The sequence below is a fragment of the Pseudidiomarina atlantica genome (assembly GCF_000753735.1).
GTDB lineage: Bacteria > Pseudomonadota > Gammaproteobacteria > Enterobacterales > Alteromonadaceae > Pseudidiomarina > Pseudidiomarina atlantica.
In genome coordinates, this window is record NZ_JPIN01000001.1 from 1 (window position 1) to 113,159 (window position 113,159).

Annotated in this window: 116 protein-coding genes, 1 tRNA gene and 1 other annotated feature (1 of these 118 running past the window's edge); of the genes, 77 read left to right on the forward strand and 40 right to left on the reverse strand. The window is 50.5% G+C overall.

The genetic code is table 11. From position 1 onward, the window contains the following. Both IDAT_RS13430 and IDAT_RS00010 read left to right on the forward strand, forming a co-directional pair. Positions 1-768 (forward strand): RHS repeat-associated core domain-containing protein (locus IDAT_RS13430; RefSeq protein ID WP_051986467.1); only part of this gene is annotated, 768 nt, incomplete at its 5' end. Positions 769-790: 22 nt separating this feature from the next. After that, positions 791-1,180: a hypothetical protein gene (locus tag IDAT_RS00010; protein WP_034728904.1), complete on the forward strand. Its 390-nt coding sequence runs from the start codon at positions 791-793 to the stop codon at positions 1,178-1,180. A 65-nt stretch (positions 1,181-1,245) separates the two neighbouring features. Here IDAT_RS00010 and IDAT_RS00015 read toward each other — a convergent pair whose 3' ends face one another. Next, positions 1,246-1,479, reverse strand: a complete 234-nt coding sequence (locus tag IDAT_RS00015; RefSeq protein WP_034728907.1) for a hypothetical protein — start codon at positions 1,477-1,479, stop codon at positions 1,246-1,248. A 182-nt stretch (positions 1,480-1,661) separates the two neighbouring features. Further along, positions 1,662-2,282, reverse strand: coding sequence for an arylesterase (locus IDAT_RS00020; RefSeq protein WP_034728909.1), 621 nt, complete (start codon positions 2,280-2,282; stop codon positions 1,662-1,664). Positions 2,283-2,284: 2 nt separating this feature from the next. Here IDAT_RS00020 and IDAT_RS00025 point away from each other — a divergent pair, with 2 nt between their 5' ends. Both IDAT_RS00025 and IDAT_RS00030 read left to right on the forward strand, forming a co-directional pair. Beyond that, a complete protein-coding gene (locus IDAT_RS00025) occupies positions 2,285-2,965 on the forward strand; it encodes an ABC transporter ATP-binding protein (RefSeq protein WP_034728911.1) in 681 nt (226 codons plus the stop codon). Continuing rightward, complete coding sequence (locus IDAT_RS00030; protein WP_034728913.1) at positions 2,955-5,468, forward strand: ABC transporter permease; 2,514 nt, start codon at positions 2,955-2,957, stop codon at positions 5,466-5,468. The genes IDAT_RS00025 and IDAT_RS00030 overlap by 11 nt, the downstream gene beginning before the upstream one ends. On the opposite strand, the gene IDAT_RS00035 is transcribed toward IDAT_RS00030, so the two are convergent. Both IDAT_RS00035 and IDAT_RS00040 read right to left on the reverse strand, forming a co-directional pair. After that, complete coding sequence (locus tag IDAT_RS00035; RefSeq protein WP_051986468.1) at positions 5,449-6,348, reverse strand: alpha/beta hydrolase family protein; 900 nt, start codon at positions 6,346-6,348, stop codon at positions 5,449-5,451. The two genes, IDAT_RS00030 and IDAT_RS00035, sit on opposite strands and share 20 nt — an antisense overlap. Beyond that, positions 6,329-6,883 (reverse strand): inner membrane-spanning protein YciB, encoded by a 555-nt coding sequence (locus IDAT_RS00040; RefSeq protein ID WP_034728915.1) that lies wholly within the window; start codon positions 6,881-6,883, stop codon positions 6,329-6,331. Before IDAT_RS00040 ends, IDAT_RS00035 begins: the two co-directional genes overlap by 20 nt. Before the next feature lie 124 nt (positions 6,884-7,007). Between IDAT_RS00040 and IDAT_RS00045 the strand changes: the two genes are divergently transcribed. Continuing rightward, positions 7,008-7,922 carry a TIGR01777 family oxidoreductase gene (locus IDAT_RS00045; protein ID WP_034728926.1) on the forward strand — a complete coding sequence of 305 codons (915 nt, stop codon included), beginning with the start codon at positions 7,008-7,010 and terminating at the stop codon, positions 7,920-7,922. Here IDAT_RS00045 and trpA read toward each other — a convergent pair. The 7 genes from trpA to smpB all read right to left on the reverse strand — a co-directional run bounded on the left by trpA (position 7,855) and on the right by smpB (position 15,236). Continuing rightward, a complete protein-coding gene (gene trpA, locus IDAT_RS00050) occupies positions 7,855-8,700 on the reverse strand; it encodes a tryptophan synthase subunit alpha (protein ID WP_051986469.1) in 846 nt (281 codons plus the stop codon). The two genes, IDAT_RS00045 and trpA, sit on opposite strands and share 68 nt — an antisense overlap. Next, positions 8,697-9,893 carry a tryptophan synthase subunit beta gene (trpB, locus tag IDAT_RS00055; protein WP_034728928.1) on the reverse strand — a complete coding sequence of 399 codons (1,197 nt, stop codon included), beginning with the start codon at positions 9,891-9,893 and terminating at the stop codon, positions 8,697-8,699. Before trpB ends, trpA begins: the two co-directional genes overlap by 4 nt. Next, on the reverse strand, positions 9,886-11,295 hold the full coding sequence (gene trpCF, locus IDAT_RS00060; RefSeq protein ID WP_034728931.1) for a bifunctional indole-3-glycerol-phosphate synthase TrpC/phosphoribosylanthranilate isomerase TrpF: 1,410 nt from the start codon (positions 11,293-11,295) through the stop codon (positions 9,886-9,888). Before trpCF ends, trpB begins: the two co-directional genes overlap by 8 nt. Beyond that, positions 11,288-12,292 (reverse strand): anthranilate phosphoribosyltransferase, encoded by a 1,005-nt coding sequence (gene trpD, locus IDAT_RS00065; protein ID WP_034728934.1) that lies wholly within the window; start codon positions 12,290-12,292, stop codon positions 11,288-11,290. The genes trpCF and trpD overlap by 8 nt, the downstream gene beginning before the upstream one ends. Next, positions 12,292-12,900, reverse strand: coding sequence for an aminodeoxychorismate/anthranilate synthase component II (locus tag IDAT_RS00070; protein ID WP_034728936.1), 609 nt, complete (start codon positions 12,898-12,900; stop codon positions 12,292-12,294). Before IDAT_RS00070 ends, trpD begins: the two co-directional genes overlap by 1 nt. Further along, positions 12,897-14,492: an anthranilate synthase component 1 gene (locus IDAT_RS00075; RefSeq protein WP_034728939.1), complete on the reverse strand. Its 1,596-nt coding sequence runs from the start codon at positions 14,490-14,492 to the stop codon at positions 12,897-12,899. Before IDAT_RS00075 ends, IDAT_RS00070 begins: the two co-directional genes overlap by 4 nt. 35 nt (positions 14,493-14,527) lie before the next feature. Then, positions 14,528-14,625: a sequence feature (Trp leader region), on the reverse strand. A gap of 131 nt (positions 14,626-14,756) precedes the next feature. Further along, positions 14,757-15,236: an SsrA-binding protein SmpB gene (smpB, locus tag IDAT_RS00080; RefSeq protein WP_034728942.1), complete on the reverse strand. Its 480-nt coding sequence runs from the start codon at positions 15,234-15,236 to the stop codon at positions 14,757-14,759. Between the two features lie 122 nt (positions 15,237-15,358). On the opposite strand from smpB, the gene IDAT_RS00085 reads away from it, so the two are divergent. Genes IDAT_RS00085 through IDAT_RS00115 form a run of 7 tightly spaced genes read left to right on the forward strand, consistent with a single transcriptional unit; the run spans position 15,359 to position 20,344 of the window. After that, positions 15,359-15,796, forward strand: coding sequence for a type II toxin-antitoxin system RatA family toxin (locus IDAT_RS00085; RefSeq protein WP_034728945.1), 438 nt, complete (start codon positions 15,359-15,361; stop codon positions 15,794-15,796). A gap of 8 nt (positions 15,797-15,804) precedes the next feature. Further along, a complete protein-coding gene (locus IDAT_RS00090; RefSeq protein WP_034728947.1) occupies positions 15,805-16,152 on the forward strand; it encodes an RnfH family protein in 348 nt (115 codons plus the stop codon). 1 nt (position 16,153) lies between these two features. Continuing rightward, positions 16,154-16,666 carry a phosphohistidine phosphatase SixA gene (gene sixA / locus IDAT_RS00095; protein WP_051986470.1) on the forward strand — a complete coding sequence of 171 codons (513 nt, stop codon included), beginning with the start codon at positions 16,154-16,156 and terminating at the stop codon, positions 16,664-16,666. A 31-nt stretch (positions 16,667-16,697) separates the two neighbouring features. After that, positions 16,698-17,600, forward strand: a complete 903-nt coding sequence (gene prmB, locus IDAT_RS00100; protein WP_051986471.1) for a 50S ribosomal protein L3 N(5)-glutamine methyltransferase — start codon at positions 16,698-16,700, stop codon at positions 17,598-17,600. A gap of 8 nt (positions 17,601-17,608) precedes the next feature. Next, on the forward strand, positions 17,609-18,703 hold the full coding sequence (gene aroC / locus IDAT_RS00105; protein WP_034728954.1) for a chorismate synthase: 1,095 nt from the start codon (positions 17,609-17,611) through the stop codon (positions 18,701-18,703). Then, positions 18,690-19,226, forward strand: coding sequence for an elongation factor P hydroxylase (locus IDAT_RS00110; RefSeq protein ID WP_034728957.1), 537 nt, complete (start codon positions 18,690-18,692; stop codon positions 19,224-19,226). The genes aroC and IDAT_RS00110 overlap by 14 nt, the downstream gene beginning before the upstream one ends. Next, the gene (locus IDAT_RS00115; RefSeq protein ID WP_034728960.1) at positions 19,202-20,344 is read left to right on the forward strand and encodes an ATP-NAD kinase family protein; all 1,143 of its coding nucleotides are present in this window, start codon (positions 19,202-19,204) and stop codon (positions 20,342-20,344) included. The genes IDAT_RS00110 and IDAT_RS00115 overlap by 25 nt, the downstream gene beginning before the upstream one ends. 8 nt (positions 20,345-20,352) lie before the next feature. Here the strand turns inward: IDAT_RS00115 and IDAT_RS00120 are convergent, their stop codons facing one another. Beyond that, complete coding sequence (locus tag IDAT_RS00120; RefSeq protein ID WP_034728963.1) at positions 20,353-20,673, reverse strand: 2Fe-2S iron-sulfur cluster-binding protein; 321 nt, start codon at positions 20,671-20,673, stop codon at positions 20,353-20,355. A gap of 121 nt (positions 20,674-20,794) precedes the next feature. Between IDAT_RS00120 and IDAT_RS00125 the strand changes: the two genes are divergently transcribed. Together IDAT_RS00125 and gpt are read left to right on the forward strand one after the other, a co-directional pair. Next, positions 20,795-22,096 (forward strand): NCS2 family permease, encoded by a 1,302-nt coding sequence (locus IDAT_RS00125; RefSeq protein ID WP_034728966.1) that lies wholly within the window; start codon positions 20,795-20,797, stop codon positions 22,094-22,096. A gap of 6 nt (positions 22,097-22,102) precedes the next feature. Next, complete coding sequence (gene gpt, locus IDAT_RS00130; protein ID WP_034728969.1) at positions 22,103-22,588, forward strand: xanthine phosphoribosyltransferase; 486 nt, start codon at positions 22,103-22,105, stop codon at positions 22,586-22,588. Positions 22,589-22,691: 103 nt separating this feature from the next. On the opposite strand, the gene IDAT_RS00135 is transcribed toward gpt, so the two are convergent. Beyond that, on the reverse strand, positions 22,692-24,410 hold the full coding sequence (locus IDAT_RS00135) for a proline--tRNA ligase (RefSeq protein WP_034728972.1): 1,719 nt from the start codon (positions 24,408-24,410) through the stop codon (positions 22,692-22,694). 65 nt (positions 24,411-24,475) lie between these two features. After that, the gene (tsaA, locus tag IDAT_RS00140; protein ID WP_034728976.1) at positions 24,476-25,183 is read right to left on the reverse strand and encodes a tRNA (N6-threonylcarbamoyladenosine(37)-N6)-methyltransferase TrmO; all 708 of its coding nucleotides are present in this window, start codon (positions 25,181-25,183) and stop codon (positions 24,476-24,478) included. 226 nt (positions 25,184-25,409) lie between these two features. On the opposite strand from tsaA, the gene IDAT_RS00145 reads away from it, so the two are divergent. Continuing rightward, a complete protein-coding gene (locus IDAT_RS00145) occupies positions 25,410-26,054 on the forward strand; it encodes a hypothetical protein (protein WP_034728979.1) in 645 nt (214 codons plus the stop codon). 125 nt (positions 26,055-26,179) lie between these two features. Beyond that, complete coding sequence (locus tag IDAT_RS00150) at positions 26,180-26,947, forward strand: SDR family NAD(P)-dependent oxidoreductase (protein ID WP_034728981.1); 768 nt, start codon at positions 26,180-26,182, stop codon at positions 26,945-26,947. 48 nt (positions 26,948-26,995) lie between these two features. On the opposite strand, the gene IDAT_RS00155 is transcribed toward IDAT_RS00150, so the two are convergent. The 10 genes from IDAT_RS00155 to IDAT_RS00200 form a co-directional block, all read right to left on the reverse strand. Next, positions 26,996-27,400 (reverse strand): H-NS family histone-like protein, encoded by a 405-nt coding sequence (locus tag IDAT_RS00155; protein ID WP_034728985.1) that lies wholly within the window; start codon positions 27,398-27,400, stop codon positions 26,996-26,998. Between the two features lie 120 nt (positions 27,401-27,520). After that, positions 27,521-29,164, reverse strand: coding sequence for an electron transfer flavoprotein-ubiquinone oxidoreductase (locus IDAT_RS00160; protein ID WP_034728987.1), 1,644 nt, complete (start codon positions 29,162-29,164; stop codon positions 27,521-27,523). Positions 29,165-29,173: 9 nt separating this feature from the next. Beyond that, positions 29,174-31,411 carry a putative bifunctional diguanylate cyclase/phosphodiesterase gene (locus IDAT_RS00165; RefSeq protein WP_034728989.1) on the reverse strand — a complete coding sequence of 746 codons (2,238 nt, stop codon included), beginning with the start codon at positions 31,409-31,411 and terminating at the stop codon, positions 29,174-29,176. A gap of 7 nt (positions 31,412-31,418) precedes the next feature. Next, a complete protein-coding gene (locus IDAT_RS00170) occupies positions 31,419-33,368 on the reverse strand; it encodes an acetoacetate--CoA ligase (protein WP_034728991.1) in 1,950 nt (649 codons plus the stop codon). Positions 33,369-33,385: 17 nt separating this feature from the next. Then, a complete protein-coding gene (locus tag IDAT_RS00175) occupies positions 33,386-34,282 on the reverse strand; it encodes a hydroxymethylglutaryl-CoA lyase (protein ID WP_034728993.1) in 897 nt (298 codons plus the stop codon). After that, a complete protein-coding gene (locus IDAT_RS00180; protein WP_034728995.1) occupies positions 34,279-36,255 on the reverse strand; it encodes an acetyl/propionyl/methylcrotonyl-CoA carboxylase subunit alpha in 1,977 nt (658 codons plus the stop codon). The genes IDAT_RS00175 and IDAT_RS00180 overlap by 4 nt, the downstream gene beginning before the upstream one ends. Continuing rightward, on the reverse strand, positions 36,255-37,040 hold the full coding sequence (locus tag IDAT_RS00185; RefSeq protein WP_034728997.1) for an enoyl-CoA hydratase/isomerase family protein: 786 nt from the start codon (positions 37,038-37,040) through the stop codon (positions 36,255-36,257). The genes IDAT_RS00180 and IDAT_RS00185 overlap by 1 nt, the downstream gene beginning before the upstream one ends. A gap of 11 nt (positions 37,041-37,051) precedes the next feature. After that, the gene (locus tag IDAT_RS00190; protein ID WP_034728999.1) at positions 37,052-38,659 is read right to left on the reverse strand and encodes a carboxyl transferase domain-containing protein; all 1,608 of its coding nucleotides are present in this window, start codon (positions 38,657-38,659) and stop codon (positions 37,052-37,054) included. A 23-nt stretch (positions 38,660-38,682) separates the two neighbouring features. After that, complete coding sequence (locus tag IDAT_RS00195; RefSeq protein WP_034729002.1) at positions 38,683-39,852, reverse strand: isovaleryl-CoA dehydrogenase; 1,170 nt, start codon at positions 39,850-39,852, stop codon at positions 38,683-38,685. Further along, a complete protein-coding gene (locus IDAT_RS00200) occupies positions 39,849-40,268 on the reverse strand; it encodes a MerR family transcriptional regulator (RefSeq protein WP_034729004.1) in 420 nt (139 codons plus the stop codon). Before IDAT_RS00200 ends, IDAT_RS00195 begins: the two co-directional genes overlap by 4 nt. 238 nt (positions 40,269-40,506) lie before the next feature. On the opposite strand from IDAT_RS00200, the gene IDAT_RS00205 reads away from it, so the two are divergent. After that, complete coding sequence (locus IDAT_RS00205) at positions 40,507-41,685, forward strand: acetyl-CoA C-acyltransferase (RefSeq protein ID WP_034729006.1); 1,179 nt, start codon at positions 40,507-40,509, stop codon at positions 41,683-41,685. 3 nt (positions 41,686-41,688) lie between these two features. On the opposite strand, the gene IDAT_RS00210 is transcribed toward IDAT_RS00205, so the two are convergent. Next, positions 41,689-42,537: an EamA family transporter gene (locus IDAT_RS00210; RefSeq protein WP_034729008.1), complete on the reverse strand. Its 849-nt coding sequence runs from the start codon at positions 42,535-42,537 to the stop codon at positions 41,689-41,691. Between the two features lie 27 nt (positions 42,538-42,564). Continuing rightward, the gene (locus tag IDAT_RS00215) at positions 42,565-43,455 is read right to left on the reverse strand and encodes an AraC family transcriptional regulator (RefSeq protein WP_034729010.1); all 891 of its coding nucleotides are present in this window, start codon (positions 43,453-43,455) and stop codon (positions 42,565-42,567) included. 124 nt (positions 43,456-43,579) lie between these two features. On the opposite strand from IDAT_RS00215, the gene IDAT_RS00220 reads away from it, so the two are divergent. Genes IDAT_RS00220 through rlmM form a run of 8 tightly spaced genes read left to right on the forward strand, consistent with a single transcriptional unit; the run spans position 43,580 to position 51,764 of the window. After that, on the forward strand, positions 43,580-45,079 hold the full coding sequence (locus tag IDAT_RS00220) for a CoA-acylating methylmalonate-semialdehyde dehydrogenase (RefSeq protein ID WP_034729012.1): 1,500 nt from the start codon (positions 43,580-43,582) through the stop codon (positions 45,077-45,079). A 12-nt stretch (positions 45,080-45,091) separates the two neighbouring features. Then, positions 45,092-46,249 carry an acyl-CoA dehydrogenase family protein gene (locus IDAT_RS00225; protein WP_034729015.1) on the forward strand — a complete coding sequence of 386 codons (1,158 nt, stop codon included), beginning with the start codon at positions 45,092-45,094 and terminating at the stop codon, positions 46,247-46,249. A 27-nt stretch (positions 46,250-46,276) separates the two neighbouring features. Then, the gene (locus tag IDAT_RS00230) at positions 46,277-47,413 is read left to right on the forward strand and encodes an enoyl-CoA hydratase/isomerase family protein (protein ID WP_034729017.1); all 1,137 of its coding nucleotides are present in this window, start codon (positions 46,277-46,279) and stop codon (positions 47,411-47,413) included. A 24-nt stretch (positions 47,414-47,437) separates the two neighbouring features. Continuing rightward, positions 47,438-48,334, forward strand: a complete 897-nt coding sequence (gene mmsB / locus IDAT_RS00235) for a 3-hydroxyisobutyrate dehydrogenase (RefSeq protein WP_034729020.1) — start codon at positions 47,438-47,440, stop codon at positions 48,332-48,334. Positions 48,335-48,342: 8 nt separating this feature from the next. Continuing rightward, positions 48,343-49,107: an SDR family oxidoreductase gene (locus tag IDAT_RS00240; protein WP_034729022.1), complete on the forward strand. Its 765-nt coding sequence runs from the start codon at positions 48,343-48,345 to the stop codon at positions 49,105-49,107. Between the two features lie 10 nt (positions 49,108-49,117). Then, on the forward strand, positions 49,118-50,017 hold the full coding sequence (locus tag IDAT_RS00245) for a transcriptional regulator GcvA (RefSeq protein WP_034729025.1): 900 nt from the start codon (positions 49,118-49,120) through the stop codon (positions 50,015-50,017). Beyond that, positions 50,010-50,654 carry an alpha/beta family hydrolase gene (locus IDAT_RS00250; RefSeq protein WP_081909692.1) on the forward strand — a complete coding sequence of 215 codons (645 nt, stop codon included), beginning with the start codon at positions 50,010-50,012 and terminating at the stop codon, positions 50,652-50,654. The genes IDAT_RS00245 and IDAT_RS00250 overlap by 8 nt, the downstream gene beginning before the upstream one ends. Before the next feature lie 18 nt (positions 50,655-50,672). Then, the gene (gene rlmM, locus IDAT_RS00255; RefSeq protein WP_034729027.1) at positions 50,673-51,764 is read left to right on the forward strand and encodes a 23S rRNA (cytidine(2498)-2'-O)-methyltransferase RlmM; all 1,092 of its coding nucleotides are present in this window, start codon (positions 50,673-50,675) and stop codon (positions 51,762-51,764) included. 8 nt (positions 51,765-51,772) lie between these two features. Here rlmM and IDAT_RS00260 read toward each other — a convergent pair whose 3' ends face one another. The 3 genes from IDAT_RS00260 to queF are packed head-to-tail and all read right to left on the reverse strand — an operon-like array spanning position 51,773 to position 54,407. Continuing rightward, positions 51,773-52,147 carry a DUF3192 domain-containing protein gene (locus IDAT_RS00260; protein ID WP_034729030.1) on the reverse strand — a complete coding sequence of 125 codons (375 nt, stop codon included), beginning with the start codon at positions 52,145-52,147 and terminating at the stop codon, positions 51,773-51,775. A gap of 35 nt (positions 52,148-52,182) precedes the next feature. After that, positions 52,183-53,538 carry a nucleotide 5'-monophosphate nucleosidase PpnN gene (ppnN, locus tag IDAT_RS00265; RefSeq protein WP_034729033.1) on the reverse strand — a complete coding sequence of 452 codons (1,356 nt, stop codon included), beginning with the start codon at positions 53,536-53,538 and terminating at the stop codon, positions 52,183-52,185. A gap of 26 nt (positions 53,539-53,564) precedes the next feature. Then, a complete protein-coding gene (gene queF, locus IDAT_RS00270) occupies positions 53,565-54,407 on the reverse strand; it encodes an NADPH-dependent 7-cyano-7-deazaguanine reductase QueF (protein ID WP_034729036.1) in 843 nt (280 codons plus the stop codon). Between the two features lie 106 nt (positions 54,408-54,513). Between queF and IDAT_RS00275 the strand changes: the two genes are divergently transcribed. From IDAT_RS00275 to IDAT_RS00285, 3 genes are all read left to right on the forward strand, one after another. Further along, on the forward strand, positions 54,514-55,086 hold the full coding sequence (locus IDAT_RS00275) for a SecY-interacting protein Syd (RefSeq protein ID WP_034729037.1): 573 nt from the start codon (positions 54,514-54,516) through the stop codon (positions 55,084-55,086). A gap of 65 nt (positions 55,087-55,151) precedes the next feature. Further along, positions 55,152-55,844, forward strand: a complete 693-nt coding sequence (locus IDAT_RS00280; RefSeq protein WP_051986472.1) for a GNAT family N-acetyltransferase — start codon at positions 55,152-55,154, stop codon at positions 55,842-55,844. Beyond that, positions 55,828-56,154, forward strand: coding sequence for an Mpo1-like protein (locus IDAT_RS00285; protein WP_034729040.1), 327 nt, complete (start codon positions 55,828-55,830; stop codon positions 56,152-56,154). The genes IDAT_RS00280 and IDAT_RS00285 overlap by 17 nt, the downstream gene beginning before the upstream one ends. On the opposite strand, the gene IDAT_RS00290 is transcribed toward IDAT_RS00285, so the two are convergent. Both IDAT_RS00290 and IDAT_RS00295 read right to left on the reverse strand, forming a co-directional pair. Continuing rightward, the gene (locus IDAT_RS00290; protein WP_034729043.1) at positions 56,136-56,444 is read right to left on the reverse strand and encodes a DUF3301 domain-containing protein; all 309 of its coding nucleotides are present in this window, start codon (positions 56,442-56,444) and stop codon (positions 56,136-56,138) included. The genes IDAT_RS00285 and IDAT_RS00290 overlap by 19 nt on opposite strands. Before the next feature lies 1 nt (position 56,445). Further along, complete coding sequence (locus IDAT_RS00295) at positions 56,446-57,474, reverse strand: DUF3549 family protein (protein ID WP_034730156.1); 1,029 nt, start codon at positions 57,472-57,474, stop codon at positions 56,446-56,448. Between the two features lie 73 nt (positions 57,475-57,547). Here IDAT_RS00295 and IDAT_RS00300 point away from each other — a divergent pair, with 73 nt between their 5' ends. Together IDAT_RS00300 and truC are read left to right on the forward strand one after the other, a co-directional pair. Then, positions 57,548-57,892, forward strand: a complete 345-nt coding sequence (locus IDAT_RS00300; protein ID WP_034729046.1) for a YqcC family protein — start codon at positions 57,548-57,550, stop codon at positions 57,890-57,892. Then, positions 57,885-58,601, forward strand: a complete 717-nt coding sequence (truC, locus tag IDAT_RS00305; RefSeq protein ID WP_034729048.1) for a tRNA pseudouridine(65) synthase TruC — start codon at positions 57,885-57,887, stop codon at positions 58,599-58,601. The genes IDAT_RS00300 and truC overlap by 8 nt, the downstream gene beginning before the upstream one ends. Here truC and dapD read toward each other — a convergent pair. The 3 genes from dapD to map are packed head-to-tail and all read right to left on the reverse strand — an operon-like array spanning position 58,598 to position 62,841. Then, entirely contained in the window at positions 58,598-59,422 is an 825-nt protein-coding gene (gene dapD, locus IDAT_RS13260) for a 2,3,4,5-tetrahydropyridine-2,6-dicarboxylate N-succinyltransferase (protein ID WP_034729050.1), read from the reverse strand. The two genes, truC and dapD, sit on opposite strands and share 4 nt — an antisense overlap. A 9-nt stretch (positions 59,423-59,431) precedes the next feature. Then, positions 59,432-62,047 carry a [protein-PII] uridylyltransferase gene (glnD, locus tag IDAT_RS00315; protein ID WP_034729053.1) on the reverse strand — a complete coding sequence of 872 codons (2,616 nt, stop codon included), beginning with the start codon at positions 62,045-62,047 and terminating at the stop codon, positions 59,432-59,434. After that, positions 62,047-62,841: a type I methionyl aminopeptidase gene (map, locus tag IDAT_RS00320; RefSeq protein ID WP_034729056.1), complete on the reverse strand. Its 795-nt coding sequence runs from the start codon at positions 62,839-62,841 to the stop codon at positions 62,047-62,049. The genes glnD and map overlap by 1 nt, the downstream gene beginning before the upstream one ends. 266 nt (positions 62,842-63,107) lie before the next feature. Here map and rpsB point away from each other — a divergent pair, with 266 nt between their 5' ends. The 17 genes from rpsB to IDAT_RS00405 all read left to right on the forward strand — a co-directional run bounded on the left by rpsB (position 63,108) and on the right by IDAT_RS00405 (position 79,915). After that, positions 63,108-63,839 (forward strand): 30S ribosomal protein S2, encoded by a 732-nt coding sequence (gene rpsB / locus IDAT_RS00325; protein WP_034729060.1) that lies wholly within the window; start codon positions 63,108-63,110, stop codon positions 63,837-63,839. A gap of 24 nt (positions 63,840-63,863) precedes the next feature. Beyond that, positions 63,864-64,742 (forward strand): translation elongation factor Ts, encoded by an 879-nt coding sequence (gene tsf / locus IDAT_RS00330; RefSeq protein ID WP_034729063.1) that lies wholly within the window; start codon positions 63,864-63,866, stop codon positions 64,740-64,742. Positions 64,743-64,874: 132 nt separating this feature from the next. Further along, positions 64,875-65,621 (forward strand): UMP kinase, encoded by a 747-nt coding sequence (gene pyrH, locus IDAT_RS00335; RefSeq protein WP_034729065.1) that lies wholly within the window; start codon positions 64,875-64,877, stop codon positions 65,619-65,621. 21 nt (positions 65,622-65,642) lie between these two features. Then, the gene (gene frr, locus IDAT_RS00340) at positions 65,643-66,200 is read left to right on the forward strand and encodes a ribosome recycling factor (RefSeq protein ID WP_034729068.1); all 558 of its coding nucleotides are present in this window, start codon (positions 65,643-65,645) and stop codon (positions 66,198-66,200) included. Between the two features lie 81 nt (positions 66,201-66,281). Beyond that, entirely contained in the window at positions 66,282-67,055 is a 774-nt protein-coding gene (gene uppS / locus IDAT_RS00345; RefSeq protein ID WP_034729071.1) for a polyprenyl diphosphate synthase, read from the forward strand. A 2-nt stretch (positions 67,056-67,057) separates the two neighbouring features. After that, positions 67,058-67,921 carry a phosphatidate cytidylyltransferase gene (locus tag IDAT_RS00350; protein WP_034729074.1) on the forward strand — a complete coding sequence of 288 codons (864 nt, stop codon included), beginning with the start codon at positions 67,058-67,060 and terminating at the stop codon, positions 67,919-67,921. Beyond that, positions 67,918-69,132 (forward strand): 1-deoxy-D-xylulose-5-phosphate reductoisomerase, encoded by a 1,215-nt coding sequence (ispC, locus tag IDAT_RS00355; RefSeq protein WP_034729077.1) that lies wholly within the window; start codon positions 67,918-67,920, stop codon positions 69,130-69,132. Before IDAT_RS00350 ends, ispC begins: the two co-directional genes overlap by 4 nt. Before the next feature lie 13 nt (positions 69,133-69,145). Next, positions 69,146-70,501, forward strand: coding sequence for a sigma E protease regulator RseP (rseP, locus tag IDAT_RS00360; RefSeq protein WP_034729080.1), 1,356 nt, complete (start codon positions 69,146-69,148; stop codon positions 70,499-70,501). 35 nt (positions 70,502-70,536) lie between these two features. After that, entirely contained in the window at positions 70,537-73,023 is a 2,487-nt protein-coding gene (bamA, locus tag IDAT_RS00365) for an outer membrane protein assembly factor BamA (RefSeq protein WP_034729083.1), read from the forward strand. Positions 73,024-73,069: 46 nt separating this feature from the next. Further along, the gene (locus IDAT_RS00370) at positions 73,070-73,585 is read left to right on the forward strand and encodes an OmpH/Skp family outer membrane protein (RefSeq protein ID WP_051986474.1); all 516 of its coding nucleotides are present in this window, start codon (positions 73,070-73,072) and stop codon (positions 73,583-73,585) included. Positions 73,586-73,590: 5 nt separating this feature from the next. After that, complete coding sequence (lpxD, locus tag IDAT_RS00375) at positions 73,591-74,610, forward strand: UDP-3-O-(3-hydroxymyristoyl)glucosamine N-acyltransferase (protein ID WP_034729086.1); 1,020 nt, start codon at positions 73,591-73,593, stop codon at positions 74,608-74,610. A gap of 18 nt (positions 74,611-74,628) precedes the next feature. Continuing rightward, complete coding sequence (fabZ, locus tag IDAT_RS00380; RefSeq protein ID WP_034729088.1) at positions 74,629-75,087, forward strand: 3-hydroxyacyl-ACP dehydratase FabZ; 459 nt, start codon at positions 74,629-74,631, stop codon at positions 75,085-75,087. Further along, complete coding sequence (lpxA, locus tag IDAT_RS00385; RefSeq protein ID WP_034729091.1) at positions 75,084-75,848, forward strand: acyl-ACP--UDP-N-acetylglucosamine O-acyltransferase; 765 nt, start codon at positions 75,084-75,086, stop codon at positions 75,846-75,848. The genes fabZ and lpxA overlap by 4 nt, the downstream gene beginning before the upstream one ends. Before the next feature lie 14 nt (positions 75,849-75,862). After that, positions 75,863-77,026: a lipid-A-disaccharide synthase gene (lpxB, locus tag IDAT_RS00390; protein WP_034729094.1), complete on the forward strand. Its 1,164-nt coding sequence runs from the start codon at positions 75,863-75,865 to the stop codon at positions 77,024-77,026. Positions 77,027-77,117: 91 nt separating this feature from the next. Beyond that, positions 77,118-78,074, forward strand: a complete 957-nt coding sequence (locus IDAT_RS00395) for a glutathione S-transferase family protein (RefSeq protein WP_034729097.1) — start codon at positions 77,118-77,120, stop codon at positions 78,072-78,074. Continuing rightward, positions 78,071-78,907, forward strand: a complete 837-nt coding sequence (locus IDAT_RS00400; protein ID WP_034729100.1) for a pirin family protein — start codon at positions 78,071-78,073, stop codon at positions 78,905-78,907. The genes IDAT_RS00395 and IDAT_RS00400 overlap by 4 nt, the downstream gene beginning before the upstream one ends. Before the next feature lie 27 nt (positions 78,908-78,934). Beyond that, positions 78,935-79,915, forward strand: a complete 981-nt coding sequence (locus tag IDAT_RS00405; protein ID WP_051986475.1) for an NAD(P)H-quinone oxidoreductase — start codon at positions 78,935-78,937, stop codon at positions 79,913-79,915. Between the two features lie 7 nt (positions 79,916-79,922). Here IDAT_RS00405 and IDAT_RS00410 read toward each other — a convergent pair. After that, positions 79,923-80,007 (reverse strand) — tRNA-Tyr (locus IDAT_RS00410). A gap of 90 nt (positions 80,008-80,097) precedes the next feature. Here IDAT_RS00410 and xerD point away from each other — a divergent pair. The 5 genes from xerD to lysS all read left to right on the forward strand — a co-directional run bounded on the left by xerD (position 80,098) and on the right by lysS (position 86,231). Further along, positions 80,098-81,009, forward strand: coding sequence for a site-specific tyrosine recombinase XerD (gene xerD, locus IDAT_RS00415; RefSeq protein WP_034729103.1), 912 nt, complete (start codon positions 80,098-80,100; stop codon positions 81,007-81,009). A gap of 100 nt (positions 81,010-81,109) precedes the next feature. Further along, the gene (gene dsbC / locus IDAT_RS00420) at positions 81,110-81,829 is read left to right on the forward strand and encodes a bifunctional protein-disulfide isomerase/oxidoreductase DsbC (RefSeq protein ID WP_034729106.1); all 720 of its coding nucleotides are present in this window, start codon (positions 81,110-81,112) and stop codon (positions 81,827-81,829) included. Further along, positions 81,830-83,557, forward strand: coding sequence for a single-stranded-DNA-specific exonuclease RecJ (gene recJ, locus IDAT_RS00425; RefSeq protein ID WP_034729110.1), 1,728 nt, complete (start codon positions 81,830-81,832; stop codon positions 83,555-83,557). 46 nt (positions 83,558-83,603) lie between these two features. Continuing rightward, positions 83,604-84,702 (forward strand): peptide chain release factor 2 gene (gene prfB / locus IDAT_RS00430; RefSeq protein WP_156099457.1). Its coding sequence is split into 2 segments (ribosomal slippage): positions 83,604-83,678 and positions 83,680-84,702, totalling 1,098 coding nucleotides; the frame shifts between segments, so codons are not numbered across the junction. Between the two features lie 14 nt (positions 84,703-84,716). Next, positions 84,717-86,231, forward strand: coding sequence for a lysine--tRNA ligase (gene lysS / locus IDAT_RS00435; RefSeq protein WP_034729113.1), 1,515 nt, complete (start codon positions 84,717-84,719; stop codon positions 86,229-86,231). Positions 86,232-86,256: 25 nt separating this feature from the next. Here the strand turns inward: lysS and IDAT_RS00440 are convergent, their stop codons facing one another. The 3 genes from IDAT_RS00440 to ygfZ form a co-directional block, all read right to left on the reverse strand. Beyond that, positions 86,257-87,417 carry a trans-sulfuration enzyme family protein gene (locus tag IDAT_RS00440; RefSeq protein WP_034729116.1) on the reverse strand — a complete coding sequence of 387 codons (1,161 nt, stop codon included), beginning with the start codon at positions 87,415-87,417 and terminating at the stop codon, positions 86,257-86,259. 118 nt (positions 87,418-87,535) lie between these two features. Beyond that, positions 87,536-88,024 (reverse strand): FKBP-type peptidyl-prolyl cis-trans isomerase, encoded by a 489-nt coding sequence (locus tag IDAT_RS00445; protein ID WP_034729119.1) that lies wholly within the window; start codon positions 88,022-88,024, stop codon positions 87,536-87,538. After that, positions 88,021-88,965 carry a tRNA-modifying protein YgfZ gene (gene ygfZ / locus IDAT_RS00450; protein WP_244441575.1) on the reverse strand — a complete coding sequence of 315 codons (945 nt, stop codon included), beginning with the start codon at positions 88,963-88,965 and terminating at the stop codon, positions 88,021-88,023. Before ygfZ ends, IDAT_RS00445 begins: the two co-directional genes overlap by 4 nt. 78 nt (positions 88,966-89,043) lie before the next feature. Between ygfZ and IDAT_RS00455 the strand changes: the two genes are divergently transcribed. Both IDAT_RS00455 and IDAT_RS00460 read left to right on the forward strand, forming a co-directional pair. After that, the gene (locus IDAT_RS00455; protein WP_034729125.1) at positions 89,044-89,316 is read left to right on the forward strand and encodes an FAD assembly factor SdhE; all 273 of its coding nucleotides are present in this window, start codon (positions 89,044-89,046) and stop codon (positions 89,314-89,316) included. Between the two features lie 2 nt (positions 89,317-89,318). Continuing rightward, complete coding sequence (locus tag IDAT_RS00460) at positions 89,319-89,624, forward strand: hypothetical protein (RefSeq protein WP_034729128.1); 306 nt, start codon at positions 89,319-89,321, stop codon at positions 89,622-89,624. On the opposite strand, the gene nadB is transcribed toward IDAT_RS00460, so the two are convergent. Next, complete coding sequence (gene nadB, locus IDAT_RS00465; protein WP_034729130.1) at positions 89,580-91,184, reverse strand: L-aspartate oxidase; 1,605 nt, start codon at positions 91,182-91,184, stop codon at positions 89,580-89,582. The genes IDAT_RS00460 and nadB overlap by 45 nt on opposite strands. 179 nt (positions 91,185-91,363) lie before the next feature. Here nadB and rpoE point away from each other — a divergent pair, with 179 nt between their 5' ends. The 16 genes from rpoE to IDAT_RS00545 all read left to right on the forward strand — a co-directional run bounded on the left by rpoE (position 91,364) and on the right by IDAT_RS00545 (position 107,976). Beyond that, positions 91,364-91,942, forward strand: coding sequence for an RNA polymerase sigma factor RpoE (gene rpoE, locus IDAT_RS00470; RefSeq protein ID WP_034729132.1), 579 nt, complete (start codon positions 91,364-91,366; stop codon positions 91,940-91,942). Positions 91,943-91,961: 19 nt separating this feature from the next. Beyond that, entirely contained in the window at positions 91,962-92,555 is a 594-nt protein-coding gene (locus tag IDAT_RS00475) for a sigma-E factor negative regulatory protein (RefSeq protein ID WP_051986476.1), read from the forward strand. Continuing rightward, positions 92,512-93,552 (forward strand): MucB/RseB C-terminal domain-containing protein, encoded by a 1,041-nt coding sequence (locus tag IDAT_RS00480; protein ID WP_081909696.1) that lies wholly within the window; start codon positions 92,512-92,514, stop codon positions 93,550-93,552. The genes IDAT_RS00475 and IDAT_RS00480 overlap by 44 nt, the downstream gene beginning before the upstream one ends. Positions 93,553-93,574: 22 nt before the next feature. After that, positions 93,575-94,012: a SoxR reducing system RseC family protein gene (locus tag IDAT_RS00485; RefSeq protein WP_051986477.1), complete on the forward strand. Its 438-nt coding sequence runs from the start codon at positions 93,575-93,577 to the stop codon at positions 94,010-94,012. Between the two features lie 88 nt (positions 94,013-94,100). After that, entirely contained in the window at positions 94,101-95,912 is a 1,812-nt protein-coding gene (gene lepA / locus IDAT_RS00490) for a translation elongation factor 4 (protein WP_034729136.1), read from the forward strand. 14 nt (positions 95,913-95,926) lie between these two features. Continuing rightward, positions 95,927-96,853, forward strand: a complete 927-nt coding sequence (gene lepB, locus IDAT_RS00495) for a signal peptidase I (RefSeq protein WP_034729138.1) — start codon at positions 95,927-95,929, stop codon at positions 96,851-96,853. Positions 96,854-96,855: 2 nt separating this feature from the next. Continuing rightward, the gene (gene rnc / locus IDAT_RS00500; RefSeq protein ID WP_034729140.1) at positions 96,856-97,548 is read left to right on the forward strand and encodes a ribonuclease III; all 693 of its coding nucleotides are present in this window, start codon (positions 96,856-96,858) and stop codon (positions 97,546-97,548) included. Between the two features lies 1 nt (position 97,549). Then, positions 97,550-98,461, forward strand: a complete 912-nt coding sequence (era, locus tag IDAT_RS00505) for a GTPase Era (protein WP_034729142.1) — start codon at positions 97,550-97,552, stop codon at positions 98,459-98,461. Positions 98,462-98,466: 5 nt separating this feature from the next. Beyond that, positions 98,467-99,156 carry a DNA repair protein RecO gene (gene recO / locus IDAT_RS00510; RefSeq protein WP_051986478.1) on the forward strand — a complete coding sequence of 230 codons (690 nt, stop codon included), beginning with the start codon at positions 98,467-98,469 and terminating at the stop codon, positions 99,154-99,156. A gap of 1 nt (position 99,157) precedes the next feature. Beyond that, on the forward strand, positions 99,158-99,928 hold the full coding sequence (pdxJ, locus tag IDAT_RS00515; protein WP_034729146.1) for a pyridoxine 5'-phosphate synthase: 771 nt from the start codon (positions 99,158-99,160) through the stop codon (positions 99,926-99,928). 2 nt (positions 99,929-99,930) lie between these two features. Continuing rightward, entirely contained in the window at positions 99,931-101,244 is a 1,314-nt protein-coding gene (locus tag IDAT_RS00520) for a 23S rRNA (uracil(1939)-C(5))-methyltransferase (RefSeq protein WP_034729149.1), read from the forward strand. Between the two features lie 2 nt (positions 101,245-101,246). Then, complete coding sequence (gene relA, locus IDAT_RS00525) at positions 101,247-103,427, forward strand: GTP diphosphokinase (protein WP_034729153.1); 2,181 nt, start codon at positions 101,247-101,249, stop codon at positions 103,425-103,427. Next, positions 103,414-104,235, forward strand: coding sequence for a nucleoside triphosphate pyrophosphohydrolase (gene mazG, locus IDAT_RS00530; RefSeq protein ID WP_034729156.1), 822 nt, complete (start codon positions 103,414-103,416; stop codon positions 104,233-104,235). Before relA ends, mazG begins: the two co-directional genes overlap by 14 nt. Positions 104,236-104,324: 89 nt before the next feature. Further along, positions 104,325-105,962, forward strand: a complete 1,638-nt coding sequence (locus tag IDAT_RS00535; protein WP_034729159.1) for a CTP synthase — start codon at positions 104,325-104,327, stop codon at positions 105,960-105,962. Between the two features lie 31 nt (positions 105,963-105,993). Then, entirely contained in the window at positions 105,994-107,289 is a 1,296-nt protein-coding gene (eno, locus tag IDAT_RS00540; RefSeq protein ID WP_034729161.1) for a phosphopyruvate hydratase, read from the forward strand. Between the two features lie 24 nt (positions 107,290-107,313). After that, entirely contained in the window at positions 107,314-107,976 is a 663-nt protein-coding gene (locus tag IDAT_RS00545) for a hypothetical protein (RefSeq protein WP_034729162.1), read from the forward strand. Here the strand turns inward: IDAT_RS00545 and IDAT_RS00550 are convergent, their stop codons facing one another. Beyond that, positions 107,977-108,693, reverse strand: coding sequence for a sulfite exporter TauE/SafE family protein (locus IDAT_RS00550; RefSeq protein WP_034729163.1), 717 nt, complete (start codon positions 108,691-108,693; stop codon positions 107,977-107,979). Positions 108,694-108,765: 72 nt separating this feature from the next. Between IDAT_RS00550 and ftsB the strand changes: the two genes are divergently transcribed. The 7 genes in view from ftsB to IDAT_RS00585 are tightly spaced (at most 19 nt apart) and all read left to right on the forward strand, a layout consistent with a single transcriptional unit that may run on beyond the window. Continuing rightward, complete coding sequence (gene ftsB / locus IDAT_RS00555; RefSeq protein ID WP_034729164.1) at positions 108,766-109,062, forward strand: cell division protein FtsB; 297 nt, start codon at positions 108,766-108,768, stop codon at positions 109,060-109,062. Beyond that, a complete protein-coding gene (gene ispD / locus IDAT_RS00560; RefSeq protein WP_034729172.1) occupies positions 109,049-109,750 on the forward strand; it encodes a 2-C-methyl-D-erythritol 4-phosphate cytidylyltransferase in 702 nt (233 codons plus the stop codon). The genes ftsB and ispD overlap by 14 nt, the downstream gene beginning before the upstream one ends. 9 nt (positions 109,751-109,759) lie before the next feature. Continuing rightward, positions 109,760-110,242, forward strand: a complete 483-nt coding sequence (gene ispF, locus IDAT_RS00565) for a 2-C-methyl-D-erythritol 2,4-cyclodiphosphate synthase (protein WP_034729174.1) — start codon at positions 109,760-109,762, stop codon at positions 110,240-110,242. Further along, positions 110,235-111,314, forward strand: coding sequence for a tRNA pseudouridine(13) synthase TruD (gene truD, locus IDAT_RS00570; protein ID WP_034729175.1), 1,080 nt, complete (start codon positions 110,235-110,237; stop codon positions 111,312-111,314). Before ispF ends, truD begins: the two co-directional genes overlap by 8 nt. After that, a complete protein-coding gene (gene surE / locus IDAT_RS00575; RefSeq protein WP_081909698.1) occupies positions 111,292-112,035 on the forward strand; it encodes a 5'/3'-nucleotidase SurE in 744 nt (247 codons plus the stop codon). Before truD ends, surE begins: the two co-directional genes overlap by 23 nt. Before the next feature lie 19 nt (positions 112,036-112,054). Continuing rightward, positions 112,055-112,690 (forward strand): protein-L-isoaspartate(D-aspartate) O-methyltransferase, encoded by a 636-nt coding sequence (locus IDAT_RS00580; RefSeq protein ID WP_034729178.1) that lies wholly within the window; start codon positions 112,055-112,057, stop codon positions 112,688-112,690. After that, on the forward strand, positions 112,687-113,159 hold the 5' portion of the coding sequence (locus tag IDAT_RS00585) for a YqaA family protein (RefSeq protein ID WP_034729181.1). Its footprint extends 109 nt past the window's final position; the window shows 473 of its 582 coding nt (coding positions 1-473); the start codon lies at positions 112,687-112,689; its stop codon lies off the right edge, out of view. Before IDAT_RS00580 ends, IDAT_RS00585 begins: the two co-directional genes overlap by 4 nt.

Sequence of the window (113,159 nt, forward strand, 5' to 3'; positions counted from 1 at the left end):
CGTGAAATGGTGGCGCGCTACAGCGATAGTACGCAAAGCGATGCGCCCGGCTACACCGGGCACGTCGAAGACGACGACCTCGGCCTCGTGTATATGCAGGCACGATACTATGATCCAGTGATTGGGCGGTTTTACAGCAACGATCCCATTGGCTTCCGTGATGTGCATAGTTTTAATCGATATGCATATGCGAACAATAACCCTTATAAATATATTGATCCTGATGGTAGAGATTCAATTTTTATAGCAAGGCCTCTTAGTCGTACTAGCATGGCGCAGCACGTTTTTGCAATAACTACCAATGTGGGTAGTAATGGTCAACATTCACTGGCGTCTCGTTTTAGTTATGGCCCAGTGGATCAAGATGGTAATGATCCTCTGAGAAATGTTACAGGATCTGGTGATGCCACAGATATTGCAGATGCTGGATATGCCAATGATGTTATTAATTCTTTGAATAATGGTACGCCACTGCCAGACGGCGTGTTTACGTCAACAATAAACGCACCAGATGCTGTAACTGAAGCTGTAGGTAACGCCATAATAGGGAATGATGATTATGAAACCGTTCCTTCCCTTCAGCCGGGGCCGGGGGCTAATAGTAACTCGGCAGCTGCACTTCTTGGGCAAATGGCGTCAGGCATAGCAGGGAAAAACTTTGCTTTACCAGCAGGAGCTACCCTACCGGGGGCGGAAGCTTCAAATATTAATAATGTTCAAGTGAATCAGGAACAATTGCAGAGAGATTTATCTCAAATAAATAACTAACAGGTCTGGATTAGATTACTTTATGTCAAAGAGAATTTTAATAATATTTGCTGCACTAGTATTGCTGTTTAACTTATTTTTTTTGAGTTATAGATATATTTGGCCATTATTTGATAAGAGTGGCTTAGTTGAGACAGGTGAATACAGAGGATTAAATATTAGTGATACTAAAGAGGATGTAGTTCGACTAACAATTAACCCGGTTTATAATAGTAAACTTAAAATTGTCGGTTATTCTGATGTTGCAGGTAAAACCAAATTAGTTTTTCAAAGACAAAGTGAAGCAAGTTTGTTTGAATCGGATGTTTGGATTTTAATGTACCCTAGTGTCCACAAAGAAACTGTGAAGCTTACATTTAAAGAAAATCGTTTGATAAAAATTGAATATAGAAGGAATTTCTTTTCTCCCTAATTTTTGAATCCAAAGCCTCGCCCTCGCGGGGCTTTGTTTATTCTCATATCAAAGCAAGTAGCAGATCAATATTCAGATGAGACGGTGCAAGGTTTGGTATCAATGCCATGCTTGGTGGCAAAAGCCATCAGTTTCTTATCGTAAAAGTTCATATCCCGTTGGTAACGGCAGAAGAACTTTATTTCTGCATTTTCTTGGTCATAGATAGCCCGAATATCGTTTTCCCCGGCATCAATGGAGTAAGAGCCATCGTCTAGCTGATAAGCGGATTGTCCTCCAACAAAGCTCTCTTTGGTCAATAAAGACAGCACCTCTTCAACTCGCTCTGGTGGTACTGTAATCCCCCCATTTTAAGCAGCAGTTATTCGTAGAATTAATGAACCGCTTGCGTTAATTGTTTGGGCGGAATGCCTCCGATTGCCGTGTTAGGCTGTTCGTTGTTTTAAGCCAAAGCCACTGAGTGGCAAGAAACCCCCTGACACTAGCGCCCCAGCAAATCCAGCAGATGTGGTTCCATAATATCAGCGATGTCGTCTTGTGCTTCGCGATTGGGATGAATGCCATCGTTTTGCATTAATTCTGGTTTAATCGCTATTTGCTCCATAAAAAACGGGATCAACAGCGTGTCTGTGCTTTGCGTTACGGTAGGAAAAATGTCGGCAAACATCTTGCTGTAACGTGCGCCGTAGTTCGGCGGAATTCTGATCTGACTCACCGCAACTTTTATGTCATCTGCTTGCAATCGCTCAATGATCTGTCGCAAATTGGACTCGATTGTTTGTGGCGTGAAGCCACGAAGGCCATCGTTGCCTCCCAGTTCGACAAATACGGCATCGGGGGTATGGGTTTTGAGCACGCCGTTGAGACGATTCAGCGCACCTTGTGTGGTGTCACCGCTAATACTGGCGTTTACCAGCGTAATATCAGGGTGACTCGCTGACCAACGCTCCTGCAAAATGCCAACCCATGACTCCTTTTGCGACATGCCATAACCGGCACTTAGACTGTCGCCGAGCACGACGAGTGTTCCATTTGCGAAAACTGGACGTATAAGCACCAACAGTGCGACGATAACTGCAAATTTAACAAGGAAATTTTTCATAAATGTTGATTCAAACCACTCAGTTAACGAAAGATGTAGAAACCAGTGAGGGCATTCTACACATTTTACAAGCGACCGACCTACAAATTGCAGCTGGTGAGACCGTTGCGATTGTGGGCGCGTCCGGCTCAGGCAAGTCAACTTTATTAAGCTTACTTGCTGGGTTAGACCTCGCAAGTAACGGTGATGTTTCTATAGATAACGTAAAACTTAGCGATTTGGATGAAGAGCAACGGGCAAAAGTCCGTGCTGACAAGATTGGTTTTATTTTCCAGTCCTTTTTGCTGATCCCCAGTTTAACGGCGCTGGAAAACGTGATGTTGCCAGCTGAGTTGGCGGGTAACAAAGAAGCTGAAAAGCATGCCCGTGAGTTGCTCAGCAAAGTCGGCTTGCAAGATCGTTTGACCCATTATCCGAATCAATTGTCGGGCGGTGAGCAGCAACGTGTGGCCATCGCTCGTGCCTTTGTCGGCACCCCAAAAATCCTGTTTGCCGATGAGCCGACAGGGAATCTAGATGCAACGACCGGACAGAAAATCGAAGATTTGCTGTTTGACATGAACGAAGCTTCGGGCACAACTTTAGTGATGGTGACCCACGACAGTGAACTCGCGCAACGCTGCCAACGGGTGCTGCGCATGGATGCCGGTAAACTGACCGAGGTGGTGCGCGATGTGGCATAAATTATCGTGGCGCTTGCTGAAGCATGAGTTACGCCGCGGTGAGTTGACCATTATGGCGGCAGCAATTGTGCTGTCAGTCACCGCAGTTTTATCGTTAGCACTCTTCACGGATCGCTTGCAGGCAGGGCTCAGCGAACGCAGTGCCGAATTTCTTGCGGCTGATCGGGTGTTAAGCTCGCGCCGTGAAGTCAGTGAAGACTGGATTGCACGGGCTCAAGCTGAAGGCTTGCAAACCGCACAACGCGTGGTATTCAATTCCATGGCATTTGCCGGCGAGCAGCTAGCCTTGGTCGATGTTAAAGCGGTCAGCGATGGCTATCCGTTGCGTGGCGAGTTGCGGGTGGCGGAGCAACCCTACGCGCAAGACCAAGTAGCACAGGGGCTACCAGCGCCAGGCGAAGCTTGGGTCGCAGCAGCGCTGTTTCAGGAGTTACAACTCGAGATTGGTGACACTATTGAGATAGGTGATAGTGCGTTCAGTGTCGAAAAAGTGCTGACCTATGAACCCGACGTCGGCTTTTCGGTGTTTACCGATAGCCCCAACGTGCTGATCAATTATTCTGAATTGGCGGCAACGGGGCTGATCCAACCTGGCAGTCGCGTGCGCTTCAATATTCTCTATGCGGGGGAGCCAGCCGCACTGGCAACTTACGAGGAATGGCTTACGCCGCAATTAAATGATGATACGCATAATTGGCGCAGTATCGAAGACGGTGATTCACCGCTCGCGCGCAGTCTACAACGCGCCGAACGCTTTATGTTGTTGGCGAGTTTGCTTGGTGTAGTACTCGCCGCAACTGCGGTGGCCGTTGCTGCACAGCGCTATTGTCAGCGTAATTACGACGTCGTGGCCATTTTCAAGACGCTCGGTGCGCAACGGGCACAAATTCAGAAGATTTTTATTCTGCATTTGTTGCTGCTTACCAGCTTTAGTATTGCCGTGGGCGTCGCTTTGGGCTGGCTCATTCAAAGTCAGGTGGTGGACCTTGTGGCGCGCTACTTTGACGTGAATTTACCGGCCGCGAGTGGCCGTGGCTATTTGCTCGCTATTGGCACAGGCCTCGTCAGTGCCGTAATGTTTACCCTGTACCCGTTATTACGCTTAGTCGGCATTCCACCCTTACGGGTACTCAACCGACAGCTGACCGGAACCGATCGGCTGCGCTGGCTGCATTGGGTGGCATCGGGCGGCACTATCTATCTATTGCTGTGGTTGTATAGCCAACAGTGGTTATTGTCGACCGCATTATTTGCCGGCGGTGCTTTAGCGGCGGTGATTTTGTTATTGGTAGGCCGCTTGTTTATTCGTGCCAGTCGGCAAGCTGGGATGCAAGCAGGGAGTGCCTGGCGGCTGGCGATGGCCGGTTTGCAGCGAAGGGCACAAGCCAACAGCGTGCAAATGCTGAGTTTTTCAACGGCTATCATGTTACTGCTTTTAGTGTTGGCCTTACGGCATGAGTTGCTGGCTGATTGGCAACGGCAATTGCCCGACGATGCGCCGAATTATTTCTTGATTAACGTCGCTGAAGACGATGTTGACGCACTCAAACAGCGCTTTGCTGAGCGCAATGTCGCTGCTAATGACATGTATCCGATTGTGCCGGGGCGTATGACTGCGGTGAATGGCGTGCCAGTGGTCGACGAAGTTAGTAAAGAAGAGCGCGAAAGCGATGCTGAAGTGCAAAGTGAACAGCGTGAAGGCTTCGGTCGTGAACTATCGCTCACGTGGCGCGATACCCTGCCACCCAACAATGAAATCATCGCAGGTGAATGGTGGGGCGTGAATGCGGCGCCACAAGTCTCCATTGAAAGTGAGGTCGCTGAGCGCATGCGTGTCGGCCTTGGCGATGAACTCGAGTTTAATATTGGTGGTGAAGTGTTTAGCGTCCCGATCACCAGTATACGTGAAGTTAACTGGGGTTCGTTACAACCGAATTTCTTTATGATTTTCAACACCTCGACTTTGGAAGATTTTCCAGCGTCGTATATCTCCAGCTTTAATCTGCCAGAAGAACGTAAAAGCGAGCTTTATGAGCTGTTTAAGCCGTTTCCGCAGGTATCACTGATTGATCTTGATGCGATCATGGACCAGTTACGTGAGGTGATTGAACAGGTCAGCATTGCAATATTGTTTGTGCTGATTCTGGTCATTGTCGCAGGGATTTTGGTACTCCTCGCACAAGTTCAAGCATCGCTAGAGGAGCGCGAGAAAGAACTGGTGATCTTGCGCACTCTCGGTGCCCCGGCGAAACTGTTGAGTCGTGCGGTGACCTACGAGTTTGTCATTCTCGGTGCCATTAGTGGGTTGATTGCCACGCTGGCAATGGAAGTGTCGTTGTATATTCTGCAAACGCAAGTGTTTGAGCTCGGCGCAACTTTCCATTGGCGGTTCTGGCTGGTGGGGCCGATCGCGGGAGCTGTGATCGTGGGCATTATGGGGCGGCTTGCCTGCGGACGTCTGATCCGCCGCAATACCGCCCAGCTTATTCGACGCCTAGCGTGATTGGAGCGGTTGGCACCGCAACTTCAAGTTGTGGTGCCAACACTTTGCGCCACACCTGTTCAGCGCGCGGTCGAAATAAACCAAAGTGACCGATGCGTGGCACACCAACCTCGTCAGGTGTAAGATGTACGCGGCGTAATGGTGCTTGTTTAAAAAACTGATGAAGATGATCGATGTTACGTTTCGCCAATAACTCGTCGTCGCTAAACGATAGACTAATGATCGGTGTTTGCAGCTGCGCATACTCGTGGTACAGGTTTTCCGCGCCAATCAAATAATCCGGCTGTAAACACCAGCGCCGCGACTCCAGCATAGCCGTGCGAGGAACGTTGCCAACGATGCCCAAGCGTGCGCCAGGGAAGTAACCGAAGAGCGGCACCACCCAAGGCACAAGCAACCACCACAACACCAGTGATTTATATTTCATTGCCCGTGGCATACCGCGCCAATAGCCTACGCCTGAGGCGACAGTGATGATACGTTCAAGACGCTCGGTACCTTGCAATAGACCTGACAGTTGGCCACTGATGCTGTGCGCCAAATAGACCACAGGTGCGGCGGCAAAATCAGTGTTGGCGCGCCGACAGGCATATTCAATCACCGCTTGTGCATCGAGTCGCGCCCAGTCCAGAATCGATGAATCAAAGTGACGCAGTGATTCTTCTTGTGCTAAACCAATGCCATAATAATCAAAGCCAATGACGTGGTAGCCCTGTTGCGCTAACCATTGGCAAAAGCTGGCATAGTAGCTATGTGGAACCGCCATAGCCGGCGCCATAATGACGACTTTACGTGGTTGTTCGCAACTGTACTCGTGAATATAGATGGTGCGATTGGGCGCGCTGTCAAGCGCTTGACGCTTACTCGAGTTCTTCGGCATCTTTGTCACGATCCGTGTGGTGTTTGAACATATAGGCACCGGTAAAGATAGTGAAAATCAGCGTCGCTCCGAGTGTACCGAACACCTTAAAGTTGACCCAAGCGTCTAAGCTCCAGTACTCAGCGATATACAGATTTACCGCAGCTAAACTTAGGGTGAAGACGACCCAAGCGTAGGTAAGACGGACCCATGCAAAATGCGGCAGATTGATTTCATCGCCGAGGAACTGTTGTAGCGGCGAACGCTTTTTCCACCACAAGCCAATGAGCAAGAACAGCGCGATAGCGACATAAATAACGCTGACTTTCAGTTTGATAAACCATTCGTCGCGTAAAAACAGCGTGATTGCGCCGAATATCAGTACCACCCAGAGAATAATCCAATGCCGAGGCGTTATCACTTCGCGCATGAATTTCAAGGCGATGATCTGTAATACCGTTCCAAGCATAAGAACAGCAGTGGCTAGAAAAATATCGCCGAGTAAATAAAATACAAAAAACAGAGCGATAGGAAGATATTCGAGCACAAACAACATGATGACTATCCGCAAAAATTTGATGTACTGAGTTTGCCAGAAAAGTTTGTTGACGACTAGCGACAACGACTAAACTTAGCAGTTACGGCAATAAAGCTCCAACTGATGAGCAGAGGACGTAGTAATGAAACTATTGATAACCGGTGGCACCGGCGTGATTGGCAGTGCCTTGGTAGCGCGTTTGCAAGAACGTTACGAAATAACGGTCACCAGTCGCTCGCCTAGCAAAGCCCAACAACAACTTGGGGCCGGGGTGAAAGTGGTCAAGGGGCTAGCCGAGATCGCCGATATAGGCGCTTTTCACGGCGTAATTAATTTGCAAGGTGAGGGCATTGCCGACAAGCGCTGGAGCGCCGCGCAAAAGCAACGCTTGCAAGAGAGTCGCTGGCAGGTCACCGCCGAACTAGCGCAACGCATTGCCGCTGCCGAGCAGCCGCCCAAGGTGTTGATCAGTGGCTCAGCCATCGGCTATTACGGGGCGCAAGGTGATGAAGTGATGACTGAAGACAAGCAGGTCGACTTGCCAGACGATTTTGCCCATCAGTTGTGTGCCAAGTGGGAAGAGCTAGCGCTACAAGCGCAATCCGCCTCGACGCGTGTCTGCGTGTTACGCACCGGTGTAGTGCTGGCGAGTGACGCTAGCGCACTGCAAAAAATGCTACCGCCTTATCTATTAGGATTAGGTGGACCGCTGGGTCACGGGCGTCAGTACTTTTCGTGGATTCACTTGCAGGACATGGTAAGGCTGATTGAGTTTCTATTGGAGACGCCAGATGCACAGGGCATCTACAATGCCACGGCGCCAGAGCCGGTGCGACAGCAGGAATTTAGTGCTTGTTTGGCAAAAACTTTGCGCAAATCACATTTTATGCGCGTTCCAGCATGGGTAATGAAATTTGCCTTAGGGGAGATGTCGCAAATGTTGCTCACTGGCCAGCGTGTGGTGCCGGCCAGATTGCAACAGCAGGGCTTTAACTTTGAATTTCCGCAGCTTGCTGCAGCGCTGCGCGATTGTTTGTTGCCTGCTTCATCTGCGTAACGAACGCCGTCAGACGACTTTTCAGTTGCGCTGGATCTGTGTGGTGTTGTTCGATAATCGACACCACTGCTGAACCACTGATGGCACCTGCTGCACCTGCAGCTAAAGCGGCCTCGACGTGCTCAGGACGGGCGATACCAAAGCCGAGCAACGGGGGCGCACTGTTGGCCGCGGCTAACGCATCAATGACCGCTTTCGCCGGGCGTTGCATGGCTGTTTCCGCACCAGTGACACCGGCGCGACTGAGTAAATACACATAACCTTTGCTTAATTCGGCGACGCGTTGCAAGCGTTCGGCGCTGGCATCCGGCGGCGCAATAAAGATAGGTTCAATGCCATGGCGTTCGGCAGCACTGATAAAATGTCCACTTTCACGCGCCGGAACATCAGCGATGAGCACCGAATCGACGCCAACCTTGGCACACTTTTCATAAAAGCTTTCAATGCCGGTACTACTGGCCACCAAGTTCGCATATACCAACAGACCGATAGGAATATCAGGATGACGTTCCCGCACTTGCTGCAGCAGCGCAAAGCAATCGCTGATTTTGGTGCCAGCAGCGAGTGCGCGAATCGCAGCCTTTTGAATCGTAGGACCATCGGCAACAGGATCGGAAAAAGGTAAGCCGAGCTCAAGCGCATCGGCGCCGCCTTCGATGAGCGCCTCAATAATTTCCAAGCTGAGTGCTGGTGATGGGTCGCCGAGCGTCACAAAGGGTACGAAAGCACCTTGATCGGCGGTATTTAGACGCTCAAACATTGCAGCGTAACGACTCATGCTTGGTTCTCCTGTTCCTTGAAAATACGGCGGACGTGGTCGATATCTTTGTCACCGCGGCCTGACAGATTGAGTAATAAAATCTCTGGCGCATCGACTTCTTGTGCACGACGCACCGCATAAGCGAGCGCGTGTGCTGATTCCAGTGCTGGAATAATACCTTCTTTTTCCGCCAAAAGCTTAAAGGCTTCCAAAGCTTCTTCATCCGTGACGGATTCGTAGCGAGCCCGCCCAATCGCGAGTAAATGCGCATGCTGCGGTCCTACGCCTGGGTAATCCAGTCCGGCCGAAACGGAGTAGCTTTCTTCAATTTGGCCTTCGTCAGTTTGCATCAAGAATGATTTGCAGCCATGCAAAATACCCGGCTTGCCGGCGGTCAGCGTTGCGCCATGATGGGCGGTCTGCACACCTTTACCCGCCGGCTCGACACCGACTAAAGCAACGCTCGGCTCATCAATAAACTCAGCAAACATGCCGATGGCGTTGGAGCCGCCACCGACGCAGGCAATCACTTCATCAGGTAAGCGTCCAGCTTGCTCAATGATTTGTTGTTTGGCTTCAGCGCCAATCATGCGGTGAAATTCACGCACGATGGTGGGAAACGGATGCGGACCTGCGGCAGTGCCCAACAGATAGTGTGTGTCGTGGTAGCTTGCGGTCCAATCGCGCAGCGCCTCGTTGACTGCGTCTTTGAGCGTGCCGCTGCCGGTGTCGACAGGAACAACTTTGGCGCCCATAAGCTCCATCCGAAACACGTTCGGCTGTTGCCGTTCAACGTCTTTTTTGCCCATGTAAATGGTGCAATCAAGGCCGAGCAGGGCACAGGTTAGTGCGGTTGCGGTACCGTGCTGTCCGGCACCGGTTTCGGCGATAACACGGTGCTTACCCATACGTTTGGCGAGTAGCGCTTGGCCTAACACCTGATTGGTTTTGTGCGCACCACCGTGCAATAGGTCTTCGCGTTTTAGGTAGATCTTAGTGCCGTTTGGACTGTCGATAGGCAGGTTGCGACATAGGGAAACCGGGGTGGGGCGGCCCAAATAGTTTTTCAGTAAATCGGCAAACTCTTTTTGAAAGCTCGGATCTTGCTGCGCGTCGACAAATGCGGCTTCGAGTTGGTCGAGCGCAGGAAGAAGAATTTCCGGCACAAATTGACCGCCAAAGTCGCCGAAGTAGGCAGGTAATTTACTCATGATGTGCGTTCCCATACTGACGAATGCGTTGGAATAATTGTAAGATTTTACCCGGGTCTTTTTCACCTTTGCGGCGCTCAACCCCCGAGTTAAAATCAAAACGTTGAATTGCGGTGGCTTGTGCTTGCGCTAAATTGGCAAGGCTTAAACCGCCGGCTAAAGTGCAGCGCGTTAACGTTGCCGCGTCGAGCTGTTGCAATAAGCTCCAGTCAAATGTTTCACCACTACCGCCACTACGGTTGTCCAGCAGATAACGATCGCAATCGACCGGCGGTAAGTAGACCGGATTTTCCACACTGACCGCATACCAAACTTGACAGTTGCTTGGCAGCGCTTGGCGCAACTGATGCACATAGTCGGCATCTTCGTGACCATGTAGCTGTACCGCCGCCAATTGCAGCTGCTGCGCGTGGTCAATAACGTTTTGCAGTGGATGATTGGCAAATACGCCGACCCACGCCAATTGTGGTGCGGCGGCAATGATGTGTTGCGCTTGTGTAAGATCGACCGCGCGCGGCGATTGCGGTACAAAGATCAAACCGCCGTATGCGGCACCGGCCGCGTGCACCACTTGTGCATCGCTGGGGCGGTTCAGTCCACAGACTTTATGGGCACCGTAAATCAGTTCCCGACAGGCCTGGTCAATGTTGGGTTGGGCGGTGAGTGCGCTACCGACCAAAAAGCCGTCAACATAAGGTGCTGCATCGCGAATCGCGGCATGATCAGAGTAGCCGGATTCGGCCACCACAAGCACGTCGTTCGCGAGTTGCTGGCTCAGCACTTTGCTACGTTCAGGGTCAATGCTGAGATCGTGTAGATTGCGGTTGTTGATACCAACGATCTTGGCCCCAAGTTGCTGCGCCCGTTGCAGTTCTTGCTCGGTGCTCACCTCGGTTAATACGTCGAGCTCATAGCGGGCCGCAAGTTCAGCGAGTTCGCGATAGCTGGCGTCGTCGAGTACGGATAACATTAGCAGAATCGCGTCGGCGCCGTAATGCCGCGCGAGCAGCACTTGTATCGGTTCAACGATGAAGTCTTTGCAGAGCACCGGAATGTTGACGCTGGCACTGACCGCACTTAAATAGGCGAAATCGCCTTGAAAATAATCGGGCTCGGTTAACACCGAAATCGCCGCTGCGTAGCGTTGATAGACCTTGGCAATCTGCACCGGGTCGAAATCAGGTCGCAGTAAGCCTTTCGACGGCGAGGCCTTTTTACATTCGAGAATAAAGCCACTCTCCGGTTGCGCGAGTGCAGCCGCCAGACTGCGTGTGCTCGGCGTCAACTGCGCCGCAAGTTGGGCGACATCAAGGTCGGCAAATTCTTGCGCGATACGAGCGCGGCGATGCGCAACGATGGTATCGAGAATACTTGGCGTGGGTGTGGTTACTGCTTCAGCCACGGTTAAACTCCTGCAATTGTTGGAGATGCGTCAATGCTTGGCCGCTGCCGAGATGTTCCAGCACGGCGGCGGTTGCATCGCGTAAATTATCGGCTTGACCGGCTAAGTACAACAAACCCGCGGTACTTACTGCAATGGCGTCTAGATGTGCTTGCGGAGCGGTACCTGCCAAAGCCCGCTGTAGAGCCTGAGCGTTAAAGTCGGCATCGCCGCCCTTGAGCGCGCTCACTGGTGCTTGCTGCACACCGAAGTCGCTGGGGCTCAAAGTGTATTCCTGTAGTTCGTTATCGCGTAATTCTACCACTTGCGTACTGCCGTGCAGGGCGATTTCATCGAGTCCCGAGCCATGTACTACCATTGCACGTTGGCAGCCGAGTAACTGTAAGGTTTCAGCGAGGGGACGCAACCAGGCTGGATCATACACGCCTAATTGTTGTACGTCAGGTCGTGCTGGATTGACCAAAGGCCCGAGTAAGTTAAACAGGGTACGGGTTTTCAGGGTTTGTCGTACCGGCATGGCATAACGGATGCCCGGGTGATAATGCGGCGCAAACAAGAAGCAAAAGTTAAATTGGTCCAGCTGCTTGGCTGCTACTGCGGGGTCTTGGGTGACCGACAAACCCAAGCTCTCTAACACATCAGCAGAGCCTGACCGTGATGAGACACTGCGATTGCCATGCTTCGCTACGGTAAGGCCCATGCTCGCTGCGACCAAGGCCGCTGTGGTTGAGATATTGATGGTATGACTACCATCGCCACCGGTCCCACAGCTGTCAACCACAATGCGGTCAGGGCGCTGGAAGCCTTTGGCTGCCCGGCGTAATGCCAGTGCGGCACCGGCCATTTCCGGCGGCTGTTCGCCCCGCATTTTCATACTGGTTAACAAGGCGGTAATTTGAATTTCGTTCAATTCGCCTTTTACCAATCGATTGAACAATTGCTCGGTGGCCTGCATCGACAGGGCTTCGCCTGCCAAGAGTTGCTTAATAACTTCCATTACTTCTGCTCCGTAGCGACTAAATAAGAAACGGTTTGGGCCAGCAGCTGACTGCCGCGACCAGTCAAAATAGATTCTGGGTGAAATTGAAAACCAACGGCGTGATAAGGCGCGAAGTAGGCCGCCATAGGGATCACGTCCTGCGCGTTGGCATAGTCAGCCAATACCTCAATGCTTGCCGGTAATTCATAGCCGGCCAGGCTGTGGTAGCGCGCCACGGGAAGCGGCTGTGGCAAGTCAGCAAAAATTGGATGTGGTTCGCAACGCACGCTACTGGCTTTACCATGCAATGTTTCGCTACAACGGCGCACGTTGGCGCCACTGGCTTCGAGGAGTGCCTGAAAGCCAAGACAAATACCGAGCATCGGATAACGTCCTTTGGCGAACTCAATAATTGCCATCAGGTTGCCAGCAGCGCGTGGATGTCCCGGCCCCGGTGATAAACAAATGAGTTGTGGTCCGGCGTAGTCCTGCATGGTGCGCTCGAGGGTCTCGAGACTGACCTGATTGCGATAGATTTTCAGTGGGTAGCCCAATTGCCGCAATTCATCGACCAAGTTGTAGCTGAAAGAGTCGAAGTTATCGATCAATATGATGCGTGGTTTCATGCGCGAGCTCCTTGCTGAGTGGCTTGAATCGCCGCAATCACAGCGCGCGCTTTGTTTTCGGTTTCGGCAACTTCAGCTGCAGCTTGCGAATCGGCCACTATACCTGCGCCGGCCTGCACATAGGCTTGCTGGTCACGAACAAAGGCGGCGCGAATGACAATACAGGTATCCATGTCGCCTTTACCGTTTAAATAGCCGACGGCACCACCGTAACTACCGCGCCGTTGCTGTTCGAACTGACGAATCAAAGTGGCTGCGCTCACCTTAGGCGCACCGACCAGAGTTCCCATGTTCATACAGGCACGATAAGCATGTAGCGCATCAAGATCAGCAGCAAGTGTGGCGACCACGCGCGAGACGAGGTGCATCACGTGAGAATAGCGGTCGACTTGCAATAAATCGGCGACATAACGACTGCCTGGCTCAGCGATTCGAGCGAGGTCGTTACGGGCCAAATCAACCAACATGAGGTGTTCGGACAGTTCTTTCTGGTCGCACCGTAATTCCAGCTCTAAACGACTGTCGAGATCGGGATGCAAACTGCCATCGGCACGTTTGCCGCGTGGTCGAGTACCGGCAATTGGATACAGCTCAACCTGTCGGGTTGTGGCCGAGTATTTCAACGCGGATTCAGGCGAGGCGCCAAACAGCACGAAGTCTTCAGCTTGCAAATAGAACATGTACGGCGATGGATTACTGGCTTTCAGCTGCGCGTATGCGGCCAAACTGTCGGGGCAAGCGAGCGAAAAAGTGCGCGAGGGGACCACTTGAAAAATATCGCCATCGGCAATGTGTTCTTTTAATTGAGCAATCCACTCACTGTAGCGTTCTGCGCTCGGCGTTGCGCTCACGTCAGAGCTGACGTTTGCTGCAACCTTGTCTTGCTGCGGTAACGGCAACTGGCAGTGCGCCGCAATTTCGCCTAAATAACGTGCCAGTTGCGGGTAGTATTCTGTCGCCGCTGGACCGCTGAGTAGGGTACCGAGCAGTTCCGTGGTTTGTGCTTGATGATCAACAATGATGAGGGATTCAGCGAGATAGAATCGATAGTCGGGGCAGGTATTAGGGCCATCGGCAACCTCTGGCAGCTGCTCCATACTGGCAATGTAGTCATAGCCAAACACACCACCGACAAACAATGCAAACTCGTGAGCTGGGGCGTTGTCTGCTGCTTGTAGCTTTTGCAGGATCAGTCGCAGGGGCTGCTCATTACCGGCGCTGCGTAAGCGCTGCTCTTCGTCGAGTTCGGCGGTGCTGGCGTTGAAGTCGACAAAGTGACAACTGAGTTGGTCTTGGCTCGTGTCTATTTGTGCATAGGCGTCGAGTTGCTCGGCCAAAAAAGGCAGTACTTGTGCGCCGTTAGTGGTCAACGCCTTAATGGTCACGGTGTTGCCGTTACAGGTAAACTGCAACGACGCCTGTGCCATGATAATGCTTTTCAGGTGCTGCCGTGATTGGATTTCGGCAGAATCCAATAACAGCGTGTGTGCTTTGTTCGCACAAAGTTGTTCATACAAGCGTTGAGTGTCACCGCTGTATGGCAGCTGCAACTGCAGCGCGTGATAAAATCCAGGTTGTTGAGTAAATTCCACTGCTTAGCCCTCAAATTTGCTGACACGTTGCGGGCACAAAAAAACCCGCTGTGATAGCGGGTTTTTCATCAATTTACGTGTCAAATACGCACAGATGCATCGCCCGCTAGGTCGGGAAATGCCACCACCACTGTACTGCTTGCATTGTGCTTAATTCGACATTCAACATCTTCGTTATTCCAGTTTTTTAATCGTTTTTGGAGAGGTTGTATAAGTTAGCTTCGGCTACCTTACTGAAACTGCCGCGGCCTTGTCAACTAAAAATTAGCGTACGTTATGTTTCAGAATACGTTCTTTCTGTCGCTGCCAATCGCGCTCTTTAACGGTGTCGCGTTTATCGTGCGATTTCTTACCTTTGGCCAAGTATATTTCGAGCTTGACCAGATGGCGCTTCCAATACATTGCGGTCGCGACAATCGAGTAGCCCTCACGTTCACTGGCGCCAATGAGCTTATCGAGCTCGCGCTTTTTTAACAATAACTTGCGCGTACGCTCCGGATCGCAGACCACGTGACTGGAGGCCGACAGCAGCGGCTGGATTTGCGCGCCGAGCAAATAAGCTTCGCCGTCGCGTATGATCACGTAGGTATCGGCAATATTGACCTTGCCAGCACGAATACTTTTTACTTCCCAGCCTTGCAGTGCAACGCCAGCTTCAAATTTGTCTTCAAGAAAATACTCATGGCGCGCTTTTTTGTTGAGCGCGATGGTTCCTGAATTATTGGGGGATTTAGATTTACTCATGGCGGCTATTATACGCATCCGATTTAAAAAGAAAATTTGTTTCTGAAGCCATGGGGGAATGGATGATCCGCTGCGTAAATTACGGTATCATGCCGTCATTTTATACGCTGCAGGGAAACCGCATGCCAAGCATTGAAAAAAGCGCATTAGTGCCGTACAGCGATGCCGAGATGTATGCCTTGGTGAATGACATTGAAAGTTATCCAGCATTTGTGCCTGGATGTCGTTCTGCACAAGTGCTCGAAGCAACCGACGCTAGCAAAGTTGCACGGCTCGATATTAGTAAAGCTGGCGTAGGTAAGTCGTTTACCACGCGTAACACCCTTGAACCACCCGGTCGTATCGGCATGGAGCTGGTCGATGGCCCATTCAAGTACTTGCGCGGTGGCTGGTATTTTCAGCGTCTCGATGAAGAGGCTTGTAAGATTATTCTGCACTTAGAATTTGAATTCGCGAACCGATTGTTAGGAATGGCATTCGGTAGTATTTTCAATGAACTACAAAGCCGTATGGTGGATGCTTTTGTGCAGCGCGCAGAGCAGGTATACGGCAGTCGCTAGAGGGCGTCATGGGTCAAGACTACATGCAAATCGAGGTTGCTTACGCAACACCTGAACGGCAGCAGATTATTCCGCTGCGAGCGCGGGTTGGCGCGACCGTCGAAGAATGTATTGAGCAGTCGAAAATCAAGCGTTATTTTCCCGAAATCGACTTAGCCGAGCAAAAAGTCGGTATTTGGAGCAAAGCTGTGAAGCTTGATCATGCGCCGCGCGATGGCGACCGTATTGAAATTTATCGGCCGCTGATTGCTGACCCGAAAGCCGTGCGCCGTAAGCGCGCGGAACAAGCCAAAGATGACGGTCGCGCCGATCCGGTGACCGGTGGGCGTCGTCGCGCGCGCGCGGATGCCGAGTGACATGAGCCAAACGGTGAAGTTTTATTTGATGCGTCATGGCGACGCGCAACCTGCGCAAGCGCTGCAAGCCGATGCGATACGGCCACTGAGCTCTTATGGTGAGCAAGAGGTGGTGGTGAGCGGCCAGTGGCTTGCAGCGGATATGGCGCAGCAGCAGAAGCAAGTTGATTGGCTCATTAGCAGCCCGCTTGTGCGTGCTCGGCAAACGGCGCAGATCATGCAGCAACAATTAGGTTGTGAAGCGGCAGACATTAACGATGACATCACTCCAACGGGTAATGCTGAGTTATTTGCCGACTGGTTGTTCGCCGCAGTACAAAGCCGTGGTGCGCATTGCCGCACGGTATTGATGGTGTCGCATATGCCGTTTGTCAGCTATTTAGTGGCGGCACTCGACACTGCGGTGGAACCCATGTTGTTCCCGACGGCTGGCATAGCTGAAATTGAACTTGATATTGCGCAGTGGCGTGGACGCTTTGTGCGTATGATCGTTGCCGAACCAGCGCAAGACTAACCCCAATTAACTGACGATTACGGAGAACCTTGTGGCAGCACCCACTCATGAACTTACCAGCGTGTTGGATTATTGGCGCTGGGGCGTAAGCCAGTTGCAGCAGGCCGAGGTGTTTTTTGGACATGGCACAGATAACGCCGATACCGAAACGCAGGTGTTGCTGGCACACGTATTGCACCTGGAACTGCCGCAATTAGAAGTATTTAGCGATGCTACGTTGACGTTAGCCGAGCGCGAAGCCTTTCTCGCTTTGCTCAAACAACGCATCGAGGCGCGTACACCAGCGGCTTATTTGACCGGCGAAGCATGGTTTGCGGGACTGCCATTTAAAGTTGATGAGCGGGTTTTGGTACCGCGTTCACCTATTGCTGAACTTATTGAGCAGCAGTTTGCGCCGTGGCTAAACCACGAACCGCAGCACATTCTCGATTTGTGTACCGGTAGCGGCTGTATTGCTATCGCTTGTGCTTATGCATTCCCAGAGGCTGAAGTCGATGCGCTCGATTTATCGACCGATGCACTGGCCGTGGCCGAACAAAATATTGCGATGCATCACCTCGAGCATCGCGTGTTCCCGATGGAATCCGATCTGTTTAATGCAGTGTCGGGACAACGCTATGATTTGATTGTGACCAACCCACCGTACGTCGATGCCGAAGACATGGCTGATTTACCAGCCGAATTTCATCATGAACCGGAGCTGGGTCTCGCGGCGGGCGATGATGGTTTGGATTTAGTGCGGACTATTTTACGCGAAGCTGCCGACCATTTAACCGAGCAGGGGATTCTGATTTGCGAAGTTGGCAACTCCATGGTGCATTTGGCCGAAGCTTATCCTGAGGTGCCATTTACGTGGTTGTCTTTCGCTCGTGGCGGTGATGGCGTATTCTTACTGACACGACAAGAACTGATTGAACATCAAGATAAATTCTAGGAAAGCAGATGGCAGGTAACAGTTTCGGCGAGGTTTTTCGTGTCACCACCTTTGGTGAGAGTCATGGCCCTGCGTTAGGGGCGATTATTGATGGCTGTCCACCGGGCCTCGAATTGTCTGAGGCCGACCTGCAACGTGACCTCGATCGGCGTAAACCTGGACAAAGTCGCTATACCACCGCGCGGCGTGAGCCTGATCAGGTCAAGATCCTCTCTGGCGTGTTCGAAGGGGTGACTACGGGAACATCGATTGGCTTGCTGATCGAAAATACCGATCAACGTAGTAAAGACTACTCAACTATTAAAGACCTGTTTCGCCCCGGACATGCTGATTATACCTACCATCACAAATATGGCGTGCGCGATTATCGTGGCGGTGGTCGCTCTTCAGCTCGTGAAACGGCGTTGCGGGTGGCGGCGGGTGCCATTGCGAAAAAGCTTCTGCAACAACAATTTGGTTGTGAATTTTACGCTGGAGTTATGCAAATCGGTCCGCATTGCATTGACCGTGATGACGCCGCCTTCGATTGGGCGCAGACCCATGAAAATCCGCTATTTATGCCACATGCAGACATCGCTGAAGCCACCGGCGAGTATTTACGTGATCTATTGAAGCAGGGCGATTCCATTGGTGCGCGGGTGCGGCTTGAGGTCACCGGTGTGCCGGTTGGACTTGGTGAACCGGTGTTTGATCGCTTCGATGCCGACTTAGCTAAAGCGCTAATGAGCATCAATGCCGTGAAAGCTGTTAGCGTGGGTGATGGTTTTGCCGTCGCGGCGCAGCGCGGCAGCGAACATCGTGACGAGATCACCCCAGACGGTTTTGTCTCAAATCACGCCGGTGGTGTTTTAGGTGGTATCACCAGCGGCCAAACAGTCATTGCCGAAGTCGCTTTCAAGCCAACTTCGAGTATCACCCGTGAAGGTCGCACCATTGATGTGCATGGCCAACCGCAGACCGTGGTCACTCGTGGTCGCCATGACCCTTGTGTCGGGATTCGCGGCGTGCCGATTGTCGAAGCTATGGCTGCTTTGACGATTGTTGACCATTGGTTGCGCCAACGCGCGCAAAACGCAGACGTATGGAAGTATGGAAAAAGCTGATTACCGTTGCTTGATTGAGCTGTTCGAGAACTGTTTTTACGCTGATTATCAGACCCGGCTCGTAGCTGGCGATGATGAACCTCTCTATCAGCCGGGCACCGCTGGCGCTGACCATCAAGTGATTTTCGCACACGGATTTTTTGCCTCTGCCTTGCATGAAATTGCCCACTGGTGCATTGCCGGCGCTGCACGGCGGCAACAAGTCGATTATGGCTATTGGTATGAGCCTGATGGTCGTGATGCCGAACAACAAGCGCAATTTGAACAATTGGAACGGAAGCCACAAGCCATTGAATGGTTGTTCTCAGCCTGTGCCGATGTGCCGTTTCAAGTCAGTGTCGATAATTTAGGCGGAATTGAGGTCGATCGCGCCGCTTTTACTGCCGCGGTGCGCGCGCAATTAGTGGCGTATTTGCGCGATGAGACTTTGCCGCCACGGGCTGAGCGTTTTGCCCGAGCGCTAGCAGCGCACTATCAGCAATCCTACAGGAGTGTAGTATGTCAGTTTTTAGCATCGGCCTAGTCGTAAACCCGTTAGCTGGTTTGGGTGGCAGCGTTGCGCTCAAAGGCAGTGATGGTGCGGATACGGCGGCTTTAGCCCAGCAGTTGGGGGCTGAGGCGAAAGCACCGCAGCGCGCCGCGACGGCGTTGTTGCAACTGGCTGACTACGCTGACCGTATCAAAATTTACACCGGAGCTGCTGGGCTTGGTGAGTTCAGCTGCGAACAAGCTGGTTTGCCGTATGAAGTGGTTTATCAGGGCGCTGCACCGACCACTGCTGCTGACACACAACAATTGGCGCGCAAGCTGGTCGATGAGCAACACGTCGATTTACTACTCTTCGCCGGTGGCGACGGCACTGCGCGCGATGTTTACGCCGTTTGTTCTGCCGAGCAACCAGTGCTTGGGATTCCCGCAGGCGTTAAAATTCACTCAGGGGTCTATGCGGTGAGTCCGCGGGCCGCCGGCAAGGTGGTCGCACAAATGGTGCGCGGTGAATTGACCTCAGTGACCCATGCTGATGTTATGGACATTGATGAAGTTGCTTTTCGCCAAGGACAAGTGCGTGCCAAACGTTACGGCGAACTGTTAGTGCCGGCGGAATTACAATACGTGCAAGCCGTTAAAATGGGCGGTCGTGAGAGTGATGAGCTGGTGTTGCATGACATCGCTGCCGAAGTGATTGAGCGCATGGAAGATGATGTGTATTACATCATGGGCTCAGGCTCGACGGTGGCTGCGGTGATGCAAGAGTTGCAGTTACCGAACACCTTGCTAGGTGTCGACGTTGTTTACAATGGTGAAGTTGTGTTGGCTGATGCGACAGCGCGCCAACTCGAACAATTGATCGTCGATGCACAGGTGCCAGCACAACTCTTGGTGACGGTGATTGGTGGACAAGGCCATTTATTCGGCCGTGGTAATCAGCAGTTGAGTCCGCGTTTATTGCGTTATTTGCTGGCGCAGCACGATGTCAATGGACTCTGCGCTGTGGCGACCAAGCGCAAGTTACAACAACTCAATGGTAAGCCACTTTTGGTGGATACCGGTGATACTGAACTCGATGATGCCCTAAGTGGCGTCATTCGAGTGATCACCGGTTATCACGATGAAGTATTCTTACAAATAGCGGCGCCGTAATCGCGTTGTTAGTACTGCGAACGTGGTAAATGAACGGTAATACCGTCGAGTGCTTCGGTCATTTCAATCTGACAGCTCAAACGGCTGTTCTCTTGCGGGTCGACCGCCATATCGAGCATGTCTTCTTCTCGCTCTGACGCGGGCGGGATTTTATCTTGCCACTCTTTGGCGACATAGCAGTGACAGGTTGCGCACGACATGACGCCACCGCACTCGCCGAGAATACCGTCGATCATGTTGTCTACGGCACCTTCCATTAAATTTTGACCGACTGGAACATCAGCCTCAAACTCGCCGCCATTGGCGTCGATATAAATAACTCTTGGCATTGATTTACCTCAACTAGATGTTTGCTCGACGGTCATTTTAGCACAGCAAATGCCGCCATTTGGGCGCTTTTTTGTGTATAATTCGCGTCTTTTACGATGCGCTAGCTGAATGAGGGGTGGCATGCAGGGCTGGTTAGAAAAGCTATTTAAGATTCAAGCGCAGGGCAGCACCGTGCGCGGCGAAATCGTCGGGGGTGTAACGACGTTTTTGACCATGGCTTACATCATTTTCGTTAACCCTGCGATTCTTGCGGAAGCCGGAATGGATCAAGGCGCCGTGTTTGTCGCTACCTGCTTAGCGGCAGCCATTGGTTGCTTAATTATGGGGCTGTGGGCCAATTATCCATTGGCACTGGCACCCGGTATGGGCTTGAACGCATTTTTTACCTATAGTGTTGTGCTGGGTATGGGCTACACCTGGCAAACGGCGTTAGGTGCGGTGTTTTTCTCTGGCGTGTTGTTCTTTTTACTGTCGGCGTTGCGCGTGCGTTCGTGGATCATTAATAGTATTCCACCCACCTTACGGCTGGCGATTGCCGCCGGCATTGGTGCTTTTTTAGCGCTGATTGGCTTGAGTAATGCCAACATTATCGTCGCCCATGACGCCACCTTAGTATCGCTCGGTGATTTATCACAACTGTCGGTGTTGCTAGCAGGCCTTGGCTTCTTCTTGATTATTGGCTTGGTGGCGCGCCAAGTGCATGGCGCAGCGCTGATCAGTATTTTGCTAATTACCTTTTTGGGCTGGTTATTTGGCGATGTGACCTACATCGGCATTGTCGCAGCGCCACCGAGCTTGGCCCCAACTTTTATGCAGCTTGATATTGCCGGCGCTTTTGACGTGGCGATGTTAAGCGTGATTTTCGCGTTTCTCTTCGTCGACTTGTTTGATACATCGGGTACCTTAATGGCGGTTGCACAACGCGCCGGCATGACCGATGCGAATGGACGCCTACCGCGGCTTGAGCGTGCTTTGATGGCGGACAGCACCGCCTCGGTGGCAGGCTCGATGTTGGGGACCTCGACCACCACGAGCTATATCGAATCGGCGGCAGGTGTTGCCTCAGGCGGAAAAACGGGCATGGCGGCCGTAGTGGTTGGTTTACTATTTATTTTGGCGATTTTCTTTGCGCCGCTGGCCGCGATGGTGCCTGCCTACGCAACCGCTGGCGCGATTATTTACGTATCTGTGTTAATGTTGTTTACCTTACGCTCGGTGGATTGGGATGACATTACCGAAGCGGCGCCAGTGGCAGTAGTGCTGCTGATGACGCCGCTCACTTATTCGATTGCCGATGGCATTGCACTAGGTTTTATTAGCTTTGTCGTGATCAAAGCACTCGGTGGTCGCTATAAAGAATTGAATTGGAGTGTCGCGGTGCTCGCGGCACTGTTTGTCGCAAAATTTATTTGGTTGGAGTAACGCATCATGGGATGGCATGAAAATCGCGAATTTTTCGTATCTTGGGAAGAACTACATCGCGCCACGAAGGAACTCGCACGACGTCAATTGCCAGCGGAGCAATGGCAGGGCGTAATCGCGGTCAGTCGCGGCGGCTTGGTGCCGGCAGCCATTGTGGCACGTGAGTTGAATCTGCGAGTGGTGGAGAGCGTCTGTGTGAGCTCGTATGACCACGACAGCCAGCGCGACAGCGTCACCTTGTTGAAAGACGTAAGCTGCACTGAAGATGGCGAAGGCTTTTTGGTGATTGATGATCTGGTAGATACCGGCAATACCCTGAAATTCTTGCGTAAGCGTTTACCAAAGGCGAAGTTTATTACGGTGTATGCGAAGCCGGCGGGGATGGATTTAGTGGACGACTTTGTCGCAGATTTAGAGCAAGAAACGTGGATTCATTTTCCGTGGGATATGCACTTGCATTACGTCGAGCCACTTGCTGGCCAAGAGAGTTAGGCATTAGCTATTTGCTATTGGCTGTTCGCTGTTTGCAGGTCTCAAAGAGCGAACAACCAAAAGCTCGGCTGTTCGCTGTTTGAAGTTCTCGAAGAGCGAATAGCTAACAGCCAACAACGCCTTTTTCTTTAAGGGTTGTTAGAACGTCAGCAATGGCGATTTTAGTTTTCTCACCGCTGCGACGGTTTTTATATTCGACGGCTTGTTCGTCGAGATTGCGCTCGCCGATGACGATTTGATGCGGCACACCGATAAGCTCCATATCCGCAAACATGACGCCAGGGCGTTCTTTGCGATCATCAAATAACACATCGATACCAGCAGCTTTGAGCTCCTTGTAAAGATGCTCAGCGGTTTCCTGTACGCGTACTGACTTGTGCATGTTCATGGGTACGATGGCGACTTGGAAAGGCGCTAAAGCTTCTGGCCAAGTGATGCCATACTCATCATGGTTTTGCTCAATAGCTGACGCCACAATGCGCGAGACACCGATACCGTAACAGCCCATCATCAAGGTCTCGTGCTTGCCTGATTCCGTGAGTACACCCACTTTCATTGCATCAGAGTATTTTTTTCCGAGCTGGAAAATGTGACCAACTTCGATGCCGCGCTTGATTTGTAGCGTGCCATTGCCACAAGGGCTTGGGTCACCTTCAACCACATTGCGCAAATCCGCGACCATCGGCAGTGCGACATCGCGTTCCCAATTGATATTGAAGTAGTGATAGCCGTCTTCGTTGGCACCGGCGCCAAAGTCGGCCATGACTGCAACACTGCGGTCGATGATGAGATCGATTGGCAGATCGACAGGACCTAATGAGCCTGGACCGGCACCAATGACTTGGCGAATTTCTTCTTCACTGGCGAACACCAGTGGGCTTGCGACTTGCTCAAGTTTTGCCGCTTTGATTTCGTTCAGCGTGTGATCGCCGCGTACCATGAGCGCTACCAGTTTGCCTTCTTCACTGCCGTGAACGATAAGGGTTTTGACGGTTTGCATGATCGGCAATTTAAATTGCTCAACCAGCGCGTCGATGGTTTTCGCATTTGGTGTCGCGACTTTTTCCATGGCTGCTTTAGCGGCAGGGCGTTGCTGGGCTGGGGCAACAGCTTCAGCTAGCTCAACGTTGGCGGCGTAGTCTGAGCTGTCTGAAAACGCGATATCGTCTTCGCCAGATGAGGCCAACACATGGAATTCATGTGATGAACTACCGCCTATCGAACCGGTATCGGCAATCACTGGGCGGAAATCAAGACCAAGGCGCTCGAAGATACGACAATAAGCGGCATGCATGGCGTCGTAGGTTTCTTGCAAGCTGGCTTGATCCAAATGGAAGGAGTAAGCGTCTTTCATGATGAACTCACGAGCGCGCATCACGCCAAAACGCGGACGAATTTCGTCGCGGAATTTGGTTTGGATTTGGAACAGATTTAGCGGTAATTGCTTGTAGCTGTTCACTTCTTTGCGCACTAGCTCAGAGATCACCTCTTCGTGGGTCGGGCCTAATACGAAATCACGTTGGTTGCGATCTTTGAGGCGCAGCAGCTCAGGGCCATAGTCTTCCCAACGGCCTGATTCTTCCCATAAATCGGCGGGTTGTACCATTGGCATCAGTACTTCGAGAGCACCGGCGCGTTCCATTTCTTCGCGCACCACTGTTTCAACCTTACGTAAGACGCGCAACCCAGTGGGCGTCCACGTGTACAAACCGGCTGCAACTTTACGGATCATGCCGGCGCGCAACATGAGTTGATGACTGATGACTTCGGCGTCAGCAGGCGTTTCTTTCAAAGTGCCCAAAAGATAATGGCTGGTACGCATGGTATCCCTTCTATTCTTATGCGGTTCAATCGATTGACCAGAATTCTATCAGTAGCGAGCCTTGGTCAAAAGACTTTCGTGATGTTTATCACTAGGTTTTGCTGTTCTTGCACCTGCCATTGAATGTTAAGGTCGTACAATTGCATCCCATACACGCGTTCGCTGGGTTGTTGGCGTTGGTAGGCCGGTCGGGGATCTTGCGCCAGTACTTGCTCGATGAGCTGCTGCAGTTGCGGGTAATCAACGGTATAACGCTGAAGTTGCTGTATAGCGGTGGTGCTAAACTGTGTAGTGAGCTGCGCGTTCGGCGCCTGCTGGGCGTACCCAGCCTGAGCATGGGGGAGAGCATCGGCATAGGGAACATAAGGTTTGATGTCGAACACGGGCGTGCCATCGACCCAATCCCCGCCGATGACGTAGATTTGGGTCCCGTTGTTGCCGTACTCAATGCGCTCTAGTTGCACCACCGATAAACCTAAACCATTGGGACGAAAAGTGGAGCGTGTGGCAAACACGCCGAGCTTGTCGTTGCCACCGAGTCGCGGTGGGCGTACCAGCGGCTGCCAGCCTTGGGTGAGATTTTCATGAAATGCGAACACTACCCACACATGGCTAAATTGCTCCAGCCCCCGCGTGGTATCTGGCCGGGCAAAGTCGCCGTGCAACTCAATACAGCAGCGCGCCGCCGCCACCAAGCCTGGCTGCCGCGGCACCGCAAACTTCTCTTTATAAGGACTGCGAACGTAGCCAATCGCCTCAATGTTGTGCTGCATCTGTCTCCGAACTCGCGCAATTTAGGACTCTATTCATTATTTAGCGGATTTCATCACATTTTTGTCAGTTTCGCGAACTTTTAACCCCAGAAAGGGCTGCCCTTTGTTTCGGGTTTTTGCGGTGGAGGGCTGGCTGTGGGGTTGGCAAAGTTGGCACGGTGTGTGCATTACTCTAGATGTGAATGAACAATTGAGTGTCTAACAACAAAAATGTGGGAGCTTTATCATGACACGGCAACAATCAGTGTGGTTTTCAGCGATCTTTTTAATTGCGATGGTAACAGCAGTGAGCGTGCCATTTGCGAGTGTGGCGAATGCACAAGAGCGTAAGTTCGAAGCAAGCTACACGGCGAGTAGTGCAACCGAGCTTAGCGTGGAATCAGGTGTGGGTAGTGTTGAGCTGATCCGCTACAGTGGTGACACCATTGAAGTGGAAATGGTCGCCGAAGAGGCGGAAACCTCGTTCTTTAGCGATGCCAATTTAGATGCGGTTGAGTTGCGTGCCGAGCAAAACGGCAATCGCCTTGACTTGGTTGTTCCAGAGCAAGACAACGTCAAGCTGACTTGGCGCATAAAAATGCCACAAGTCGCAAGTGTGACGATTGACCTAGGTATAGGTGAAGTGATTGGTGAAATGGACGCTGCTGATTTGGATGTCGATATCGGCATTGGTGAATTAGATGTGATTCTTGTTGGTGAAGTTGCCGACGTGAAAGCTGATGTAGGCATTGGTGATGTCAATATTGAAGGCGCTATGAAGCAGCAAAAAGAGCGCGCGTTTATCAGTGCTTCAGGTAATGCTGAGGGACGTGGCCAAGCGCGCGTCAATGTCGATGTAGGCATTGGTGAAGCGAATATCACGATTCAGTAAAGCTTACTCTCTCAACCAACTTTTGTGACGAAAGTTGTTTTAAAAGCCCTACACTATGTAGGGCTTTTGCTTTTTAGCGGAAAATGACCTATTCCTGTAGGTAGTTATTTATCAGGAGGTTAGAAATGGCTCGATTACAAAACAAAGTTGCGCTGATCACTGGTGCAGGTGCCGGCATAGGTAAAGTTATCGCTGAGATGTTCGTGCAAGAAGGAGCGAAAGTGGTATTAGTTGATTGGCACGAAGCAGAATTAGCCGAAGTCGATGCGGCGTTGCCAGCTGATCAAAGTACTTATTACGTCGCAGACGTTAGTGTTCCTGAACAAGTACAAGCTTATGTAGATCATGCGGTTAAAACCTTTGGGCGCATTGACATTTTTGTGAATAATGCTGCGATTGAAGGGCAAATGATGCCGATAATCGAGCAAACATTGGAGAATTTTGACCGCGTGCAAGCGATTAATGTGCGTGGCGCCTTTGTTGGTTTGCAAGCGGTTATGCGAGTAATGCAACAACAGGGCGGGGGCAGCATCATCAACATGTCGTCAGTGGCAGGTCTCGCGGGCAGCGCACTAGCAGCGCCTTATGTAGCGTCAAAACATGCGCTCACGGGCCTCACCAAATGTGCAGCCCTAGAAGGCGCGGCAGACAAGATCCGCGTCAATTCGGTGCATCCGTCACCGGTAAATACGCGAATGATGCGTTCGATCGAAGAAATGTTTCAACCGGGTCATGCGGAAGATACCAAGCATCAATTAGAAACTATGATCCCACTCGGACGCTATGGTGAATCAGAAGAAATTGCCTATTTGACTTTATTTTTGGCGAGTGATGAAAGTCAGTTTATTACGGGTGCTAATTATAGGATTGATGGTGGTATGGGGGCAAAATAGAAAATAAAGAAGCCGCTCATAAAGCGGCTTCTATTTAAATAAAACACATTATTTTATCAAATACTTTTCAATTTTATCACCGCGTTCTAAAGCATCTTTTAGTGCGTTAGGCATGCGACCTTGTCCGGTCCAAGTGATACGTTCGCCATTCTTATCAATAATGGCATATTTAGCAGGCTTCGGAGCGCGCTTACGCTTTGGCTTCACCGTAACAGGTGTACCTTCAACTAATTCGTCGACACCAATCCCAGCGTCGGCCATCGCTTTCTTCAGTTCAGCGATCTTGCGCTGTTTCTCAGCTTCTAACTTTTGTAATTCCGCTTCTTCTTCACGGCGGTCACTAATTACTTTCTCTAATTTTTTCTGAACTTCTTCTAGTTCAGAAACAGATAATTCCTTTACTGCGGCTTTTAGACGGCGTCCATGTGTCAGGATATCTAAAAAGTCACTCATAATTTAATGATTCCAATTTTTAATGTGAGAGTTCGCATTTAATAAAAATAAAAAGCGAACAGCAAGCTTATTTTGCTGTCCGCTTTATCTTACAAGCAATTATTAAGATGTAAATTTAATTTACATATTTGGGTAATTTGGACCACCTGTTCCTTCTGGTGTTACCCAAGTTATATTTTGACTTGGGTCTTTAATGTCACAGGTTTTACAGTGAATACAGTTTTGTGCATTAATTTTGAATACCGCTTGTCCAGCTTCTTCAACTACCTCATAAACACCAGCAGGACAGTATCGTTGCGCGGGCTCCGCATATTCCGGCAAATTGACTTGTAGCGGAATGTCGGCGTCCTTGAGTTGCAAGTGGCACGGCTGGTCTTCTTCATGGTTCGTATTTGATAAATACACTGAAGAAAGTCGGTCAAACGTAATTTTATTGTCTGGCTTAGGGTACTCAATCGGTTGAAAATCAGTAGCTTTACCGGTGCAGCGATAATCTGGCGTTTCATCCTTGAAGGTAAAGGGTAGTTTTCCGCCAAACCAATTTTGGTCCACAGTGTTGTAGGCGCCCCCAACCCAAGTGCCAAACTTATGGATGACCGGGCCGAAATTACGCGAACGGTAAAGCTCATCGTACAGCCAGGATTGTTTGAAGCGTTCCGCATAATCGGTTAACTCAGCAGCGGGTGTTTCCGCAGCCAATGCAGCGATAATACTTTCGGCCGCAAGCAGGCCGGACTTCATTGCTGTGTGGTTACCTTTTATTTTGGCAAAGTTCAGGGTGCCGGCGTTACAGCCAACGAGAATGCCACCAGGCATGGTCATTTTGGGCAACGAATAAAAACCACCTTTGGCGATGGCTCGCGCGCCGTAAGTAACTCGTTTAGCGTTCGCCAAAGTCTTAGCAATTTCAGGGTGTGTTTTAAAGCGTTGAAACTCTTGGAACGGATTTAAATAGGGATTTGCGTAATTCAGATCGACGATCAATCCCACGTATACTTGACCATCTTCAGCATGATACAAATAGCCACCACCGGTCGCATTTTTAGCCAGCGGCCAACCTGTAGAGTGGACCACCAAGCCTGGTTGATGCTGTTCCGCAGGAACATCCCAAATTTCTTTAAAGCCAATTGCATAATGTTGCGGTGAGGCATCATCAGCTAGATCAAACTCGGCCTGCAAGCGCTTGCCTAAATGGCCGCGGCAGCCCTCGGCAAAAACTGTGTATTTGGCGCGCAGTTCCATACCTGGTTCGAAGCTATCTTTTTGTTCTCCGTCAGCGCTGATACCCATATCACCGGTAATCACCCCGGCCACACGACCCTCTTCAATGATGACGTCAGCAGCAGGGAAACCGGGGAAAATCTCCACACCCAGTTGCTCGGCTTGTGCTGCTAACCAGCGGCAGAGGTTGCCCATACTAGTGATGTAATTGCCTTTGTTATGAAAGGTTTTTGGCACCATAAAGTTCGGCAGACGACGCGCTGACTTTTCATCATTGAATAAAAATATATGGTCTTCAGTCACAGGCGTATTTAATGGCGCTCCGCGCTCTTTCCAGTCAGGAAAGAGTTCATCAAGCGCACGTGTCTCAAATACTGCGCCGGAGAGGATATGTGCACCCACTTCTGAGCCTTTCTCAACCACACAAATCATGAGTTCTTGTTGCTGTTCTTGCGCGAGCTGAGCTAGGCGGCAGGCTGTTGCAAGTCCAGCTGGACCTGCACCGACGATAACGACGTCAAATTCCATACTTTCGCGTTGCATTATGAACTCCTATAACGCTGCGGGGCGTTCAATGTGCCCCTTAATTGGCTGTGACAATTTTTCGCTGAGTAGCGCGGCTGGAAGTGCCGGTAATAAGTAATTTCCTTGCGCCATATAACAATCGCGCTGCAGCAAAAAGTCAATTTGAGGTTGCTGTTCTACCGCCACCGCAACCACTTCGATACGGAGGTTTTTCGCGGTCCGTAAAATCCCTTCTACCAACTCGGTTGCAATGGTCTGCACCGGCACATCGCGCATTAAACTGGGCGCAATTTTGATAGTGTAGGGCGAACATACTTTAATTGCCGTAATTAAGGCACTGGTCATGCCGGTCAATTGCACCGCAACCCGCAGGCCTAGTTTTTTAAATTGCTCAACGCTGCTGCGATGATTATTGCACAACTGCAAGTAGACGTCTTCACTGAGCTCTACTTGCAAGGCATCGGCGGGTAGCGATGAGCGCTTCAGATGATGCGCAATCAATTCGGGCAACTCAGGCATGGTGAGCTGTCGCAATGATAAGTTCACTGTGGTGAGAAGCTTGTCATTACCGAGATTTCGCCACTCTGCCGCCTGCTTACAGGCATGTTTAATCACAAACTCAGTCATTGAAAAAACCAGACCAGTTTGCTCCATTAGGTCGAGAAATTGTAAGGGTTCGACCAGTTGTTCACCGTGCCGCCAGCGTAACAAAGCCTCGACCCCAACGGCACGATGCGTGCGCACATTGACGATGGGTTGATAATACAGGATCAAATCACGCTGCTCTAAAGCGATGCGCAACAACGCAAGGGTTTCGCGCCGCGTCGATAGTTCTAGTGCCTGTTCCGGACGATAGCTGGCAACGCCAAAATAGCCCTGTTGTTTCGCATGAAACAAAGCCGTATCGGCGTAATGCAATAGGGTTTCCGCATCGTAATCAGCATCACTGGCGTAGGCAATCCCAAATGACGCCGAGCAATAGATCTCTTGTTGGTCGATAAACAACTGTGGGCGAATACTTTCAGTCAATTGTTGGATGATCGCCTGCTCATTATGCTGCGAACTGGTCACTTCGTATGCCAGCACAAAGGTATCAATTCCGGTGCGCGCTAGCTGCGTGCGCTGTGGCAGTATCTTCTTAATGCGCAACGCGAGGCGTTTCATCATTTCATCGGCGACCGCGTGGCCTAAGGCATGATTGAGTTCACGAAAACTGTCAACAGCAATCACCATGATCAGCATGTCGTGATGACGCGCTTGGCAATTCGGTAGTTGTTCACTTAAATGGGCAACTAAGCCGTTGCGGTTTGGCAGTTCGGTTTGTGGATCGTGATCAGCCAAAAACATTAGTTTTGCTTCTGATGCATTATGTTGCTTCAATTGCTTACGGGATTGTTTAAGTTGCTGCTGTTGTTGTAAGAGTCTGTGGCGTAAATTAGCCGCACGCCAGCCTAGAAATAGGGCTCCTAACGTGAGAGCCAAACCACCAAACAATACCAATTGGCCGCTTGCTGAGTGCATATCCTTGAGGCGTTCGGCGGTCGGCCATAGACTCAATTGCCATTCGTTGGCGGCGAAGCGTAACGGGCGATCAATCGCCCACTCATCGCGCATCGCGTCACTCCCGGCAAAGCGATAAATAGATTGTTGTTCGGCGGTGATTTCGACCTGATAGCCTTCAATTATTTCCGTCCGTACCAGAGCATCAAATAATCGACTAATGTCGACCACGAGCACGAGGTAACGCGAAGCATTGGCACCTTCAGCAGATGCTAGGTGCGCCGCAATCACAATGTCTTCGCCGGCTGCCGAAAACTGTTGTGCCGGTGCCGATAAGGCATGTGCACTGTTACTCTGGTGCTGTAGTTTGCTGGCAATCAGCGTATCAGCAAATGCCGAATCGAGTAGTGGCATTTGTTGGCTATTACTGCGATTGTAGACCGGCACAAAATTGCTATCTAACAGCAGTAAGCGTTGCAATGAGGGATAATAAAGAAACAACGCAGTGCTTTCTTCATCCAGTTGTTGCTGCCGAGTACTTTCATCATCAGCAAGATTGCGTGCGGTCCATTCCGTGGCGAATGAGTAATTGAGCATCAACTGGCGAAATTGGTTTTCTAGCAAGCGCGTATCATCGCTTAACCGTTGTTGAATTGCTTTGGCTTCAGATTGCAACACAAGATGCTGTGCCAGCAAGGTTAGCACCACACCGACACAAGCAATCAGGCTCAGATTGCGAAAATGCAGCCAAAACTTTTGTTTCATTTAAGCTTTATTCCTTCAGTTCAGCTCTATCTGCGAACTCGTTTAAGGCTTCTGGATTCGCCAAAGCATCGGTGTTCTTAACGGTTTCGCCATGAATGACTTGGCGTACTGCAAGTTCGACAATTTTGCCACTGACAGTGCGTGGAATGTCATTCACTTGTGCGATAACAGCGGGTACGTGTCGCGGCGTCGCATTCTGTCGGATGATTTTGCGAATCTGTTGCTGCAAGTCCGCATCTAACACGATGCCGTCGCGCAAGCGCACAAAGAGTACCACACGCTCGTCGTCTTGCCAGCGTTGACCGACAGCTATGCTCTCTAACACCGCATCAATTTTTTCTACTTGTCGATAAATTTCTGCAGTACCAATGCGCACCCCGCCTGGATTTAGCACGGCATCAGAACGACCATAAATAATCACGCCGTCGTGCGCGGTAATCTCAGCGTAGTCGCCGTGCGCCCAGATGTTATTAAAGCGCGCAAAATAGGCATTGAAATAACGTTGGCCGTCATCGTCACCCCAAAAGCCGATAGGCATACAGGGAAAGCTATTGCGACACACCAGTTCACCTTTTTGTTGCTGCACAGCATTGCCATCGTCGTTGAATACTTGCACATCGAGTCCAAGTCCGCGGCATTGTAACTCGCCACGGTAGACTGGCAGAATAGGGCAACCCAAAGCAAAGCAAGAAACGATGTCGGTGCCGCCAGAAATTGACGACAAGCAAAGGTCTTGTTTGATATCGCGATAAACGTAATCAAAGCTCTCAGGTGCAAGTACCGAACCGGTGGTGAGAATGCTGCGTAATGTGCTTAGTTGATGCGATTGCGCCGGCTTGCACTGCGCTTTTTCCAGTGCCGATAGATATTTTGCACTGGTACCGAAAACCGATATACCTTCGTCATCGGCGATATCCCACAACACTTCTGGGGCGGGATAAAATGGCGAGCCGTCAAACAATACCAGCGTTGCCCCTTGGGCGAGACCCGACACCAACCAATTCCACATCATCCAACCGCAAGTGGTGAAGTAGAACAGTACATCATCACGTTTTAGGTCGGTATGAAGACCGTGCTCTTTAAGGTGTTGCAGTAGGGTACCGCCAATCCCATGGACGATACACTTGGGTACCCCGGTGGTCCCTGAACTGAACATGATATACAACGGATCGTTAAAGCCCATGCGTACAAAGCTTGGTGTGGCCGTTGCATCAGCCTGCTTGAGCCAGTCATGCCAGTGCACGGTGTTGCGATCTATCTGTGGATTGAGCCCCGCGAAGTTGACCAAAACGGTTTGCTCAAGGCTACTCAATTCAGCACGAATTGCTGCCGTTTTTTCGCTAATATCGAGTTTTTTACCATTGTAGAAATAGCCATCGACAGTGATAAACACTTTCGGTGAAATCTGGCCAAAACGGTCGAGCACACCTTGTACACCGAAGTCGGGCGAACAAGAAGACCAGACAGCGCCTAAGCTAGTTGTTGCCAACATGGCCACAATGGTTTCAATGCAGTTAGGCATCATGGCCGCAACGCGATCACCTTTTGCCACGCCCACCTGTTTAAGTTGACTGGCAATGGCTGCGACTTGCTGATTGAGCTCGGCATAGCTCAGTTGCTGACGGCTACCGTTCTCGCCGCGAAAGATGAGCGCGGTACGATCATCTTGATGGCGTAATAAATTCTCTGCGAAGTTAAGTTGTGCATCTGGAAACCACTTCGCGCCTGGCAGTTTGTCTTGCGCTTCGACCACTTGCGCACCGGCATCACCGATGACCGCAAAATAGTCCCAAATTTGCTGCCAAAACTCGGCACTTTCGCGCACCGACCAGTCATGTAATTGGTGGTAACTGCCGAGGTCTAACTTATATTTTTGGTTAATGTGCTGCATGAAATCGGTCATGCGCGCGTTGGCAATTTGTGTTGCTGTAGGTTGCCACAACATTTTCGCTGTCATGATTGGCTCCCGTTGATTTATTGTTTTGCTAATTCGGCAAGCGCGACATTGGAGCGTGGCCGTTGCCCAAGACGCTGACAGATACGCGCGCCTGCTTGAATCAAGGCAGTAAGGTCGATACCGGTGTCGTAGCCCATACCGTGCAACATGTAGACTACATCTTCACTAGCAACATTGCCGCTGGCACCTTTAGCGTATGGACAGCCACCCAAACCGGCAACGGCGCTATCAATAGTGCGTACACCCATGGGCAAACAACTAGCAATATTGGCGAGCGCTTGACCATAGGTATTGTGAAAATGCAGCGCAAGTTGCTCCATTGGGACGCGCTTGGCCACTGCTTCGAGCATTTGCTGTGCTTTCAGCGGCGTACCTACGCCAATGGTATCGCCCAAGGATACTTCATAGCAGCCCATCGCCGCGAGCTGTTCCGCCACCCAAGCAACTTGACTGGGGGCGATGTCACCGTCATAAGGACAGCCAAGGACGCAACTGACGTAGCCACGCACCCGCAAACCTGCTTGTTGTGCGGCAGCTAAGACTGGTTCAAAGCGAGCCAAACTCTCGGCAATCGAACAATTGATGTTTTTTTGGCTGAAGCCTTCAGAGGCGGCACCAAAAATCGCAACTTCATCAGCGCCGGCCGCTAGCGCTGCCTCAAACCCTTTCAGATTAGGGGTCAATGCCGCGTAGGTGACCCCCTCACGGCGTTGAATACCAGCAAAAACCGCCGCGCTATCAGCCATCTGTGGCACCCATTTGGGGCTCACAAAAGACCCAGTTTCAATGTAGCGCACGCCAGCAGCGCTGAGCTCATCAACTAACTGAATTTTACTCTCAGTCGCTACTGATGCCTCACTTTGAAGACCATCACGAGGGCCTACCTCGACCAGTTTAATGCTTGTATTGCTCATGCATCACCCGTGGTATCTGTACTTAAGCTCACTAATTCAGCACCATCACTGACTAAGTCACCAGCACCATAAAATACTTGCTCGACGGTGCCGGCGTGTGCCGCGCGAATGGTATATTCCATTTTCATCGCTTCCATGATCACGAGCGCTTGCTCGGCTTCAACGGTATCGCCCGGTTGTACTAGAACTTCTACAATGGTGCCGTTCATTGGCGCGGTCATACTGCCGGCGGCTGGTTCTTGACTGAGCGTATCAGCGACTAAATGGCGTTGGAAGTGCAAGTTAGCTGACTGCGAGAACACCGTAATACTTTGCGCGTCTTGCATTACGTAAACTTGGTAACCATGCCCGTCGCAACTGACCGACAAACAATCGCCATTGAGTTCCGCCTGCCAGATACGCTTATCGAATTGGCTGCGCCAGCCATTACCAGTTTGTTCTAAGGCAACGCTGATGGGCGTGTCACGATACAGCAGTTCGAGAGCGTATTGTGCCGGTTGATTTAGGCGGAAACCGCGCGCCTGTTGCCACACGTCGGCGCCTGCACTAGGGCGTTCCAACAAGTTTTCCGCCAATGCTGCCAGTACCGCGTGATCTTGAATTTGTTGTTCGGTGTAATCGGCAAACAGCACTTTTTCATGCTTCTCGATAAAGCGGGTGGTGAGGTTTGCTTGCGCAAAGTCGCGATGCCGTGCAATGCTGCGCAGAAAATCGATATTGGTGCGTACACCAGCAATGCGATAACTATCTAAGGCTTGCAGTAGTTTGCGTAGCGCGGTGGCGCGATCCTCACCCCAGACCACTAACTTAGCTATCATCGGGTCATAATAGGCACTCACCTCATCGCCTTCGACCACGCCACTGTCGATACGTACATCAGCTGCTGGGTTAGGGGTGCGCAAATGATGCAACACGCCCGTACTTGGGAGGAAGTCATTGTGCGGGTCCTCAGCGTAAATGCGTGCTTCAAAGGCATGACCATGCAATTGCACTTGGTCTTGGCTAAGCGGCAAAGGCTCGCCCGCGGCCACTTGTAATTGCCACGCGACTAAATCTTGTCCGGTGACCATTTCGGTAACGGGATGCTCTACCTGCAAACGCGTGTTCATTTCCATAAAATAGAAACGATTATCGGTGTCGAGCAGAAACTCAACGGTACCTGCACCCACGTAATCAATGGCCTGTGCTGCGCGCACCGCAGCCTCGCCCATAGCTTGTCGAGTGCGCTCACTTAGCGCTGGAGCAGGGGCTTCTTCGATAACTTTTTGGTGGCGGCGCTGCACCGAACAGTCACGCTCGGCAAGGTAGACCGCATTGCCGTGTTGATCACAGAACACCTGAATCTCCACGTGACGCGGCTTCGTAAGGTATTTTTCGACCAACATTTTGTCGTTACCAAAAGCCGCCTGTGCCTCACGTTTGGCTGAAGCTAAGGCTTCTTTAAACTGTTTTGCCGATTCGACAATGCGCATGCCTTTACCACCGCCGCCGTAAGCTGCTTTGAGCAGCACTGGAAAGCCGATTTGTTCAGCTTCGGCCAGCAGTTTCTCGAGACCCTGTTCGTTGCCATGATAGCCGGGTACCAGCGGCACTTCGGCTTCGCTCATGATCGACTTGGCCGCACTCTTTGAACCCATTGCAGCAATGGCACTGGTCGGTGGGCCGACAAAAATAATGTTATTGCTGGCACAAGCATCAGCGAAAGCTTCGTTTTCTGACAAGAAGCCGTAGCCGGGATGGATGGCATCGGCACCGGTTTGTTTGGCGGCCGCGATGATTTTATCGACGACTAAATAACTCTCAGCGCTCGGTGCAGGACCAATGAAGACGCTCTCGTCAGCCAGTTGCACATGCTGCGCTTGCTGATCTGCTGCGGAATACACTGCAACAGTGCGGATGCCCAGATGTCGCGCGGTACGGATGATCCGACAAGCAATTTCGCCACGGTTGGCAATTAATAGTTTGGCTATCATTACGAATCCTTTTTCCAGTTCGGGCTGCGCTTTTCGAGGAAGGCACTCAAGCCTTCTTGTCCTTCGGCGGACACGCGAATTGCCGCAATGCGTTCAATGGTCAGCCGTTGTGCTTGGTCATCGAGCGGTTGCTGATCCAAATCAGCAATAAGTTGTTTGGCGGCGCGTACAGCCGCGGGACTATTGGCGCATAAAGTGCTAGCGAATTCAGTGACTGCAGTGTCGAGATCGTCGACAATTTCATGCACCAAGCCCAAGTGTTTGGCTGTATCAGCGTTGAAGCGCTCGGCGGTGAGCATGTAGCGCCGTGCTTGGCGGCTGCCGATAGCACGCATGACATAAGGACTAATCACCGCTGGAATCAGACCAATCTTAACTTCGCTTAAACAGAAACTTGCTTGTGCTTCCGCAACGACGATGTCGCAGCACGCGGCGAGCCCCACGGCACCGCCGAAGGCTGCGCCTTGCACTAAACACAACGTCGGCTTGCTGAGTTCATCTAAGTTTTGCATCAAGCGCGCGAGTTCACTCGCATCAGCAATATTCTCGTCGTAGTTTTTTGCTGCCATCGAGCGCATCCACGCCAAGTCAGCGCCGGCCGAGAAATTACGACCGTTCGACCGCAATACCAGTAACCGTGCATTCGCATCGTTGCTGACCTGCTCCAATGCGCTGAGTAGTTCAGCGATCATTACATCGTCAAAGGCGTTGTGTACCTCGGGACGGTTCAGCGTCAATGTCGCAACGTTACCTTGCTGTTCTAAGCTTATATATTGAAAGTTCATAACACCTCGGCTTACATGCGGAACACGCCGAACTTAGTGTCGGCAATCGGAGCGTTATTGGCGGCGGCCAGGCTCAAGCCCAACACCGTGCGCGTTTGCGCCGGATCAATGATGCCATCGTCCCACAAACGGGCTGACGCATAGTAGGGGTGGCCTTGTTTTTCATACTGTTCAACGATGGGTTGTTTCAGCTTTTTCTCAGCTGCGGCCGACATTTTCTCGCCTTTGCGGGCTAGGTTATCTTTGGTGACTTGCGCCATCACACCCGCCGCTTGTTCGCCGCCCATGACTGAAATGCGCGCGTTCGGCCACATAAACATAAGTGTCGGGTCGTAGGCGCGGCCGCACATGCCGTAGTTGCCGGCGCCGTAGCTACCACCGATTAACACGGTAAACTTGGGCACTTGCGCGCAACTAACGGCAGTCACCATTTTCGCGCCATGCTTGGCAATACCTTCTGCCTCGTACTTTTTACCGACCATAAAGCCGGTGATATTTTGCAGAAACACCAAGGGGATTTTGCGCTGTGCGCAAAGCTCAATAAAGTGTGCGCCTTTTTGGGCAGATTCCGAGAATAGAATGCCATTATTGGCGACGATTCCTACCGGATAACCGTGAATTCGCGCAAAGCCAGTGACCAAGGTATTGCCGTAGTTCTGTTTAAATTCATCAAAATCGGAATCATCTACGATGCGAGCAATCACCTCACGTGCATCGTAAGGCTTGCGCAAATCGGTGCCGACAATACCGTAGAGTTCTTCGGCCGCATAGCGGGGCGGCTTCACGGCTGTGGGTTGCAGTGGCTGCGCGGGATTAAAATTAAGTCGTGCGACAGAACGACGCGCCAATGCCAGGGCATGCTCGTCGTTCATCGCAAAGTGGTCGGCAACACCTGAAATGCGCGTATGCACATCGGCGCCACCGAGTTCTTCTGCGCTCACTTCTTCACCTGTGGCTGCTTTAACCAACGGTGGTCCAGCCAAAAAGATCGTACCCTGTTCTTTGACAATGATGCTCTCATCGGCCATCGCTGGGACATAAGCACCACCGGCCGTACACAACCCCATGACAACGGCAATTTGCGGGATGCCTTTGGCAGACATATTCGCTTGGTTGAAGAAAATGCGGCCAAAATGATCCCGGTCTGGGAAAACCTCGTCTTGGCGTGGCAAAAATGCACCACCAGAATCTACTAAATAAATACACGGCAAGTGGCAACGCTCGGCAATTTCTTGCGCGCGCAAATGCTTTTTCACTGTTAATGGGTAGTAGGTGCCGCCTTTGACTGTAGCGTCGTTGGCCACGATCATGCACTGCACGCCTTCAACTTGCCCTATACCTGCAACTACGCCAGCTGCTGGAACCTCATCTTCATAACAATCCCACGCGGCAAACTGGCCAATTTCCAGAAATGGTGAGCCACTATCGAGTAGTTTTTCAATTCGCTGACGTGCGAGCAATTTGCCGCGCGCGAGGTGGCGTTCTTGATATTTGGGACCGCCACCTTGTTTGATCTGGGCAACTTTGGCGTACAGGTCGTCCACGACCTCCTGCATTGCCTTTTGATTGGCAATAAAGGTTTCATCTTTTACGTTGACCGAGCTATTTAGAACCGTCACAGACTTCTCCTTGCTTGAGCTAGTTACGCTGATTCGCTAAACAGTTCGCGACCAATCAACATACGGCGAATCTCTGAGGTGCCGGCACCAATCTCATATAATTTCGCGTCGCGTAACAACCGCCCGGTAGGGTACTCGTTAATGTAGCCATTACCACCGAGTAATTGAATTGCATCGAGTGCTAATTGGGTGGCTAATTCGGCAGCATACAAAATGGCTCCAGCGGCATCTTTACGCGTGGTCTCGCCACGGTCACAGCTTTGCGCCACCGCATACACATAAGCGCGGGCAGCGTTGGTGCGGGTGTACATATCTGCCACTTTACCTTGTACTAACTGGAACTGACCGATGCTTTGGCCAAACTGCTTGCGGTCGTGAATATAGGGCACCACCACATCTAAACAGGCTTGCATAATACCCAGCGGTCCTGCTGCGAGTACGGCACGCTCATAATCGAGACCACTCATCAGTACCGCAACGCCACCATCGACTTCGCCCATGACATTCTCGACCGGGACTTTGCAGTCTTCGAACACTAATTCACAGGTGTTGGAGCCGCGCATACCGAGTTTATCGAGTTTCTGCGCAGTGCGAAAACCAGGAAAGTCTTTTTCGATAATAAATGCGGTGATACCGCGCGAGTTTTTCTCAGGATTGGTCTTCGCATAAACTACTAGCACATCGGCATCAGGACCATTGGTGATCCACATCTTATTGCCGTTCAGCACATAATGGTCGCCTTTAAGTTCAGCACGCAGCTTCATACTGACGACATCAGAGCCGGCGTTAGGTTCGCTCATGGCCAGTGCACCTACGTGCTCACCGCTACATAATTTAGGTAAATATTTTTGCTTTTGCGCTTCATTACCATTGCGAGCGATTTGGTTCACACACAAGTTGGAGTGCGCGCCATAGCTGAGGCCTACAGAGGCCGAAGCGCGGCTGATCTCTTCCATTGCAATAACATGTTCTAAATAGCCTAAGCCTGAACCACCGTATTGTTCAGGAACCGTCATGCCAAGTAGGCCGAGGTCACCCATTTTGCGCCACAGATCACTTGGGAATTCATTTTGCTCATCGATTTCTGCTGCACGCGGGGCAATCTCGTCGCGGGCAAACGCATTCACCGATTCACGGATCATTTCGGCGGTTTCGCCGAGGCCGAAATTGAGGCTACTGAATTGATTAATCATACGGACTCCTGACTCACTGCTGGTGGTGTGCCTTGCTCGAGCTCGCGCAGTTCGTCGCGACAGCGCTCTTCAAGGTTACCGAGTTCAACTAATAGGACTTTGATATCTTCGAGCTGCTGATGCAGCGACGCGCGCTTATCATCAATCAGCTCTAAAACGGTATGTAACTGGCGAACACTACTGTTCTCCATGTCGTAAAGATCAAACAGACGCTTGGTCTCGGCCAACGAGAAGCCGAGGCGTTTACCACGCAAAATCAGTTTCAACCGCACCCGATCTTTGTTGGTGTACAACCGCGTTTGACCTTGCCGAGTCGGGGTCAGTAAGCCTTGATCTTCATAAAAGCGAATGCTGCGCGTAGTGATGTCAAATTCACGTGCCAGTTCGCCGATGCTGTAGGTGGTGATGTCTTTCATTTTTGCTTGCTTGTGGCTGTTGAGAGGGTTAAGCTTAATCCAAGTTGACGTTAACGTAAAGGTTAAAACAGCAACGTTATTCGTTATTCGTTATTCGTTAGTGGCAGGTTTTTTCGTATTTGTGTTTTTATTTATCAATTTGGCTTAACTTCCGTTGGGATATGGGTTTTTAAACAGCCTCGATTTCGACCTTAACGAATAACGAATAACGAATAACGGTTTTTGAGGAGGGGGTTTTATGTCTGATGCAGTGGTGATTGTGGCGGCGAAACGTACGCCGATGGGCGGCTTTCAAGGGAGCTTAAGCGCGTTAGAGGCGCCGCATTTGGGTGCGCAGGCGATCAAAGCAGCTGTTGCTGCTAGTGGTCTAAGCGCGAACGATGTGAATGAAGTCATTATGGGCAATGTATTGCCTGCCGGCTTGGGTCAAGCACCCGCACGTCAAGCGAGTCTTTATGCGGAGTTACCGCAAAGCGCTGGGGCAACTACCATCAATAAAGTCTGTGGCTCAGGTTTGAAGGCAGTGATGTTTGCGCATGACCTCCTACAGGTTGGTTCGGCGGATGTGGTTGTGGCAGGCGGTATGGAAAGTATGTCCAACGCGCCGTATTTGTTGAAAAAGGCGCGTGCGGGTTTCCGTATGGGGCATGACACTATTTATGATCACATGATGCTAGATGGCTTAGAAGATGCCTACGAAGGCAAAGCCATGGGCTGCTATGCGCAAGAAACTGCGGATAAATATGGTTTAAACCGTGAAGCGATGGATGCTTTTGCGATTGAATCACTTACGCGCGCACAACAGGCCATTGCTGGGGGTGCTTTTGCTGAAGAAATTGTCGACGTGACCTACAGCACGCGCAAAGGCGACGTGACCGTGAGTATCGATGAACAACCGGGCAAAGCGATGCCGGAAAAAATTCCTGGTTTGCGTCCGGCGTTTGCGCAAGACGGAACTATTACCGCAGCGAACTCAAGTTCCATTTCAGACGGTGCTGCAGCCTTGGTGTTGATGCGCGAAAGCGACGCTAAAGCACGTGGTTTACAGCCGCTAGCTCGCGTTGTAGGGCATGCCACGCATTCGCAAGCGCCGGCAGAATTCACCGTCGCACCGATTGGCGCGATGACTAAATTACTGAACAACATTGGTTGGAGCAAAGATGACGTTGATTTATGGGAAATCAACGAAGCCTTCGCCATGGTCACCATGTTGGCGATCAATGAAATGCAATTGGATCACGCCAAGGTCAACGTCCACGGTGGTGCTTGCGCTTTAGGTCACCCGATTGGCGCCAGTGGTGCGCGATTACTAGTGACGCTATTGCATGCACTGCGTCGCCACAACAAACAACGCGGTGTGACCTCGTTGTGTATTGGTGGTGGTGAAGCTGTTGCGGTTGCGGTTGAGCTGCTGTAAGCCTTAGCGCGGTTGGCGCGAAGCAAGCGCTACCGCGCCAAGTAAGACGATGGCACCGAGGGCAAGACGCCACCAGTTGATGTCTTGCCCCCAAAACGCAAAGTTGACCAGTAGTCCGGCGGGAATCAGCATGTTGTTCATGGTCGCTAATTGCGCGGTGTTGACGCGTTTGCTGGCAAGGTTCCAAGCCAAATAACCAACACCAGAGGCGACTAACCCTAACCACAGTAAAATACCCCACTGGGTCGCTGTGGTAGGCATCATGGTAAAGTCAGCGAAACTGAACATAGCGAAGCCAGTAGTGAGCGCTGCACCGATAAAGAACAGTGCGAAAACATGCAATTGATTGCGTTCAGAGCCAAGTGGTAAGCGTTTATAAAATACCTGACCCGCGGCAAAGCAGAGGTTAGCGCCTTGAATCAACAAAAAGCCGGTGAAGAAGTCATCGCTGAGTTGATTGAAGCGGATCACGGCAGCTCCGACTACCGCCAATGCTGCTGCGAGCCACCAGCGCGCCGGTAAGTGTTTGCGTTGAAATAGAACTTCATCGACCAGCGTCACGTACAACGGGGTGAAGATAGTAAAGAGCAATACTTCGGCGACGCTCAAATACAAGAAGGCATGATAGAGCAACAGGTACATGATGCCGATTTGAATGGCGCCAATGCCGGCTAATTGCAATTGGCGCAATAACGCTAGGCGGCGTGGCCGCCACAGCGGTAAAAACAATACTAGGGCAAGGGCCATACGAATAAAAACTGCGATGTAGCCATCGACGCGGCCAGCGAGGAATTCACCGATAAGTGAGAAGCTTGCAGCCCAGAGTAGGGTGACGGCCCAGAGTATCCACATAGTTTGCGGTCCTTGTTTGGTACGAATTTAAAACTGGCGATGACTATCGCGGTAATCGCTTGGGGCGAGCCCCATAACTTTTTTAAATAAGCGCGAAAAATAGTACGGGTCATCAAAACCAAGGCTTTGCGCAATCGCGCGCACCGTGTCGGTGCTGGTGTCGAGTTGCTGACACGCAAGTTTGATTTTGAGCTCGTTAAAGTAACGCATCGGCGAGGTGCCGGTGACGGTCTTAAATTTCTTCGCGAAATGATAGCGTGAAAGACCGACCACCGCAGCAAGATCGGCAAGATCAAGGTCACGATGGCTGTTGTCCTGCATGAAGCGTTCGAGGGCAAGCAGGTCGAAATCTTTGGCCGTGTGAGTTGTCTCAGTAAGTCCTGGCAGTTGCGCATATAAGTTTTGTAAGAGGGTGGCAGCCTGCACGGCGCGCTGCTTTTGCCAGCGCTGGTGTTGCAAGTTAAGCAAATCGGTCACGCTTGGTAACAGACTACGCCAGTTTTGCAGGGCTAGACTAAATTGTGGTGGTGCTAGACCAAGTAAATCCATGCTTTTTTTCGCTGCGCTACCGCTAAAGTGCGCCCAGTAAATGCTCCATGGTTCTTGCGCATCGGCGTAGTAGGCATGGGCAAAGCCAGCCGGTAATAGCAACAATTGCCCGCTGCTGAGGCTACCATATTGCCAGCTGTCGGCGGTCTGGACGCGATAGTGACCGCGGCCACGATGACAAAATATCAGCAAATGGTCAGTGTGCTGCGTTCTTTCAACATGATGCTCAGCGGCACTGAGATAATGGCCATAGGCCAACGGATAAAAGTGGCGGCTCAACGGATGGGTCGCTAGGTAACTGGTAAGCTCGAGTGGCAACACCACGCGAGAACTACCGGCAGGAAGTGGCCAGCTGGACGGTTGGCTCATCGGTCTTGTACCTAATTAATGACAACTTTGTCCATTATAGGGGCAATAATGTCAATGTTAAAGCGGCGTGTTCAGTGCTTAAATACGCGGCATAGCAACCATTCAGAACAACGAGGTATTTCTAATGAGTAAAAAAGTTCCACTTTATATCGGGGGCGAATTTGTCCAGTCGAAGTCTGACAAATGGATCGATGTGACGAATCCGGCGACCCAAGAAGTGATCGCGCAAGTGCCGTGTGCGACCCAGGACGAGATGGCTGCGGCAGTTGCCAGCGCCAAACAAGCCTTTTTAACTTGGAAGGAAGTACCGGTTTCTGAGCGCGCGCGCGTGATGATGCGCTATCAAGCATTATTGAAAGAACATCACGATGAAATTGCCGAAATCTTGGCGAGCGAAACCGGTAAAACCTTTGACGATGCTAAAGGTGATGTGTGGCGTGGTATTGAAGTTGTTGAGCACGCAGCGAATATTCCATCATTGTTGATGGGTGAAACCGTCGAGAACGTGGCACGCGGCATTGATTCGTACAGCTACACGCAACCTTTAGGTGTCTGTGCAGGCATCACCCCATTCAACTTCCCGGCGATGATTCCACTGTGGATGTTCCCATTGGCTATCGCGTGCGGCAACACTTTTATCTTAAAGCCATCTGAACAAGATCCACTCACGCCAACACGTTTAGTTGAGCTATTCGAGCAAGCTGGCGCGCCAAAAGGCGTGTTGCAAGTGCTGCATGGTGGCAAAGAGCAAGTTGATTTTATCCTTGATGAACCGGCGATTCGGGCTATTTCATTCGTCGGCTCAGTACCGGTCGGTCAATATATTTATCGCCGTGGTACCGAGAATATGAAACGCGTACAAGCCTTTGCTGGCGCGAAGAATCATTGCGTGATCATGCCTGATGCGAATAAGAGCCAAGTGATTAGCAATTTGGTAGGTGCTTCGGTAGGTGCTGCGGGTCAACGTTGTATGGCTATTTCAGTTGCGGTATTTGTTGGCGCGGCGCAAGAGTGGATTCCAGAAGTCGCGGCCGAGTTGGCAAAAGTTCGCCCTGGTGCATGGGACAACAAAGACGCCGCTTACGGCCCACTGATCAGCCCACAAGCAAAACAGCGCGTCGAAAACTTTATTGAGCAAGGGGTGAAAGAAGGCGCCGAGCTCTTAGTCGATGGTCGGAACTGTCAGGTTGAAGGCTTCCCTAACGGCAACTGGGTCGGACCGACCATGTTCAGCGGTGTCACAACCGATATGGAAATTTATAAAAACGAAATCTTTGGTCCAGTGTTATGTGCAACAGGCACCGATACACTCGAAGATGCAATTGCGTTGGTGAATGCCAACCCTTACGGTAATGGTACCTCGATTTTCACTGCGAGTGGCGCTGCTGCACGCAAATACCAACATGAAGTTGAAGTGGGCCAAGTCGGCATTAACATTCCGATTCCGGTGCCACTGCCGTTCTTCTCATTCACTGGCTGGAAAGGCTCATTCTTTGGTGACTTGCATGCTTACGGTAAGCAAGCTGTGCGCTTCTATAGCGAGACCAAAACCATTACTGCGCGTTGGTTCGAAAGCGATATTGCTGATGCCAACGGGCCAAATATGACGATTCACTTGAAGTAATTGGAGTACCGCATGGATTTCAATTTAACCGATGATCAACAAGCCTTTGTCGACACGGCGCGTGCCTTTGCTGATAAAGAATTAGCACCCTTTGCAGCGGAGTGGGACGAACAGTCCCATTTTCCTGTCGAAGTGTTCCGTAAAGCCGGTGAAATGGGTTTTATGGGGATGTACACCCCAGAATCGGCAGGTGGTTTTGGCATGAGTCGGCTCGACGCTGCGCTGATTTTTGAACAGCTAGCGACGGGGTGCACCGCTACCACTGCGATGATGACCATTCACAACATGGTGGCATGGATGATTGGTTCATTCGCCAAGCCCGAAGTGATTGAACAGTGGGTACCAGAGCTGGTGACCGGTGAGAAACTGGGCTCGTACTGTTTGACCGAACCGAGTTCAGGCTCTGATGCTGCAAGCTTGCGCACGACCGCTAAGCGCGACGGCGACGACTACGTTTTGAACGGCTCGAAAATGTTTATCTCGGGTGCAGGCAGCACCGATGTCTTGGTAGTGATGGCGCGGACCGGCGAGGCTGGACCGAAGGGCATTTCGGCGTTTGTGGTGCCGGCTGACGCTGAAGGTATCAGTTACGGCAAAAAAGAAGCGAAAATGGGCTGGAACGCGCAGCCAACCCGCTTAGTTACCTTTGAAGATGTGCGTATTCCAGCGCAAAACCTGTTAGGCGAAGAGGGCGAAGGCTTTAAATTTGCCATGATGGGGCTCGATGGCGGACGCATCAATATTGCGGTTTGTTCGGTTGGTACGGCGCAAGCGGCACTGGATACGGCGCGCAACTATATGCTGGAACGCACGCAATTCGGCAAGCAATTAGGACACTTCCAAGCCTTGCAATTCAAGCTTGCGGATATGGCGACTGAGCTTGTAGCAGCGCGCCAAATGGTGCGCCTTGCAGCATTCAAAGTGGATAGCGATGATGCAGATAAAACCACTTACTGTGCCATGGCCAAACGCTTTGCTACCGACGTCGGTTTCCACGTCTGTAATGAAGCGCTGCAGATCCATGGCGGCTACGGGTACATCAAAGAATATCCGTTGGAGCGCCATGTGCGTGATGTCCGTGTGCACCAGATCCTCGAAGGCACCAACGAAATCATGCGGGTGATTATCGGTCGCCGTTTACTTGCTGATATCGATCGCGCCATTCTCTAGGCGCTCAGCAATCGCAAGGAGAAGCAAATGACAGATGCACAAACAACAGTCGTGCAGTTTGAAGAGCGCACTACCGAGTGCGGTAAACGCCTTGGTATCGCGCGCTTGAATTCGGAAAAATCACTAAATGCCCTGAGTCTTGACATGATTCAGCTACTGCAACCGAAGTTGGATGAGTGGGCAGGCGACGATGACATCGCCGCTGTGTGGCTTGAAGGTGCTGGCGAAAAAGCCTTCTGTGCGGGTGGTGATATCGTTGCCATGTACAAGGCCATGCGTGATCAGCCCGGTGAACTGGTAGACGAAGTCGCTGACTTTTTTAGCCAGGAATATCGCTTAGACTACACTATCCACAGCTTTCCGAAGCCTTTTATTGTCTGGGCGGATGGGATCGTCATGGGCGGTGGCATGGGGCTGATGAACGGCGCCAGTCATCGTATCGTCACTGAGCGCTCGTTGCTTGCCATGCCGGAAGTCACCATTGGCTTGTATCCAGATGTTGGCGCGACGCATTTCTTGAACCAGATGCCAGCAGGTTGTGGTCTATTCCTTGGCCTCACCGGTGCGCACATGAACGCCAGTGATGCCCAGTTCTTGCATCTTGCCGACCATTTTGTGGCGAGCGAACGCAAGCAGCAGGTGTTGGATGCGCTTAGCGCGATTCAGTGGGGGGAAACCGCCAGTTTGAATCAACAGAAAGTCAGCGATGTGTTGCAACAGTTGGGCAACGAAGATGCCAAGTTGCGTCCAGCGGGGCAAGTTGAAGCGCAACATGACCTGATCAAACAACTCACTGCGGGTGACGATGTGGTCAGCGTGGTCGAGGCCATCACGACGCATGAGAGCGATGACAAATGGCTCAGTCGTGCCAGCAAAACCCTCGCCAATGGCTGTCCAATGACGGCACACTTGGTGTGGAATCAATTGCATTTAGGCAAAGATTTAAGTTTGCCCGATTGCTTCCGACTGGAACTGACATTATCGGTGAAATGCGCAACCCGCGGTGATTTTGCTGAAGGCATTCGGGCATTGCTGATTGACAAAGATAAGCAACCTAAATGGCAACATGCTTCAGTGGCTGATGTGAGTGCGGAAGAGGTAGATGCGTTCTTCACCTCACCATGGCAGCAGGGTGAACATCCACTTGCCGATTTAGGTGCATAAGCTCAAGAACGACAGGAACAAATTATGGCTACAGTAGGATTTATTGGTCTTGGTAATATGGGTGGCCCAATGGCTGCCAACCTGGTCAAGGCTGGACATCGCGTCACTGTTTTTGATTTGTCTGAAGAGGCATTAACTCAAGCTGAAGCGGCAGGTTGTCAGCGCGCTAAGCAACTTGTTGAAGTCTGCCGTGATGCTGATTTTGTGATTAGCATGCTGCCGGCCGATCATCACGTCGAGGGCGTTTATTTAGGCGAGCAAGGCTTGCAACATAGGTTGGATAAGTCGACCTTGGTGATTGACTGCAGCACTATCAGCGCCGAAACCGCGCGCAAGCTTGGCGCCGAACTTGCCGCTGCGGGTATAGCCTTTATCGATGCGCCGGTATCCGGCGGTGTTGGTGGGGCGAAAGCCGGTACCTTGACGTTTATTTGTGGCGGCGCTGAAAGCAGCGTTGAACGCGCTCGCGAAGTGCTCAATGCCATGGGTAAAAATGTGTTCCGCGCCGGTGACGCCGGAGCGGGGCAAGTCGCTAAGATCTGCAACAACATGCTGTTGTCAGTATTAATGGCTGGTACTTCTGAGGCCTTGCAATTGGGCATTGCCCATGGCTTGGATCCGCAAGTGTTGTCAGAAATCATGTTGCAAAGCTCGGGTCGCAACTGGACGCTCGAAGTTTATAATCCGTGTCCTGGAGTGATGGACACTGTACCATCGAGTAATGGTTATCAAGGTGGCTTTATGGTTGACTTGATGGCGAAAGATTTGGGCTTGGCGCAACAAGCTGCGCTGCGCAGCGGGGCCAGCACGCCAATGGGTTCACTGACCTTGAATTTGTATCGTAGCTGGGCACAACTAGGCCATGGTCGGGAAGATTTCTCGAGCATTTTCAAGTATGTTACGCCGGCAACGAAGAAGTAGGAGAGAACATGGATATTGCAACCAGTACGATCGTCATCACCGGCGGTGCACAAGGCTTGGGCCGTGCGATGGCAGAGCATTTTGCGGCGGCCGGCGCAGCCTTAGCATTAATTGATATGAACCAAGAAACCTTGACTGACGCTGAAACGATTTGTCGTGATAAAGGCGCCCGTCAGGTTAAAGGCTATGTCGCGAACGTCACTGACGAAGCTGCGGTTGAACAGGTATTCAATGACATTGCTGCGGAATTCGGTGGTATCAATGTATTGATTAACAACGCTGGCATTTTGCGTGATGGCATGCTGATTAAGTGCAAAGATGGTGAAATTACACATAAAATGCCACTGCAACAGTTTCAGTCAGTATTAGATGTGAACCTGACCGGTAGCTTCTTGTGCGGGCGTGAAGCCAGTGCACACATGGCCAAAGCGGGTAAAGGTGGCGTGATCATCAATATCTCTAGCGTGGCACGCGCCGGTAACATTGGCCAGACCAACTATGCGGCGACTAAAGCCGGCGTGGTGGCGATGACGGTTACTTGGGCGCGGGAATTAGGTCGGTTTGGCATTCGTTGTGGTGCCATCGCTCCGGGCTTTATCGAAACGCCAATGACGGCGCAGATGAAACCAGAGGCGATCGAACGTGCGCTCAGCATGGTGCCTTTACGTCGTTGGGGACAGCCTGATGAAATCGCGCATAGTGCCCGTTACATTATTGAAAATGACTTTTTCAGTGGACGTGTGATAGAAATAGACGGAGGCGTCCGACTATAACTGGTAACTCATGCGAAAATTACCCCCACTGAATGCATTAAAGGCCTTTGAAGCCGCTGCGCGGCACTTAAGTTTTACCCGTGCAGCGGATGAACTGTTCGTCACTCAAGCTGCGGTGAGTCACCAAGTTAAAGGCCTTGAAGACTTTTTGGGGGTCAAATTATTTATTCGCCGCAATCGTTCGTTGTTGCTGACCCCTGAAGGGCAGACCTACTATCTCGAACTGAAAGAAATCTTCGATCATATGCTGCAAGCCACGGAACGGGTCAAAAGTGCTTCGGAACGTGGCTCTCTTACCATTAGTTTACCGCCAAGCTTTGCCATTTTGTGGTTTGTTCCGCGCTTGAGTCGCTTTCGAGAGGCCTATCCAGAGATTGACGTACGCATCCGTGCGGTCGATGAGGTCGATGGCTCATTGACCGATGATGTCGATGTCGCCATCTATTACGGCTCGGGCAAATGGCCGGGTTTACGCGCCTATAAACTGCACAATGAGTACTTATTGCCAGTTTGCTCGCCGTTATTGTTGAATGGTACTAAACCCTTACGCGAACCTGCAGATTTACTGAATCACACATTACTCCATGATGAGACGCGCAATGCTTGGAAGGACTGGTTCAAACTAGTGGGTATTGATAAAAATAAAGGCGATAACGGGCCGGTTTTTAGTCACTCTAATTTGGCACTTAAAGCGGCAGTCCATGGTCAGGGTATTGCGCTTGCTAACAACGTGCTGGTGAAACCTGAAATCGATGCTGGGCACTTAATTCAAATTTTCCCGGAAGTGTTACCACGGGAAAAATCTTTTTATCTGGTTTGTCGTGACTCTCAAGCAGAAGTAGGTAAAATCGCCACCTTTCGCGGCTGGCTGTTGCAGGTAGTCGAAGAGGAAGAGGAAGCCGATGACTAAATCAGTGAAGCCCGCACAGCGCGTTGCAGTGCAGCGTGATAATCCGCAAGGCGCAATTCGCATTATCTTCGCGCACGGAGCTGGTGCTGGTTTACAGAGCGATTTTATGCAGTTTTTTGCGCTCGGTTTAGCCTTTCACAACATCGATGTTGTGCGCTTTAACTTCCCATACTGGCAGCAGTTTATGGACTCAGGCGTTCGCCGCCCCCCGAATCGCATGGCGGAATTGGAGCACAGTATGCTTACGGTTGCACAACAGTTTGATGATGCGAAGCCGACCTTTTTAATGGGGAAATCGATGGGCGCACGGGTCGCCTTTCGAGTGGCGGATCAGATGCAAGCACGTGGCGCTATTGCGCTAGGTTTTCCGTTTCATCCAGTCGGCAAACCGCAACAATTGCGGGTCGACGATTTGCGTAATCAACGGCCGCAGAATTTAATTGTTCAAGGTAGCCGCGATGCTTTTGGTAAGCCCGCGGAAGTTGCCTCTTACACGTTGCCGAAGAATCTAGAGCTACACTGGCTGGAACACGGTGATCATAGTTTTGAGCCAACTAAACGCAGTGGCATTGAGCGGCGTGATTTATGGCAGGCGGCCATCGATCGGGTCAGCGATTTTGTTCAGACACACCTTTAGAAAGAGAAAAGAAAACTTATGAGTGGACTTGTTGCCTATTGTCGGCCTGGTTTTGAGAGTGATTGTGCCGCAGAATTGCAGGAAAAAGCTGCAGTACTGGGCAGCTTTGGCTATTGCCAAACCAAGGCGCAACAAGGCTATGTCATTTATCGTTGTGCTGCTGAAGAAGCTGAGCATTTGGCCAAAAAATTAGCCTTGAGCGAGCTTATATTCTCGCGGCAGTTCATTGCGATTTTAGCTGAGATCGACGACTTACCCAGTGAGGACCGGGTGACACCGTTGCAACTTGCGTTGCTGGATGAGCAAGTCACCGAAAATTTTGCCGGAGTTAAGCCAGCGGGAGATTTGCGGGTCGAAACACCGGATACCAATGCCGGTAAGGAACTAACCAAATTCTGCCGCAAGTTTACCGTACCGCTGCGCCAAGGTTTGCGTAAAGCGGGTTGGATGACGCCACAAGTCAGTGATCGCCGACCAACGCTGCATGCGTTTTTTATTAGCAATCAACATGTCATTTTGGGCTTTTCGTTCAGCTTTAATCAGTCACCTTGGCTGATGGGTATTCCGCGTTTGCGCATGCCAAGCGATGCACCGAGTCGCTCGACCTTGAAGTTAGATGAAGCCTTTCAAGTGTTTATTCCGGCCCACGAGCGAGACGAACGGGTGCAATCTGGTATGAACGCTGTCGATTTGGGGGCCGCTCCAGGAGGTTGGACTTATCAATTAGTGCGCCGAGGCATGATGGTGCAAGCGGTTGATAATGGGCCAATGGCCGAGAGCTTGATGGAGACTGGGCAGGTCAAACATATTCGCGAAGATGGCTTTCGTTTCCGTCCGAAAAAGAAGAATGTCACTTGGTTGGTGTGCGATATGGTGGAAAAGCCGAGCCGCGTAGGTGAATTAATGACGTCGTGGATCCTTGAAGGGGATTGCAAAGAAGCTATTTTTAATTTGAAGTTACCAATGAAGCGCCGCTATGCTGCTGTGGCTGAATATTTAGCCCAAATGAAAGAAACTTTGAGCACAGAAGGTCGCGGACGCTTTGAATTACAAGCCAAACAGCTTTATCACGATCGTGAAGAGATCACCGTGCATTTGCGCTGGCTCTAACTGGCTTGCTAAAACGCTTGATAATCTTCGTAAGCATCGGCTCCCCAAGCAATAAGGGAGCCGTTTTTGAATAACAGCGGAGTACATTCATCGCGTGTGGTTATGCCATCGGATTTTACGTGATGGGTGCGATAAAATAGCACCAACACTTCTTCTCCGGCAGGTGTAGCCTTGGCCTCGCTGATGTCAGGCGAACCGAGCACACGAATCACGTCTTCTTTTGACAGCCCAAGGTTGAGCTGGCCAATCTGCTTCAAGTTAAAGGTTTCGCGTTCTTGCCAACTCATGTTGTCAGGATCAGCTTGATACACGGCAAGAATAAGCGCAGTTGCTGCCAAATAAATGACAAATCCGATGATGACAATTTTCGCCATTTTTGACATAAACCGCGCTCCTTAATCGCTTAACTTGTTACTCTTTAATCGGTAATGACTCGATAACAAGGATGATATACCGAACCAGGCAGCTTCATGCGACCTTGTTCGACGAATGCGCGTAACAATACGTCGAGTTTCCGCATCATTTCTTTCTCGCCGTGAATTTCAAACACACCATTGGCGCGAATTGCACGAATGCCTTCGTCTTTCACGTTACCCGCAACAATCGCTGAGAAGGCGCGGCGTAAATCGGCAGCGAGTAGCTGCGGCTGTTGATCACGATGCAGGTTCAAGTTGGCAACGTTCTCATGGGTTGGTGAGAACGGACGCTGGAACGGTTCATCGATATGCAGGGTCCAGTTGAAGCAATAGGAATCGCCAGTACTGCGACGGTATTCTTTCACTGCATGAGTGCCGTCCGCCATGAAACGCGCGACTGCGACCGGATCATCAACAATGATGGTGTACAGTTTACGTGCTTCTTCGCCGAGGGTTGCAACCACGAAATCATCGATGGCTTCAAAGTAACCTTTGCTGCTGGCGGGCCCCGTAAGAACCACAGGTAACACCTGCTTTTCGTTCTCTGGGTGCATTAAAATACCCAGCAAGTAAAGCAGCTCTTCAGCGGTACCTGCACCACCTGGGAAAATAACGATACCGTGCGCACAACGCACAAATGCCTCAAGCCGTTTTTCGATATCAGGCATGATGATGAGTTCATTAACGATCGGATTTGGCGGCTCAGCGGCAATAATGCCAGGCTCGGTAAAGCCTAAATAACGACCATCGGTAATACGCTGCTTGGCATGGCCAATGGTGGCGCCTTTCATAGGGCCTTTCATCGCGCCCGGACCACAACCGGTGCACACGTTAAGCGCACGTAAACCAAGGTGGTAGCCGACTTCTTTGGTGTACTTGTACTCCACCTCGTTGATGGAGTGGCCACCCCAACACACAATGACGTTCGGATCTAGGTTAGGTTGCACCACTTGCGCGTTGCGCAGGATGTCAAACACCACGTGGGTGAGGGTATGTGTATCTGCGGTTTCCAGCGTTTGCGCGTTGTATCGCTCACCGGTAAAGAGGATATCGCGTAGCACTGCTTCCACCAGCTCTTGCATACCAACAATGAGTTTACCATCGACAAAGGCTTCTTCCGGTGGATTGATAAGTTCGAGCTGCACACCGCGTTCACATTTGATGACATTAACGTCAAAATCGTCGTATTTATTGAAAATTTCTTCACTACTGTCGGTGTTACTACCAGCGTTAAGAACCGCTAGGCAGCAATTACGGAATAACCGATACAGTTGTTCGTCGCTTGACTCTTGTAGACGGTCAATTTCGAGTTGCGACAGTAAACTCATGCTGCCGCGGGGTGAAATAGTTATTTTCATTCTATTGTTTTTCCTTCATTTTCTTTTTACTGACGGCTCAAGCGCATCCTGTTTGGAGCCGTATCTTCGGTCGCGCGGTAGGGATTGATATCAAGGCCTCCGCGCCGAGTGTAGCGGGCATAAACCGACAAATGGTCAAGGTCTAGCCGCTGGGTGAGATCCATGAATATTCTTTCAACACATTGCTCATGAAACTCATTATGATTGCGAAACGACACAATATACTGCAACAGCGCAGCGTGGTCGATGGCGCGCCCGGTATAGCTGATGTAAAGCGATCCCCAATCGGGCTGGTTGGTGATCAAACAATTCGACTTCAGTAAATCACTATATAACTGTTCAGTGACACGTTCATGACTTGCGTGGCGCAATAAGTCTGGCGCATAGTCGTAAGTGCTGATGGCCACGCTAGGATTGTCGAGGCATTGGCCTTGCCATTGACCGACCAGATGCTGCGCATCATTCAGTTGCAGTAATTTGACTGTTACTGCAGCACCGGCACAGGCACTCAAATCAATCGTCATTTGCGCTGCTACAGCTTCCCACGACGGCCACTGGCTTTGATTGAAGCTATTCAAGTAGAGTTTGAACGACTTTGATTCAATTAAATTAGGGCTGGTACAAGGTACGATAAATTGCGCTATGGCAACTTGCGGTAAGCCGTTGGGCTGGAGCCAAGATATTTCGTAGCCAGTCCACTCATCGTGCCCGAAAAAGGGTAATTTGCTTGCTTCGACAATACCGATGGGGGTACGGTTCAACTGCCGTGCTACCGGTTGTAAAAGACTGGCATCATAGTGTTCAGGGTAGGCTGTTGCTTGCCCCAAATTTAGATGCGCGAGTGGATTATCATGCGTACCTTGCTTCATTGCTATCGTTTACCTTGCTAAACTCTGTTTTTCAGCCAGTCGGCCATTGTACCTGTGGTGCGCAGCAGATGCTAGTTGCGACGCCTTAACTACGAGTGAGTAAAAGATGACGATCAGTTCCGCCTTAGATGACTTATTAGTGCGCTACCAAGAGGCCTACCAGCAAGCCGCGGTTCCGCTAATGACCGAAGCGAACGGTGATTGGCGAGCTCCTATTTATGTCGGTGCACCGACCCTAGTTGATGACAGCATTGAGTTCGTTAAGTGGCAGCCAGTACGTCAAGCGCAAGCATTGGATTTCAGTGCACTCATGAACGCGTTGGAGCAACCTTTTCATCAAGATTTTGTGGAGTATTTTAGTCGTTGGTTCAGTGCAGACTTAGCGGTGTCCTGGCAACAACATCCGTTCTGGTTGTTGCATATGCATGGTGAGGAGGACGCTGAACGAATGCTCAGCAATCAAGCTGGACACGTACTGATGAAGCGACGTTTACGCCAGTCAATGACTCTGTTTTTGGGGATTGCTGAGGAGTCTGACGATCTACTGATTACCCTCGATAACGAGAGTGGGGCGGTAGGCCTTGAGTTTGTAGGACAAAATCAGCATGAAACGCTGGCAGCAAACCTTGCCGAGTTTCTTGCTAAAACCACACCAAGAGTAGTGGAATTCGAGCACTGAATCGGCTAGTTTGTAAGCAACCCGATAAAACTAGCCGACAGAATAACTTAACAAGGTGCAAAGCAATGACACTCAGAAAAACAGAAACAAAAAGTGAATTGCGTTATTTGGTTGCTGAGGAACTAAAACTGGCTGCTTCGTTGTTATACCAGGCGTATCACGACGATCCGTTGTTAATGTCGTTGTTTAACGCCAAAGCCGACAACGAAGAATACGAAAAACGCTTACGCGCGACGATACGTGAAGAACTGATGGCATTTTGGGAAGCTGAGCAACCGATGATTGGTTTGTTTGCTGGTGATTCGCTCATCGGTGTCGTGTGTATGACAATGCCTGGCAAGAGTTTCGGGCCAGGCCGTTACTGGCATTGGCGTTTGAAAATGCTGCTCACGGCTGGCTATGTGAGCACTAAACAGTTGGTCGAAAAAGAAAGTTTGATTCAGCAAGCCATCGCCGACAAGCTCGCGCTTGAGCACTATCATATGCTGGCCTTTATTGCGGTTAATCCGCGTTATCAGCAACAAGGCTGGGGTGATGTGTTAGTGCGAGCAGCGCAGCAAGCGTTACAGGATGAACCAAAGTCACAGGGCATCGCCTTGTTAATCACTCAGCCGGAACATCAGTCGTTGTTCAAGCAGCATCATTACGAACAAATCACTACATTGAAGATTGGTGAGGTTGCAGGTGAGCTGTTTTTCTGTAAAAGACAGCAGGTCGTGAGCGAAGAAGCAGAGGTAGCAAATGGCACAGCAGTTTAATAGTTTTCGCGAGTTTTATCCGTACTATCTTGCCGAACATAGCGACCCACGATGCCGTGCCACTCATTATGTCGGTAGCACCTTGGTACTGCTGATACTCATTACCAGTGTCGTCTTGGGGCAGTGGTTGTGGTTGTTATGGATTCCCGTAGCCGGTTATGGTTTCGCTTGGATCGGTCACTTTTTCTTTGAGCACAATAAACCAGCCACCTTCAAACACCCATGGTACTCCTTACTCGGTGACTGGGTTATGTATTTTGACTTCTGCAAACGAGTGCTCACCGGGAAAAGTTATTCTGGTAGTCGATAGACTGGCGTATCCACCTTTAAAAGTCGCAGGTTCAGCATTTGAATTTCGCCTTCATAGCGATGCTCACGATCGCTACTGAAGGCGAATTGATAGCGACTCAACCAACCTATGTGGCGTCCATGCCGTGCGAGCTTGCCGCCTTGCCAAGCGATATCTAAGAATTGTAATTGATGTTGTTGGCAATAACGCTGTGCATGAACGCGGGCGCTTTCCGCTTGGCGTCGTCCTTGCCAAAATAACAGCGCAATAAAGAGCAGAATCAGTAGTAAGAGTGCATCGGCTAAGACCATTTTAATGACGCCCAATAAATTGCTGCCAAGCTTGACGGATGCTGTGGGGTAAATCGTCGCGTTGCAAGGTAACCATAAGATGTGGCCGCAGACTTGGTAAGCGCAACAAATCACTGATAAGCGCGGCAAAAACATGATTGTCTTGAGCCGCGAGTGTTTGCAGTAAAAGTTGCAGCGCAACGTGCTCGGTTTGTAATGGATCAAAGGTCTGCCATAAGCGTGCGCAGCAGATCACTAACTCGTCAACACTTGCGGTAGGTAGGAGCGTATTCAGCGCGGTCACCACCGCGCCATGATTAGCTCGGCTGGCGAGGCTACGTAAGAGGTCAGCTCGCAACTCACTTCGTTCTGGCGCCTGCGTTAATTGCTGAACTAGCGGTGCGACCATAGCGTCGGGGAGTTGTTGATGCTCAAGGGCGATGGCCAAGGCTTGTCGCAAGGGGACTGGGTAAGCAGCGAAACGATCAGCGATGGCATGCTGACACTGGGGTAATTCGGCTAAACGCGCGCAGACATCGTGCAGCCCTTGTACGCCGAGTTGTTGCCAGTCATCCGGCTGCTGCAAAATCAACTGAGCTTTGGCAAAGTGTTGCGAGGGTTCGCGCTGCCAACGTTGACTCAGCTGCGCGTGCAATGCTGCACGCTTTTCTTCAGCAGGGGTAAACAGAAAAGGACTTTGTTGCAGTTGCTGCTGTTGCGCATCGTCCAATGCGTGGGTGATTTGATTACCAAGCAAGGTCAAAACGCTGGTCACGAACTGAAGTACCTGAGCTTGCTCAAGTAAACCGCGCTCATCAACGGGAAATTTAAGAAACCAAAGGTAGGGTTCTTGTCGTTGGTCTGCCAGCTGTGGCCAAAACACCACGGCAAAGCACGCGTGACCTTGTACCGGATATGGATAGGGCGCTTGTTGCTGCTCAATCGCGCGAAAGGTAGCCGCATCGATGCTTTGAATACGGCGACCAAGATCATAGCAAACAAAGGCACTTTGGCCCTGTTCGAGTAATTCAGAGAGAGTAGAAATGCTCATTAAACTTGCATCGCGGGTCATTTTGCTGAAAGATGTGCGCCATTATAACGATTAAACCGTCGTGGAGGTAGTAATGGACCAACGACAACGTGCAGCACGCTTACTTGAACGCATTGAAGCCGAGCTTCATTGTTTGGGTTTATGGCAATCCGAGTACCCAGCAGCGCATCAGTTGCAGAGCACTGAGCCGTTTGCTATCGATAAACTCGACTTTCACCAATGGTTGCAATTTATTATGTTGCCACGCATGTGGGATGTTGTAGATGGTGAACATCCGTTGCCACAAAACATTGCGGTGAGCCCAATGGCGGCACATGTCTATCGCAATGAGCTTGAGAATCATGAGGGTTTGATTGTGATCCTACGCGAGTTTGATGAGTTACTCAGTGGTACTGACCCGCTCGCTGAAGATGTCTGAACCACTTCCCATTGTTTTTCAAGACGACGTTCTTATTGCCATAGATAAGCCAAGCGGCTTGTTGGTGCATCGCAGTTGGCTGGCAAAAGACGCCACCACGTTCGCGTTACAACAGGTCCGCGACCAGATTGGGCAACGGGTGTATCCAGTGCATCGTCTCGATCGCCCCACCTCTGGTATTTTACTTTTTGCCAAGACTGGCGAAATTGCCCGTGACTTATCCACCGCATTTAGTGAACGTCAGGTTGAAAAACAATATCATGCGGTGGTGCGTGGTTATTTGGGCGATGGTGAGCTGGATTATGCGTTAACTGAAGAGTTGGACAGGATCGCTGACCGCGATGCTGATCAAGACAAAGCACCACAACCAGCACAAACGCTTTATCGTTGTTTGGCGCAGGTCGAATTACCCTTTCAAGTTAGTAAAAAGCATGCAACGAGTCGCTATTCGCTGATGCAGTTACAGCCGAAAACCGGCCGCAAGCACCAATTACGCCGCCATATGGCGCATTTGCGCCATCCGATTATCGGCGATACCCGCCACGGTGACGGGCGTCACAACAAATTCTTTCGTGAACACTTTGGTTTGCAGCGTTTGTTGCTAGCGGCAACTGGACTCAAATTTACACATCCAGTCAGTGGCGAAGTGCTGAACTTAAGTCTGCCGATCCCGCCAGACTTAAGTCAGCTATTTGATAAGCAAAACTAATCAAGCGCACGTAATAGCTCGTTAATGCCAACTTTGGCGCGCGTTTTCGCATCCACTTTCTTGACGATAATCGCTGCATACAAACTATGGCTGCCGTCTTTGCTAGGTAGCGTGCCCGGTACGACCACCGCGCCCGCTGGCACGCGGCCATAGTGAATCTCACCGGTTTCACGGTCAAAAATGCGGGTGCTTTGGCCGATGTACACGCCCATCGAGATGACTGCACCCGTCTCGACAATAACGCCTTCGACGATCTCTGAGCGGGCACCGATAAAGCAGTTGTCTTCAATGATGGTTGGGCTCGCTTGCAGCGGTTCAAGCACACCACCAATACCGACGCCACCCGACAGATGCACGTTCTCACCGATTTGTGCACACGAGCCTACGGTGGCCCAAGTATCGACCATGGTGCCGTTACCAACATAGGCGCCTATATTGACATAAGACGGCATGAGCACAACATTGCGACCAATATAAGCGCCTTTGCGCACCATGGCTGGCGGTACGACACGCATGCCTTCGGCACGAAAACGGGCGTCGTCATAGCCACCAAATTTACTGTCGACCTTATCAAAAAAGCGTGTTTCGCCGCCGTTCATCAAATGATTGTCCTGAATGCGAAACGACAACAATACCGCTTTTTTCAACCATTCATTGACCACCCATTCGCCGTTTTGTTTTTCCGCGACGCGTTGTTGACCGCTATCAATACTTTTAATAACGGTTTCTAAATCTTCCCGCAGTTGCGTCGGCACTTTACTTGGTGAGAGTTCGGTGCGCGCCTCGAAAGCAGCTTCAATGCGTGCTTGCAGTTCAGTCATGATGTTCCTCTAATGCTCGGCTAAAGTTGCGATAATTTGTTCACGTAAACGTTGTCGCTCGGTCTCATCAAGCGGTGTATTACGTGCGGTGGTGATAATAAACAAGTCTTCGGCTTGTTCGCCGACGGTAGAAATCTTGGCTGTCAAAATATTTAACTCTAACTGTTGCAGTACCTTGGCAACCCGTGCCACCAGTCCAGGACGGTCAAGCGCCGTAAGCTCAAACGCAGTGCGGCGGGCGTTGCGACTGGGCACAAATTCGATTTTGGTTTTTACTTTGAAGCTACGCAAACGACGCGGAATTCGCCGTTGTGTGCTGGGTGCGCGGCGGCGGCCACGCAAAACATCGTGTAATTCCTGCTTCAGCGCTTCAATGCGCCGTGCATCGGTCAGCGGTTCACCATCTTCTTGCAAGACGACGAAGGTGTCCATGACAAAGCCGTCGCGAGTCGCAAGGATCTGGGCATCGTGGATACTCAAATTCTGATGATCCAGTACGGCTGCGACCTCGGCGAACAAATGTTCATGCTCAAGGTGATAAATAAATAACTCGGTGGTGCCTTGTCGCGTCTCGTCACCTACCAGGATCAACGGGAGCAGTTCATCGTCAGCGACTGCCAAAATATGCTGAGTGTGCCAAGCGATTTGCTCGGGTTGATGACGCAAGAAATAGTCGGCGGTAAAGCGCGCCCAGGTTTCTTGCACTTGTTGTGCCGAATAGCCAGCACTGAGTAAAAGTCCCATGGCGTGCGACTGGTGCTGATGAATGCGCTGGCGCATTTCTCGTTGCGGTGATGGTTTTTGCTGCTGCAAATAGTGCGTGGTTGCCTGATATAAATTCTCCAACAGCGTCGCTTTCCAGTTATTCCACAGGCTGCTATTGGTTGCACGAATATCAGCAACTGTCAGGCAATACAAATAGTCAAGGCGTTGCTGCGTAGCAACTTGTTGGGCGAACTGTTCGATGACCTCAGGGTCGTGAATATCGCGTTTTTGTGCGGTCACTGACATGACCAAGTGGTTCCGTACCAACCAAGCAATCAGTTCCGTGCCATCTTCTGCAAGCGCGTGTTGTAGACCAAAATTGCGCGCATCATGTTCACCAAGCTCTGAATGATCACCGCCACGCCCTTTAGCGATGTCGTGAAAAATACCGGCTAAATAGAGCCATTCGCGATGTTCCATGCGCGCAACTAATTCGGCACACAGTGGAAACTCTTCGGCACCTTGAGTGGTTGAATAGCGGTAAAGATTCCGCACTAAGCGAAAGGTGTGTTCGTCAACTGTATAAGCATGAAACAGGTCGAACTGCATTTGCCCGACGATATGCGCCCATTGCGGCAAGTAATGCGCCATAATTTTATGTCGATGCATCAATTCGAAGGCCAAGCCACAACCGCGCGGATGCCGCAGCAGTTGCATAAACAACGCGCGACATTCCGGATCATCACTCAACGGCTGCTCCAGTTCCCGCCGCGCGTTACGCAATAAGCGAATGGTGTGGGCACGGATGTAACGGACTTGCTGATGTTGTGCAATCGCCAAAAAAAACCGAACGAGATTACGCTGGTCAGCGAAGGCGCTATCATGTTGGGCAGCAATCCCTTCACCGAGAATTTTAAAGTCGTCATCGATGATCTGAGTGGCAAGATGTTTGGCATCACTGAGAATAGTCTGGGCAAAGAACTGCAATAGCATATCGTTCAATTCAGCTACGCCCACCACCGCATTAAAGTAATCTTTCATCATGGCTTCGACGGCGGCTTTGCCTTTGCCTTCATAACCAAGCCGCGCAGCGACTGCCGGCTGATAGTCGAACAATAAACGATCTTCTTTTTTGCCTGCTTCAAGATGCAAGGCAAAACGCACGCGCCAGAGAAAAGCTTGGTGTTCACGCAACTCAAGTAATTCGGCGGCACTGATATAGCCATATTGAACTAAGCTTTCGTCGCTTTGCGTGTGAAAATGGCGCTTCGCAATCCAGCCAATGGTTTGAATATCGCGCAAACCACCCGCACTGCTTTTGATATTAGGTTCAAGATTGTAAGCGGTGCCGTGAAATTGTTCATGGCGTTGATTCTGCTCTGCCAGTTTCGCCTGATAAAACTGATCACTGGTCCACGGCATACGATTTTGTAGAAAATGTCGCAGCTCGGGTGCTAAGTCAGCATCACCACAAATAAAACGTTGCTCCAGCAAACTGGTCGCAACACTGACATCGGCTTTGGCTTGTAATTCACATTCGGCAATGGTGCGGACACTGTGACCGACATCAAGGCGCAGGTCCCAGAGTATCTGTACCATTTCGCTAATCGCTTGTTGTGCGGCAGGTGTTAGCTCATTTTCATGCAGAAAGAGCAAATCAATATCCGAGTGGGGATGCAAGGTGCCACGTCCATAGCCGCCGACCGCAAACAAAGCACATCGGTGTTCAGATAGTGCAAATTGCTGCCATAACAAACGCAGTAGTTGGTCTACCATGGCACTGCGATCTGTCAGTAGGCTCTCGATATCGGCGGTGACAAAAGCTTCAGCAGACCACTGCTGGTAACGTTCGAGACAATCGCGTCCAGCGCTGACCGTCAGTGGTTGGGGCCACTTTAGCTCGGAAACAGTCGCGCTCATTAACTCGCTGCAGCGTGTTCAATCACGCGTGGTAAGTCTTCGTCGTTACGCAGGGTGAGCACTTCCACGCCGGTTTCAGTTACCAATAGCGTATGTTCCCACTGCGCACTTAAGCTGCGATCCTTGGTAAGTACAGTCCAACCATCTTTCATTAATTTGGTGTGGCGTTTGCCTGCGTTGACCATAGGTTCGATGGTGAAACACATGCCTGCTTCAAGCACATCACCCGTACCTGGCGTGCCATAATGCAGAATTTGTGGCTCTTCATGGAACACTGCGCCAATGCCATGGCCACAGTATTCCCGCACGATCGAATAGCCATGCCCCTCGGCATGCTTTTGAATCACTGCAGCGAAGTCACCAGTGCGAATTCCCGGGCGTACCATTTTGATTGCCTGATAGAGCGATTCTTGGGTGACACGAATCAGCCGCTCAGCGAGAATGCTAGGTTTACCGACCACAAACATCTTCGATGTGTCACCATGATAACCATCGAGTTTTACCGTTACATCGAGATTCATGATATCGCCATCTTTAAGTGGCTTCTCATTCGGGATGCCGTGACACACCACATGGTTGAGCGACGTACAAACTGACTTAGGAAAGCCATGGTAGTTGAGCGGTGCAGGGTAGGCGTTGCGCGCAACAATATAGTCATGGCAGATTTGATCGATTTCGGCAGTCGTGACCCCAGCTTTAATATGCGGCTCGATCATTTCGAGAACTTCAGCGGCCAGACGCCCGGCTGCACGCATTTTTTCAATTTCATCTGGGGTTTTGATGCTAATACTCATGCCTTTTCCTATCGCTACGACTCATTTCATAAAAGTGGCGTTATCCTAGCATTTTGTCTGGCGTCGGGGAAGCGTTAGCAAAGCCAAAAAGCTTGCGATGCAGGGCTGTTTCATGGTATAAAGCGCCCGCAATTTCGATTGCACAAAACTTAATGAAACAACCACACACATACATCGACACATAGGTCGGGGTGCTCGCGGTCATTGACTAAGGGTCGAACTATGGGATGTATGGAGGCATAACCCCTTAAAAAGGAAAGAGAATTATGGCAAACGTATCAATGCGTGATATGTTGAAAGCTGGTGTGCATTTCGGCCACCAAACCCGCTTCTGGAACCCAAAAATGAAGCCGTTCATTTTTGGCGCTCGTAACAAAATCCACATCATCAACTTGGAAAAAACCGTGCCGATGTTCAATGACTCATTGAACTTCTTACAGCACGTTGCTTCGAACAAAGGCAAAATCTTGTTTGTTGGTACCAAGCGCGCTGCTGCGGATGCAGTTGCTGAAGCTGCAAAAAGCTGCAACCAGTTCTTCGTAAACCACCGCTGGTTAGGCGGTATGTTGACCAACTGGAAAACTGTTCGCCAGTCAATCAAACGTTTGAAAGAGTTAGAAACTCAAAGCCAAGACGGAACGTTTGAAAAGCTGACCAAGAAAGAAGCTTTGATGAATACGCGTGAAATGGAAAAGCTTGAGAAGAGCTTGGGCGGTATCAAGGATATGGCTGGCTTGCCAGACGTATTGTTTGTAATTGACGCTGACCACGAACACATCGCGATTAAAGAAGCGAACAACCTTGGTATCCCAGTTATCGCAGTAGTTGATACCAATTCAAACCCAGATGGCGTTGATTACGTTATCCCTGGTAACGACGATGCGATCCGCGCAGTACAATTGTACTTGAACGCTGCTGCAGCCGCTGTTAACGATGCCCGTGGTGCGGTAACTGAAGGCAAAGCAGACGATTTCGTAGAAGCGGAAGAAACTGAATAATCCCTGAACAGAGGAAATTTACACATGGCTATTACAGCAGCTCTGGTTAAAGAACTGCGCGAGCGCACTGGCGCTGGCATGATGGATTGTAAGAAAGCGTTAGAAGAAACTAACGGTGACATCGACGCAGCCATCGAAAACATGCGTAAAAGCGGTCAAGCGAAAGCAGCTAAGAAAGCTGGTCGTATCGCCGCTGAAGGTGTCATTTTGACCAAAACCGATGGTAACGTCGGTACTATGGTTGAATTGAACTGCGAAACTGACTTCGTAGCACGTGATGCAAACTTCTTGGCATTCGGCGATAAAGTAATCGATGCAGCCTTTGCTAACAAAGAGTCTGACGTTGAAAGCTTGAAAGCAACTAACATTGGCGACGGTACTGTTGAAGAAGTACGCGAAGCTTTGGTTGCTAAAATCGGCGAAAACATGAACGTACGCCGCGTGTTGACGGTTAGCGGTGGTGATGTTGTTGAAGCTTATGTTCACGGCGGTCGTATCGGTGTATTGGTAGCCCTGACTGGCGGTAACAGCGAATTAGCAAAAGACGTTGCAATGCACGTTGCTGCTAGCGCGCCACAATTCGTTAAGCCTGAAGACGTATCAGCTGAAGTTGTTGATAAAGAGCGTCAAATTCAACTTGATATCGCAATGCAAAGTGGCAAGCCACAAGACATTGCTGAAAAAATGGTTGAAGGTCGTATGCGTAAATTCACTGGCGAGATCAGCTTAACTGGTCAAGCGTTCGTGAAAGATCCATCAATGACTGTTGGCGACTTACTGAAGCAGAACAATGCTGACGTTATCACTTTCGTACGTTTCGAAGTGGGCGAAGGTATCGAGAAGAAATCAGAAGATTTCGCTGCTGAAGTACAAGCTCAAATGGCTGCTGCGAAAAAGGCGTAATGCCAATGTCGCATTCGACGACGCACAGTTAGTATTAGAAACCGCATCTCAATCGGTTGGGATGCGGTTTTTTTTCGCGTAAAGTGAGAGAAACCAAACCTTTTTCCGTTACTGCTGCACAGGGAGCATCAAATGACCGCAATGACAAAACCTGCCTATCGGCGCATTTTATTGAAACTTAGTGGCGAAGCATTAATGGGTGATGAGCAATTTGGTATCGACGCGAAAGTGTTGGACCGCATGGCTCACGAAATTAAAGAATTAGTTGAACTAGGCGTTCAGGTTGGCTTGGTCATTGGTGGCGGCAATTTGTTCCGTGGCGAAGGCTTGGCAAAAGCTGGGATGAATCGCGTAGTCGGTGACCATATGGGGATGCTGGCGACAGTGATGAACGGATTGGCGATGCGTGACGCATTGCACCGTGCCTTCGTTAATGCGCGCTTGATGTCAGCTATCGAATTGAATGGTGTTTGCGACAGTTACAACTGGGCCGACGCGATTAGCTTGCTGAAATCTGGACGGGTGGTTATTTTCTGTGCCGGTACCGGAAATCCGTTCTTCACCACAGACTCTGCCGCCTGCTTGCGTGGTATCGAGATTGAAGCGGAATTGGTGTTGAAGGGCACGAAAGTAGACGGTGTGTACTCAGCCGATCCAAATAAAGACAGTAACGCACAACTTTATAAGCAAATCAGTTATAATGATGTGCTAGAGAAACAATTGAAAGTGATGGATCTAGCTGCGTTTACGCTGGCACGCGATCACCAAATGCCGCTACGGGTTTTCAATATGAATAAACCAGGTGCGTTGCGTTCGGTCATTATGGGTGCCGATGAAGGTACTTTGATCACCAGCGATGAACAGCTTGATCGGTCTTAAAAAAATAAAAGGGTAAGCATTGTGATTAACGAAATTAAACAAGATGCCAAACAACGCATGGAAAAAACCGTTGAAGCGTTGAAAGGACAAATCTCGAAGGTTCGCACCGGTCGTGCGCACCCAAGTCTGCTCGATAGCGTGATGGTTAACTACTACGGTGTTGATACGCCGCTGAAGCAGCTTGCCAACATTACTATCGAAGACTCGCGCACTTTAGCGTTAACGGTGTTTGATAAGTCAGCGAGTCAAGCAGTTGAAAAAGCAATCATGACCTCTGATTTGGGCTTAAATCCAGCGGCTGCAGGTACTGTGATCCGCATTCCACTGCCAGCGTTGACCGAAGAACGTCGTCGCGACTTAGTTAAAATCGTGCGTGCTGAAGCAGAACAAGCGCGGGTAGCTGTGCGCAATGTGCGCCGTGACGCGAACAACGATCTCAAAGAACTACAGAAAGAAAAAGAAATTACCGAAGACGATGAGCGTCGCGGTAATGATGAAATCCAGAAGCTTACCGATACTTACGTAGCTAAAATCGATGAGCTGTTGGCAGAAAAAGAAAAGGATCTGATGGAAGTTTAAGCGTTAGCGCTAACAGCCATTGGTGGTAAGCGCCGTGTTCGGTTACACTCGCACGGCGTTTTTATTTTTGCGACAGCATACATGGATAGCATGACCTTCGAACAAATCAAAATTCCACAACATGTGGCCATCATCATGGATGGTAACGGGCGTTGGGCGCAACTGCGCGGCAAGCATCGTACTTTTGGTCACAAAGCCGGCGCTGAAGCGGTGCGTCGTGCCGTCACTTTTGCGCGGCAGAAGGGCATCCAATCATTAACGCTGTTTGCCTTCAGTAGCGAAAACTGGAAGCGTCCCGAACAAGAAGTCTCAGTATTGATGGATCTGTTCTTTACTGTGCTGAAACGCGAAGTTAAGAAGCTGCACAAGCACAATGTGCGTTTACGCATCATTGGCGATAAAAATGGTTTCTCCAACAAACTACAACAACGCATTGCAGAGGCAGAAGCGTTGACGGCGGAAAATACTGCGTTAACGCTGAACATTGCGGCTAATTATGGTGGTCGGTGGGACATTAGCCAAGCCGCAAAGCAGTTGGCGTTAGCAGTCGAAGCAGGTAAGCTAGCTGCTAGTGAAATCGATGAAGATCAACTAGCGCAACATGTGTGTTTAGCTGATCAGCCCATACCGGACCTATTAATTCGTACCGGTGGCGAACATCGCATCAGTAACTTCTTATTGTGGCAACTTGCTTATGCAGAATTTTATTTTGCCGATGTGTTGTGGCCAGATTTCGATGAACAAGCTTTTGCCACGGCAATCGCGGATTTTAGTTGTCGCGAGCGACGCTTCGGTTTGACCAGTGAGCAAATCCAGCAAGCTATCCTCGATACCGACGTAACCTCTGGGGAGTAAGCGTGTTAAAACAACGACTCATAACAGCACTCATTCTGCTACCCCTCGCACTTTATTGCGTTTTTGGCTTAGCGTTGGAATGGTTTACCCTTGTTATTTCTGTGGTCATGTTAGGCGCCGCTTGGGAGTGGTCACCGATCATCGGCTTGCAGCGCCCCTATAGTAGAGCGTTGTATACCTTCTCCGTTGCTGTTTTACTCGCAGCGCTACAATGGTGGGTGCCAGTCGAGCAGATTTGGCAGGAGCATAGTTTACATCCGATTTACTTCTGGACACTTATCGCTGGCGGAGCCTGGTGGGTCGTTGCCACGCTGATGGTATTGAATTACCCAAATAGCCGTCGCATGTGGGCGCGCACACGTTCAATTGCTGGGGTATTTGGTTATCTTATTTTAGTGCCAGCAGCAGCCGGTATGTTTGCCGTGCGTTCATTGAACTATGCCGAAGATCCACTGTTCGGTGGTTTTGTACTCTTGTTCATCCTGCTGTTGGTATGGGCGGCGGATGTCGGTGCCTATTTTGCTGGTGTACGTTACGGCCGCAATAAATTAATGCCGGCGGTAAGCCCTGGTAAGACAATGGAAGGCTTAATGGGCGGTATCGCACTCGCTTTCGTGGTGATGATGGTGGTCGCACAATGGGTGCAAGTGCCCGCCGCGCAGTATAGTGGTTATTATTTTACCGGTTTATTGACAGTCGTGGTGTCGGTGTTTGGCGATTTAACTGAAAGTATGTTTAAACGCTGTGCTGGAGTGAAGGACAGTGGCAAATTACTCCCTGGCCACGGTGGTTTGCTGGATCGAATTGATAGCCTTACTGCAGCGTTACCGGTTTTTACGCTTGCCTATTTATGGTTGTTAGCATGAGTCGGCAGCGTATTTGTATTCTTGGCGCAACCGGTTCCATTGGTGCGAGTACCTTAGCGGTTATCCGACAAAATCCGCAATTATTTGAAGTCGCTGCAGTAACGGCACATGCCAACGTCGAGGCGATGTTGGCAATCTATCATGAATTCAAACCGCAAACCTTAGTTATGGTCGACGCTGATGCTGCTGCGAGTTTGCGCGCACAAATCGACGCTCGAGAGGTGACCATCTTGAGTGGCGCCGGTGCCTTGATTGAAGTTGCTGCGGCGCCGTCTATCAACACCGTTATGGCGGCCATTGTCGGTGGCGCTGGACTGCTGCCAACATTGGCGGCGGTGGAAGCGGGCAAACGGGTCTTACTGGCAAACAAAGAAGCGCTGGTGATGTCGGGTCAGCTCTTTATTGATGCAGCGCGCCGTAGTGGGGCGCAGTTATTGCCCGTAGATAGTGAACACAACGCCATTTTTCAGTGCTTACCAACGATTGTGCAGGAACAGCTCGGTTATTGCGATTTAGCCGCCGCGGGCGTGCATGAAATCATCTTAACCGGTTCCGGTGGTCCGTTTCGTGAGACACCGCTCGCAGAGCTGGAGCAGCAGTCACCAGCGGCCGCTTGCGCTCACCCAAATTGGGATATGGGACGTAAGATCTCGGTTGACTCTGCCACCATGATGAACAAAGGGCTAGAATATATTGAGGCGCGTTGGCTATTTAATACAGCTCCCGAGCAGTTGAAGGTGGTGTTGCATCCGCAGAGCGTGATCCACTCGATGGTGAGCTATCAAGATGGCTCCGTATTGGCACAAATGGGGCGCCCAGATATGTGTACTCCGATTGCACACTGTCTGAGTTATCCTGAGCGTATTAATAGTAGTGTCAAACCGCTTAACTTTCTCGAGGTGGGCAGCCTGACCTTTGCGAATGCCGATGCACAGCGGTATCCGTGCTTACAATTGGCGATGGAGTGCTGTTGGTTGGGACAATGGGCGACGACAAGTCTCAATGCCGCCAATGAAATAGCGGTTGCAGCATTTTTGGAAGAACGTATTGGCTTCACTGATATTGCGCGCGTCTGTGCAACCACAGTAGAGGCGATGGCAACTGTGGTTGGTAAGCGCGAGTTGAACTCTATCCCGGCTCTCTTGTCTGTGGATAAGCAAGCTCGTGAGCATGCTGCGGACTTTATTGAATATTCATTGGTACAGGGTTAACGCAGGACAATCTATGTTAGAAGTCATTTGGTCTTTAGCTGCGTTCATCATCACCTTGGGCGTATTGGTTACTTTTCATGAGTTTGGGCATTTTTGGGTTGCGCGCAAGTGTGGCATTAAAGTGCTGACGTTCTCGGTCGGCTTTGGTAAGCCCATTTGGCAGCGGCAAGGCAAAGATGGTACGACTTATCAAGTGAGTCGTATTCCGCTTGGTGGTTATGTGCGGATGCTCGATGAACGCGTCGATGAAGTAAGTGTCGAGGATCAACCCTATAGTTTCAATAGTAAACCTGTCTGGCAGCGCGCTGCCGTGGTTGCCGCGGGCCCAGTCGCCAACTTTATTCTCGCCATTGTGGTGCTGTGGTTCATGTTTTTACTTGGCGTACCATCGGTGAAACCAGTCATCGGCAACGTCACGCCAAACTCAGTCGCCGCACAAGTGGAACTGACCACGCCAAGCGAAATTATTGCAGTTAACGGGCAGCGTACCGACGATTGGCAGCAGGTTAACTTAGCCTTCGCCGGCGCCCTCGGCGATGCAGAGGCCCAGCTTACCGTGCGCGATGCACAGCAACGCGAACGTACCTTAACGCTTGACATTAATGACTGGCGGTTAGGCGACGAGCAGGTGCCGACCTTTGTCGCTTTGGGATTTGAACCCTTCCAACCAGCAGTATTTACTGAACTTGCTTATATCGAAGAAAACTCGCCGGCAGCCCGGGCTGGACTGCGCGAGGGTGACAAAATTGTCGCTTTCGATGGAACCTTAATGGATTCTTGGTCTCAAATCAGAGACGCAATTATGGCGGCCCCAGCAGCTGACATTACCCTGACCGTTGAGCGGCAGGGCGTTACTGAGCAGTTGGCAGTAACTTTGGGCGCACGCGAGTTTGATGGCCAGCGCTATGGCTACCTTGGCGTAGAGCCAACTCGTGAGGCCTATCCTGATGACTATCGCTTTGTCCAGCAGTACGGTATCGTTGATGGTTTGGTGAAAGGCGCTGAACGCACTTGGAGCTTAATGGTGCTTAGCGTCAAAATGATTGGTAAATTGCTCACTGGTACTGTCTCAGTTACAAACTTGAGCGGACCGGTCGCAATAGCTGAGGGAGCAGGGGTCTCAGCCAGCTATGGATTGGTATACTTTTTAGGGTTTCTCGCGCTAATCAGTGTTAATCTCGGTATCATAAATCTGTTACCATTGCCCATGTTAGATGGCGGGCACTTGGTGTTTCTTGCAATTGAAGGTGCGCGCAAAAAAGCCGTATCTGAAAGGGTACAAGAAATCAGTTACCGGATTGGCGGTGCGCTCATTTTTGCACTGATGGTCATCGCAATTAGTAATGATGTGTTGCGGTTACTACGGTGAGAACACATTTACAATAAACAAATAAGTAGCACAGAATGACGTTGAAAAAGCTATTTTTAAGCGCTCTGCTAGCGAGCGCTGCAATGCCAGCCTACAGTGCTGAAGAATTTGTCGTAGAGGATATCCGAGTACGCGGTTTACAGCGTGTTGCTCTAGGTGCAGCCCTCACTTACATTCCCATTCGCGTCGGTGATAATGTCGACAGCGAAGCTATCCAAAGCTCGATTCGCTCTCTTTATTCGTCCACCCACTTTAACGACATCGTGGTGAGTCGCGTTGGCGATACGCTGATCTTTGAAGTGACCGAACGCCCTACCATCAGTGGTATTGAGTTCGATGGTAACAAAGACATCAAAGACGAGCAGTTGGAGCAAAGTCTTACCGATCAAGGCATTGTCGAAGGAGAACCATTGGACCTGACGACGATCTCTAGCATCGAGACAGGTTTGGAAGATTTCTATCATTCGATTGGTAAATACAATGCCCAAGTTGATGTGGAAATTATTCGTCTTGCACGCAACCGGGTGCGCCTCGAAATTGATTTTGATGAAGGTGAGTCTGCTGAAATCGAGCAAATTAACATTGTCGGCAACAGTATCTTCAGCGATGAAGAGTTGTTAGCTAACCTTGAGTTAAAAGACCAATTACCGTGGTGGAATTTCTTTGGTGCCCGTCAGTATCAGAAACAGCAACTGAGCGGTGACCTAGAAACGTTAGAATCTTTCTACAAAGACCGTGGCTATCTGACCTTCCAAATCGAATCTGTGCAAGTGAGCATGACGCCAGATCGTTCGGGCGTTTACATCACCATCAACATCAATGAGGGTGAAATCTTTAACGTGCGCGAAACCAGCGTGATTGGTGACTTGCGTGGTCAACGTGAAGTCGTAGAACGGCTGACTAAAATTGAACCAGGCACGCGCTACAGCGCCGCCCAGGTAACCTATCTGGAAGAGCTGGTAGCGAAACTTTATGGTCGCTACGGCTATGCCTATCCAGAAGTTCGTGCAATCCCAGAAATCGATGAAGAGACCAATGAAGTCGATTTGGTTTTCTCAGTTGACCCAGGTCAGCGTGTTTACGTCAATCGTGTTCAGTTCCGCGGTAACTCGGTGACTGAAGACGAAGTACTTCGTCGCGAAATGCGTCAGTTCGAGGGTGCACCGCTGAACGAAGATATGGTTGAGCAGGGTAAAATTCGTCTTGAACGCTTAGGCTTCTTTGAAACGGTAGAAAGCTCAACGACGCGTGTGAATGGTCGTGATGACCTCGTCAACGTCGAGTATCTGGTGAAAGAGCAGCCTTCAGGCTCATTTAACTTTATGTTCGGTTATGGCGATTATTCGAAATTGCAAATTGGTGTCGGTGTGTCACAAGATAACTTCTTGGGTACCGGTAACCGCGCCGCGTTGAACATTAATACTAACCGTTTTAACCGTACCGTTAGCTTGTCGTACACAGACCGTTACTTTACTAAAGACGGTGTCAATTTGTCAGGACAGGTGTTCCTTAATGAGTTCGATGCGGGACGCCAAGAGAACTTGATCCGCTACAACACCAAACGTCTTGGTGTTGGTGCAACTATTGGCTTCCCAATTAACGAAGTAAGTAGCCTAAGCCTGGGTGGTGTCGCGCGTCGCGAAGAAATCACCAACGTAGAAGGCTACGAACAGGTTAAGCGTTTCTACCAGCCGTACATTGACCAACAGGATCCAAACTCAGGTGTTTCGTTTGACATGTTGTCACTTGAAGCGGGTTGGTCGCGCGTCACACTTAACCGTGGTACCTACCCAACCGCCGGTTCATCGAATCGTCTCAACGCAGAAATTACGGTGCCCGGAAGCGACATTCGTTACTTCCGCGTGAATTACGATTTCAAACACTATTTACCACTGACACAAGACCATAGCTTTGTGTTGTTAACCCGCTTTAAAGTCGGTTACGGTAACGGTTACGGATCTGACGATAACGGTAATGATTATATCTTCCCGTTCTATGAGAACTTCCGAATTGGTGGCAGTGATGACTTGCGCGGTTTCGAAGCGAACACTGTAGGTCCACGTGCGGTATTCCGCTATCCTGAAAGTATCATTGGTCCGCCGGGGTACAACGGTATTCCAGGTGACTTACCGGTTGGGCCTGGAGCCGACTCGATAGCTGTCAGCCAATACTCGGTAGGTGGTAACGCCATGTACTCGGGGGGTATCGAGCTTATCGTGCCGACCCCACTGATTAAAGAAGATGCAAAAAATTCCGTGCGTACGAGTATTTATCTTGACGTAGGTAGCGTTTGGGATACTGAATTCTTGTATGACGAGTACAGTCAATTGCGCCAAGAAGGCAACTTAGATTATCGTCTTGATGACTTTAGTTCGCCTGATCTTTATCGTGCGTCTGCAGGTGTAGCGGTACAATGGTTATCGCCGATGGGACCACTAACATTTGCGTTTGGTCGTCCGATCAAAGATTATGAAGGCGATCGCACGCAAACGTTTACCTTTAACTTTGGTACGACGTTCTAATTCTATATAACGTGCCTTATTATTTTTGAATAACAGGAGTCTTGTAGTGAAAGCATTCATGAAAACCACAGTAGCAGCGGCATTGCTTACGACCGCTATGTTTGCAAATGCGGCTGAAGCGCAGCAGAAAGTAGGTGTTGTGAGCCTGCAAAACGTGTTCCAACAGTTGCCACAAGCGCAGCAAATTTCTGAGCGTTTGCAAGAAGAGTTCGCTGATGATTTTGCAGAACTTGATAAAATGACCGCTGACTTGCAAGCCTTGCAAGAAAAAGCCGAGCGTGATGCGCAAATCATGTCACCAACCGAGCGTCTTGAATTAGGTCGCGAAGTAGAAATGCTCGAAGCGCAGCGTCAATTGAAGTATCAAGCATTGCGTGAAGACAGTGAACGTCGCCAGCAAGAAGAGCGCAACAAGTTAATGATGGAAATTGCGCGCGAAACGCAAGCAGTTGCTCAAGCAGAAGGTTATGATGTGATCCTAAACGGCTCATCAGTTATCTACGCTGGAGAAGCTCTTGATATTACTGATGAAGTTGTTGCGAAAATGACGGGTGGAAACTAAGTCAAATGCAGCAACTCACTTTGCAACAGTTAGCATCGGTTATCGATGCTGAAGTTGTCGGTGATGATGCAACCCTCATCACCGGCGTTGCAACTCTTGCCTCGGCTAAGCCGGGGCAAATTGCATTTTTAGCCAACGAAAAATACCGTTCGCAACTTGATTCAACCCAAGCAAGTGCGGTCATTGTGGCACCGAACGTTGAACTGCCGGCGGGATTAGCCGCGTTAGTGACCAAGAATCCTTATGCCGGCTTTGCTAAAGTCGCACAACAACTGGATACCACGCCTCGTGCCGCAACTGGCATTGATGCTTCGGCCCAGATCGCAACGAGCGCACAGCTCGGTAAAAATGTCGCGATTGGACCGTTGACGATTATTGCTGAGGGTGCGGTGATCGGTGACAACGTGCAAATTGGCGCAGGTAGTTATATAGGGCCGAATGTTAAAATTGGCGCGAACTCCAAGCTTTGGCAACAGGTGGTGATTTATCACGATTGCGAAATCGGTACCGATTGTCTGCTTCATAGCGGCGTTGTCATTGGTGCCGATGGTTTTGGTTGGGCCAATGAACAAGGCAAGTGGGTGAAGATTCCACAAATTGGCCGCGTTATCATTCATGATCGGGTCGATATCGGCGCTAATACTACGGTCGACCGTGGCGCGCTCGATGACACAGTCATCAGCAGTGGTTGTATTATCGATAACCAATGCCAAATTGCCCACAATGTTTTTATCGATGAAGATACCGCTATCGCCGGTTGTACCGTGCTCGCGGGAAGCTGTCGTATTGGTAAGCGCTGTTTGATTGGCGGCGCAACAGCCATTAATGGCCATATTGAAATTTGTGATGACGTGCAAATTAGTGGTTTTTCCATGGTCATTAAGGCAATTACCGAGCCAGGAGTCTATGCTTCAGGTATCCCTGCTGCACCGCACCGCGAATGGCGACGCAATGGCGCGCGCTATCGTCAGCTTGACGACTTATTCCAACGCGTGAAGCAGCTCGAAAAGAAACTAGCCGAATAATTCATCTGGAGACGCGTTTTGTCAGCTTCTGATTCAGCTTTTGATATCCATGAAATCATGCGTTTATTACCGCATCGCTATCCTTTTTTGCTGGTCGATAAGGTGGTGAGTTGTGATGCGCAAACACAGATACACGCCGTCAAGAACGTTAGCGTGAACGAAAATCTTTTTACTGGTCACTTTCCAGATAACCCGATTTTTCCGGGCGTATTAATTCTTGAGGCGCTCGCGCAAGCTGCCGGCTTGTTAGGCTTTAAGATCACCGAAAGCAAGCCAGGAGTGAATGACCTATACTTATTTGCCGGCGTCGACAATGCACGCTTTAAGCGACAAGTTTTGCCTGGCGACCAACTGAATCTGCACGTTACGTTTGAAAAAGAGCGTCGCGGTATTTGGGTCTTTAAAGGTCGCGCCGAGGTTGATGGTGAATTGGCCTGCAGTGCCGATATTATTTGCGCAAGAAGAGAAACCAAGTGATACATCCAACGGCCATCATTGATGAAAGCGCGGTCATCGGTAACAACGTAAGCATCGGTCCATACAGTATTATTGGCGCCGATGTGGTGATTGGTGATGATTGCTGGATTGGGCCGCATGTGGTGTTACGCGGTCCGACAACCCTAGGTAAAGGGAATAAAATTTTTCAGTTTTCATCGGTGGGTGAAGACTGCCAAGACAAGAAGTATGCCGGCGAACCTACACGACTCGAGATCGGTGACTTTAATGTCATTCGCGAGTGTGTAACGATTCACCGGGGTACGATCCAAGATCAAGGCCTGACCCAAATTGGCAGTCACAACTTGCTGATGGCTTATGTGCACGTCGCGCACGATTGTGTGGTGGGCGATAACGTCATTTTAGCCAATAACACCACCTTGGCGGGCCACGTCTATGTTGGCGACTGGGCTATTTTAGGTGGTTTTACAGGGGTTCATCAGTTCTGCCACATCGGCGAGCATGCCTTTACTGCGGTCAATTCCGTGGTAGTGCAAGATATTCCTCCGTACATCATGGCGCAGGGACATAATGCGGTGCCGCGCACCATTAACAGTGAAGGTTTGCGCCGCCGTGGTTTTACCAGCGAGCAAATCATGACCATTAAACGTGCGTTCCGGACGCTTTATCGCAAAGGGTTAACTGTTGATGAAGCCATTGCCGAAATGGAAGGGTGGTCGGCGCCAGAATTGGCCAGCTTTATTGCTTTTGTACAAACCAGTAAACGTGGCATCATCCGTTAGCAGCTGAGCTTTTCATGACTGATACCTCTTCTGTATTACGCGTTGCCCTGATCGCCGGTGAACATTCCGGCGATTTGTTGGGCGCGGGTTTAATGCGTGCACTGAAACAGCAACATGCTGCCATTGAGTTTGTTGGCGTCGGCGGTCCATTGATGGCAGCCGAAGGTTTGCAAAGCCTAGTACCGATGGAAGATTTGGCGGTGATGGGATTGGCCGAGGTGCTCGGTAGCTTGCGTAAGCTGCTCGCACATCGCAAATACATTGTGCAAACCTTGCTCGCTGATCGGCCTGCGGTGTTCATTGGTATTGATGCCCCAGATTTTAACCTACCCATTGCCAAGCGCTTAAAAGCGCAGGGCATTAAAACCATGCATTATGTTAGCCCAAGTGTTTGGGCGTGGCGGCAGGGGCGCATCAAAGGCATTAAACAAAGTGTGGACCATGTGCTGTGTTTATTGCCGTTTGAAAAAGCGTTTTACGATCAGCATGACTTACCGGCTACTTTTGTAGGACATCCGTTGGCCGATAGTATTCCAATGGAATGGCAACAGACGTCAGCACGAAAGCAGCTCGAGCTCGACCCACAACAAACTATTATTGCACTGCTGCCCGGTAGTCGTGGCGGTGAAATTGCCCGCATGGGTCCCTCGTTCTTGCAAGCCGCAGCGCTGTATCAGCAACGGCATCCAGGTACGCAGTTTATCAGCCCCATGATTTCAACTGCGCGTGCGGAGCAGTTTCGTGCGCTACAACAACAAATAGCGCCTGATTTGGATTTGCTGTTGATGGATGGTAAGTCGCGCGAAGTGATGGCGGCCGCCGATGGTTTGTTGCTCACGTCGGGCACAGTGACGCTCGAGGCGATGCTGATCAAACGACCTATGGTGGTTGCTTATCGGTTCAACTGGCTTAGTTATCACATCATCAAGCGCATGTTTAAAGCGCCATTTTTTAGTTTGCCAAACTTGTTGGCCAAACGCGAAGTCGTGCCCGAATTATTACAACAAGCGGTAACACCCGCTAATTTGGTTCAGGCACTAGAAACGCAGATGGGATCAACGCATGCGGCTGAGCAATATCAATTATTTAGTGATATTCACAAGAGTTTGCAGAAAGACGCGGATGCAATTGCTGCAAAAGTCGCACTAACACTCGCTCAATCTGACTTTCAATTCTAAAAAATCGAACGTTATACTCATAATTTAGCGCTCATCAATCGAATTAATTCCATCTATACTGTCACTAAATTCGCAAATGAAAGGTGAAGTAATGGGCTTACTTGTTGATGGAAAGTGGCAAGACAAATGGTATGACACTGACAAGCATGGTGGTAAATTTGAGCGCAGCGCGGCGCAATTCCGCAACTGGATCGAAGCCGAGGCGGACGCGCAGTTTCCTGCGCAGTCAGGCCGTTATCACTTGTATGTGTCCTTTGCTTGTCCTTGGGCACATCGTACGCTCATTTTCCGCAAGCTCAAAGGCTTAGAGGATCATATTAGTGTGTCAGCGGTGCATCCGTTGATGCTCGAGAATGGTTGGGAGTTTGCCGACGCGCCGTTAGCAGATCCACTTTACGATCATGATTTCATGTACCAGCTTTATCTGCGCGCCAATCCCAATTACAGTGGCCGAGTTACGGTGCCAGTACTTTGGGACAAACAAGAGCAAACTATCGTTAGCAACGAGTCGGCCGATATCATTCGGATGTTCAATAGTGCGTTCAATGAGTTGACCGGTAATACGCTCGATTTCTATCCGCAAGAATTGCGTGAGGAAATTGATGCGATCAATGCGGTGGTTTATGACAACGTCAATAATGGCGTCTACAAAAGTGGTTTTGCTACCAGTCAAAGTGCTTACGAAGAGGCTTTTGATGCCTTGTTCGCGACACTCGATGAGCTTGAACAGCGCTTACAGCAACAACGGTTTCTGGCGGGTGATCAAGTGACAGAGGCGGATTGGCGCTTGTTTACCACTTTAGTGCGCTTCGACGCGGTGTATCATGGCCACTTTAAGTGTAACCAAAAGCGCATCGTCGATTATCCAGCGTTGTGGGATTATGTTCGCGCTTTGTACCAAGTGCCGGGTGTTGCGGAAACTGTGGTAATGGATCATATCAAGACGCATTACTATGCCAGTCATACGATGATCAACCCAACTCAGATAGTGCCACGCGGTCCTGCGATCGATTTTCTGGCACCACATACACGAGGAGAGGTGTTATGAGTAGCATTTTAAGCCGTCATCGGGGAATGCCTGCACAAGATGGTGCAGGGGTGAAATTGACGCGGGTGATCAATCAACCGTCGCTGCGTTATCAAGATCCATTTTTGATGCTGGATGAGTTTCGTTCGGATAATCCAAACGATTATATTGCTGGCTTTCCGCCACATCCGCATCGTGGTTTTGTGACTTTGACTTATATGCTTGCTGGGTGCATGGAGCATAAAGATTCTGTGGGCAACACCGGCTTAGTCGAAGCTGGTGGAGCACAGTGGATGAAAGCAGCGCGTGGCATCATTCATGCAGAAATGCCGAAGCAGGAAGACGGGTTAATGTGGGGCTTCCAGTTATGGATCAACTTGCCAGCGAAAGAGAAAATGAGTCCTGCAGCTTGGGCGGATCATCCCGCCGATAAGATCCCTGAAGTGGATGTGCAGGGCGTAACCGTTCGCGTTGTTGCCGGGGAGTTTAAGCATGGTGAACAAACCGCTAGCGGGCCCATTCAACAAGCCGAACAACAGTTTCAAATGCTGGATTTGCGCTTCGCCGCAGATACTGCGATTGAACTGCCAGCTGGACAGCAACAGACAAGACTTGCTTATGTTTATCAAGGCACTGTGACGCTCAATGGCGAAACCGTTGAGCGTGGCGAATTGGTACGTCTCGATAACAACGGTGTATTACAGTTGCAAGCCGCTAGCGAGGCAGGCATGCTGGTGTTGGCAGGGCAACCTATTGGCGAGCCCGTAGCGCAATATGGCCCGTTTGTGATGAATTCACAGCAGGAAATTGAGCAGGCCATTCGCGATTATCAAAGCGGTAAATTGACCGCCTAAAATTTCATAAGTAGGTAAGGAACCGGTATGACGTATAGTGCACAAGGCTACTTTGTTCGTGACCAACAACCGCAGCTAGAAGCGTTTGAATTGGCCACGCCGCAGTTGGATGAAGTGGTGATTGAGGTTACGCATACCGGTATTAATCGTGCCGATTTAATGCAAATTGCTGGTGCTTACCCACCCCCAGCTGGGGCATCTGAAGTCCTAGGTTTAGAAGCTAGCGGTAAGGTCATTGCGGTGGGCCCCGCGGTGAGTCGATTACAAATTGGCGATGACGTCTGCGCGCTGTTAGCAGGCGGTGGTTATGCGAGTCATGTGTTAGTCAGTGAACAACAGGTCGCGCGTTTACCTCTGGGACTCTCGTTGGCGACGGGGGCGGCTATTTGTGAAGCCTATGCCACGGCATGGTTTAATCTTTACCAAGTGGCTGGGATTCAAGCGCACGAACGCGTGTTACTGCATGCTGGTGCCAGTAGTGTTGGCTTAGCGGCCTTACAATTGTTGGTGCAAGCCGGGCACGAAGTGTTTGTCACTGCGGGCAGTGACGATAAACTTGCTTTGTGTCGCCAATTGGGCGCAACCGGCACTTGGAACCGCCACCAAGGCAGTTTTGTGGATGCGGTTAAGGCATGGGGCGGGGCAGATATTATTATTGATCCTGTCGCCGGCGATTACTTAGCGCAAGATCAACAGGTATTGAATCTCGATGGTCGCATTGTGGTGTTGGGTCTAATGGGGGGCCGCGGCGCTGACATTGACGTAGGGCGACTGTTGATGAAACGTCAACGAATTCAAGGCAGCACCTTGCGGAGTCAGCCTTTGGCAGTAAAAGGGCGCATTATGCGGGCGTTGGAACAGGACGTTTGGCCGCTACTGAAAAGTGGCAAATGCCAAGCTTTAATTGAGCAGATCTACCCGCTTGCTGAGCTTAATACGGCGTTACAGCAACTACAGGAAAATCGGACACAAGGAAAGTTAGTACTGGAGTGGCCGCTGGCGACCTAAGAAAAAGTGGTGGAGGGGGCAGGATTCGAACCTGCGAAGGCTGAGCCGTCAGATTTACAGTCTGATCCCTTTGACCGCTCGGGAACCCCTCCACGCAAAGAGCCGGCATGATAGCAGATTGAGCCTCACTGTAAACCCCGCTATCATAAAAGACGCTTTATATTCTGTTGTCTTCCTACAGGTTGCTTAATTTGTCGACAAAACATGCTGAACTGATCGAAAATTTCCTCGAACGCTTGTGGCTTAAACAGGGAGTGAGTAAGCACACGAGTTCGGCTTACGGTACCGATTTACGCAAGTTTCTGAGTTTTTTGCTCGAGCATGTAGGTGAGCATGCTGAGCTGTTATCGGTACATTCGAACCACATTGAAGATTATTTATTATGGCGCCGGCAGCAGGGGCTATCACCACGCAGCACCGCACGATCTTTAAGTGCATTGAAGAAATTCTATAATTACGCGGTACAAGAACGCCTCATCAGTGTTGACCCGACCGCGCGCTTGCGGCAACCGAAGCAGCCGCAAGCAATTCCACATAGTCTCGCCGAGAGTGAAGTCGAAGCTTTGCTGGCGGCACCGGATTGTGACGACCCAGTGCAACTGCGTGATCGCGCTATGTTAGAGGTCCTCTATGCTACTGGTTTGCGGGTAACTGAGCTGGTGCAGTTAACCTTCAGTCAAGTGTCAAAGCAACAAGAATTGGTGCGCATTATTGGTAAAGGCAATAAAGAACGTTTAGTGCCGCTTGGTGAGACCGCACTCGAATGGCTTCAAACTTACGAGAACCAAGGCCGGCCGGCTCTTACCCAAATGCGCAGTGACTATGTATTTGTAACGCGGCGCGGTGGGCCATTGACGCGCCAAGCCTTTTGGCATCGCATTAAGTATTACGCACAAATTGCAGAGATTCGCAGCCATTTATCGCCGCATACCTTGCGCCATGCATTTGCTACTCACTTATTGAACCACGGCGCCGATTTACGCGTTTTACAAATGTTGCTGGGGCACAGCGACCTGTCGACTACACAAATCTACACTCATGTAGCGCGGGAGCGTTTGCAACAGTTGCATGCAACCCATCATCCGCGGGCTTAATTGCCAGGAAAATGCTGCATCGCAATTGCAGAAACGGTAGACTGCTAAATAATCGTTTATCGCCATTGTTAGCGCATCATTAGAGAAGTTGAGAGTATTCATGAAACAATTAGTTTTAGCTGCAAGTATCTTTGGTTTACTGGCCTGCAGTCCACAAGGCAATGCCCAGTTAAATGACCGCGAACTTGATACGCAATATCTTGAAAATATGGGGTTTACCATTGAATCGGTGAAGCCATCTTCAGTCACCGGCTTGTACGAAGTGATCACCAATCAGGGCCTGATTTACGTGGCCGATGACGGTAAAAAGCTGATCGGCGGACGTATCTACGATATCACTGGTAGCGAACCGGTGAATTTAAGCGAAGAAGTTGTCAAAGAGATGCGCCGTACTGATGTGAAAACGGTAGCAGATGAAGCGATTGTCTATCAAGCTGAGGACGAAGCTTACGTCGTGACTGTGTTTACCGATCCGACTTGTGGTTATTGCCGTCAATTACATACGAATATCGATAGCTATTTAAATAAAGGTATCAGTATTCATTATTTAGCGTGGCCGCGCAGTGGTCTGCAAGGAAGTGGTTACGAGCAGTTGAAAACCATCTGGTGTTCAGCCGACAAAGGCGCGGCACTCACCGCAGCGAAGAGTGACAAGCGTCTACCGGCGGCAAGTTGTGATGATCCTATCGCCAAACACTTTGCGTTGGGTAACAAGTTTGGTGTGCGCGGAACACCGTCAATGGTATTGCCCTCAGGTGAAATGATTCCTGGCTTGGTCAATGCTGACCGTCTGCTGGAAGCCCTCGAACAAGCGCAATAAATGGTGACGGATGCTACTATTCAGGTCGTTCGTCGACCTGCTGTTGCCAACCACCAATTACCTGCCGAGTTGCCAGAACTATTACAACAAGTGCTGGCGCGCCGTGGTGTGGTAACGGCTGAACAATTAGAGTTATCGGTCCAGCGACTACCGCACTTTTCGCAACTGAAAGATTGTCTACGGGCGGCTGAACGCCTTTTCGATGCTATCGTACAGCAACAAGCCATTTGCATCTGCGGTGACTTTGACGCCGATGGCGCAACGTCCACCGCGTTAATGGTCTCTACCTTGCGAGCGATGGGAGCGGCACGTGTCAGTTATTGCGTCCCCAATCGTTTTACCGATGGTTATGGCTTAACACCCAATCTGGTTGCCGCAGCGCAGCAACGGGGCGCGCAGTTGTTAGTGACGGTCGACAGTGGCATTTCCTGTCACGCCGGCGTTCAAGCCGCCAATGCGGCTGGGCTTGATGTGCTTATCACCGATCACCATCTGCCTGGCGCTAGTTTGCCGCCGGCTTATGCCATTGTGAATCCAAACCAAGCCGATTGTGCCTTCCCGAGCAAGTCAATTGCCGGTGTCGGTGTGGCTTTTTATCTCATGTTAGCGGTACGTGCCGTTGCCCGTGAACAGCAACATCCAGCTGCGCAAGTGGCTTTGGCAAACTGGCTTGATCTCGTCGCACTAGGGACCGTTGCCGATGTGGTGAAACTTGATGGCGTGAACCGGATTTTAGTGCAACAGGGTTTGCAGCGGATTCGTGGTGGCTATTGCCGACCTGGCATTCAAGCGCTGCTGCAGGTGACGCAGCGTAATCCACAGCAGTTGCAGGCAAGTGATCTAGGTTTCGCCTTGGCGCCGCGGATTAATGCGGCAGGGCGGCTAGACGATATGGCGTTAGGGATTGAGTGTTTGCTGTGCGACGAAATGCGTCGCGCTGAACAGTTGGCTCAAGAATTACATGATTTAAATGCACAGCGCCGTGAAATCGAAACAGAAATGCGCGAGAGTGCGACATTATACGTCGCACAGCTACAGTTGCAGGACCATCAGCTACCGCCATTATTGGTGCTTCATCAACAAGACTGGCATCAAGGTGTCATCGGGATTGTAGCGGGGCGGGTGAAAGAGCAATTTCATCGACCGACCATTACTTTTGCGACTGGCGACGATGGCTTTTTGAAAGGCTCGGCACGGTCGATTCCGGGACTGCACATGCGTGATTTATTAGAGCGTGTGCATAGCCTCCAGCCTCATTTAATCGAACGTTTTGGCGGCCATGCGATGGCGGCAGGACTCACCTTAGCGCCGCAACATCTAGCGGAATTCCGCCAGATTGCCCAGCAGGTGGCTGCTGAATGGCTCGCCGACGTAGCGCTGGAGCGGACAATCCTCAGTGATGGTGAACTGGATGCAAGTTGTTTTACGCTACCGTTTGTGCAGCAACTGGAGCGACTTGGACCATGGGGACAGGGGTTTCCAGAGCCGATCTTTGATGGTGAATTCGAGTTAATTGATCAACGTATTGTGGGGCAAAAACATTTGAAGTTGTTGCTGCGCAGTCGTGATGGAGCCGTCCTCGATGGCATCGCTTTCAACGTTGATACAAAACGTTGGCCTGATCTCGCAGTGCGTGAGGTACAGGTTGCCTATCAACTGCAATTAAATCACTTTCGCGGTGCCACCAATGTGCAACTGTTGGTGGAGCATTTGCAACCTTTACGGTAAAATGCCGTCCCTTTTGTAATCACTGTGGATGAATTGAGACCTAAGTATGTTTGAGACTAATGCTACGTACGTTGCCATAAAAGAGATGCGCCAGCGCAGTGAAGCGCTTCGGGGGTATCTTTGACTACGCTCACAAGGTGGAGCGCCTAGAGGAAGTCACACGCGAACTTGAAGATCCGAGCGTATGGGAGAATCAAGAGCGGGCACAAGCATTAGGCAAAGAACGGGCAAGCTTAGAGCAAGTGGTTGAGACGTTGCAGCAGCTCGCGCAGGGACTCGACGATGTCGAGGGGCTGGTCGACCTGGCCGTTGAGGCCGAAGATGAAGACACTTTCAACGAAGCTGTTGCTGAACTCGAGCAGTTAGAGCAACAACTCGAAACACTTGAATTTCGCCGCATGTTCTCAGGTGAACACGACAACTCTGATTGCTATCTTGATATTCAAGCGGGCTCGGGCGGTACTGAGGCACAGGACTGGTCAAATATGCTCCTACGCATGTACTTGCGTTGGGCAGAAGCGCATGATTTTAAAGTTGAAATTACCGAATTATCAGAAGGTGATGTAGCGGGTATCAAGTCAGCGACCATCCATGTACAAGGCGAGTTTGCCTACGGCTGGTTGCGAACTGAAACGGGCGTGCATCGACTGGTGCGAAAGTCACCCTTTGACTCAGGTAATCGGCGCCATACTTCGTTTGCCTCGGTGTTTGTTTATCCGGAAGTAGACGATGATATTGAAATCGAAATTAATCCAGCAGATCTGCGCGTCGATACCTATCGCGCATCAGGTGCCGGTGGTCAACACGTTAACCGTACCGACTCGGCGATACGCATAACCCACGAGCCTTCTGGTATCGTCGTACAGTGTCAAAGCGACCGCTCGCAGCATAAGAACCGCGACCAAGCGATGAAACAATTACGCGCCAAGCTTTATGAGATGGAGCTGCAAAAGCAGCTTGCGGAAAAACAAGCGCTCGAAGATAGTAAATCGGATATTGGCTGGGGTAGCCAAATTCGCTCTTATGTACTCGATGACGCGCGCATTAAAGATTTACGTACCGGGGTGGAAAACCGCAACACGCAAGCCGTGTTAGATGGTGCCCTCGACCCCTTTATCGAAGCAAGTTTAAAATCTGGACTTTAAATAGGAAGCTAACCATGGCAGATAACACGCAAAACACCGAAATCGTTGACGTTAATGAACAAATAGCGCAACGAAAGGCGAAGTTGCAGGCTTTGCGTGAACGCGGTGTAGCGTTCCCTAATGATTTCCGTCGCGAACATCTCGCTGCAGAATTGCATGCGGAATTTGATGACGTCGAAAAAGAAGCACTCGCTGAAAAAGGCGTTCGCGTTGCCGTAGCTGGACGTATGATGACACGTCGGATCATGGGTAAAGCAAGCTTCGCTACCATTAAAGATATGTCGGGCCAAATTCAGCTTTACGTTGCACGTGACAATTTGCCAGAAGGCTTTTATAACCAAGAATTCAAGAAGTGGGATTTAGGCGATATCGTTGGCGCGACCGGTACCTTGTTTATTACCGGGACTGGCGAGCTGAGTGTACAAGTTGATGATATTCGCTTGTTAACCAAGGCATTACGCCCATTGCCAGACAAATTCCATGGCCTAAGTGATCAAGAAACACGCTACCGTCAGCGTTACTTAGACCTGATCACCAACGATGATTCACGACGTACCTTCGTGGTGCGCTCAAAAGTGGTTGAATATATTCGCCGCTACTTGAGTGAAAAGCAGTTCCTTGAAGTTGAAACACCAATGATGCAAACCATTCCAGGTGGTGCTTCGGCCCGTCCATTTGTGACGCATCACAATGCACTCGATATGCAGTTGTACTTGCGCATTGCACCAGAATTGTACTTAAAGCGCTTGGTCGTGGGTGGTTTCGAGAAGGTGTTCGAAATTAATCGCAACTTCCGTAACGAAGGTTTATCAACGCGGCACAACCCAGAGTTCACGATGCTTGAATTCTACTGGGCTTATGCTGACTACCATGACTTGATGGACTTAACAGAAGACATGCTACGGGGTATGACTGAAGAAATTCTTGGCTCGAGCAAGTTCACCAGTCAGGGCGTGGAGTATGACTTTAGTAAGCCGTTTGCACGGATGTCGATTGTCGAAGCGATTTTGCAGAACTTGCCAGAAGCCACGGCACAACAATTAGCAGATATAGACACTGCAACTGAGCTGGCGGGCACTCTCGGCATCGAAGTGAAGCCGAACTGGGGCTTAGGCCGTGTGCAAATCGAAATTTTCGAAACCGTTGCTGAACATAAGTTAATTCAGCCAACGTTTATTACGGCGTACCCGGCTGAAGTCTCACCGTTGGCGCGCCGCAACGACGACGACCCATTTATCACTGACCGTTTCGAATTCTTCGTGGGCGGGCGTGAACTTGCGAATGGTTTCTCAGAGCTTAACGATGCGGAAGATCAAGCGGAGCGTTTCCAGCATCAAGTGCAACAAAAAGAAGCAGGCGATGACGAGGCCATGTTCTTTGATGAAGATTACATCACCGCACTAGAGCACGGCATGCCTCCTACCGCCGGTGAAGGTATTGGCATCGACCGCTTGGTGATGTTATTGACGGACTCGCCATCCATTCGCGATGTGTTGTTGTTCCCACACATGCGTCCGCGCAAAAGCTAGTCCACTGAAAGCAAACCTGCCGCGCTCAGCGCGGCAGGGCTTGTAAGAAATCCTCGAGCAGTTCGTAAGCATCCTCAATGCCACATGACATCCGTAATAAGTCATCCGGGCAGGGGGTGCCTGCTCCTTCGACGCTGGCGCGATGTTCAATCAGGCTTTCAACACCGCCGAGTGAGGTGGCACGTTTCCACAACTTGGTGTGGGCGGCGACGTGTATGGCCGCGCTCGCTCCGTCAGCAAGGCGAACGGAGAGCATACCGCCAAAGCCGCCCGTCATTTGCTGTTTGGCAATCTCATGGCCGGCGAAGCTCGGCAGCCCGGGGTAGAGTACCTCGGCCACGGCAGGATGTTGCTCGAGTTGTTCGGCAATAAATTGGGCGGTTTGGCAGGCCTCGCGCACCCGCAAATGCATGGTGCGCATGCCGCGCAATAATTGCGCGGCATCGTGAGGGCTTGGTACTGCTCCCCCTTGCGCGCGAACGGCGCGAATACGTTGCCAGAGCGCATCATCATGTTTACCAATTAAAGCGCCAGAAATCACATCGGAGTGGCCATTCAAATACTTGGTTGCCGAGTGCATGACGATATCCGCGCCTAACTCGAGGGGACGACTCAGCAGCGGTGTGGCACAGGTGGAATCCACGGCGACTTGTGCGCCGACCGCATGGGCGAGCTTACTAATGGCTTTGATGTCACTGATAGACCACAGTGGGTTGCCTGGTGTTTCAAGCCAAACCAGTTTGGTGCGTTGCGGCTGCAGGTGAGTTTGTACAGCGGCAACATCGGTCATATCGATAAACTCAATGACCAAGCCCCAGTCGGTAGCAAAGTTAAGCAGCCAATTACGTAAGGCCCAATACATAACCTTCGGCGCTAATACGTGATCGCCTGGGCGTAAACCTTGAAAGACTGCGGTGGCGGCTGCCATGCCCGAACTAAACAGTAAAGCATCGCGGCCGTTTTCTAATTGACACAATAAGGCTTCGACCGGTTTGTAGGTCGGATTATCGGCGCGGGAATAGATGAGTCCGGTCGGATAACTATTGTCTTTCCCGCGCAAATAGGTGGTCGCGACATGGATGGGGGGCACCACAGCTTGGGTGGTCGTATCAATGTTGCCTAAAGATTGTGCGAGGGCTGTTGCCGCGGTGTATGGATAGGCTTTATTAGAGTTATTCGAGGACATTGGCAAGGATGCTCCGAGACAGCAAAGTAGGGCATCTAGCTTAGCGAAAGAATGTTAGGTTGCCTAGCATAAAAAAACGCACCCGAGGGTGCGTTTTTGGTATTTCAGCGCATTTGGCTTAGCCGTGGTTATGATCACCATCAGCGTGCACATGGCCGTGGTCCAATTCACTTGGATCGGCATCGCGCACTTCTACAACTTCGACGTCGAAGTTCAAAGCTTGACCTGCTAATGGGTGGTTGCCATCAACAGTGACCTGCTCGTCGTCAACTTCAACGATAATAACAGATTGCTCACCGTGGTCAGTGCTGGCACGGAACTGCATGCCTGGCTCAACTGGGTTGTCGCCAAACAAGCTGCGCGGAACGGTTTGAATCAAACCGTCGTGACGCTCGCCGTACGCATCTGCTGGAGCGATATCAGCATTGAATTTGTCACCTACAGCTTTGCCTGCAAGTACATCTTCAAGGCCTTTGATTAACATGCCGCGACCAAAGATAAATTGTAACGGCTGACCTTCTTTAGATTGGTCAAGCTGTTGGCCTTCAGCGGTTTTCACGGTGTAGTGAATACCGACAACTTTGTCTTGGCTAATGGTTTGAGTCATGATTCATCCAATTTATAGGGCAGTGGGTAAATTTCCAACAGACTCGCGTCATCACCTTTTACGCGCAAACGGGTATCACTAGCTAAATCACTAGGGAACACCGCCAGCAGTTCCAGATGTTGGTCAGCACGGCTCACTGCATTAATTACCGTGCCTGCACGTCGCCAGTTTTCGCCAAGCTGCTGCTCAATTACCGCACCAGGTGCAGTGGCAGCGCCTTGGCCAACCAAGCGAAAGAGTGCACGCTTTTGTTTGCCCAAATACTTCATGCGGGCAACCGTCTCTTGGCCGATATAGCACCCCTTGCTGAAACTTATGCCATCGAGGGCTTGTACATTCAGCATCTGGGGAACGAACTCTTCTATTGTACCTGAAAACAGGGTCGGTCGACCACGCTCGATTTCCAATGCTTGCCAGTAGCTCAAGCTAGCATTGGTTGGCAGCGGTTCGCCTTGATGCAAACACAAGTATTGATCGGGTGACTCACCTAGGCTCAATACCAGTGCCTGTTCGGTGCGACTTACCGCTCCCACCGTGCTGGCGGCAATGGGGCTATCGAGTAATTCGGCGAGTCTAGCCGGCGCCGCAGTACCAAAGACACCAAAACGTTGGAACTGATCACTGACGTCACGGATTTCGACTTTGTTGAACACCCCAAACTTCTGTAATTGCGCCATGGTTGCAGCGGCTGCGTCTTTACTCGCAATCAGCAGTACGCCATCACGGTATCGTAACAACCAGAAAATGCTTAAAGTTTTACCTTTATTATCGCAATGCGCACCGTACAGCCAATGATCATCCTTTAATTGGCGCAGGTCACAGGTGAACTGGCCTTGTAAAAAACTATCCGTGTCTGGGCCGGCAATTTGCACGACCGCATGATCATCCAGCGAAACAGTTACGTATTCGGGGGGAGCTTTGGTAAACTCTGTAGCTAACACAATCAACCTCGCTTGTTCGCATCATTAGCAGTTAGGTGGGGACGTATTTGTATTATACAAGGGGCAGTAGTCGAACCTATGGAAAAATTGCAACAAAACGCAGATTCGTTGCGTGACAAAAACCGTTTACGCTGGGCCTGTCGGCGCGGCATGCTTGAGCTTGATGTGCTCTTTATGCCATTTGTTGAACAAGCCTATGACGATCTAGACAGCGCGCAACAAGAAGCTTTTCGGCGTTTATTGACCTGCGATGATCCCGATTTGTTTGCCTGGTTCATGGGGCATCAACAATGTGAGGATCCAGAGCTCAAAGGCATGGTTGATTATATTCTCAGTCGTGTGAAAGTGTAGTCATGTGGGTGTGCAGCCACACGCCTTGGCGCTGGCTGCAGCGTCCGCAGATTTGGGCCGTCGATGCCGACCAGCGTCGGCTTATCCGGCTCGATGACAACTCCGCTACCGAACTCAGCCGGCCACAGGTCATTTTAGTGTTGCCGTGGGTTATCTTGGTGCAGTTTACCGGAGTCAAGAGCGGCCACACGCGACAGCCACCGCAGTGGTGGTGGTACTGGCGCTGGTGGACGGATACCCGCAGTTTTGTGCGTTGCCGACGGTTATTTTTGCGCTGGCGTCAAGATGGTCGGTTGCGCTTGCGGTAACAATTCTGGATAGTCCAGCGTGTAATGCAAACCTCGACTTTCTTTGCGCGCCATAGCGCAGCGGACGATGAGCTCTGCTACTTGCACTAAATTACGTAATTCGAGCAAATTATTAGTGACGCGGAAGTTGCTGTAATATTCATGAATTTCTTGTTGGAGCAGTTCGATACGACGTAACGCGCGCTCCAAACGCTTAGTAGTGCGCACAATTCCCACGTAGTCCCACATAAATAACCGCAGCTCGTGCCAGTTGTGCTGGATGACAACTTCTTCGTCCGAGTTACCCACTTTACTCTCGTCCCAACTTGGTAGATCGCTGCGTAACTGCGTCGCATCAAGCTTGGCAATAATGTCTTTAGCGGCGGCACGGGCAAATACCAAACATTCAAGTAGTGAATTACTGGCCATGCGGTTGGCACCATGCAAACCTGTGTATGCGACTTCGCCGATAGCGTAAAGATGCGGCACATCTGTTTGGGCATTGAGGTCGGTATGCACGCCACCGCAGGTATAATGTGCTGCAGGCACAATGGGGATTGCTTGTTTGGTAATATCGATGCCAATACTTAAGCATTTCTCATAAATGGTGGGAAAATGTTCACGCACAAATGCTGGGTCCTTGTGCGAGATATCCAAATACATGCAATCAGCACCCAAGCGCTTCATTTCGTAATCAATTGCGCGTGCGACGACGTCACGCGGTGCTAGCTCAGCCGATTCATGAAAGTCGGGCATAAAACGTGAACCATCGGGACGTTTTAACAAGGCACCTTCGCCGCGCAAGGCTTCGGTGAGCAAAAACGAGTGCGCGTGCGGATGGAACAAACAAGTCGGATGAAATTGATTGAATTCCATATTACTAACACGACAACCCGCACGCCATGCCATGGCAATACCGTCACCACTGGCAACATCGGGGTTCGACGTATATTGGTAAACCTTACTAGCACCGCCGGTCGCTAAGGCAACAAATTTAGCAGCTACCGTCTCGACCCGTTCCAAAGCACGGTTCCAAATATAGGCACCGTAAACACGACGGCTTTGACCGGTCAGTCGGTCAGTGATCAAATCGACCGCATTGTAGCGCTCGAGCAGTTGAATATTCGGATGATTACGAACTTTATCGACTAGAGTGGTTTGCACCGCGCGGCCAGTGGCATCGGCGGCATGCAAGATGCGCCGGTGACTATGGCCACCTTCTTGGTTAAGATGAAATTTGCTATCGCTGTCAGATTTATCGACGCGGTCAAAACCCACGCCGAGGTCGATCAGCCATTGCAAACTCTCGCGTGCATTCGAGGTGGTGAATGCAACAGCTTCTTCATCGCAGAGACCGGCACCGGCAATTAACGTATCTTGAATATGGCTTTCAATGCTATCATCTTCGTCAAAGACGGCGGCAATACCGCCTTGCGCATAGTAGGTTGAGCCTTCAGTAAGAGGGCCTTTTGACAGTACGAGTACCTTGGCATGGTCTGCCAGATGTAAAGCTAGGGTTAAACCAGCGGCACCACTGCCAATGATCAGTACGTCACATTGATAATCGCTGCGTTGTTCCATAAAGTACGGGTAGCTCAAGCGTAAAACGCTGTAGATGAAAGGAATACGCTCGATTTTACTGTTTTATAAATTTTTTGCGAACTTTTTAATGTTAGCCCTGTCTGAACTCCCAAGTATGACAAATAGGAGCTTGGGCCTGGTTCGCGGTACAAGATTTGGGTTGAGGAGAACAGGCTCAGATGAGCGAACAAGATACTGATAAAGCGCTGGTGCTAAGAGTGCAGCAGGGCGACCAACAAGCGTTTGATTTGTTGGTAAAAAAATATCAGCACAAAGTAATGAGCCTGATTTCACGTTATGTCAAACAGGCAGCGGATGTACCAGATGTTGCACAGGAAGCGTTTGTTAAGGCCTATCGTGCAATTGGTAATTTTCGTGGTGAGAGTGCGTTTTACACGTGGTTGTATCGTATCGCCGTGAATACCGCGAAAAATTATCTGGTTGCGCAACGGCGCAAACCGCCAGCTTCCGATGTTGACGCTGAAGAAGCTGATTATTACGAAGGTGCAGGTGCGTTGCACGATGGCGCATCACCGGAAAGTTTACTGCTCACCGATGAAATTCGCGACGTAGTAATGCGTACCATTGACGCATTGCCCGAAGATTTAAGGCGAGCCATTACGTTACGTGAAATAGAAGGTTTAGGGTACGAAGAAATTGCAATTGAGATGGACTGTCCAATTGGTACAGTACGTTCGCGGATTTTCCGCGCTCGAGAAGCAATCGATGCGCAGTTACGACCCTTGCTAGAGCGCTAATTTTTTCTGAGGAAAGTTTATGACCAACCGCAGCTTTGAACAAGTATCAGCATTGTTAGACGATGCGATTGCCGACACTCGTGAGCAAGCGCAACAGCTAGATACTTTGTTAAGCGACAACGAAGCACAGCAGGTATGGGCGCGTTATGCACTCTATGGCCGTGTACTGAAAGGCGAGGCTGCTGCGCAAGCGCCTGCCGACATCAGTGCCATGGTAGCGGCGCGGATCCGCCAAGAAGCGCCACCGAGTCAAGTAGTCCAAGGACGCTTCGGGAAACACCGCATGGCACGTTGGTTGCGACCAGCCGGCAGTGTTGCAATTGCGGCAAGCGTCGCGTTAGTTGCCGTGTTAACCGTACAACAATCTCAGCCAGTAGCCCCTGAGCAAAGCGTGGAACCTGCGTTTGCTACCAATCCTCTTGGTGGTCGTAGCCCAGTCAGTTACAATACGGTTTTGCAACAAAACGCACCGAGTGAAGCCGAGCGTGCGCAGCAATTACGCTTGTTGCAGAGTTATATGTTGGATCACAGTCAACAATTGCAACTTTCTTTGCAGGCGCAGCAACTGAATGAACAATCTGAAGCAGCAGCACCACAAAAAGATGATAACTAATGCCTGGCGTAGCAGCATCACTGGGTTGCTGCTACTCTGTGGTTTCCTCTCTTCCAGCGCAATAAGTCAACCTTTTCAAGTCACTGATAGCAATCAGAACCAAGCGGTAGCGCTCTACGATGAAATGGCGCGCGCTTTGCGCGAACTTAACTTCGAAGCCACTTTAGTCCGTAGCTCTGGCACTCGCTTAGAACCGATGACATGGTTACATGGCGTGTATCCTGACGGTACCGAAGTTGAATTAATCGTTATGCTCAATGGGCCCGATATGCGTATCCTGCGTATCGGTGATGACACTTCCTACTATGAGCCCCATGATGAAGCTTACACCATACATAGCGACGTAACTTTTGGCTTACTACCCGCTGCTTTTTATAAAAATTTTTCTGAATTACAGCCGCACTATCAGGTCGTTGGCGGCCGAGGCGTGCGCGTCAGTGGGCGTAATACCCATTTTTTACGTATTTTAAGCCGTGATAATGACCGTTATCATTATGGCTTGTGGATTGATGTTGAGTCGAAGATGCTGCTCAAGATGCAAATGATGACCCCCCAGGGTGACATTCTTGAGCAACTCCAAGTGACCACTTTTGTTGAGCGTGAAAACGTGCCCATCGGCATGAGCGATGTGCGTGGTATTCCACGTCCACCCCGTCTGTACGAAGTGCGCAATCTACGTCCACCACAGTTTAACCTGCAGCCGCAATGGCTTCCCGCTGGATTTGAGTTATTGCGCGCAGGGCACCGTCGGGTCGCGGATTCAGGTTTACCAGTGGATTATTATTTGTTTAGTGACGGTCTGACCGAGGTCTCGATTTATGTGGGCTCACAGCAACAGCAAGGGCTGCCAAGTCTAGCGATGCAGGGGCGTGAGTCTATTGTGAATAGCACCCAACAGAACCTCGCCGTGACCGCAGTGGGCAAGGTGCCGGTGACTACGCTACAACGCATGGTCGATAGTATGCGCGCGGTTGAGCCCAACGCTACGCAACCTTAATGGCGCGGTATTGGAGTCAGTTATGATTCGTGAAGTTGCCACTATTACAGAAATTGGCGCGGATTATTTGTTGGTAACGACCGAACTTAAAACCGGTTGTAGTGGTTGTGCTCAACAAACAACCTGCGGTGCGGGTATTATTTCTAAAGCTTTCAGTGACCGCCGTGCGGCATTTCGTGTGCAAAAGCCAGATACCGGCGACTTTCACGAAGGGCAAACCGTCGAACTACTACTACCTGAACAGATGCTTACCCGTGCCTCTTTACTCATTTATGGGGCGCCACTATTGGTCTTGATACTCAGCGCGGCAACCCTGCAAGGTCTGCTAGGCATTAACGAAGGCTTCAGTATCATTGCATCACTGATCGCCTTCGGTGCCAGTTTTTGGGCATTGAAACGTTGGTTCAAAATGCGTGATTTACAGGTGAGTCAGCTGCTACAAGTGCAACAAATCCACTGAAAACACCCGAAAAACCTTTGTTCTGCGCCTCATTATCAGTATGATCAGCGGTAATTATTTTTCCTACTTAGTTGTTGCGGGGGCATGAATGCCAGAAAAGGCGTTTAAGCAAGCAAATATCCGAAATTTTTCGATCATTGCGCACATTGATCATGGTAAATCGACTCTTTCTGATCGGTTGATTCAGCATTGTGGCGGTCTTACCGATCGTGAGATGGCTGAACAGGTGCTTGACTCAATGGATCTTGAGCGTGAGCGTGGTATTACCATTAAAGCGCAAAGCGTGACCTTGCACTACACCGCTGCCGACGGTGAAACCTACCAACTCAACTTTATCGATACGCCCGGGCATGTCGACTTCTCATACGAAGTATCACGTAGCCTTGCCGGCTGTGAAGGTGCCTTATTGGTGGTCGATGCTGCACAGGGCGTCGAAGCGCAAACGTTGGCGAACTGCTACACCGCTATCGAAATGGATCTTGAGGTGGTGCCGGTATTAAATAAGATCGACTTACCGCAAGCCGATCCAATGCGGGTAGCTGAAGAAATTGAGGACATCGTTGGCATTGAAGCGGTAGACGCAGTGCAATGTTCAGCTAAAACCGGTATTGGTATCGACGAAGTGCTAGAGCGAATTGTGCGCCAGATCCCGCCACCGCAGGGTGATCCTGATGCGCCAGTGCAAGCACTTATTATTGACTCGTGGTTCGACAACTACCAAGGCGTGGTGTCATTAGTGCGAGTGAAGAACGGTACCCTGCGTGCTGGCGATAAAATGAAGGTTATGTCGACCGGACAAAGTTATCAAATTGACAAAGTCGGTTACTTTTCGCCGAAGCAGTTCGAGACCGGAATTCTGCGTTGTGGTGAAGTAGGCTTCGTGATTGCTGGCATCAAAGAAATTAAAGGCGCGCCTGTGGGCGATACGCTAACGTTGACGAAAACGCCAGCAGAAAAACCGTTACCTGGATTTAAGAAAGTGAAGCCGCAGGTGTATGCGGGGATGTTCCCAATTTCCTCAGATGACTACGAAAGCTTCCGTGACGCGCTAGATAAACTCAGCTTGAACGATGCGTCGTTGTTTTTTGAACCTGAGAATTCTGCTGCACTTGGTTTTGGTTTCCGTTGTGGTTTCCTTGGTATGTTGCACATGGAAATCATTCAGGAGCGTCTCGAACGCGAATATGACATTGATTTGATTACTACGGCGCCAACTGTGGTGTACAAGGTTGTCACCACCAAGGGGAAAGAGCTTAACGTCGATAACCCTTCAAACTTGCCCGCTGTGAACGAAATCGAGACGATTTACGAGCCGATTGTCGAAGCCAATATTTTGGTCCCGCAAGAGTATCTTGGCAATGTCATTACTCTTTGTGTCGATAAGCGTGGCGTACAGACCAATATGATCTACCACGGCAAGCAAGTTGCCGTGACCTATGAATTGCCAATGGCTGAAGTGGTGATGGACTTCTTTGACCGCTTGAAGTCGACTTCGCGCGGCTATGCCTCGCTAGATTATCATTTTAAACGCTTCCAAGAAGCCGATATGGTGCGGGTTGATATTCTTATCAACAATGAGCGGGTGGATGCGTTAGCAATGATCACGCACCGTGATAACTCAGTCGGTCGTGGGCGTGAGCTGGTTGACAAGATGCGTGAACTGATTCCGCGTCAGATGTTCGATATTGCAATTCAGGCCACTATAGGTAATCAGGTCATTGCGCGTTCTACGGTCAAGCAATTACGCAAAAACGTGACCGCGAAATGTTATGGCGGTGACGTCAGCCGCAAGAAAAAGCTGTTGCAGAAGCAGAAAGAAGGCAAGAAGCGTATGAAGCAGCTGGGTAATGTGGAGGTGCCGCAAGAAGCGTTCTTAGCGGTACTCAAGGTAGGGAAATAAGCACAAGGTAGCACATGGCAAACTTTTACTCAGCGTTGTTAACGATCGTCACCATCGTAGCCGGTCTCATATGGCTGTATGACGCCAAAGTCAATAAACCGAAACGTTTAGAGAAAATCGCTGACGAAGAACGGCGTTTGCAGCAGCAGCTTGATGAAGAGGCACGACAACGAGTAGCGCCACAAGGTGGTATCGCTGAGTTTGCGCAATCGGTGTTTCCGATCCTATTTGTGATTCTTATTTTACGGTCGTTTTTTTATGAACCCTTCCGTATTCCGTCAGCATCGATGATGCCGACGTTGTTGGAAGGCGATTTTATTCTGGTTGAAAAGTTCAGTTATGGCGTTCGTGATCCCTTATGGCGAACTGAATTCATTGAATCAGGTCGGCCAGAGCGTGGCGATATTGCGGTGTTCAAATATCCGCCGCAGCCTAATTTAGATTTTATTAAGCGCATTGTCGGACTGCCGGGCGACCGCATTATTTATCGAAATAAAACGCTTTATATTCAACCTGCTTGTGACACGACAATCCAAACTGAATGTCCGAAACTTGAGGTTGTGGCACGTAATATCAGTGATTCAGACGCGGTTTATTTTAATGGCGCACGACCGTTGCAAGTGGCTGAAGAGCAACTTGGTAATGTTTCGCATCAGATTCTGCTCGACCCGACCGTTGGTGGTCGCGAAGCTTTTTACTTTAAGCAGTCTGGTACCGCGCGTGATGAATGGATAGTTCCTGAAGGTGCTTATTTTGCCATGGGTGACAACCGCGATAACTCGGAGGACAGTCGTTATTGGGGGTTCGTGCCGGAAGATAATTTAGTTGGTAAAGCCGTCTTTATTTGGATGAGTTTTGAAATGGATCGACCATCATCAAGTTGGTTGCCGCAATGGGTGCCGACAGGTATTCGCTGGCAGCGACTTGGAGGAGTGGAATAATTGTGAGCTTACCCAAGCCACCTATTACAGAATTAGAGAAAGCTTTCGGCTATCAATTTCAAGACGATGAGCGTTTACAACAAGCGCTCACCCATCGTAGTGCCAATGCGGTACACAATGAACGGTTAGAATTTCTTGGTGATTCGGTGCTTGGCATCATCATTAGTGAAGCGTTATTTGAACGTTTTCCCAAGATTGATGAAGGTGACTTGAGTCGCATGCGTGCCACTTTAGTCTGCGGTCGAAATCTAGCCAAACTCGCGCAGAAGTTCGATATCGGCAAACATTTGCGGCTAGGACCGGGTGAAATGAAAAGCGGGGGTCATCGCCGCGAATCGATCTTGGCCGATGCAATGGAAGCCTTGTTGGGTGCGATGTACTTAGAAAGTGATTTAGATACCTGCCGCCGCGTGGTGTTGTTGTGGTTCAAAGATCAATTACAAGGCATCAAACCGGGGGCCGGCCATAAAGATCCGAAAACGCGCTTGCAAGAATTCCTACAGGGACGACAATTACCTTTGCCAGCGTATGATGTGGTGACGATTCAAGGGCAAGCGCATAACCAGCGTTTTACCGTGAGTTGTACCACCGAACTACTGAACGAGCCGGTACTTGGCAGTGGTACCAGTCGTCGCAAAGCTGAACAACAAGCAGCTTCACTCACTTTAGAAAAAATTCAGCAGCAGGAGTCCTAACATGCAAGATCTACAGCCGACCGAACAAGCATCGGCGTTCATTGCCATTGTTGGACGCCCTAATGTTGGCAAATCGACGTTGCTAAACCGTATTCTGGGACAGAAAGTCAGTATTACCTCAAGCAAGCCGCAAACCACACGGCACCGCATTCTTGGCATCGAAACTGAAGGCGATCGGCAGATCGTTTATGTCGACACGCCAGGCTTACATCAGGACGAGAAACGCGCAATTAACCGGTTGATGAATCGTGCTGCAGCAAGCTCGTTAAGCGGCGTTGAAGCCGTATTGTTTGTGGTAGAAGCCGGGCGTTGGACGACTGATGACGAGATGGTTCTAAACAAGCTCAAGCACAGCAAAGTTCCGGTGTTGCTAGTCGTCAACAAAGTTGATCAAATCAAAGATAAAAGCGAATTATTGCCGTTGTTGCAAGAACTTGCGGGGAAAGCTGATTTTGCCGAGGTGATCCCGTTGTCAGCGCTCAAAGGGGATCAGGTCCCAGCGTTGCGCGAACTCGTGCAGCGTTACGCCAAACCGGGTGCGCATCATTATCCCGAAGACTATGTTACGGACCGCTCATTGCGATTTATGACGGCCGAGATCATTCGCGAAAAGCTCATGCGTTTCACCGGAGACGAACTGCCGTACAGCACGACCGTTGAAATCGAACAGTTTCAGACTGCCGAGAGCGGTACCACTCATATTCACGCGCTAATTTTGGTCGAACGCGACGGCCAAAAGCGCATGGTGATTGGTGCCGGTGGGCAAAAGTTAAAACAGATCGGCAGTGAAGCGCGCCGCGACATCGAAACCCTTATTGATGGCAAAGTGCATTTGCAGTTGTGGGTCAAAGTGAAATCGGGGTGGGCTGATGACGAGCGCGCTCTGCGTAGTCTCGGTTACCAAGAGGATTAATTGCGGTGGAGCCAGCATTTGTTTTACATCGCTGGCCCTATCAGGACAGCAGCTTTATTGTCGAGCTACTGACCCGTGAACAAGGGCGCTATCGAGTCGTTGCCAAAGGTGCGCGACGGTCAAAAAGTCCTTGGCGCGCGATTTTACAACCCTTCACGCCGTTGCTGGTGCAAAGCCGCGGGCGCCATGATTTGCAAACACTCACCCAAGCTGAACTGAACGGTCGCGCGGTCGCACTTAACGGCCGCTCGCTTTACAGCGGTTTCTACTTAAATGAGCTGGTGCAGCGCTTAACGTCTCCCTATCAACCGCTGGAACCAGTCTTCGATGACTATCAGCAAGCATTAGTGCAATTGGCTAGCAGCGCTCACGTTGAACCGGTTTTGCGCCAGTTCGAATGGCAAATGCTGTGTCATTTAGGGCACGGGTTTGATTGGGATTATGACGACCAAGGTGAATCCATTCAGGGCGAATTTTGGTATAGGTTTGTGCCAGAACACGGTTTTTGCCGAGTTCCACAGGCGACCACCGACTGTTTTAGTGGCAGCTCGTTGCTACAGCTTGGCGCATTTGAGCTAAGCGATCCGAGCCTGCTAAACTCAATGAAAAGAATTATGCGTATGGCACTCGCTCCCTATTTAGGTGACCAACCACTGCGCAGCCGGCAATTATTTGCCCAACAAAAAGGAAATTAACATGCATCATGCTCCTTTAGGCAACACCATTTTGTTAGGGGTCAACATTGACCATGTCGCTACGGTGCGTAACGCCCGTGGCGTCAATTACCCGGATCCAGTGCAGGCAGCGGCGATAGCCGAACAAGCGGGTGCCGACGGCATCACTATTCACTTACGCGAAGACCGCCGCCATATCAAAGATCGTGACGTCGAGATTCTCGCAGATACCCTGCAGACGCGGATGAATTTGGAAATGGCGGTCACCGAAGAGATGCTCGCGATTGCCTGTCGAATAAAGCCACACTATGTTTGCTTGGTGCCGGAAAAGCGCGAAGAATTGACCACCGAAGGGGGGCTCGACGTAGCTGGGCAACAAGGTAAAATTACCGCAGCAGTAGAGCGCTTGGCGGAACAGGGTATTCAAACTTCATTATTTATTGATGCCGACAAGCAGCAAATTGACGCGGCGTTGGCAACCGGTGCAAGCATTATCGAATTACATACTGGCCACTACGCGGAGCAACAGAATCTTGCGGAGCAGCAAAGGAGTTTACTGTTACTGCATGATGCGGCGAAATACGCCCAAGCTGCGGGCTTACAAGTAAACGCCGGACACGGTCTGCACTATCACAACACCGCACCGATTGCGGCATTGCCCGAATTGGTTGAGCTCAATATTGGGCATGCGATTATTGCGCGCGCAGTGCTAGTTGGACTCGACCAAGCAGTGCGCGACATGAAACGTTTGATGCTCGATGCGCGTACCGCCTCAACGGTGCAATCGCGTTAAGAATGGCACAAATCTATCGGCCGAGCGCCAAGCGCCCGCAACAGCAGGTGTTGCGTAACCAGCCAGTGAAAGCATTGAACCATCAAGGCCAAGGCATTGTGGCAAGCGCCCAAGGCGTACGTTTTGTCAGTGGTGCCTTGACTGGCGAGCGTATCGATTTTCGCAGCGAAGGCAAACATCAAGGTAAGTTGCTTAACATTCAGCAAGCATCGGCCGACCGTGTGATTCCCGCCTGTAAGTATTATGACGCTTGTGGTGGTTGTGATTTGCAACACTTAGCGCTGGAAAAACAACGTGAGCACAAGCAGCAAGTGGTCGTTGAGCTGTTGGCAAAGTTTGCCGATGTTACCGCGCAAAGCTGGTTACCGCCGCTTACCGCTGATGCTTGGCGCTACCGCAGACGGTTACGTCTCGCCTGTCATTGGGACCGTAAAAGACAACGCTTGACGCTGGGTTTGCGTGCCGCACAGAGTAAGCAAATCGTGGCGATTGACGACTGTTTAGTAGCGCAGGAGCAACTTACTGCGTTGCTGCCAAGCTTGCACAGCACGTTGGCGAAGTTGCAAAAACCAGAGCAACTTGGGCATGTTGAATTGATTCATGTTGATCGCACAATTGTACTGTTACGCCTAACCGCAGGTGCATCGGCGGCCGATAAAGCCTTGCTTGAAGCGTTCGCCGAGCGGCAGCACGTCGATATTTGGCTACATTGTGCGGAACAGCCGCCACGACCGTTGTTGCCGCAACAACAGCTGCCGCGTTATGAAAGTTCGCAACTCATGTTGGAGTTTCAGCCTGGCGACTTCCTGCAGGCCCATGCGGTTCTGAGCCTCGCTATGGTGGAGCAAGCCCTGGCATGGCTTGATCCACAAGCGGGCGAGTCGATTCTAGAACTCTATGCTGGAAGTGGTAATTTTACCTTGCCGATTGCGCTCACTGGGGCGCAAGTGACAGCCATTGAGGGCGTACCATCGATGGTGGAGCGCTTACATGCAACGGCGCAGCAACAGCAACTGCAGGTCAGCGCAGTACATGCGGATTTAGAGCAGGATTGGCGGCACTACTCTTGGGCGCAGCAAAGCTTTGACAAAGTGCTATTAGATCCAGCTCGAGCGGGAGCGATCCACGCGATTACGGAAATAGCGCAACGCCAACCGCGGCGAGTGATTTATGTTTCTTGCGCGCCGGATACGCTTGCGCGTGACGCCAAGCATTTACAAGCCGCCGGTTATCAGTTAAAACAGGCGCAAATCATTGACATGTTTCCGCAAACCCATCACATTGAATGTTTGACGTGGTTTGAACGGGAGGCATAGTCGTGGTTCATGTGCGAAGTACCCATGTTGATAAGCCAGACCAACTTGGTGACTGGTTGCAGCATGTCAGTGCTGACACTTGCAAAGCCCAGCTAACAGAACATTTCGAGCAATTACAACAACGCCTTGGCAAAGGTTCGCCGCTGCTGTTGAAAGGGCAAGAAATGGTCGAGATTCTGGCAAGTCTACAGCTCGATGCCGATACGCTGATGGCCGCACTCTACAGCCCCGCTTACCAAGCGCAGCAAATTGACCGTGAACAATTAACCAAGGACAATTCTGAAAGCCTAGTAACGCTGCTGAATGCGGTTGAGCAAATGCAGATGATTAGCGAACTGCAAAGCTTTCAGCATGGCAAACCTAATGTCGAACAGATTGACAATGTGCGGCGTATGCTGTTGTCGATGGTGGCTGACGTGAGAGCCGTGTTGATCAAACTTGCTGAACGTGTGTGCGCATTACGCGAAGTAAAGCAAGCAGACGAAGAGACGCGCGTCTTGGTTGCCAAAGAATGCCAAGATATTTATGCGCCGTTAGCAAACCGCCTGGGCATTGGCCAACTGAAATGGGAACTTGAAGATCTTTCGTTCCGTTATCTTCATCCACAAACCTACAAAACCATTGCCAAGCAGCTTCACGAGCGGCGCGTCGATCGTGAAGACTATATTGCAAAATTTGTCACGGGCCTGCGCGACGCTATGGCTGCTGAAGGTATCGATGCCGAAGTCTATGGTCGGCCCAAACACATCTATTCCATTTGGCGCAAGATGCAGAAAAAGCATCTAAGCTTCGATGAACTGTTCGATATTCGTGCGGTTCGTGTAGTAACGCGCAGTCTCAAGGACTGTTACGCTGCTCTTGGCGTGGTGCACAGTCGATGGCGCCATATCCAATCCGAATTTGACGATTATATTGCGACACCGAAAGCTAATGGCTACCAGTCGATTCACACGGTAGTGATTGGTCCAGAAGACAAGCATGTTGAAATTCAAATTCGCACCCATGATATGCACGAAGATGCTGAGCTAGGGGTTGCTGCGCACTGGATGTATAAAGAGGGCGCAGGTGGCAAAAGTGGCGGTTTTGAGGAGAAAATTGCGTGGCTACGTAAATTGCTCGCTTGGCATGAAGATATGGCCGAGAACGATGAGTTAGTCGCCGAAATTCGCTCGCAAGTTTTCGAAGATCGTGTGTATGTGTTTACCCCAAAAGGTGAAGTCATTGACTTACCTTACGGTGCGACACCGCTGGATTTCGCTTACTATATCCACTCACAAATTGGGCATCGTTGTGTAGGTGCTAAGGTCGACGGTCATATCGTACCTTTCACTTACAGTTTGAAAAATGGCGAGCGGGTTGAGATCCTCACCCAAAAAAATGCTGAACCGCGACGTGATTGGCTGAATCCAGCTATGGGGTACCTACGCACGTCGCGTGCCCGCAGCAAAGTTGTCACCTATTTTAAGAAGCTTGATCGTGACAAGAATTTGAAAGCTGGGCGTGAAATGCTCGAAGCGGAACTGCAAAAGTTTGATATTCCGCTAGCGCAAGCTCAAACCATTTTAGAGCGCTTTAATTTTAATCAGCTGGACGACCTGTTAGCGGCGATTGGTGCTGGCGATGTCCGCCTCAATCAAGTGGTAAATCAGCTTCGGCCAACGACGGATCCAACCACCGAGCGACTCGAGCGTTTACAACGTAAAACCCCCGCTAAGCGCGGTAAAAAGTCGAGTGATGTCACCGTACAGGGGATTGGTAATTTGCTGGTGCAATTTGCCAAATGCTGCCAACCGTTGCCGGGTGAACCGATTATGGGATTTGTCACCCAGGGGCGGGGCGTGTCGGTACATCACCGTGACTGTGAGCAGCTGAAGCATTTGTTAGAGACCCATCCAGAGCGTGGTTTACAGGTGCATTGGTCGCGCACTGAATACGGACGCTATCGCGCCGATTTGAAAATTGATGCCGATGACCGTAATGGTTTATTACATGACATCACTTCGATACTCGCGAACGAAAAAACCAGCGTGGCACAGCTCGACTCGCAGTTAGACCAAAGCACACGCCAAGCACGAATTTCTTTGGGGCTATTCATTGAGAGTCAACAAAGCCTACAGCAGATCATTACCCGTTTGCAGCAAATAAAAGGTGTTCATAAGGTGCAGCGTTATGGCCAACACTGAGCAGTTCCCAGGCGTCGCAGCTTTACTTGAGGTGATGCAGCGACTGCGTGATCCCGAGAGCGGTTGTCCATGGGATTTACAACAAACCCTGACCAGCCTGATTCCTTATACTATTGAAGAAGCTTACGAAGTGGCGGCGGCACTGACCGAAGGCAATCTCGCTGAGATCAAAGATGAACTCGGCGATTTGTTGTTTCAGGTGGTGTTTTACACGCAATTGACCAGCGAACAAGGGCAGTTTACTTTCGACCAAGTCGCGCAACAAACCGCCGATAAACTGATTCGCCGTCACCCGCATGTGTTTGCTGAGAGTAGCGCACAGTCTGACGCTGAGATTAAGGCGCAATGGGAACAAATTAAGCAGCAAGAGCGCGCGGCGAAGGGCGAAACAGCATCGGTATTCAACGGTATTCCGGATAATTTACCAAGCATTTTAACCGCGCAGAAGCTACAAAAACGCGCTGCCAGTGTCGGTTTTGATTGGGATAACATCGTTCCAGTGCTGGCCAAAGTTCGTGAGGAATTAGCGGAAGTTGAACACGAGCTGAATGCCCAACGCCTTGATAAAGAGGCGCTCGCAGATGAAATTGGTGATGTGTTATTTGCTGTGGTGAATCTTGCGCGTCATGCACAAGTGAATCCGGAACATGCGTTGCGCCGCACCAATCATAAGTTTAAGCAGCGCTTTCAGGCCATAGAGCAGCGTCTTGCAGAACGTAATACCGCAGCAACAGAGTTGAGTTTGGCAGAGTTAGAGCAGGAATGGCAGTTGGTCAAAGCACAGCTAAAGACCGCCGCGAACGATTAATTTGTAATTGTCGGAATTAAGTCGTTACGGTATACTGTTTTCCCGTCTTGAAGCAGTTCCCTTATTTCACCTGACGACTTAGGTTTCGCATGACAACTAATTATATTTTCGTCACCGGCGGTGTAGTATCTTCGCTGGGTAAAGGTATTGCTGCAGCTTCACTGGCGGCAATTCTTGAGGCGCGTGGCTTGCATGTCACGATCATGAAACTCGACCCTTACATTAACGTCGACCCGGGCACGATGAGCCCAACTCAGCACGGTGAAGTCTTTGTCACCGAAGACGGCGCTGAGACCGATCTTGATTTAGGTCATTACGAGCGTTTTATACGCACCCGTATGACCAAGAAAAACAACTTCACCACTGGCCGTGTTTACGAGGACATTATTCGTCGCGAACGCCGCGGTGAATTCCTTGGGGCAACGATTCAGGTGATCCCGCACATCACCAACGAGATTAAGCGTCGTGTGATTGACGGTGGCGAAGGCTATGACATCGCTATCGTTGAAATCGGCGGCACCGTGGGTGATATCGAGTCGCAGCCGTTTCTTGAGGCGATTCGCCAACTGGCTACTGAAGTCGGCCGTGATCGCACCTTATTCATGCACTTAACGCTAGTGCCTTTCCTAGGCGCAGCGGGCGAAGTGAAAACTAAACCGACCCAGCATTCAGTCAAAGAACTCCGCTCTATCGGTATTCAGCCGGACGTACTGGTGTGCCGCTCTGATCGTGCTTTACCAGCGAATGAGCGCTCGAAAATCGCGTTGTTTACCAACGTCGAAGAACGTGCGGTTATCGGTTTAAAAGATGTCGATAGCATCTACAAAATTCCAGCGATTTTGAAATCGCAAGGACTCGACGAAATCGTCGTGAATCGTTTTCGATTGGACCGTCCCGAGGCCGATTTGGCCGAGTGGGAACAAGTGTTATACCAAGAATCAAATCCAAGTGGCGAGGTCACCGTAGGCTTTGTGGGTAAGTACATTGAACTGCCTGATGCCTATAAGTCGGTGAACGAAGCCTTGGCGCATGCTGGCCTAAAGAATCGCTTAACCGTCAATATTCGCTATATCGATGCGCAAGATGTCGAAACCAAAGGCGTAGCGAAGCTTGCCGATGTAGATGCGATTATCGTTCCTGGTGGTTTTGGGGAGCGGGGCATCCTTGGCAAGATCATGGCAGCGCAATACGCGCGTGAGCACAAAATTCCGTATTTAGGTATCTGTTTGGGGATGCAGGTGGCGCTGATTGAGTATGCGCGTCATGTGGCAGGGCTCGAAGGTGCTAATAGTACCGAGTTCGATGCTAACACCAAACATCCGGTGGTCGGTTTGATTACCGAGTGGATGGATGCCAAAGGGCAGAAAGAGTTACGTGATCATAACTCAGATTTAGGTGGCACCATGCGCCTCGGCGCGCAGGCTTGTAATTTGGTGAAAGGCACAAAAGCGCACGATTTGTACGGTGCTGATGTGATTCAAGAGCGCCACCGTCATCGTTATGAAGTGAATGGTACTTACGTGGAGCAACTTGAAGCCGCGGGCTTGAAGATTTCAGGTTGGTCGTACGATAACCGTTTGGTTGAAATCATTGAAATTCCAGAGCATCCATGGTTTGTGGCAGCGCAGTTCCATCCAGAATTTACGTCGACACCGCGTGACGGGCATCCATTGTTCCGTGGATTTATCGAAGCTGCTGGCAAATACCAGAAACAACGTCGCGGCTAAGGGTCGCTATCAACAGGAGTGAAGTTTTAGCATGGCTACCATTCAAACAATTGTTGCACGTGAGATTATGGATTCACGTGGGAATCCAACCATTGAAGTTGATGTCACTTTAAGTGACGGCAGCATGGGGCGCGCAGCGGCCCCAAGTGGCGCCTCTACCGGTTCGCGCGAGGCCCTAGAATTGCGTGATGGCGACAAACAACGCTATTTAGGTAAGGGGGTGTTGCAAGCGGTTGCCAATGTGAATGAACGTATTGCGCCCAAACTGCAAGGCGTGGAAGCAAGTGCACAAGCCACTGTTGACCAAATTATGCTTGACCTTGATGGTACAGAAAACAAAGCAAACTTGGGTGCTAATGCGATTTTGGCGGTGTCACTGGCCACCGCAAAAGCGGCCGCACAGAGTGCTGGCGTGCCGTTGTACGCGCATATCGCGCAGCTTAACAACACTGCTGGTCATTACAGCATGCCATTACCGATGATGAACATTCTCAATGGTGGTGAGCATGCAGATAATAACGTTGATATCCAAGAGTTTATGATTCAGCCGGTGGGCGCCGCAAGTTTCCGTGAAGGCCTGCGCATGGGGGCTGAGATTTTTCATGCGCTGAAAAAAGTGTTGCAACAACGTGGTCTTAGCACGGCAGTGGGTGACGAAGGTGGTTTTGCACCGAACTTAAGCTCCAATGAAGAAGCTTTACAAGTGATTGTCGAGGCGGTTGAAAACGCTGGCTATCAGATGGGCAGCGACGTCACCTTGGCGCTTGATTGTGCTGCTTCTGAATTCTATCGCGATGGTAAGTATCACCTCAGTGGCGAAGGCAAATCCTTCACTGCAGCGGAGTTTGCTGAATACCTCGCAGGTCTGTGCGCGCGCTATCCAATCATTTCAATTGAAGACGGTCTCGACGAGAGTGATTGGGACGGTTGGAAAATTCTCACCGAACGCTTGGGTGACAAGGTGCAACTGGTGGGCGATGACTTGTTCGTAACCAATACCAAGATCCTCAAGCGTGGTATTGACGAACAGATTGGCAATTCGATTTTGATCAAGTTCAACCAGATCGGCAGCCTTACCGAAACCTTGGCAGCCATTCGCATGGCAACTGAAGCTGGCTTTACTGCGGTCATTTCACATCGTTCGGGTGAAACTGAAGACGCAACCATTGCCGATCTTGCTGTCGGTACTGCTGCCGGCCAGATCAAAACGGGTTCCTTGTGTCGCTCAGATCGCGTTGCCAAGTACAACCAATTGCTACGTATTGAACAAGAGCTTGGTGAGCAGGCTCCTTATCGTGGTCGCGCTGAAGTGCGTGCGGCAAACTAAGCACGATCGCAGACGTGAGTCGCTATGGTGGATAAACAACGCGATATATTCGAAGTTGTTGCCGAGCAGCCGGGCCAAGACCCGGCTGCTTTTCCTGAATTATGTACCGCGCTCTATGAGCGTGAACTGCAATTTCTCGCCAGTCTCCACGTCCAATCTGCTGCGGGTTTACAGCGTCGTCTCAAAAGTCTTAGTTACTACGTGCAAAATGCTGCGCGGGCAATGCTTACCAGCTCATGTCCCTGTGATCTAGACGTGCAAAATGCCAGTTGGCAAGCGCCACAAAAGGCCAAACTTAAAGTTACTGCGACACAAGCGAGTAAATTGGAAAAATGGCTTGTCAGCGAGAGCAACAAAGGTCATGCCGACGGCAAGGCGCTACTCGGCATGAGTGTGCCTGTTCTCAATTTTGACCCGCGGCTGCAGCAAGTGCGCCTCGATTCGATTGATCGCGTTGATGTCTCTGGACACCGCGTACATTGTAATGAGTCTGGGTGGTTTGCGTTTACTGGGGAGAGTTGTGAAGCCACGGGTGATCATCTGACGTTGGCGAAACCAGAGCGCGCTTGGCTGATCCCCGCGGTATGCGGGCATCAATGGTCACACAAAGGTAGAACCGATCCTCGTACGCTGTCATTGCGTGAATTATTGCTTGCTACTAGCATTGATTGGCGGCAACTACCTTAGCTAACGGGTCAACAGCACCACTACGCCAGCGCTTATGACAAGCAACAGGGTCAAGCGGCGGAACAAGGACTCCGGTAGTAAAGGGCTTAAACGATGGCCCAAATACGTACCAGCGATGGCCCCCATGAGTAACACCATCAAATAGCCCCAATTAGCGGCTGTATAGGCGCCTTGTAGCGAAAACGAGCTGACGTTGGTGAGCCCTAAGACTAAGAAAAATAACGTTAAGGTCGCGCGAAAACTGGTGCGATCAAGACGATTAGCGGTAAGGAACAGAACCACTGGCGGACCGCCCAAGGTTAAAGCGCCGTTGGCAAAGCCGGACGCCAGCCCAATCAAACTTTGCTGACGCTTGCCAGCACCGGCCCGGATTTGCAAGCCAAACCAGAATAACGCGCCGACACTGATGACAAAAATAGCTAAACCTAGTTGTAGCCAAGTTAACGGTAGTTGCGCCAATGCCCAATTGCCGAGCAGGGTGCCGACCACACCGAAGATCAACAAGGCAAGCCACTTACGCGGTGCTAAATAATGCCGCAGCAGCCAACATAAATAGAGGGCCATCACGACATTGATGATGGAGAGTAAGGGCGTAAGTTGTGGTAATGGAATCAGTAGACTCAATAAAGGCACAGCGACCAGACCTGAGCCAAATCCGGTAATTCCTTGTAAAGAAGCTCCCGCAAACATAATCAGTGCGATAAGGTAATAGTCCATGTTAGCCTTGAATAACTTGGTTCAGCGAAAAAGCACGGTATACTTACAACATATTATCATGCGAGTGAAGCGATGCGCCTGTTAAAACTCTTCTTAGTGCTGCTTTTGGTAGCTCTGCAATATCGACTCTGGTTTGGCGACAACAGCTTGCCAGAATACTGGCATTTGCAAGAAGAGGTAGCTCGGCAAGCAGAAACGAACGAGAAATTACGGCAACGTAATCAGGTGCTGATTGCCGATATCGAGGATCTCCGTGAAGGCGAAATCGCACTCGAAGAACGAGCTCGCAATGAACTGGGGTTAATTAAACAAGACGAAACCTTTTTCCGTTTAGTTCCTACACAAACCAATCAATATGACGATAACTAATGCTGTAGCGGCTGTCGTGCCTGCCGCTGGAGTCGGCAGTCGAATGCAGTCAGAAGTGCCGAAACAATACTTAAAACTCGGTGATTATACTGTCCTGCAATGGACCTTGCAGGCATTACAACAAGACCCACGCATTCAGCACATCTTTGTTGCAACGCAAGCAACAGATCCGTATTTCGCCGAATTAAGTTTGCCCAGTAAAGTCAAACTGACGCGGGTTGATGGCGGCGCCTCGCGTGCAGCCTCAGTGGCGGCAGGCGTGCAAGCTGCGCAAGCCGCTGGATTTACTTGGGTTGCGGTGCATGATGCGGCGCGCCCGTGTTTGAGTGCGAGCGAACTGACAGCGGTGATTGACGCTGCTGTGACTGACGAGGTCGGCGCCATTTTAGCCTTACCGGTCGCGGATACCTTAAAGCGCAGCACCGACGGCCGTCACATTGCACAGAGTGTCGATCGCACGCAATTGTGGCAGGCGCTCACTCCGCAGGTCTTTCGTAGTGCCGACTTGCTTGCCGGTTTACAGCAGCTTGGTACAGATCATCCCGCCTTGACCGATGAAGCGTCCGTATTTGAGTTGCTCGGCAAGCAACCGCAATTAGTCCTCGGTCGGCGCCAAAACCTAAAAATTACCCAGCCCGGTGATGAGCATATTGCCGCGTTGTTGTTACAAGACAATCTTACAAGATAAGGAGTATGCATGCGCATAGGGCATGGCTACGATGTACACAAATTTGGGAGTGACAAGCCATTGTTACTCGGTGGTGTAGAAGTTCCATACGAACAAGGTCTGCTTGCACATTCAGATGGTGATGTGGTCTTGCATGCAATCACCGATGCGCTGCTTGGCGCGCTTGCTAAAGGTGATATTGGCCATCACTTTCCTGATACGGATGCGGCCTACGCCGGTGCGGACAGTGCAAACCTGCTACAGCAAGTAGTGGATATGGCTCATAGTGAGGGGTGGTTACTTGGTAACCTTGATGTCACCATCGTCGCCCAAGCTCCGAAATTAGCAAATTTTATCGCTGCCATGCGGCAGCGCATCGCCACATTATTCAAAGCTGATATTGCATGTGTGAATGTGAAGGCAACCACTACCGAGAAGCTCGGCTTTGTCGGGCGTAAAGAAGGTATCGCCTGTCATGCGGTGATTCTAGTCAAGGCCAACACTGATGCTTGAAGCTATTTTGCAAAATGCCGAATTCCTGCACGGTAAGCCGACCCTTCAAGCGCGTTTTCGCCAGCAGCCCGAGGACTTTCAAGTCGTTGAACAACTAGAAGTTGGTGACCATGAGGAAGGTGAACACCAGTGGCTTTGGGTCTACAAAAAAGGTGCGAATACGGCTTTTGTTGCAGGTCAATTAGCGGCTTTTGCTGGTGTTAGCGAACGTGACGTCAGTTATTCTGGACTCAAAGATCGTCATGCGGAAACTTGGCAATGGTTTTCTATTCAGTTGCCGGGTAAGTCTATGCTCGATTGGCAGCAGCTCGAGCACCCAGAATTTCGTATTGAGCGTGCGGTAAAACAAAGTAAAAAGCTGAAATCGGGTTATCACCGTGGCAATCAGTTTTGTTTAACTTTGCGTGATGTAAGTGATGTGGTTGCGCTGCAACAACGTTGGCAATTACTATGCGAGCAAGGTGTGCCGAATTATTTTGGCGAACAGCGATTTGGTCACAACGGCCAAAACTTGAGTAAAGGGATTGCCTTCGTCACCGGTGAAATGAGTGGCAAGCAACGTAAGAAAATCCGTCGTCCGCAACAAAGTCTATTGCTGTCGGCGGTACGAAGTGCCATTTTTAACGCCATTGTCAGTCGCCGAATTCAAACTCAGCGGATGCAGCCGGAACTACACGACTTTATGCTGTTGGCGGGATCGCGCTCATTCTTTCAGGTTGAAGCGGTTGATGGTGCGTTGTTGGCGCGTTGGCGTAGCGGTGATATTGAGTTATCGGCACCTTTAGCTGGCGGCTGGCGCGAGCCATGGCAGGAACATTTGAGCCCGTTTGAGCATGATCAGCTGCAACACTACGAGGCGATTCTTGCCGGTTTAAAGCGGCAACGAGTCGATTTAGGACGACGCGCTGTGTTATTGCGCCCACAAGAGACAACTTTTACCGAAATAAACGCAGACACAGTAGAATTGAAGTTCACATTGAAGCGTGGCAGTTTCGCCACCAGTGTCTTGCGTGAACTATTTGCTCCACTTGAGAATAAGGTGAATCAAGATGATGAAATTATTGGTCAGTAATGACGATGGTGTGCATGCTCCAGGCATTGCTGCGTTGTACCAAGCACTGAATGAAATCGCTCAGGTTCGTGTCATTGCACCGGATCGTAATTGTAGCGGTGCAAGTAATTCATTAACGCTACACAACCCGCTTCGGGTGCAGCGTCTTGCCAATGGTTTTTATTCGCTCAACGGCACACCAACCGACTGCGTGCACCTTGGGACTAATTCGCCACTTGCTGACGATGTTGATTTGGTGGTATCGGGCATTAATGATGGTCCGAACATGGGCGATGACGTGCTCTATTCAGGCACCGTTGCTGCGGCAATGGAAGGACGTTACATGGGCTTACCAGCGATTGCGGTCTCCATGGGCTCCCGTAGTGAAGACTACTACGATACGGCCGCACGTGTGGTTGCTGATATCGTCAACCGGATGGCGGAACAGCCGCTGCGCTTGGATACTATTTTAAATATTAATGTGCCGGCGGTGCCTTATGACCAACTCAAGGGGATTAAAGTCACGCGTCTAGGGCGTCGTCATCGTGCTGAGACCATGGTCGAAGACACTGATCCATTTGGCCGTAAAATCTACTGGTATGGCCCCATTGGTGGGCATCAAGACGACGGCGAAGATACCGACTTTTATGCGGTTCGCGAAGGTTATGTATCGATCACTCCGATAAGTCTCGACATGACGGCGCGCAAACACCAAGATACATTACAAGACTGGCTAAAATAAAAACAAGAAAGACCACGACATGATTCAAAACTTTCAGGGAATGGCGAAGCGCTTGGTCGCTTTGTTACGGCAGCAAGGTATTACTAATGAACGGGTGCTGCAGGTTATTCAAGCGACGCCGCGGCAGCAATTTATGCCGGAATCGTTGGCCCATAAAGCCTATGAAAATACCGCGCTACCAATTGGAAAAGGGCAGACCATCTCGCAACCGTTGATGGTGGCTTCAATGACGCAGTTATTGATGCAACACGAGTGCAAAAATGTGCTGGAAATTGGCACCGGTAGTGGCTACCAAACCGCGATCTTGGCGCAATTGGTTGAGCGTGTTTATTCGGTGGAGCGTATCGCCGAATTGCAATATCAAGCAAAACGACGACTCAAGCAACTGGATTTGCATAACATCAGTATGCGCCACGGCGACGGGTGGCAAGGTTGGCAAAGCAAAGCACCTTTTGATGGCATTATTGTGACCGCCGCGGCGAGTGATATTCCGCACGCGCTGATGGAACAGTTAGCCGACGGTGGCGTGATGATCATTCCAGTAGGGACCGTGCGCCAACGATTGGTCGTTATTCGGCGGTTTGGTGATGACTTTGAACATAAGCAGCTTGGTGATGTCAAATTCGTACCTTTGGTGCCAGGGAGTTTGGCATGAAGTTGTTCAGTAGTCTCTACGACCGTGTCTTACAATGGTCACAGCACCGCAGTGCACCCTCGATTCTCGCGGCATTGAGCTTCTCGGAGTCGGTGATCTTTCCGATCCCGCCTGATGTCATGCTTGCCCCAATGGCAATGACCCAACCCCAGCGTGCATGGTTTTTCGCCTTTATCACCACAGTTGCGTCGGTATTAGGTGGGATTGCCGGTTATTGGCTGGGTTATTTCGCTTTTGATCCGCTAGTCTTGCCTCTGATTGAGTGGGCTGGCTATGAAGACAAACTTGAACATGTAACGGGCTGGTTCCGCGAATATGGTTTTTGGATCATATTTATTGCCGGTTTTTCGCCAATTCCTTACAAGCTTTTTACGGTCACCGGCGGCATGTTGCAGGTGTATTTTTTGCCGTTCGTGTTAGGCTCGGTGATAAGTCGCGGCTTACGTTTTTATTTAGTCGCTTGGTTGCT

Bases quoted from the DNA above. Each gene is read 5' to 3' on its own strand.
- IDAT_RS00010 (WP_034728904.1), top strand. From the start codon at position 791: ATGTCAAAGAGAATTTTAATAATATTTGCTGCACTAGTATTGCTGTTT.
- IDAT_RS00020 (WP_034728909.1), bottom strand. From the start codon at position 2,282: ATGAAAAATTTCCTTGTTAAATTTGCAGTTATCGTCGCACTGTTGGTG.
- IDAT_RS00025 (WP_034728911.1), top strand. From the start codon at position 2,285: ATGTTGATTCAAACCACTCAGTTAACGAAAGATGTAGAAACCAGTGAG.
- IDAT_RS00030 (WP_034728913.1), top strand. From the start codon at position 2,955: ATGTGGCATAAATTATCGTGGCGCTTGCTGAAGCATGAGTTACGCCGC.
- IDAT_RS00035 (WP_051986468.1), bottom strand. From the start codon at position 6,348: ATGCCGAAGAACTCGAGTAAGCGTCAAGCGCTTGACAGCGCGCCCAAT.
- IDAT_RS00040 (WP_034728915.1), bottom strand. From the start codon at position 6,883: ATGTTGTTTGTGCTCGAATATCTTCCTATCGCTCTGTTTTTTGTATTT.
- IDAT_RS00045 (WP_034728926.1), top strand. From the start codon at position 7,008: ATGAAACTATTGATAACCGGTGGCACCGGCGTGATTGGCAGTGCCTTG.
- trpA (WP_051986469.1), bottom strand. From the start codon at position 8,700: ATGAGTCGTTACGCTGCAATGTTTGAGCGTCTAAATACCGCCGATCAA.
- trpB (WP_034728928.1), bottom strand. From the start codon at position 9,893: ATGAGTAAATTACCTGCCTACTTCGGCGACTTTGGCGGTCAATTTGTG.
- trpD (WP_034728934.1), bottom strand. From the start codon at position 12,292: ATGGAAGTTATTAAGCAACTCTTGGCAGGCGAAGCCCTGTCGATGCAG.
- IDAT_RS00070 (WP_034728936.1), bottom strand. From the start codon at position 12,900: ATGAAACCACGCATCATATTGATCGATAACTTCGACTCTTTCAGCTAC.
- smpB (WP_034728942.1), bottom strand. From the start codon at position 15,236: ATGAGTAAATCTAAATCCCCCAATAATTCAGGAACCATCGCGCTCAAC.
- IDAT_RS00085 (WP_034728945.1), top strand. From the start codon at position 15,359: ATGCCAAGCATTGAAAAAAGCGCATTAGTGCCGTACAGCGATGCCGAG.
- IDAT_RS00090 (WP_034728947.1), top strand. From the start codon at position 15,805: ATGGGTCAAGACTACATGCAAATCGAGGTTGCTTACGCAACACCTGAA.
- sixA (WP_051986470.1), top strand. From the start codon at position 16,154: ATGAGCCAAACGGTGAAGTTTTATTTGATGCGTCATGGCGACGCGCAA.
- aroC (WP_034728954.1), top strand. From the start codon at position 17,609: ATGGCAGGTAACAGTTTCGGCGAGGTTTTTCGTGTCACCACCTTTGGT.
- IDAT_RS00110 (WP_034728957.1), top strand. From the start codon at position 18,690: ATGGAAAAAGCTGATTACCGTTGCTTGATTGAGCTGTTCGAGAACTGT.
- IDAT_RS00115 (WP_034728960.1), top strand. From the start codon at position 19,202: ATGTCAGTTTTTAGCATCGGCCTAGTCGTAAACCCGTTAGCTGGTTTG.
- IDAT_RS00120 (WP_034728963.1), bottom strand. From the start codon at position 20,673: ATGCCAAGAGTTATTTATATCGACGCCAATGGCGGCGAGTTTGAGGCT.
- IDAT_RS00125 (WP_034728966.1), top strand. From the start codon at position 20,795: ATGCAGGGCTGGTTAGAAAAGCTATTTAAGATTCAAGCGCAGGGCAGC.
- gpt (WP_034728969.1), top strand. From the start codon at position 22,103: ATGGGATGGCATGAAAATCGCGAATTTTTCGTATCTTGGGAAGAACTA.
- IDAT_RS00135 (WP_034728972.1), bottom strand. From the start codon at position 24,410: ATGCGTACCAGCCATTATCTTTTGGGCACTTTGAAAGAAACGCCTGCT.
- tsaA (WP_034728976.1), bottom strand. From the start codon at position 25,183: ATGCAGCACAACATTGAGGCGATTGGCTACGTTCGCAGTCCTTATAAA.
- IDAT_RS00145 (WP_034728979.1), top strand. From the start codon at position 25,410: ATGACACGGCAACAATCAGTGTGGTTTTCAGCGATCTTTTTAATTGCG.
- IDAT_RS00150 (WP_034728981.1), top strand. From the start codon at position 26,180: ATGGCTCGATTACAAAACAAAGTTGCGCTGATCACTGGTGCAGGTGCC.
- IDAT_RS00155 (WP_034728985.1), bottom strand. From the start codon at position 27,400: ATGAGTGACTTTTTAGATATCCTGACACATGGACGCCGTCTAAAAGCC.
- IDAT_RS00160 (WP_034728987.1), bottom strand. From the start codon at position 29,164: ATGCAACGCGAAAGTATGGAATTTGACGTCGTTATCGTCGGTGCAGGT.
- IDAT_RS00165 (WP_034728989.1), bottom strand. From the start codon at position 31,411: ATGAAACAAAAGTTTTGGCTGCATTTTCGCAATCTGAGCCTGATTGCT.
- IDAT_RS00170 (WP_034728991.1), bottom strand. From the start codon at position 33,368: ATGACAGCGAAAATGTTGTGGCAACCTACAGCAACACAAATTGCCAAC.
- IDAT_RS00175 (WP_034728993.1), bottom strand. From the start codon at position 34,282: ATGAGCAATACAAGCATTAAACTGGTCGAGGTAGGCCCTCGTGATGGT.
- IDAT_RS00180 (WP_034728995.1), bottom strand. From the start codon at position 36,255: ATGATAGCCAAACTATTAATTGCCAACCGTGGCGAAATTGCTTGTCGG.
- IDAT_RS00185 (WP_034728997.1), bottom strand. From the start codon at position 37,040: ATGAACTTTCAATATATAAGCTTAGAACAGCAAGGTAACGTTGCGACA.
- IDAT_RS00195 (WP_034729002.1), bottom strand. From the start codon at position 39,852: ATGATTAATCAATTCAGTAGCCTCAATTTCGGCCTCGGCGAAACCGCC.
- IDAT_RS00200 (WP_034729004.1), bottom strand. From the start codon at position 40,268: ATGAAAGACATCACCACCTACAGCATCGGCGAACTGGCACGTGAATTT.
- IDAT_RS00205 (WP_034729006.1), top strand. From the start codon at position 40,507: ATGTCTGATGCAGTGGTGATTGTGGCGGCGAAACGTACGCCGATGGGC.
- IDAT_RS00210 (WP_034729008.1), bottom strand. From the start codon at position 42,537: ATGTGGATACTCTGGGCCGTCACCCTACTCTGGGCTGCAAGCTTCTCA.
- IDAT_RS00215 (WP_034729010.1), bottom strand. From the start codon at position 43,455: ATGAGCCAACCGTCCAGCTGGCCACTTCCTGCCGGTAGTTCTCGCGTG.
- IDAT_RS00220 (WP_034729012.1), top strand. From the start codon at position 43,580: ATGAGTAAAAAAGTTCCACTTTATATCGGGGGCGAATTTGTCCAGTCG.
- IDAT_RS00225 (WP_034729015.1), top strand. From the start codon at position 45,092: ATGGATTTCAATTTAACCGATGATCAACAAGCCTTTGTCGACACGGCG.
- IDAT_RS00230 (WP_034729017.1), top strand. From the start codon at position 46,277: ATGACAGATGCACAAACAACAGTCGTGCAGTTTGAAGAGCGCACTACC.
- mmsB (WP_034729020.1), top strand. From the start codon at position 47,438: ATGGCTACAGTAGGATTTATTGGTCTTGGTAATATGGGTGGCCCAATG.
- IDAT_RS00240 (WP_034729022.1), top strand. From the start codon at position 48,343: ATGGATATTGCAACCAGTACGATCGTCATCACCGGCGGTGCACAAGGC.
- IDAT_RS00245 (WP_034729025.1), top strand. From the start codon at position 49,118: ATGCGAAAATTACCCCCACTGAATGCATTAAAGGCCTTTGAAGCCGCT.
- IDAT_RS00250 (WP_081909692.1), top strand. From the start codon at position 50,010: ATGACTAAATCAGTGAAGCCCGCACAGCGCGTTGCAGTGCAGCGTGAT.
- rlmM (WP_034729027.1), top strand. From the start codon at position 50,673: ATGAGTGGACTTGTTGCCTATTGTCGGCCTGGTTTTGAGAGTGATTGT.
- IDAT_RS00260 (WP_034729030.1), bottom strand. From the start codon at position 52,147: ATGTCAAAAATGGCGAAAATTGTCATCATCGGATTTGTCATTTATTTG.
- ppnN (WP_034729033.1), bottom strand. From the start codon at position 53,538: ATGAAAATAACTATTTCACCCCGCGGCAGCATGAGTTTACTGTCGCAA.
- queF (WP_034729036.1), bottom strand. From the start codon at position 54,407: ATGAAGCAAGGTACGCATGATAATCCACTCGCGCATCTAAATTTGGGG.
- IDAT_RS00275 (WP_034729037.1), top strand. From the start codon at position 54,514: ATGACGATCAGTTCCGCCTTAGATGACTTATTAGTGCGCTACCAAGAG.
- IDAT_RS00280 (WP_051986472.1), top strand. From the start codon at position 55,152: ATGACACTCAGAAAAACAGAAACAAAAAGTGAATTGCGTTATTTGGTT.
- IDAT_RS00285 (WP_034729040.1), top strand. From the start codon at position 55,828: ATGGCACAGCAGTTTAATAGTTTTCGCGAGTTTTATCCGTACTATCTT.
- IDAT_RS00290 (WP_034729043.1), bottom strand. From the start codon at position 56,444: ATGGTCTTAGCCGATGCACTCTTACTACTGATTCTGCTCTTTATTGCG.
- IDAT_RS00295 (WP_034730156.1), bottom strand. From the start codon at position 57,474: ATGAGCATTTCTACTCTCTCTGAATTACTCGAACAGGGCCAAAGTGCC.
- IDAT_RS00300 (WP_034729046.1), top strand. From the start codon at position 57,548: ATGGACCAACGACAACGTGCAGCACGCTTACTTGAACGCATTGAAGCC.
- truC (WP_034729048.1), top strand. From the start codon at position 57,885: ATGTCTGAACCACTTCCCATTGTTTTTCAAGACGACGTTCTTATTGCC.
- dapD (WP_034729050.1), bottom strand. From the start codon at position 59,422: ATGACTGAACTGCAAGCACGCATTGAAGCTGCTTTCGAGGCGCGCACC.
- glnD (WP_034729053.1), bottom strand. From the start codon at position 62,047: ATGAGCGCGACTGTTTCCGAGCTAAAGTGGCCCCAACCACTGACGGTC.
- map (WP_034729056.1), bottom strand. From the start codon at position 62,841: ATGAGTATTAGCATCAAAACCCCAGATGAAATTGAAAAAATGCGTGCA.
- rpsB (WP_034729060.1), top strand. From the start codon at position 63,108: ATGGCAAACGTATCAATGCGTGATATGTTGAAAGCTGGTGTGCATTTC.
- tsf (WP_034729063.1), top strand. From the start codon at position 63,864: ATGGCTATTACAGCAGCTCTGGTTAAAGAACTGCGCGAGCGCACTGGC.
- pyrH (WP_034729065.1), top strand. From the start codon at position 64,875: ATGACCGCAATGACAAAACCTGCCTATCGGCGCATTTTATTGAAACTT.
- uppS (WP_034729071.1), top strand. From the start codon at position 66,282: ATGGATAGCATGACCTTCGAACAAATCAAAATTCCACAACATGTGGCC.
- ispC (WP_034729077.1), top strand. From the start codon at position 67,918: ATGAGTCGGCAGCGTATTTGTATTCTTGGCGCAACCGGTTCCATTGGT.
- rseP (WP_034729080.1), top strand. From the start codon at position 69,146: ATGTTAGAAGTCATTTGGTCTTTAGCTGCGTTCATCATCACCTTGGGC.
- bamA (WP_034729083.1), top strand. From the start codon at position 70,537: ATGACGTTGAAAAAGCTATTTTTAAGCGCTCTGCTAGCGAGCGCTGCA.
- lpxD (WP_034729086.1), top strand. From the start codon at position 73,591: ATGCAGCAACTCACTTTGCAACAGTTAGCATCGGTTATCGATGCTGAA.
- lpxB (WP_034729094.1), top strand. From the start codon at position 75,863: ATGACTGATACCTCTTCTGTATTACGCGTTGCCCTGATCGCCGGTGAA.
- IDAT_RS00395 (WP_034729097.1), top strand. From the start codon at position 77,118: ATGGGCTTACTTGTTGATGGAAAGTGGCAAGACAAATGGTATGACACT.
- IDAT_RS00400 (WP_034729100.1), top strand. From the start codon at position 78,071: ATGAGTAGCATTTTAAGCCGTCATCGGGGAATGCCTGCACAAGATGGT.
- IDAT_RS00405 (WP_051986475.1), top strand. From the start codon at position 78,935: ATGACGTATAGTGCACAAGGCTACTTTGTTCGTGACCAACAACCGCAG.
- dsbC (WP_034729106.1), top strand. From the start codon at position 81,110: ATGAAACAATTAGTTTTAGCTGCAAGTATCTTTGGTTTACTGGCCTGC.
- recJ (WP_034729110.1), top strand. From the start codon at position 81,830: ATGGTGACGGATGCTACTATTCAGGTCGTTCGTCGACCTGCTGTTGCC.
- lysS (WP_034729113.1), top strand. From the start codon at position 84,717: ATGGCAGATAACACGCAAAACACCGAAATCGTTGACGTTAATGAACAA.
- IDAT_RS00440 (WP_034729116.1), bottom strand. From the start codon at position 87,417: ATGTCCTCGAATAACTCTAATAAAGCCTATCCATACACCGCGGCAACA.
- IDAT_RS00445 (WP_034729119.1), bottom strand. From the start codon at position 88,024: ATGACTCAAACCATTAGCCAAGACAAAGTTGTCGGTATTCACTACACC.
- IDAT_RS00455 (WP_034729125.1), top strand. From the start codon at position 89,044: ATGGAAAAATTGCAACAAAACGCAGATTCGTTGCGTGACAAAAACCGT.
- IDAT_RS00460 (WP_034729128.1), top strand. From the start codon at position 89,319: ATGTGGGTGTGCAGCCACACGCCTTGGCGCTGGCTGCAGCGTCCGCAG.
- nadB (WP_034729130.1), bottom strand. From the start codon at position 91,184: ATGGAACAACGCAGCGATTATCAATGTGACGTACTGATCATTGGCAGT.
- rpoE (WP_034729132.1), top strand. From the start codon at position 91,364: ATGAGCGAACAAGATACTGATAAAGCGCTGGTGCTAAGAGTGCAGCAG.
- IDAT_RS00475 (WP_051986476.1), top strand. From the start codon at position 91,962: ATGACCAACCGCAGCTTTGAACAAGTATCAGCATTGTTAGACGATGCG.
- IDAT_RS00480 (WP_081909696.1), top strand. From the start codon at position 92,512: ATGAACAATCTGAAGCAGCAGCACCACAAAAAGATGATAACTAATGCC.
- IDAT_RS00485 (WP_051986477.1), top strand. From the start codon at position 93,575: ATGATTCGTGAAGTTGCCACTATTACAGAAATTGGCGCGGATTATTTG.
- lepA (WP_034729136.1), top strand. From the start codon at position 94,101: ATGCCAGAAAAGGCGTTTAAGCAAGCAAATATCCGAAATTTTTCGATC.
- lepB (WP_034729138.1), top strand. From the start codon at position 95,927: ATGGCAAACTTTTACTCAGCGTTGTTAACGATCGTCACCATCGTAGCC.
- era (WP_034729142.1), top strand. From the start codon at position 97,550: ATGCAAGATCTACAGCCGACCGAACAAGCATCGGCGTTCATTGCCATT.
- pdxJ (WP_034729146.1), top strand. From the start codon at position 99,158: ATGCATCATGCTCCTTTAGGCAACACCATTTTGTTAGGGGTCAACATT.
- IDAT_RS00520 (WP_034729149.1), top strand. From the start codon at position 99,931: ATGGCACAAATCTATCGGCCGAGCGCCAAGCGCCCGCAACAGCAGGTG.
- mazG (WP_034729156.1), top strand. From the start codon at position 103,414: ATGGCCAACACTGAGCAGTTCCCAGGCGTCGCAGCTTTACTTGAGGTG.
- IDAT_RS00535 (WP_034729159.1), top strand. From the start codon at position 104,325: ATGACAACTAATTATATTTTCGTCACCGGCGGTGTAGTATCTTCGCTG.
- eno (WP_034729161.1), top strand. From the start codon at position 105,994: ATGGCTACCATTCAAACAATTGTTGCACGTGAGATTATGGATTCACGT.
- IDAT_RS00545 (WP_034729162.1), top strand. From the start codon at position 107,314: ATGGTGGATAAACAACGCGATATATTCGAAGTTGTTGCCGAGCAGCCG.
- IDAT_RS00550 (WP_034729163.1), bottom strand. From the start codon at position 108,693: ATGGACTATTACCTTATCGCACTGATTATGTTTGCGGGAGCTTCTTTA.
- ftsB (WP_034729164.1), top strand. From the start codon at position 108,766: ATGCGCCTGTTAAAACTCTTCTTAGTGCTGCTTTTGGTAGCTCTGCAA.
- ispD (WP_034729172.1), top strand. From the start codon at position 109,049: ATGACGATAACTAATGCTGTAGCGGCTGTCGTGCCTGCCGCTGGAGTC.
- ispF (WP_034729174.1), top strand. From the start codon at position 109,760: ATGCGCATAGGGCATGGCTACGATGTACACAAATTTGGGAGTGACAAG.
- truD (WP_034729175.1), top strand. From the start codon at position 110,235: ATGCTTGAAGCTATTTTGCAAAATGCCGAATTCCTGCACGGTAAGCCG.
- surE (WP_081909698.1), top strand. From the start codon at position 111,292: ATGATGAAATTATTGGTCAGTAATGACGATGGTGTGCATGCTCCAGGC.
- IDAT_RS00580 (WP_034729178.1), top strand. From the start codon at position 112,055: ATGATTCAAAACTTTCAGGGAATGGCGAAGCGCTTGGTCGCTTTGTTA.